This window comes from Ruminococcus albus 7 = DSM 20455 (genome assembly GCF_000179635.2).
Classification (GTDB): Bacteria; Bacillota; Clostridia; order Oscillospirales; family Ruminococcaceae; genus Hominimerdicola; species Hominimerdicola alba.
In genome coordinates, this window is the sequence record NC_014833.1 from 535,343 (window position 1) to 650,685 (window position 115,343).

At 45.1% G+C, this 115,343-nt stretch carries 97 protein-coding genes, 1 tRNA gene and 1 pseudogene (1 of these 99 cut by a window edge); 72 read left to right on the forward strand and 27 right to left on the reverse strand.

All coding sequences use genetic code 11. From position 1 onward, the window contains the following. Nucleotides 1-420: 420 nt before the first annotated feature. The gene (locus RUMAL_RS22315; RefSeq protein WP_013497226.1) at nucleotides 421-2,514 is read left to right on the forward strand and encodes a carbohydrate binding domain-containing protein; all 2,094 of its coding nucleotides are present in this window, start codon (nucleotides 421-423) and stop codon (nucleotides 2,512-2,514) included. 131 nt (nucleotides 2,515-2,645) lie between these two features. Here RUMAL_RS22315 and RUMAL_RS02465 read toward each other — a convergent pair whose 3' ends face one another. Further along, nucleotides 2,646-4,805 (reverse strand): substrate-binding domain-containing protein, encoded by a 2,160-nt coding sequence (locus RUMAL_RS02465; protein WP_013497227.1) that lies wholly within the window; start codon nucleotides 4,803-4,805, stop codon nucleotides 2,646-2,648. 398 nt (nucleotides 4,806-5,203) lie between these two features. On the opposite strand from RUMAL_RS02465, the gene RUMAL_RS02470 reads away from it, so the two are divergent. Further along, nucleotides 5,204-6,235, forward strand: a complete 1,032-nt coding sequence (locus tag RUMAL_RS02470; RefSeq protein WP_013497228.1) for a GGDEF domain-containing protein — start codon at nucleotides 5,204-5,206, stop codon at nucleotides 6,233-6,235. Between the two features lie 81 nt (nucleotides 6,236-6,316). On the opposite strand, the gene RUMAL_RS02475 is transcribed toward RUMAL_RS02470, so the two are convergent. After that, the gene (locus RUMAL_RS02475) at nucleotides 6,317-8,212 is read right to left on the reverse strand and encodes a glycosyl hydrolase (protein WP_013497229.1); all 1,896 of its coding nucleotides are present in this window, start codon (nucleotides 8,210-8,212) and stop codon (nucleotides 6,317-6,319) included. Between the two features lie 521 nt (nucleotides 8,213-8,733). Between RUMAL_RS02475 and RUMAL_RS02480 the strand changes: the two genes are divergently transcribed. Both RUMAL_RS02480 and RUMAL_RS02485 read left to right on the forward strand, forming a co-directional pair. After that, nucleotides 8,734-10,797: a substrate-binding domain-containing protein gene (locus tag RUMAL_RS02480; RefSeq protein ID WP_028504336.1), complete on the forward strand. Its 2,064-nt coding sequence runs from the start codon at nucleotides 8,734-8,736 to the stop codon at nucleotides 10,795-10,797. Nucleotides 10,798-10,960: 163 nt separating this feature from the next. Beyond that, nucleotides 10,961-14,077 (forward strand): glycoside hydrolase family 98 domain-containing protein, encoded by a 3,117-nt coding sequence (locus tag RUMAL_RS02485; RefSeq protein ID WP_013497231.1) that lies wholly within the window; start codon nucleotides 10,961-10,963, stop codon nucleotides 14,075-14,077. 153 nt (nucleotides 14,078-14,230) lie between these two features. Here the strand turns inward: RUMAL_RS02485 and RUMAL_RS02490 are convergent, their stop codons facing one another. Continuing rightward, on the reverse strand, nucleotides 14,231-17,293 hold the full coding sequence (locus RUMAL_RS02490) for an RICIN domain-containing protein (RefSeq protein ID WP_013497232.1): 3,063 nt from the start codon (nucleotides 17,291-17,293) through the stop codon (nucleotides 14,231-14,233). Nucleotides 17,294-17,694: 401 nt separating this feature from the next. Here RUMAL_RS02490 and RUMAL_RS02495 point away from each other — a divergent pair, with 401 nt between their 5' ends. The 3 genes from RUMAL_RS02495 to RUMAL_RS02505 all read left to right on the forward strand — a co-directional run bounded on the left by RUMAL_RS02495 (nucleotide 17,695) and on the right by RUMAL_RS02505 (nucleotide 19,820). Next, nucleotides 17,695-18,192: a CarD family transcriptional regulator gene (locus RUMAL_RS02495; protein ID WP_013497233.1), complete on the forward strand. Its 498-nt coding sequence runs from the start codon at nucleotides 17,695-17,697 to the stop codon at nucleotides 18,190-18,192. 228 nt (nucleotides 18,193-18,420) lie between these two features. Continuing rightward, nucleotides 18,421-19,050, forward strand: coding sequence for a flavodoxin family protein (locus RUMAL_RS02500; RefSeq protein WP_013497234.1), 630 nt, complete (start codon nucleotides 18,421-18,423; stop codon nucleotides 19,048-19,050). 14 nt (nucleotides 19,051-19,064) lie between these two features. Then, the gene (locus tag RUMAL_RS02505) at nucleotides 19,065-19,820 is read left to right on the forward strand and encodes a carboxymuconolactone decarboxylase family protein (RefSeq protein WP_013497235.1); all 756 of its coding nucleotides are present in this window, start codon (nucleotides 19,065-19,067) and stop codon (nucleotides 19,818-19,820) included. A gap of 131 nt (nucleotides 19,821-19,951) precedes the next feature. Here RUMAL_RS02505 and RUMAL_RS02510 read toward each other — a convergent pair whose 3' ends face one another. Beyond that, on the reverse strand, nucleotides 19,952-20,428 hold the full coding sequence (locus tag RUMAL_RS02510) for a hypothetical protein (protein ID WP_013497236.1): 477 nt from the start codon (nucleotides 20,426-20,428) through the stop codon (nucleotides 19,952-19,954). A gap of 300 nt (nucleotides 20,429-20,728) precedes the next feature. On the opposite strand from RUMAL_RS02510, the gene RUMAL_RS02515 reads away from it, so the two are divergent. The 10 genes from RUMAL_RS02515 to RUMAL_RS02560 all read left to right on the forward strand — a co-directional run bounded on the left by RUMAL_RS02515 (nucleotide 20,729) and on the right by RUMAL_RS02560 (nucleotide 36,258). Further along, nucleotides 20,729-21,307: a sporulation initiation factor Spo0A C-terminal domain-containing protein gene (locus RUMAL_RS02515; RefSeq protein ID WP_013497237.1), complete on the forward strand. Its 579-nt coding sequence runs from the start codon at nucleotides 20,729-20,731 to the stop codon at nucleotides 21,305-21,307. Between the two features lie 235 nt (nucleotides 21,308-21,542). After that, on the forward strand, nucleotides 21,543-22,661 hold the full coding sequence (locus RUMAL_RS21145; RefSeq protein ID WP_013497238.1) for an ISAs1 family transposase: 1,119 nt from the start codon (nucleotides 21,543-21,545) through the stop codon (nucleotides 22,659-22,661). 151 nt (nucleotides 22,662-22,812) lie between these two features. Beyond that, the gene (ilvB, locus tag RUMAL_RS02525; protein ID WP_013497239.1) at nucleotides 22,813-24,450 is read left to right on the forward strand and encodes a biosynthetic-type acetolactate synthase large subunit; all 1,638 of its coding nucleotides are present in this window, start codon (nucleotides 22,813-22,815) and stop codon (nucleotides 24,448-24,450) included. A 10-nt stretch (nucleotides 24,451-24,460) separates the two neighbouring features. Beyond that, nucleotides 24,461-24,985, forward strand: coding sequence for a hypothetical protein (locus RUMAL_RS02530; protein ID WP_013497240.1), 525 nt, complete (start codon nucleotides 24,461-24,463; stop codon nucleotides 24,983-24,985). A gap of 191 nt (nucleotides 24,986-25,176) precedes the next feature. Continuing rightward, nucleotides 25,177-25,674 (forward strand): acetolactate synthase small subunit, encoded by a 498-nt coding sequence (ilvN, locus tag RUMAL_RS02535; RefSeq protein ID WP_013497241.1) that lies wholly within the window; start codon nucleotides 25,177-25,179, stop codon nucleotides 25,672-25,674. A 65-nt stretch (nucleotides 25,675-25,739) separates the two neighbouring features. Further along, a complete protein-coding gene (ilvC, locus tag RUMAL_RS02540; RefSeq protein ID WP_013497242.1) occupies nucleotides 25,740-26,765 on the forward strand; it encodes a ketol-acid reductoisomerase in 1,026 nt (341 codons plus the stop codon). Nucleotides 26,766-26,967: 202 nt separating this feature from the next. Beyond that, nucleotides 26,968-28,122, forward strand: a complete 1,155-nt coding sequence (locus tag RUMAL_RS02545) for a GGDEF domain-containing protein (protein WP_013497243.1) — start codon at nucleotides 26,968-26,970, stop codon at nucleotides 28,120-28,122. 62 nt (nucleotides 28,123-28,184) lie between these two features. Next, the gene (locus RUMAL_RS20485) at nucleotides 28,185-29,744 is read left to right on the forward strand and encodes a PP2C family protein-serine/threonine phosphatase (RefSeq protein ID WP_013497244.1); all 1,560 of its coding nucleotides are present in this window, start codon (nucleotides 28,185-28,187) and stop codon (nucleotides 29,742-29,744) included. Between the two features lie 205 nt (nucleotides 29,745-29,949). After that, nucleotides 29,950-30,138 (forward strand): hypothetical protein, encoded by a 189-nt coding sequence (locus RUMAL_RS02555; protein WP_013497245.1) that lies wholly within the window; start codon nucleotides 29,950-29,952, stop codon nucleotides 30,136-30,138. A gap of 498 nt (nucleotides 30,139-30,636) precedes the next feature. Beyond that, nucleotides 30,637-36,258 (forward strand): Spy0128 family protein, encoded by a 5,622-nt coding sequence (locus tag RUMAL_RS02560; protein ID WP_013497246.1) that lies wholly within the window; start codon nucleotides 30,637-30,639, stop codon nucleotides 36,256-36,258. Nucleotides 36,259-36,391: 133 nt separating this feature from the next. On the opposite strand, the gene RUMAL_RS02565 is transcribed toward RUMAL_RS02560, so the two are convergent. Next, nucleotides 36,392-36,465 (reverse strand) — tRNA-Met (locus RUMAL_RS02565). A gap of 683 nt (nucleotides 36,466-37,148) precedes the next feature. On the opposite strand from RUMAL_RS02565, the gene RUMAL_RS02570 reads away from it, so the two are divergent. Continuing rightward, on the forward strand, nucleotides 37,149-37,532 hold the full coding sequence (locus RUMAL_RS02570) for a sigma-70 family RNA polymerase sigma factor (protein WP_013497247.1): 384 nt from the start codon (nucleotides 37,149-37,151) through the stop codon (nucleotides 37,530-37,532). Next, on the forward strand, nucleotides 37,517-38,068 hold the full coding sequence (locus RUMAL_RS02575) for a helix-turn-helix domain-containing protein (RefSeq protein WP_154662871.1): 552 nt from the start codon (nucleotides 37,517-37,519) through the stop codon (nucleotides 38,066-38,068). The genes RUMAL_RS02570 and RUMAL_RS02575 overlap by 16 nt, the downstream gene beginning before the upstream one ends. Before the next feature lie 134 nt (nucleotides 38,069-38,202). Here the strand turns inward: RUMAL_RS02575 and RUMAL_RS02580 are convergent, their stop codons facing one another. Then, nucleotides 38,203-38,601 (reverse strand): WapI family immunity protein, encoded by a 399-nt coding sequence (locus RUMAL_RS02580; protein WP_013497249.1) that lies wholly within the window; start codon nucleotides 38,599-38,601, stop codon nucleotides 38,203-38,205. Nucleotides 38,602-39,250: 649 nt separating this feature from the next. Here RUMAL_RS02580 and RUMAL_RS02585 point away from each other — a divergent pair. Beyond that, nucleotides 39,251-42,238: a glycoside hydrolase family 9 protein gene (locus RUMAL_RS02585; RefSeq protein ID WP_013497250.1), complete on the forward strand. Its 2,988-nt coding sequence runs from the start codon at nucleotides 39,251-39,253 to the stop codon at nucleotides 42,236-42,238. Between the two features lie 167 nt (nucleotides 42,239-42,405). Here the strand turns inward: RUMAL_RS02585 and RUMAL_RS02590 are convergent, their stop codons facing one another. Further along, nucleotides 42,406-42,663 (reverse strand): hypothetical protein, encoded by a 258-nt coding sequence (locus tag RUMAL_RS02590; RefSeq protein WP_013497251.1) that lies wholly within the window; start codon nucleotides 42,661-42,663, stop codon nucleotides 42,406-42,408. A gap of 661 nt (nucleotides 42,664-43,324) precedes the next feature. Here RUMAL_RS02590 and RUMAL_RS02595 point away from each other — a divergent pair. The 4 genes from RUMAL_RS02595 to RUMAL_RS02610 all read left to right on the forward strand — a co-directional run bounded on the left by RUMAL_RS02595 (nucleotide 43,325) and on the right by RUMAL_RS02610 (nucleotide 46,628). After that, nucleotides 43,325-43,891, forward strand: coding sequence for an imm11 family protein (locus RUMAL_RS02595; protein WP_013497252.1), 567 nt, complete (start codon nucleotides 43,325-43,327; stop codon nucleotides 43,889-43,891). Nucleotides 43,892-43,908: 17 nt separating this feature from the next. Next, nucleotides 43,909-44,433, forward strand: a complete 525-nt coding sequence (locus tag RUMAL_RS02600; protein ID WP_013497253.1) for a hypothetical protein — start codon at nucleotides 43,909-43,911, stop codon at nucleotides 44,431-44,433. Between the two features lie 84 nt (nucleotides 44,434-44,517). Then, nucleotides 44,518-45,111, forward strand: a complete 594-nt coding sequence (locus RUMAL_RS02605) for a hypothetical protein (RefSeq protein ID WP_013497254.1) — start codon at nucleotides 44,518-44,520, stop codon at nucleotides 45,109-45,111. 641 nt (nucleotides 45,112-45,752) lie between these two features. Continuing rightward, the gene (locus RUMAL_RS02610; protein ID WP_013483548.1) at nucleotides 45,753-46,628 is read left to right on the forward strand and encodes an IS1595 family transposase; all 876 of its coding nucleotides are present in this window, start codon (nucleotides 45,753-45,755) and stop codon (nucleotides 46,626-46,628) included. Between the two features lie 70 nt (nucleotides 46,629-46,698). On the opposite strand, the gene RUMAL_RS02615 is transcribed toward RUMAL_RS02610, so the two are convergent. Next, nucleotides 46,699-47,343, reverse strand: a complete 645-nt coding sequence (locus tag RUMAL_RS02615) for a Crp/Fnr family transcriptional regulator (RefSeq protein ID WP_013497255.1) — start codon at nucleotides 47,341-47,343, stop codon at nucleotides 46,699-46,701. Nucleotides 47,344-47,429: 86 nt separating this feature from the next. Here RUMAL_RS02615 and RUMAL_RS02620 point away from each other — a divergent pair, with 86 nt between their 5' ends. The 3 genes from RUMAL_RS02620 (at nucleotide 47,430) to RUMAL_RS22105 (ending at nucleotide 50,541) form a co-directional block, all read left to right on the forward strand. Further along, entirely contained in the window at nucleotides 47,430-48,125 is a 696-nt protein-coding gene (locus RUMAL_RS02620) for an ATP-binding protein (protein WP_013497256.1), read from the forward strand. Between the two features lie 14 nt (nucleotides 48,126-48,139). Further along, nucleotides 48,140-49,768, forward strand: a complete 1,629-nt coding sequence (hcp, locus tag RUMAL_RS02625) for a hydroxylamine reductase (RefSeq protein WP_013497257.1) — start codon at nucleotides 48,140-48,142, stop codon at nucleotides 49,766-49,768. Nucleotides 49,769-49,890: 122 nt separating this feature from the next. Then, complete coding sequence (locus tag RUMAL_RS22105; RefSeq protein ID WP_013497258.1) at nucleotides 49,891-50,541, forward strand: fibronectin type III domain-containing protein; 651 nt, start codon at nucleotides 49,891-49,893, stop codon at nucleotides 50,539-50,541. A gap of 272 nt (nucleotides 50,542-50,813) precedes the next feature. Here the strand turns inward: RUMAL_RS22105 and RUMAL_RS02635 are convergent, their stop codons facing one another. The 3 genes from RUMAL_RS02635 to RUMAL_RS02645 form a co-directional block, all read right to left on the reverse strand. Beyond that, entirely contained in the window at nucleotides 50,814-53,528 is a 2,715-nt protein-coding gene (locus RUMAL_RS02635) for an FtsX-like permease family protein (RefSeq protein ID WP_013497259.1), read from the reverse strand. Next, the gene (locus RUMAL_RS02640) at nucleotides 53,528-54,229 is read right to left on the reverse strand and encodes an ABC transporter ATP-binding protein (RefSeq protein WP_013497260.1); all 702 of its coding nucleotides are present in this window, start codon (nucleotides 54,227-54,229) and stop codon (nucleotides 53,528-53,530) included. The genes RUMAL_RS02635 and RUMAL_RS02640 overlap by 1 nt, the downstream gene beginning before the upstream one ends. 78 nt (nucleotides 54,230-54,307) lie before the next feature. Beyond that, complete coding sequence (locus RUMAL_RS02645; RefSeq protein ID WP_013497261.1) at nucleotides 54,308-54,937, reverse strand: TetR/AcrR family transcriptional regulator; 630 nt, start codon at nucleotides 54,935-54,937, stop codon at nucleotides 54,308-54,310. 557 nt (nucleotides 54,938-55,494) lie between these two features. Here RUMAL_RS02645 and RUMAL_RS02650 point away from each other — a divergent pair. From RUMAL_RS02650 to RUMAL_RS02670, 5 genes are all read left to right on the forward strand, one after another. Next, on the forward strand, nucleotides 55,495-55,737 hold the full coding sequence (locus tag RUMAL_RS02650) for a hypothetical protein (RefSeq protein WP_013497262.1): 243 nt from the start codon (nucleotides 55,495-55,497) through the stop codon (nucleotides 55,735-55,737). An 899-nt stretch (nucleotides 55,738-56,636) separates the two neighbouring features. Further along, complete coding sequence (locus tag RUMAL_RS02655; protein ID WP_013497263.1) at nucleotides 56,637-57,701, forward strand: ABC transporter substrate-binding protein; 1,065 nt, start codon at nucleotides 56,637-56,639, stop codon at nucleotides 57,699-57,701. A gap of 203 nt (nucleotides 57,702-57,904) precedes the next feature. Then, nucleotides 57,905-58,618, forward strand: coding sequence for an ABC transporter permease (locus tag RUMAL_RS02660; RefSeq protein WP_242837759.1), 714 nt, complete (start codon nucleotides 57,905-57,907; stop codon nucleotides 58,616-58,618). Nucleotides 58,619-58,642: 24 nt separating this feature from the next. Beyond that, on the forward strand, nucleotides 58,643-60,211 hold the full coding sequence (locus RUMAL_RS02665) for a nitrogenase component 1 (RefSeq protein WP_013497265.1): 1,569 nt from the start codon (nucleotides 58,643-58,645) through the stop codon (nucleotides 60,209-60,211). Continuing rightward, nucleotides 60,211-61,548, forward strand: a complete 1,338-nt coding sequence (locus RUMAL_RS02670) for a nitrogenase component 1 (protein ID WP_013497266.1) — start codon at nucleotides 60,211-60,213, stop codon at nucleotides 61,546-61,548. The genes RUMAL_RS02665 and RUMAL_RS02670 overlap by 1 nt, the downstream gene beginning before the upstream one ends. 55 nt (nucleotides 61,549-61,603) lie before the next feature. Here RUMAL_RS02670 and RUMAL_RS02675 read toward each other — a convergent pair whose 3' ends face one another. After that, the gene (locus tag RUMAL_RS02675; RefSeq protein ID WP_013497267.1) at nucleotides 61,604-62,524 is read right to left on the reverse strand and encodes a LysR family transcriptional regulator; all 921 of its coding nucleotides are present in this window, start codon (nucleotides 62,522-62,524) and stop codon (nucleotides 61,604-61,606) included. A gap of 135 nt (nucleotides 62,525-62,659) precedes the next feature. Here RUMAL_RS02675 and RUMAL_RS02680 point away from each other — a divergent pair, with 135 nt between their 5' ends. Beyond that, nucleotides 62,660-62,914 carry a hypothetical protein gene (locus RUMAL_RS02680; protein WP_013497268.1) on the forward strand — a complete coding sequence of 85 codons (255 nt, stop codon included), beginning with the start codon at nucleotides 62,660-62,662 and terminating at the stop codon, nucleotides 62,912-62,914. Between the two features lie 131 nt (nucleotides 62,915-63,045). On the opposite strand, the gene RUMAL_RS02685 is transcribed toward RUMAL_RS02680, so the two are convergent. From RUMAL_RS02685 to RUMAL_RS02700, 4 genes and pseudogenes are all read right to left on the reverse strand, one after another. Then, a complete protein-coding gene (locus tag RUMAL_RS02685) occupies nucleotides 63,046-65,424 on the reverse strand; it encodes a hypothetical protein (RefSeq protein ID WP_013497269.1) in 2,379 nt (792 codons plus the stop codon). Nucleotides 65,425-65,506: 82 nt separating this feature from the next. After that, nucleotides 65,507-65,881 (reverse strand): hypothetical protein, encoded by a 375-nt coding sequence (locus tag RUMAL_RS02690; RefSeq protein ID WP_154662912.1) that lies wholly within the window; start codon nucleotides 65,879-65,881, stop codon nucleotides 65,507-65,509. A gap of 67 nt (nucleotides 65,882-65,948) precedes the next feature. After that, nucleotides 65,949-66,897 (reverse strand): annotated as a pseudogene (locus tag RUMAL_RS02695) (IS5 family transposase); the annotation flags it as partial. A gap of 12 nt (nucleotides 66,898-66,909) precedes the next feature. After that, nucleotides 66,910-67,257, reverse strand: a complete 348-nt coding sequence (locus RUMAL_RS02700) for a hypothetical protein (RefSeq protein ID WP_013497271.1) — start codon at nucleotides 67,255-67,257, stop codon at nucleotides 66,910-66,912. Between the two features lie 376 nt (nucleotides 67,258-67,633). Between RUMAL_RS02700 and RUMAL_RS02705 the strand changes: the two genes are divergently transcribed. From RUMAL_RS02705 to RUMAL_RS02730, 6 genes are all read left to right on the forward strand, one after another. Next, nucleotides 67,634-67,933 carry a helix-turn-helix domain-containing protein gene (locus RUMAL_RS02705; protein WP_080557241.1) on the forward strand — a complete coding sequence of 100 codons (300 nt, stop codon included), beginning with the start codon at nucleotides 67,634-67,636 and terminating at the stop codon, nucleotides 67,931-67,933. Nucleotides 67,934-67,976: 43 nt separating this feature from the next. Beyond that, nucleotides 67,977-68,813, forward strand: a complete 837-nt coding sequence (locus RUMAL_RS02710; RefSeq protein ID WP_013497272.1) for an IS3 family transposase — start codon at nucleotides 67,977-67,979, stop codon at nucleotides 68,811-68,813. A 370-nt stretch (nucleotides 68,814-69,183) separates the two neighbouring features. Next, nucleotides 69,184-69,549 (forward strand): hypothetical protein, encoded by a 366-nt coding sequence (locus RUMAL_RS02715; RefSeq protein WP_242843396.1) that lies wholly within the window; start codon nucleotides 69,184-69,186, stop codon nucleotides 69,547-69,549. 242 nt (nucleotides 69,550-69,791) lie between these two features. After that, on the forward strand, nucleotides 69,792-70,667 hold the full coding sequence (locus tag RUMAL_RS02720; RefSeq protein ID WP_013497275.1) for an IS1595 family transposase: 876 nt from the start codon (nucleotides 69,792-69,794) through the stop codon (nucleotides 70,665-70,667). Nucleotides 70,668-70,729: 62 nt separating this feature from the next. After that, complete coding sequence (locus RUMAL_RS02725) at nucleotides 70,730-71,179, forward strand: hypothetical protein (RefSeq protein WP_013497276.1); 450 nt, start codon at nucleotides 70,730-70,732, stop codon at nucleotides 71,177-71,179. A 138-nt stretch (nucleotides 71,180-71,317) separates the two neighbouring features. Next, on the forward strand, nucleotides 71,318-71,737 hold the full coding sequence (locus RUMAL_RS02730; RefSeq protein WP_013497277.1) for a hypothetical protein: 420 nt from the start codon (nucleotides 71,318-71,320) through the stop codon (nucleotides 71,735-71,737). An 80-nt stretch (nucleotides 71,738-71,817) separates the two neighbouring features. Here the strand turns inward: RUMAL_RS02730 and RUMAL_RS22900 are convergent, their stop codons facing one another. Continuing rightward, nucleotides 71,818-71,961, reverse strand: coding sequence for a hypothetical protein (locus RUMAL_RS22900; protein WP_419247550.1), 144 nt, complete (start codon nucleotides 71,959-71,961; stop codon nucleotides 71,818-71,820). On the opposite strand from RUMAL_RS22900, the gene RUMAL_RS22320 reads away from it, so the two are divergent. The 4 genes from RUMAL_RS22320 to RUMAL_RS02750 all read left to right on the forward strand — a co-directional run bounded on the left by RUMAL_RS22320 (nucleotide 71,899) and on the right by RUMAL_RS02750 (nucleotide 74,651). Then, on the forward strand, nucleotides 71,899-72,177 hold the full coding sequence (locus RUMAL_RS22320; protein WP_028504478.1) for a hypothetical protein: 279 nt from the start codon (nucleotides 71,899-71,901) through the stop codon (nucleotides 72,175-72,177). The genes RUMAL_RS22900 and RUMAL_RS22320 overlap by 63 nt on opposite strands. Nucleotides 72,178-72,299: 122 nt before the next feature. Next, on the forward strand, nucleotides 72,300-72,482 hold the full coding sequence (locus RUMAL_RS02740) for a hypothetical protein (RefSeq protein WP_013497278.1): 183 nt from the start codon (nucleotides 72,300-72,302) through the stop codon (nucleotides 72,480-72,482). Next, nucleotides 72,479-74,302, forward strand: coding sequence for a recombinase family protein (locus RUMAL_RS02745; protein WP_242843397.1), 1,824 nt, complete (start codon nucleotides 72,479-72,481; stop codon nucleotides 74,300-74,302). The genes RUMAL_RS02740 and RUMAL_RS02745 overlap by 4 nt, the downstream gene beginning before the upstream one ends. Beyond that, nucleotides 74,262-74,651, forward strand: a complete 390-nt coding sequence (locus RUMAL_RS02750) for a sigma-70 family RNA polymerase sigma factor (protein ID WP_013497280.1) — start codon at nucleotides 74,262-74,264, stop codon at nucleotides 74,649-74,651. Before RUMAL_RS02745 ends, RUMAL_RS02750 begins: the two co-directional genes overlap by 41 nt. A 172-nt stretch (nucleotides 74,652-74,823) precedes the next feature. Here RUMAL_RS02750 and RUMAL_RS02755 read toward each other — a convergent pair whose 3' ends face one another. Continuing rightward, entirely contained in the window at nucleotides 74,824-76,239 is a 1,416-nt protein-coding gene (locus tag RUMAL_RS02755) for an MATE family efflux transporter (RefSeq protein ID WP_013497281.1), read from the reverse strand. A 298-nt stretch (nucleotides 76,240-76,537) separates the two neighbouring features. Between RUMAL_RS02755 and RUMAL_RS02760 the strand changes: the two genes are divergently transcribed. From RUMAL_RS02760 to hypE, 14 genes are all read left to right on the forward strand, one after another. Continuing rightward, the gene (locus tag RUMAL_RS02760; RefSeq protein ID WP_013497282.1) at nucleotides 76,538-76,783 is read left to right on the forward strand and encodes a TM1266 family iron-only hydrogenase system putative regulator; all 246 of its coding nucleotides are present in this window, start codon (nucleotides 76,538-76,540) and stop codon (nucleotides 76,781-76,783) included. A gap of 280 nt (nucleotides 76,784-77,063) precedes the next feature. Further along, entirely contained in the window at nucleotides 77,064-78,254 is a 1,191-nt protein-coding gene (gene hydF / locus RUMAL_RS02765) for a [FeFe] hydrogenase H-cluster maturation GTPase HydF (RefSeq protein ID WP_013497283.1), read from the forward strand. A gap of 11 nt (nucleotides 78,255-78,265) precedes the next feature. Then, the gene (locus tag RUMAL_RS02770) at nucleotides 78,266-78,772 is read left to right on the forward strand and encodes a hypothetical protein (protein WP_013497284.1); all 507 of its coding nucleotides are present in this window, start codon (nucleotides 78,266-78,268) and stop codon (nucleotides 78,770-78,772) included. Nucleotides 78,773-78,815: 43 nt separating this feature from the next. Further along, nucleotides 78,816-79,853: a [FeFe] hydrogenase H-cluster radical SAM maturase HydE gene (hydE, locus tag RUMAL_RS02775; RefSeq protein ID WP_013497285.1), complete on the forward strand. Its 1,038-nt coding sequence runs from the start codon at nucleotides 78,816-78,818 to the stop codon at nucleotides 79,851-79,853. Further along, entirely contained in the window at nucleotides 79,850-80,608 is a 759-nt protein-coding gene (locus RUMAL_RS02780) for a nucleotide-binding protein (RefSeq protein WP_013497286.1), read from the forward strand. The genes hydE and RUMAL_RS02780 overlap by 4 nt, the downstream gene beginning before the upstream one ends. Before the next feature lies 1 nt (nucleotide 80,609). Further along, complete coding sequence (locus RUMAL_RS02785; protein WP_013497287.1) at nucleotides 80,610-81,923, forward strand: nitrogenase component 1; 1,314 nt, start codon at nucleotides 80,610-80,612, stop codon at nucleotides 81,921-81,923. Between the two features lie 64 nt (nucleotides 81,924-81,987). Beyond that, complete coding sequence (locus RUMAL_RS02790) at nucleotides 81,988-83,187, forward strand: nitrogenase component 1 (RefSeq protein WP_013497288.1); 1,200 nt, start codon at nucleotides 81,988-81,990, stop codon at nucleotides 83,185-83,187. A gap of 12 nt (nucleotides 83,188-83,199) precedes the next feature. After that, nucleotides 83,200-83,964: a nucleotide-binding protein gene (locus RUMAL_RS02795; protein ID WP_013497289.1), complete on the forward strand. Its 765-nt coding sequence runs from the start codon at nucleotides 83,200-83,202 to the stop codon at nucleotides 83,962-83,964. Further along, nucleotides 83,957-85,249 (forward strand): nitrogenase component 1, encoded by a 1,293-nt coding sequence (locus RUMAL_RS02800; RefSeq protein WP_013497290.1) that lies wholly within the window; start codon nucleotides 83,957-83,959, stop codon nucleotides 85,247-85,249. Before RUMAL_RS02795 ends, RUMAL_RS02800 begins: the two co-directional genes overlap by 8 nt. Then, on the forward strand, nucleotides 85,246-86,271 hold the full coding sequence (locus RUMAL_RS02805) for a nitrogenase component 1 (RefSeq protein ID WP_013497291.1): 1,026 nt from the start codon (nucleotides 85,246-85,248) through the stop codon (nucleotides 86,269-86,271). Before RUMAL_RS02800 ends, RUMAL_RS02805 begins: the two co-directional genes overlap by 4 nt. Before the next feature lie 13 nt (nucleotides 86,272-86,284). Beyond that, nucleotides 86,285-88,597 (forward strand): carbamoyltransferase HypF, encoded by a 2,313-nt coding sequence (gene hypF / locus RUMAL_RS02810; RefSeq protein WP_013497292.1) that lies wholly within the window; start codon nucleotides 86,285-86,287, stop codon nucleotides 88,595-88,597. Nucleotides 88,598-89,071: 474 nt separating this feature from the next. Beyond that, entirely contained in the window at nucleotides 89,072-89,281 is a 210-nt protein-coding gene (locus tag RUMAL_RS02820) for a HypC/HybG/HupF family hydrogenase formation chaperone (protein ID WP_013497294.1), read from the forward strand. Further along, nucleotides 89,278-90,324, forward strand: a complete 1,047-nt coding sequence (gene hypD / locus RUMAL_RS02825; RefSeq protein WP_013497295.1) for a hydrogenase formation protein HypD — start codon at nucleotides 89,278-89,280, stop codon at nucleotides 90,322-90,324. The genes RUMAL_RS02820 and hypD overlap by 4 nt, the downstream gene beginning before the upstream one ends. A gap of 65 nt (nucleotides 90,325-90,389) precedes the next feature. Next, nucleotides 90,390-91,397 carry a hydrogenase expression/formation protein HypE gene (hypE, locus tag RUMAL_RS02830; protein WP_013497296.1) on the forward strand — a complete coding sequence of 336 codons (1,008 nt, stop codon included), beginning with the start codon at nucleotides 90,390-90,392 and terminating at the stop codon, nucleotides 91,395-91,397. A 43-nt stretch (nucleotides 91,398-91,440) separates the two neighbouring features. Here the strand turns inward: hypE and dut are convergent, their stop codons facing one another. The 7 genes from dut to RUMAL_RS02865 form a co-directional block, all read right to left on the reverse strand. After that, nucleotides 91,441-91,884 carry a dUTP diphosphatase gene (gene dut, locus RUMAL_RS02835; protein WP_013497297.1) on the reverse strand — a complete coding sequence of 148 codons (444 nt, stop codon included), beginning with the start codon at nucleotides 91,882-91,884 and terminating at the stop codon, nucleotides 91,441-91,443. An 11-nt stretch (nucleotides 91,885-91,895) separates the two neighbouring features. Further along, a complete protein-coding gene (locus RUMAL_RS02840; protein ID WP_013497298.1) occupies nucleotides 91,896-93,947 on the reverse strand; it encodes a U32 family peptidase in 2,052 nt (683 codons plus the stop codon). Further along, nucleotides 93,948-94,505 (reverse strand): cell division protein ZapA, encoded by a 558-nt coding sequence (locus RUMAL_RS02845; RefSeq protein WP_013497299.1) that lies wholly within the window; start codon nucleotides 94,503-94,505, stop codon nucleotides 93,948-93,950. A 36-nt stretch (nucleotides 94,506-94,541) separates the two neighbouring features. Continuing rightward, nucleotides 94,542-95,033: a GNAT family N-acetyltransferase gene (locus RUMAL_RS02850; RefSeq protein WP_013497300.1), complete on the reverse strand. Its 492-nt coding sequence runs from the start codon at nucleotides 95,031-95,033 to the stop codon at nucleotides 94,542-94,544. Nucleotides 95,034-95,269: 236 nt separating this feature from the next. After that, a complete protein-coding gene (locus RUMAL_RS02855) occupies nucleotides 95,270-96,616 on the reverse strand; it encodes a citrate/2-methylcitrate synthase (protein WP_013497301.1) in 1,347 nt (448 codons plus the stop codon). Nucleotides 96,617-96,764: 148 nt separating this feature from the next. Further along, nucleotides 96,765-97,388 (reverse strand): class I SAM-dependent methyltransferase, encoded by a 624-nt coding sequence (locus RUMAL_RS02860; RefSeq protein WP_013497302.1) that lies wholly within the window; start codon nucleotides 97,386-97,388, stop codon nucleotides 96,765-96,767. After that, the gene (locus RUMAL_RS02865; protein ID WP_013497303.1) at nucleotides 97,381-98,190 is read right to left on the reverse strand and encodes a TrmH family RNA methyltransferase; all 810 of its coding nucleotides are present in this window, start codon (nucleotides 98,188-98,190) and stop codon (nucleotides 97,381-97,383) included. Before RUMAL_RS02865 ends, RUMAL_RS02860 begins: the two co-directional genes overlap by 8 nt. A 553-nt stretch (nucleotides 98,191-98,743) precedes the next feature. Between RUMAL_RS02865 and RUMAL_RS02875 the strand changes: the two genes are divergently transcribed. Together RUMAL_RS02875 and RUMAL_RS02880 are read left to right on the forward strand one after the other, a co-directional pair. After that, the gene (locus RUMAL_RS02875) at nucleotides 98,744-100,579 is read left to right on the forward strand and encodes a cellulase family glycosylhydrolase (protein ID WP_013497304.1); all 1,836 of its coding nucleotides are present in this window, start codon (nucleotides 98,744-98,746) and stop codon (nucleotides 100,577-100,579) included. Between the two features lie 409 nt (nucleotides 100,580-100,988). Continuing rightward, nucleotides 100,989-101,642: a vWA domain-containing protein gene (locus tag RUMAL_RS02880; RefSeq protein ID WP_013497306.1), complete on the forward strand. Its 654-nt coding sequence runs from the start codon at nucleotides 100,989-100,991 to the stop codon at nucleotides 101,640-101,642. 98 nt (nucleotides 101,643-101,740) lie between these two features. Here the strand turns inward: RUMAL_RS02880 and RUMAL_RS02885 are convergent, their stop codons facing one another. Beyond that, nucleotides 101,741-102,448 (reverse strand): M48 family metallopeptidase, encoded by a 708-nt coding sequence (locus tag RUMAL_RS02885; RefSeq protein WP_013497307.1) that lies wholly within the window; start codon nucleotides 102,446-102,448, stop codon nucleotides 101,741-101,743. 4 nt (nucleotides 102,449-102,452) lie between these two features. Continuing rightward, nucleotides 102,453-102,980, reverse strand: a complete 528-nt coding sequence (locus RUMAL_RS02890; protein WP_013497308.1) for an SH3 domain-containing protein — start codon at nucleotides 102,978-102,980, stop codon at nucleotides 102,453-102,455. A gap of 205 nt (nucleotides 102,981-103,185) precedes the next feature. Here RUMAL_RS02890 and secG point away from each other — a divergent pair, with 205 nt between their 5' ends. From secG to RUMAL_RS02945, 13 genes are all read left to right on the forward strand, one after another. Further along, the gene (gene secG, locus RUMAL_RS02895) at nucleotides 103,186-103,443 is read left to right on the forward strand and encodes a preprotein translocase subunit SecG (protein ID WP_013497309.1); all 258 of its coding nucleotides are present in this window, start codon (nucleotides 103,186-103,188) and stop codon (nucleotides 103,441-103,443) included. Nucleotides 103,444-103,553: 110 nt separating this feature from the next. After that, nucleotides 103,554-104,309, forward strand: a complete 756-nt coding sequence (locus RUMAL_RS02900; protein WP_013497310.1) for a GNAT family N-acetyltransferase — start codon at nucleotides 103,554-103,556, stop codon at nucleotides 104,307-104,309. A gap of 114 nt (nucleotides 104,310-104,423) precedes the next feature. After that, nucleotides 104,424-104,585, forward strand: coding sequence for a hypothetical protein (locus tag RUMAL_RS21640; protein WP_013497311.1), 162 nt, complete (start codon nucleotides 104,424-104,426; stop codon nucleotides 104,583-104,585). A 3-nt stretch (nucleotides 104,586-104,588) separates the two neighbouring features. Continuing rightward, entirely contained in the window at nucleotides 104,589-104,720 is a 132-nt protein-coding gene (locus RUMAL_RS22660) for a hypothetical protein (protein WP_272868099.1), read from the forward strand. Nucleotides 104,721-104,731: 11 nt separating this feature from the next. Next, nucleotides 104,732-106,840, forward strand: a complete 2,109-nt coding sequence (gene rnr / locus RUMAL_RS02905; protein WP_013497312.1) for a ribonuclease R — start codon at nucleotides 104,732-104,734, stop codon at nucleotides 106,838-106,840. A gap of 7 nt (nucleotides 106,841-106,847) precedes the next feature. Continuing rightward, complete coding sequence (locus RUMAL_RS02910; RefSeq protein WP_013497313.1) at nucleotides 106,848-107,513, forward strand: hypothetical protein; 666 nt, start codon at nucleotides 106,848-106,850, stop codon at nucleotides 107,511-107,513. Next, entirely contained in the window at nucleotides 107,514-108,743 is a 1,230-nt protein-coding gene (locus tag RUMAL_RS02915) for a class I SAM-dependent rRNA methyltransferase (RefSeq protein ID WP_013497314.1), read from the forward strand. Nucleotides 108,744-108,837: 94 nt separating this feature from the next. Continuing rightward, nucleotides 108,838-109,395 carry a hypothetical protein gene (locus RUMAL_RS02920; protein ID WP_013497315.1) on the forward strand — a complete coding sequence of 186 codons (558 nt, stop codon included), beginning with the start codon at nucleotides 108,838-108,840 and terminating at the stop codon, nucleotides 109,393-109,395. A gap of 591 nt (nucleotides 109,396-109,986) precedes the next feature. After that, nucleotides 109,987-111,054 carry a coiled-coil domain-containing protein gene (locus RUMAL_RS02925; protein ID WP_013497316.1) on the forward strand — a complete coding sequence of 356 codons (1,068 nt, stop codon included), beginning with the start codon at nucleotides 109,987-109,989 and terminating at the stop codon, nucleotides 111,052-111,054. A gap of 43 nt (nucleotides 111,055-111,097) precedes the next feature. Beyond that, on the forward strand, nucleotides 111,098-112,783 hold the full coding sequence (locus RUMAL_RS02930; protein ID WP_013497317.1) for a [Fe-Fe] hydrogenase large subunit C-terminal domain-containing protein: 1,686 nt from the start codon (nucleotides 111,098-111,100) through the stop codon (nucleotides 112,781-112,783). A 40-nt stretch (nucleotides 112,784-112,823) separates the two neighbouring features. Further along, nucleotides 112,824-113,069, forward strand: a complete 246-nt coding sequence (locus RUMAL_RS02935) for a TM1266 family iron-only hydrogenase system putative regulator (RefSeq protein WP_013497318.1) — start codon at nucleotides 112,824-112,826, stop codon at nucleotides 113,067-113,069. Nucleotides 113,070-113,375: 306 nt separating this feature from the next. After that, the gene (locus tag RUMAL_RS02940; RefSeq protein ID WP_013497319.1) at nucleotides 113,376-114,431 is read left to right on the forward strand and encodes a leucine-rich repeat domain-containing protein; all 1,056 of its coding nucleotides are present in this window, start codon (nucleotides 113,376-113,378) and stop codon (nucleotides 114,429-114,431) included. Between the two features lie 24 nt (nucleotides 114,432-114,455). Next, a protein-coding gene (locus RUMAL_RS02945) for a serine/threonine protein kinase (RefSeq protein ID WP_013497320.1) crosses the window boundary here: on the forward strand, nucleotides 114,456-115,343 show its 5' portion. Its footprint extends 456 nt past the window's final position; the window shows 888 of its 1,344 coding nt (coding positions 1-888); the start codon lies at nucleotides 114,456-114,458; its stop codon lies off the right edge, out of view.

The window sequence follows — 115,343 nt, forward strand, 5'->3', positions numbered from 1 at the left end:
AATATAAATTAACGAACTGATTAAATATAGAACAACCGAAAAGTTCATAAAACTGATTTCTGAACCATTCAATGCTTTTCTTTTAATTGTCAGGCTTATAAATAAATGTAAAGGCGGATATATCAGGATCATACGTATTTAAGCTATTAATAGATATGGATAATACAGTACACTATCTTAATAAAAAATATCCATATTTTACGTCAAATGTGCACGATGTGAGTTGACCTGTGGATGATTTTTTGTATAATGAAATAACAAAATAAGGAACGTGCTAATTTTACTCAACAGAAAGTAAAAGTTTTTAGGCACGACGGAATAAGGAGGAATTAGTATGAAAATCTCATCAAGCGTAAAAAAGCTATCTTCTGCGATGCTTGCGGGCGCAGTGCTTTTTCGCAGACCGCGTTTCTGTCAAACGTGACGATCGAGGCAGAAGCTGCAAGCCTTTGCACTGTAAACGTTAACAAAACTTATCAGAAGATCGACGGCTTCGGCGGTATCAATCACCCGGAGTGGTACGGTGATCTGACTGATTCAGATCGTGCTATTGCTTTTGAAAACGGCAATAACCAGCTGGGTTGTACGATCCTGAGAGTATTTGTAAACCCTGACAAAAACCAGTGGTACAAAGTTCTCCCGACAGCACAGTATGCTGCTAAGAGAGGCATCACCATTTTCGCTTCACCTTGGGAGCCGCCCGCAAGTCTGGCTGAAAACGGTTCTGCTTACGGCGGTAAGCTCCATCTTCCAAGAAAAAATTACGGAGCATACGCTCAGCACCTTAATGATTTCGGTAAATACATGAAGCAGAACGGCGTTAATCTGTATGCTATCTCTGTACAGAACGAGCCGGACTACGCTAAGGACTGGACAGCTTGGACACCGGACGAGACTACTGACTTCATTGCTAACTATGGCGACCAGATAACCAGCACAAAGCTCATGTCGCCAGAATCATTCCAGTATGGCGCATATAACAACGGTAAGGACTACTACTCAAAGATCCTTAATAACTCAAAGGCTTATGCAAACTGTGACATATTCGGAACTCACTTCTACGGCACACCCAGAAGTAAGATGGACTTCCCGGCACTTGAAAACTGCGGCAAACAGCTGTGGATGACTGAAGTATATGTTCCTGACAGCAATGTCGATTCAAACATATGGCCTGATAACCTGAAGCAGGCTGTAAGCATTCATGATTCACTGGTTGTAGGCGGTATGCAGGCTTACGTTGTATGGCCGCTTCGCCGTAATTACAGCATTCTCCGTGAAGATACACACAAGATATCAAAGCGTGGTTATGCTTTTGCACAGTACTCAAAGTTCGTTCGTCCCGGCGATGTTCGTGTAGATGTCACTGAGCAGCCTTCATCTAACGTTTTTGTATCTGCATACAAGAACAATAAGAATCAGGTAACTATCGTTGCTATCAATAACAGCAGTTCAGGTTATTCACAGCAGTTCTCACTGAACGGCAAGACCATAATCGATGTTGACAGATGGCGCACATCAGGCAGCGAGAACCTGGCTGAGACCGATAATCTCACTATCGACAATGGTACAAGCTTCTGGGCACAGCTTCCCGCACAGAGCGTTTCTACTTTCGTATGCACACTTAGCGGCGGCAGCTCTTCCGGCAACAACGGTTCATCCAATACAGAGCTTGATTCTGACGGTTACTACTTCCACGATACATTTGAGGATGATTTAACATGGCAGGCACACGGCGGCACAGAACTGCTGAAGTCCGGCAGAACTCCCTATAAGGGCAGCGAAGCTGTTGTAGTTACTAACCGTACAAGTGCATGGATGGGTGCAGAGCGTACACTTCCTTCTTCTGTCGTTCCCGGCAAGACCTACAGCTTCTCTGTAAACGTAACAGAGCTTGATGGTGAGGATACCGAAACATTCTATCTCAAGCTCAACTATACCGATTCAAGCGGAACAGCACACTATCCTACAATTGCAGAGGGTGTTTGCCCCAAGGGCAAGTATCTGCAGCTCAGCAATACTAATTATACCATCCCCTCTGATGCAGTTGACCCTGTTATCTATGTAGAAACCAAGGATACCACTTCTAACTTCTACATTGATGAAGCTATCTGTGCTCCTGCAGGCAAGAGTCTGCCCGGCGCAGGTATCCCTGAGATACCCAGCAATAACAATAACAACAATAACAACAATAATAACAATAATAACAACAATAATAACAACAACCAGAACAACTCGGTATATCCGGTTGTATCATCTATTGATTACAACGTGACATACCATCAGTTCAGAATAAGCTGGAATTCTGTTCCAAATGCTCAGGCATACGGTATCGCATACTATGCAGCAGGCAAGTGGAGAGTATATACTCAGAGTATCTCTGTGAATACTACTTCATGGATCTCTCCCAAGCTGACAGCAGGCAAGACCTATACCATGGTAATAGCAGCCAAGGTCGGCGGTAAGTGGGATACTTCTAATCTGTCTTCAAGAGCTATAAATGTTACTGTAAAGTAATATTTACCAAAAGAATAACAGAGCATTCAGGACACCTTCGCGGTTCAGGCGGAGGTGTCCTTTGTATATTGTAGTCATTATGCAAAAAAGGACAGCCCTCAGAGTCGGGACTGTCCTTTTTGTCATCATATTTATTCTTCGGCTGAACGGCTGAACAGCAAGCGGTATCTGGGTACAGTATACCCTGTTATGCCGCTGAACTGCCGCATGAAATATTTAGGATCATTGTAGCCGCATTTTTCTGCTATCTCAGAGTTGGAAAGTTTTGACATAGTAATAAGATACCTTGCGGCGGATATCCTGGCATTGGTGCAATCATCATGCAGAGTGAACCCATAGCATTTGCGGAAGATAGTCCGTAAATAACCGTCACTGCCGTTGAAGTGAGAATATATCTCACGCTGATCAAATGTGATCTGCGGAGTGCTGTATATCATAGTTCTCAGGGCGTTTAGCTTTTTGTAGTGAGGATCGGTGCGTCTTGCGGAATATACATCTGTCATCTCTGTCATTCTTGCAAAGCACTTCTCCTTTGTTGTAAGATAATCGTTATCCTCACAGGGAACAGCGGTGCATACAAATGAATCAAGTCCATATTTCTTTATGTAGGATGTATTGTGCTGCAGCAGTGCTGAAAGCTGTACTGCAAGCAGATCCGTATTATCAGTCATGTCCCTTATCAGGCAGACAAATGTGTCCTCGTTTATCCTGCTGCATATCTGACCATCGCTGAATTGACGCACTGCTTCCGCAGCATCAAGCACAGCATCTATGTGTTCCTTGTGTCCGACACCGCAATTACAGATACCCGGGGCTATCCTTATGGCAACAAAGCTCAGACCGTCCTTTTCGGTGTTGCGGTACGCTTTTTTCAGCCCGTTTTCATTGAGCATACCTGTCAGTGTATCGCGTTCTTCGGATATATCCTGACACTGCAGATAAAATCTTATATCGTTTTTCATTCGCAGGAATTCAAGACCGTTGGCTATTGTCTTGAGCCAGCAGCGGAAGATATGCCTGAAGGAATCATTACCTTTGAATCTCAGCACAATATATCCAAGCTCTCTGTCTGCAAAGAACAGCGGACAGAAATAATATGATGCAGCTTCGTTTCCGAATACCGCTGAGATATTGTATTTATTGAACATAAATGGTTCGGTGTTGTCAATAAGGTCATAGCATACCATATTCGATGAATTTCCCGTACCTTCATACCAGTTCTCATAAAGGCACATATACAGCCTGTCAGCATTCTTGATCCTGAACTTTTCTTCACGGCAGGTCTCAACAAATTTGTCTACGCTCCTGCATTCTATCAGTTTATGCTCCAGCAGGCTGTAAAGATCAAGCCGATCGTAAATGTCCTTTTTGCGGGCAGTTCTTATGTCATATCGTATATCCTCTGTCTTTGCGCCGCAGGGACAGGTATCACCGCTTATTATATTGCCCTTAGGCGGTTCAAAATCATCGTGAGTTATATTATCAGCACCTTTGCAGAGCATCTCGACCGCTTTTATCCCCAATGCCTTTCTGTTTCGCTGATAAGTAGTCAGTATTGGTACATGGCAGTATCTTTCACGAATATATTCATAGCCTGTAACTGCCATTTTCTTGGTGATATCTATGTTATGCTCAAGGAAGCAATCCAGCAGACCGTATGCCATATAGTCGTTGCCGCATATCAGTGCCTGCGGATAAGGCAGTTCTCCGCTGATGTAACGCATGGCATGGTCATATCCGGAATTATTCCAGAAATTGCCATAAAATACTTTGTTTTCATCATACGGTATACCGTGTTCCTCAAGGGAGCGCCTGTATCCTTCCACACGCTTGTGAGATAGTTCAAGTTCGCTGTAGCCTGTAAGTATGTGTATATCAGTAAAGCCGTGGACATCTGTAAGGTGATCGCAGATATCCTTGAAATCGTTTACATCGTCAGTGTTGATGCAGGTAAATGTCGGCAGAGAGAAACCCTCAGGCAGTGCACCTATGGTAATTACAGGCGCTGATTTGTTCTGAAGTTCTTCCAGCATCTTTTTCTGAACATCGGGATATATCACAGATTCGGATATAAGGATAATGCCGTCGTATTCGTCCGAATGAACAAGATCGTATATAAGGTTCTCTGTTTTGAGCATTGAAGCCCATTCCATGGGATTATAGATATTTGAGATCACTGCTACATCAATATCCATTTCCCTTGTTTTTTCTATTATACCTTTTATGACCTCTCGCTGCTCGGTATCTGCTGCTGCGGCAGCGATAACGCCAAAGAGTTTCCTTTTTTTCATGCTGCTGCACCTCCTGATCAGATATATCTGCTGCTTGTTTTTGATTAATATATTATATCATACACTTCGGCGGCTTGCACTAGGTGTATGTAAATATATTGTAAATGGGCTTAAATTACCATTATGTTTTTGATATATTTCTTCGTTTTTTTTTATTTTCATTATATTGACATTTATACGGTCATCCAGCTGACAGACCACACTGGCAGGTTTTCTCAACAACTGGCAGAAAATAGTATAAACATACCGCTTTATAACCGTGTGTGAAAATGTGAGCAAAGTGATAGACACATATTTTTTGTAAAAAACAGATTCGACTCTTGAAAATGTGAATCAAGTATGATATAATATAATGGAAGTAACTATACGCTGGTAAATTTAATATCCGAGGTGAGCAGATGAACAATGATAATGAGAATTTGAAAAATGCCATGATAATAAAGAATCTGACCTTGTTTTTCGGCGGCTTCCTGCTGTTTACCGATGTATTTTTTCTCGCGGTCGGGATAGTATACGATATGCCGCTTATACGTTATCTGATTTATGTTAAGCTCGTTATTAATACTACTAATATATATCTGATACTAAAAAAGCATTATCTTGTATCAACGGTGATAATTTACGTTGTAATAATGGCGATGATGGTAGTAGGCATTATAAGTATGGGTACGCGGCCTGCTTTTCAGCTATATGCGCTGGGTATGCTTATATGTGTCAGCTACAACGGCTATCTGCATAACCGTATACTGAAAAAGGAACTCCCTTTCATGTTAATGATGGGGATCCACGTTTTGCTTTATACAGGTATGCTTCTGTATGCCAGGTTCAGAGAACCGCTGTACACTTATCCGCAGAGTGCAGTCGATATTCTTGTGATATTCAACTCAGTGGCAACGTTCAGTATTGTTATACTTTATGCTTTTCTTTTCCACAATGTTGCGATCCACTCTGAGGAAAAGCTGGAGAAAATGGCACTTATGGATAAACTGACAGGTCTTTACAACCGACATTATCTTTTAGCATTTCTTGATCACACAGGACCGAGAAACCCTGAAGACCGCTGGATAGCGATGCTTGATATTGATGATTTCAAAAAGATAAATGACTCCTATGGTCACAACTGCGGTGATTTTATCCTGCATGAGATCGCTGCGATGATACGTGATGTATGCAAGAATTGTATAGTATGCCGCTGGGGCGGTGAGGAATTCATTATACTTTCAAATATAAACGAGTGCAGCACCGAAGTACTTGAAACGCTGAGAAAGAATATTGAGAACAGGGAGTTTATATTTGAAGGCAATACCATACACGCTACGGTAACCATAGGCGAATGTCGGTATGAGACCGGGCAGTCCAATGATAAATATGGATATCCGTGGCTGACGAAAAGCTTTATGAAGGCAAACACAGCGGCAAGAACCGTGTAGTGAGATGATAATAAAACATGGGGCTGTTGCTTGGTGCAACAGCCCCATGTTTATGATATTGATATTCTTGCTTAATTGCTATTACTTGATAGTAACCGTTACAGCATTCTTGATAGCATTAGTGGTATCCCACTTTCCGTTGATTCTTGCAGCAATAGCTACTTTGTAGGTCATGCCGGGAGTCAGGTTCTTGGGAGTTACATAGCTGTTTGTAGTAATGTTGGAAGTCTGTACTCTCCATTTACCGGCAAGATATACAGCTATGCCGTACTTGTCAGCACCCTTGACCTTATCCCAGACGAACTGTACCTGGTGATACTGCTGGCTGTAATTAGCCTTGATGTTTGTAGGATAGGTGATTTCCTGAGGAATGATGATATGATCGCTGCTGCCGCCGTTTGTGTAAAGATCAACAGGCAGTTCATCGAGAGTGATGCAGTAATCGCTCTGGTAGATCTTCTTCAGCTCATCAAAGTCCTGATAAGCAGCACCCAGGAAAGCTGTGCCGCCGTCTTCACCGCCGTCATACCAGGGGCAGAAGTACAGCCAGCCTGCATCCTCAACGGTCAGGTTATCCAGTGCGGGAATAGTGTCGTTCTCAGCCATAGCGACCATCTTCTTGCCGTTGGTCAGCGCGTACAGTGCATCGAACTTTGCAGGTATAGCCAGCAGGTTAGGACCGCCTGACTTTCCGTCGCCTCTGTTGTACTCAACATTGTACTTATCGTATGCTACGATATCTACATAATCATCGCCGGGATACCATGTAGCGGAATTAGTGTAGTCATAGCTGTTGAATTCCCATATCAGGTTGTGCAGACCGTACTCCTCGGTCAGTGTGGTATAGAGCAGCTTCCATACCTTCTTATAGGTATCGGCTCCTCTGTCGCCCCACCAGAACCATGCAGTACCGTCGGAATAGTTGCCCTCGTTGCCCTGTGCCTCGTGCAGAGGTCTCCAGATAACAGGTACGCCTGCATCCTGAAGTCTTTTCAGCTGCTCTGCGAGGTCTTTTATTGCCAGCTGGAAGTACTCATATTCCTTTGTGCCCTTGATGACAACGTTTCTTGTATCAAATGACTTTGAACCGTCACTGCTCTGATAGTTCTTATATGTGCATTCCTTCCAGTCGAGCTTTTCACCGAGAGTATAGTTTTCAAAATCCTTGGGGACATTTATATGCCATGATGCAGTAACTATACCGCCGCGCTTGGTAGCCCACTCTATGCAGCGCTCGGTGGTGCCGTCATCCCAGCCGTACAGCGGATTGTAGTTCATGAAGTCTACGCCTCTGATAGCGGGTACCTTGCCTGTGAGATCTTTGAGATACTCGTTCTCCCACTCATAGTTTCCGCCGTGACCGCCGCCGTATATCTCCTGCTGGCCTGCGATGATGTGGCTGCCGTAAACGCTCTTGAGGTAAGCCATCAGCGACTTTGCCTCGGGTGTAGCATTCTTGTCGGTCAGAGTGCCGGTTGCCAGTGTATAATCATGCTTGGGGGTAGCGCTGACGGTGACTGTGTCTATAGCCATGTAGCCGTACTCGCTTATGAACTCGATTGTGTTAACGCCCTTGTTCAGACGGAAGCTGCCGAAGCTGAAATCTGTCCACTCCTCGGAATAAGGCATATTCTTCATGCGCTTGATGCCGTTTACAGAGATGGACTCCTGTCTGCCGTTCTTATCGAGCACCTGTGCACATCTTGCAGTAATGGTGTACATACCGTCCTCGGGAACAGTCACAGTAAATGATGCAGAATTGCCTGTAAGGTAGAAGAAGCCCTTGCCTGAAGAATTCTTAGGTGAAGGACCGTAATTCTGTGTCCAGAGCTCAGCGCCTTTCATATCCTCTGCCTCAATGGTGTAGGGGAAGGAATCAGCGGTCGCGGCCTGAACGGGCATGGAAGCTGCATAAGATGAAGCTGCCACTGCAAGTGCGGCAAATGCCGCCATTGTTTTCTTGAATTTGTTTTTCATGATAATATCCTCCTATAAATTAAAATTTACCCATATCCATGAAATATTTAATCGAGAGCGATGCTTGCACTTTTTGAAACTGATCGGACATTCTTCAGGCTTGAATGGGCAGACAGTTTGTCAAAAATTTGAAATACAATAAAAAAATGTAATAAATCGCTCTTTTTTTGTATTATACAACGAATCTGAGGATTTGTCAACGAGCGTTTTGGTAATAAAATTAAATAATTTAAGTATTATTAGTAAAATTTAAGTGAATGAAACAGATGATCAATTAGCTGTTCACCGTTGATGATATATTTAAAATTTAAAGGTGTATATCAAAAATTTGAACCATGATTATGTCTTTACTTTGAGAAAACAATGTGCTATAATACTGTAAACGAATACATAAGGGGGTGGGCATATCATGAAAAGGCAGATCATAGGGGGTTGTATCAACAAGAACAGCCGATACCGAGCAGCGGGAATTGTTGCGGGGGATAATTCCTGCTGCGTGGAAGCGTAATACGGATGTAGTAGTGATATCCAATATATATAATCCCGAGTATGACGATGAGCAGCTTGCGGCTGAAAATGATATCTACCGACTTATAGAGTCGCCGGATCTTTGCGGTATAATACTTGTTACCGAAGCATTCATCAATCCCACCCACCGCAGGCAGATATCTCAGCTAATGAATTACAGGAGCGATATACCGCAGATAGCTGTGGGCTCATATTTTGAAGGCTTTGAACTCGAACACTGCATACCGCTCAATACAGCTGATTCGGATGATATAGCCGACCTCACAGAGCATCTGATAACGGTACACGGCTTTACTGAGATAGACCTGCTGACGGGTTTTGAGAGCTATTCGGTATCGCATCTGCGTATAGACGGTTACCGCAGTGCATTGGAAAAACATGGTATACCATTTGACGAAGATCGTGTAATATTCGGGGATTTCTGGATGCCATCGGGTGAGAAACTGGCAAAAGCTTATATCTCGGGAGAAAGACCTATGCCGCAGGCGGTGATATGTGCCAATGATTATATGGCATACGGGATCCTTGATGTGTTTGCCGAACAGGGGATATCCGTGCCCGGTGACATCACTGTAGTCGGTTATGAATTTGTTCGTGAACGGCATATGCATACTCCTGTTCTCACGACTTTTCAGCGAAGCCGCGAAGCGCTTGGAAGGATAGCTGCAGAGATGCTGCTTAACAAAGTAAGTTCAGGCGAGTTCGGGGTCCTGGTACCGCCGCGGGGCAAAGTGATATGCGGCGATAGCTGTACCTGCGGCATAAGACCTGCCGACCTCAACGCCGAACTCAGTGCTGCAAGGACAAAAGCTTTCTATGAATTCCTGCACCTTTATAATCAGTTGGAGCAAAGGCTGACAGAAGCACATTCCATGCGTGACTTCTGTGGGAAATTCGTGGGCTCGGAATATCTGCTGCGCAATATCAGCGGTGCGGAGCTCTGCCTTTACCGCAACTGGCACAATGGAGCCGCCGATGACAGTATGATGAACTGCTACACATTATATAATGAATCACTTAACGGTCAGAGCAGAAACATCTCACGGCTGGAGCTTTCTGCGCTGACAGAGCGCAGTGGAGCGCCTGCGGTATATTATTGTTCACCGCTGTTTTTCGGTGACCGTCCTATGGGTTTCGTTGTGACCAGATACGAAATCCCTGAAACATATGATCATATATTCCGCAGCTGGATGAAATCAGTATCAAATGCGCTGGAGATACTGCGCATGAAAAACGATATAAAATACCTCATGGAGTGCTGTAATATATCCGAATATCAGGACACTGTTACAGGATTGCTCAATCGTAAGGGATTTTCCCATGAGCTGCATATACTTATACGCAAGGCTGTGAAACGTCAGCCTGTGTTCTGCCTGCTGCTGCAGACTGCCATAGACCGTGACAACCTGTCACTAAAGAACAAGACCAAAGAGATAGCCATACAACAGGAGATTTCTGCAGCTTTGCAGGTCGTCGCACCATCATTCATCTGTGCAAGACTTGAACCGAATATCTACGCTGTTGCAGGGCTATATACCGATGAGGACATGGAACTGCTCCTGCGGGAGCGTGTTACCGCACTGGTACTCAACAACGAGAAGTATATTGACCTTTTCGGCATGGATTCGTTCTGTATCTCGGCTGTATGTACCGAGTACAGCAGCTCAACCGAGCTTATGAATATAGCCGAGAAAGAACTTATGGTACAGGCAGATATTTTACGTGATAGTCACCTTAATACTCATTACCGTCAGCTTATATCAGCACGGAACAGGCTGTATTCAGGCAGGGAAGCCCCTTTTACGGTTGAAGCAATCTGCAGGCAGTATCTTATATCGGCAGGTCATTTCCGCAAGATCTATAAGGAAACATTTGGTATTGCCTATCATCAGGATATCATAAGGATGCGTATGATGAAAATGATATGGCTGCTGATATCCACCGACCTGGATATTTCTGTAATTGCAGAGCGCTGCGGTTATGATGACTATGGCTATTGTCTGCGCCTTTTCAGACAATTCACAGGTCATACGCCGAATAAATACCGAAAACTATAGCGATGAATGTTTTCTCCATAAAATGCGTATTTTCTTCATTGAAATACTTTGTACTATTGGTTATAATATAAACACAAAGTAAAACGTTTAACAATTTAAAACCTGTGCATCATTTGGTGTGATAGATCGCATAGGTAAAACATTACGCAAAGGAGGAAATTGTATGAAATTCAAAAAATTGTGTGCCCTGATCTTAGCCGGCACGCTTGTCGCGGGTACGATGATCGCACCGGCAGGAGGTATAGTTCCTGCAGCAATAAGACCTATAGGCATAACAGCAGAGGCTGCTTCGTATATGCGCCGCCCCTGTGACCCCGAGCATCCCATGCTCATAGTACATATAGACACATGGAATTATGCCGACCCCGCAAAGATCATAGCAACGATCCCCGAGAGCATAAGACCATACTGTGTGTTCAATATCTCCCTTTCCATAAACTGGAGCAATACCGAACACAAGTGGCTGATGGTGCAGGACGGCTACGAGTGCGCAAAGTCATGGCTGAAGACCTGTTCGGATATGGGCGTATGGTGCATGGTGCAGCCTGCATCGGGCGGACAGTGTCATTTTCCTGACTATGACAGCAACTACAATATCGTAAACTCTCCCAACAAGAACAGGTACGTACAGCACGCTGATGATGATTACGAGAACACGATATATGCCGAGTTCTTCCGTGATTATCCCAGCTTTATCGGTTTCAACTATTCCGAACAGTTCTGGGGGTTTGCTTCACAGGATCATCCCTGCACTTTCCAGCAGCGCTATCAGCATTTCGCACATCTGCTGAAACTCTGCAACAAGTACGGCGGATATCTGAACATCAACTTCTGTGCTAACCGCTGGTCGGCAGGACTTAATCCCATAGCCATGCTCAAGACTAACAGCCAGTGGCGTGATGCCTGCGAGAAGTACGGTCAGAACCTGATGCTGGAAGAAAAGTATACACAGGAAAGTATGATAGAGGACGTTGAATCCCAGATACTGGGTCTGTATCTTTCGGGCTACTGCGGATGCTACGGTGTGCGCTACGATGATACGGGCTGGACAGACCTAGGTTCCGACGGTTCATCCCTTTCCACCAAGAATCAGTACCGTCAGATCACGGGTCTGCCTATCCATGCAGAGAGGATGATAATGAACGGTGCTACCGTCATAGACGGACCCGAGCTTGTATGGAACGATGACTTCGGTGAAACATGGGGCGGCGTAAAGGACAGTGAAGGTTATTCCTGCCGCAACTGGTTCACCAAAGACCAGTATGTTAATTCCACACTGAATTTCTTTGAAAAGATGGTAGACGGTACTTACCGTATACCCACCCGTCAGGAAGTCATCGACCGCACAAAGTATATCATCATACAGGACGTAAGTTCGGGCGGCGACAATACAAAGTACAGCACATACCAGACGCTGTTCGAGGGTCTTTACCGTATGCCGAACGACGGCAATCTCTGGGATAACAAGAACCTCTATAAATCAACGGGACGTTACCCCACTATACCCACCACCTACGGTCTCAGGGACAGTACTGCTAAGTCATTCAAGTATCAGCTGAAACAGTCGCAGCTCGGTTCCCGCTGGAGCAGTATCTCTGCCAAGCAGAACGAGTTCAACAGGGAATTCCCCTCCGAGTACGTGGGTACCTGCTATGCGGGTCACTATAATAACACATGGGTGACTTACAACAACGATAAGCTCAACGGAAATCAGGGCGTGCTTATTGATCTGCAGTACAACACTTGTTCGACCTTCGATGCTAACTTCAATGCATACGGTAATGCGATAATAAACGAGTACAGCGACCATATCGACATATATGCTAATAATTTTGATAACAAGGCTCAGACTACTCTATCTACCGATACCTTCAAGGTCAACGGCTGCAACTCCAGACCTACCTATACTGCTAAGGACACCGGCCGCAACCAGACAAGATCCCAGATATCCGAGAGTTATTCCAACGGTACCTATACCCTTACCGTAAAGCACAACGGTCCTGTTGATATACGTATCAACTGCACAGGCAATAACACAGGCAGAAAGACCAATTACAACAAGGCATCTGTACAGCCCATAACCAAGCCCGCATTCTACACAGGCACCCGCCAGTACGAGGGTGAGTTCTTTGATGTCAAGAATGTTGAGGGCTACGTTACGAATGCCTGCAACAGCGGCGTTACAGGCATACAGGGCCATGGCTTCCTGAAATACGGCAAGAACTACAATGCTGCTGTCAAGGATACCGTACATACCAATAAGGCAGGTCAGTTTACCATGAAGCTGAGATATTCTTCTCAGTCGGACATAGATCAGGTTGATCTCTATGTGAACGGCACCAAGCAGGAGACCATGCACCTTTCAAACACCTACGGCTACTCCAACTGGAAGACATATGAAAAGACGATCAACCTGAAAGCAGGGGATAACAAGATCGAGTTCAAGTCAAATTCGGCTCTTCCCTCCTCGCTGTACATCGATAACTTTACAGTAGACGGCGATTTTGGTGACGGCAGCGGAACTATCATCGTAAATGAACCCGATCCCATTCAGGGCAGGATCGTAAGAGACCTGAAAGTTGCTGATGCCGAAAACGCAGATGATTGGTCGATAGTATATGATACCACAGTGGGTTCAAGATTCTATGGCGACAGAGATATCACTGTAAGCAGTATCCCCTCTTATCTGAAAAACAGGGAAACTATCCGCACCGCCTGCGATTCCAAGCTGTATTCGGGTGACGAAGCTGCCTTTACTGTAAATCAGAACGCGACAGTATATATCGCAGTTGACGATCGTGTAAATCAGGGACTCAGCTGGCTGGGCAGCTGGACCAAGACCTCCGATACCATGACTACATCCAATGATGTAGTGCTTACTTTGTTCCACAAAGACTTTTCGGCAGGCAGCAGTGTTACCCTTGGTACTAACGGTGCGCAGGGTCTGTCTGCAAACTATATCGTCTTTGTGCTCCCTCAGGGAACATACCAGAGCGAAACACATGAGTATCCAAAAGTCACAAATATACAGTACAATACACAGTATCACCAGTTCAAGGTAAACTGGTCATCCGTCAAGGGCGCATCACAGTACGGTATAGCAGTTAAACTTGCGGGCAGGTGGAAGGTGCAGGCTTACACCGATGCTTACACCACTACATTCACATCGCCTAAGCTGAAGGCAGGCAGTTCCTATCAGATGGTTATCTGCGCCAAAGTGAACGGCAATTGGGATATTACTGATATCAATTCCAGATCATTCTATGTTACCGTGAAGTGATCTATATCCGAACAGAAAACGGCAGCCTGCCATGGCTGCCGTTTTCGTATAATGCTTTTACTATAGAAAAGCCATAGTACTTCTGAAAGCGTATCAGAGGTACTATGGCTTTGATCGTTATAAGCTAAGTGTTTTACATCAGATCACTTTTGCTTATTTCACATAGTTGCTGAGTCCCGAGATGTTTGCGGACTTTATAGCATTTGCTATCAGCTGTGCGATAACGGGAGCACCTGTCTCATTGAAGTGAGTAGTATCAATGTGGAGCTTAGCTGCATTATCGTAGCCAATGGAATTATAGTAGTTCACCATTGCGCCGTTAACGTCAACGTAAGGAACAGAATATTTTGCGGCAAGCTTCTTGCAGGCATCGGCATATTCTGTATAAGAACCTGTGAAACGTCCGTTTTTGTAAGCCTTCAGACCGAGAGTGCAGGACATGAGTATGGGAGTTGCACCCTTTGCCTTGGTGTCCTTTATGAATGATGTCATATACCACTCGTATGATCCTGAAGACGGGTTATCTACGTTGCCGCAGAGAGGTGCATATCTGTCTGCGTAGCTCTTTCCTGCATCGTTTATAGCGAACTGTATAGCTACGAAGTCACCTTTCTTGAGGTTCTGTACTATTGTGGCAAATCTGCCTTCGTCATAGAATTTTTTAGAGCTTCTTCCTGCCATGGCATGATTGTATATGCTCACGTTGCTTGAGAAGTATTTTGGCAGCTCGTAACCCCAGCCCTGGATAGGACCGCCCTGCTGTGACTGTTTGTTAGCGTTGTAGTACATACAGGTAGAATCTCCTGCAAGATAGAGCGCAGGTTTGGTGTTGTCGATATACTGTTCCTGAGCATTGGGATCATAAAGCTCAGCAACTGGTTCATCGGTGAGTGTGATCGTCAGGTAGTCGAAGTTGGGACCGCCGTCTGAGCCTGCAGACTCAAATTTTATAGTGTTATCACCTGCGTTCAGGGGCAGTACAAGTCCGAGAGCATCCCATGTTGTCCATGCGCCTGTTGATGCAAATGTCTGTATCCAGTAGCTGCTTGTATTGCCGTTGACAAATACCTTGGTATCTCTTGAGGATGATGAACCGTTGGAAAAGCGTACATAAGCCATGTACTTGCCGCTGGTAGGAGCTGTTACCTTAAATGTAAGGCTGCTGCCGACAGCATTGTTCAGGTTTATATAACCTGTATTTGAGGACTTGCCTATATCGGTGGATGTCTTTGTGAATCCGCTGTTAGTTTCCTCTGCCCATGCATCGTCCCATGTCTGGTCAACTGCGAAATAGTATCCATCCCACGGATCAGTGGAAACTGATACATTTTCATAAACCGGAGCGGGGAAGCTACGCATACCCAGTGCGTACTGCTGGATATAAAGAACATCGTTATCATTGATGCTTCCGTTGCCGTCAACATCAGCGTTCTTCATGCCCTGCTTACACAGAGGATATCTGTATGAGTTGTTAAGGTACTGTTTAATAGTTACTGCATCAGCCATATCCACCTTTCCGTCAGCGTTTGCGTCGCCGGGATAGCGTGTAAGCGTATTTGTATACTCTGGCTCGGGCTCAGGTTCAGGCTCGGGCTCGGGATCATTTGGCTGTACTTCTTCGAGTATCCACTTCTGGCAGTTATGACCGTTGACTTCCCACTGCTGGATGTTGGCGCCTTCGTATGTCAGTGCGCTGCCGACTTCTATCGCGCCTTTGTCGCCTGAGCAGCGTGATACCATGGTGTAGCTGCCGTCACCGTTCTCGAAGAACCTGAACCACTGTGCACCGTAGTTCTGGTTTGTGTTGAGGGCGATATTGGCACCGTTGGCTGAACTGCCGTTTGCAACATCGAGAAGGTATGTGCTGCCGCCGCCAAGGTATGACCATATCTCATAGTAATTATAGCCCTTGTGCTTCAGTCTCCATGTGTTCCAGTCTCCGACCTGGGCACCGCTCCACTGCTGGACATTTGCACCGACAGCAGCTTCGCCGTTCTTAACTTCGAGGTACAGACCGCTGTTAACGTTCTTGAAACGGTACATCTTGGAGGTATCCATCTGTACGGGCTCTTTTGTTTCAAATACAAGACCCGACATCAGCTCAGCGAGCTTCTTTGCACCCTCCAGACTCTGGTGGAGATCGTCACCGCTGGCATAGTAAGGTGTCATAGCATCGTAACCGCCGATGCTGAATCCGAAATCCTGCCATGCATTGAAAAGGTCAACGACTCTTACATTTTCCTCAGAAGCGACAGAGTCAAGCTCTCCGCCGAACCAGCGTCCGCTGAGCTTCGGGTTTCTGTTGTAGTCGGCGTGACGTCCCTGCTGTTTTACAAGGATAACGTCCATTCCCTTGGCTTTAGCCTTTTGAGTCATAGTAGATACTGTGCTGTGATACTCATCCTTATTGGAATAGTTGGTATCATTTATACCTATGGAGATTATGTAGATATCTCCTGATTTGCCGTAAGTTTCAATGGGAGTGAACTGTCCGCCGTCATAGAACCCCTTGGCGTACTGTCCGCTGGTAGCCATATTCCTTACTTCAAAACCGTGCTGTGATGCGTATGTTCCGAAATACTGTCCCCAGCCGTGTGCCTGGGTAGAACTTCTGTTATAGTAGTTGGCAACTGTTGAGTCACCGCATATCCATACTGTCTTAGGCATTACGCCCGTGGTGTTTATCTGCGTTATCTCAACAGCAGATATGGAACGCTGACCGTTACTTATGCCTGTAACAGCTTGTATATTAAGCTGTCCGTCTGTAACAGGAAGTTTTACGGTCTCGGAAGCGTTGAGCCCTGTGAGGTTCATCATCTGGAACATACCTTCCATTTTGATACAGCACCTAGGTGCATTACCCACAGTGACCTTTACCTCGTAAAGTCCTTTAGGAAGATCAACGTTGAATGTGTTTGAACCGCTGTCTGACTTGAACTCGACTGCGTCGCTGCCTGCGCCGTTTCCGCCTGCGGAAACATTACCGACATTTCCTGTCTGTGCGAAGCCGTAGCCTCTCCAGGAAGCATATTCGTCAGATGCCGATACACCTGTGTACCCCGAGGCTGTACCGCCCGTTCCGAAGTCGAATTTCCAGTTTGCAGTCGCGGCTTTCGCAGTAAGCACACCGTTTGCATTCGGTACACCAATACCCGAAAGCATCAGAAGCGACAAAGCTGCTGAGGTCAGACCGCTGACCAGCTTTTTAAATCTCATCTAAACTCCTCCTTTTCTTAAACAGATGCCCACCTTATATAAAGCATCAATTTTATGATTTAATTTTAACACAATTTATTATCATTTTCAATAATATTTTGTGCAAACTTTATTACATATATGCGACCTGGAGATCTGAAGTGAACAAAAACAAAGCTTTTGAGCGTACATCGGGGTAAAAGATACTGGGTAAATTAAGTTCTTGCTACGGGTAAATTAATCACTGCTTTGATCGGCCTGCTGTTTGAGCATATTGTTATATGACTGATGCTGTGTTTTTGTGCAAAACTTCCTTTGCTTTATATCCTGTAAAGTGCTAAAATAGTATATGAGAACGTGTAGCAGTTACTGCGTAAGTCCGGTTGCTTGCTTCACGTTTTATTTTTTGCGAGGTGATACTTATGTATAAAACGGGCGATGTTGTTATGTACGGTACAAGCGGGATATGTAGGGTCGCGGCTGTAGAAAAACGTGATCTTACCGGAGAAGAACAGGAATACTATATACTCAGAAATATATATTCCGATAAAAATATCTATTATGTGCCGGTAAATAACGAAGCTGCACTTGGCAGGATGCACCCGGTATGTACAAAGTCTGAGGTCGATGAACTGATATCCCATATGAATTCCGAAGGATTGATATGGATAGATAATGACAACAAGCGCAAGGAGGAATACAGCCGTATCATAAAGGATGCGGACAAGCACGAGATCATAAGACTGATCAAGACCCTTTATCTTCGCCGCAGAGAACTTTCAGAAAACGGCAGGAGACTGCGTTCTTCCGATGAGAACTACCTTGGTATAGCAGAAGATATGCTTTTTGAGGAGTTTGCATACGCTCTCGGTATAGACAGGTGCGAGGTAGTGGATTATATCGAAAAGCATCTGGCATAGGCCGTATACGGCTGTAAAAACTGATGTGCCGTAGATATGCGATGGCAGAAAGACGTATTTTTACGTAAGCGGACAAATGGGGTGTATTACGATTGACCTTTTTGACACGGTGTGATATAATTTATGTGTATACCACTTGCTGAGGAAATGCATGGAACTGCGGACGCAGGAATACTTCCTTGAAGTGGTGCGTGAATAATAAATATCAAGTCGTAAAGGAGAACTATAATGAAAGTGCTGATACTTAACGGAAGTCCTCGTGTGAACGGCAACACTTCCATCGCTGTAAACGAGCTTGTAAAGACCTTTGAGAAGGAAGGCATAGCAACTGAGGTCTGTCATATCGGAAATAAGGATATAAGAGGCTGTATCGCCTGCGGAAAATGTTCTGCGCAGGGACGCTGTGTGTTCGATGATGCAGTGAATGAGATCGCGGCAAAGTTTGAACAGGCTGATGGTCTTGTAGTGGCTTCGCCTGTGTACTATGCATCGGCAAATGCCACACTTATCGCCTGTCTTGACAGACTGTTCTACAGCTCGCATTTTGATAAGACTATGAAGGTAGGTGCGAGCGTAGTTGTGGCAAGACGCGGCGGCTGTTCCTCAACGTTCGATGAACTCAATAAGTATTTCACTATCTCGGGAATGCCTGTTGCATCAAGTACCTACTGGAACAGTGTTCACGGCAGAGAAGCAGGAGAAGCGGAGTTTGATGCTGAGGGTATGCTGACAATGAGAAGTCTGGCAAGGAATATGTCGTTCCTGATGAAGTCTATCGCCCTCGGAAAAGAAAAATACGGACTGCCTGACGGTGAACCATGGCAGCCTACTCATTTTATAAGAGATGATCTGAAATAAAGGAGTGATATGTAATGGCAGAAAAGATCGTACAGACGGCAGGCAGAGATCAGCTGGGAGAATTTGCTCCGGATTTTGCTCGTTTCAATGATGATATCCTGTTTGGCGAGAACTGGAACAACACTGATATCGACCTGAAGACAAGAAGTATCATAACTGTTGTGGCGCTGATGTCTCAGGGCGTTACGGATAATTCCATACGGTATCATATCATGAATGCCAAAAACCACGGTGTATCACAGGCGGAAATGGCAGCGGTCATCACTCACACCGCATTCTATGCGGGTTGGCCTCATGCGTGGGCGGTGTTTGGCATAGCAAAGGAAGTCTATGCAGATAATGCACCTGCTCTTTCCGAAAAGGACAGATTTCAAAAAGAACTGTTCTTTCCGATCGGTGAGCCGAATCCATACGGTGATTTCTTTGTGGGACAAAGCTATCTTGCACCTGTTTCTACTGAGCAGATACCGATATACAACGTGACTTTTGAACCCGGCTGCCGCAACAACTGGCATATTCATCATGCGAAGAACGGAGGCGGTCAGATGCTTATATGTGTCGGAGGTCACGGCTGGTATCAGGAGTATGGCAGGGAAGCGCGACCGCTTGCTCCTGGAGATATAGTCAATATCCCTGCTAATGTCAAGCACTGGCATGGCGCGGCTAAAGACAGCTGGTTCGCACATCTTGCTATAGAGATACAAGGTGAAGACAGCAGCACAGAATGGTGTGAAGCTGTTAATGATGAAGATTATTTAAAGCTGAGATAGCATTTGTGATCCTTAGTGCTGATATGGAACAAAGCCCCCTGCAAACGCTGTGTTTGCAGGGGGCAGTTTGTGTTTATCGGTATTTGGAAAGCGGATGACAGTTATTATCTGTTCCGCTGGTGGGATGCCTGTTATTGATTCGGGATATATGCATCAAGCAGCTGCTGCAGCATCCTGTCACGGTCGAAAAGCAGTCTGTCAAGCTGATCCAGCTGCTTTTCCAGCAGTGAGATAGAACGCTCATAAGCATTTTTTCTTTCCTCATATATGGATAAACGCTTTTCAAATTCGTCGTGCTTGCTCTCGAGCTGTATCAGAAGATCATCTACCTGACGGTTGCGTTCTTTCAGCATCTGTTTGAGGGCAGCCACATCGTCTGTGGTGTAATCATCGCCGTAAACCTCTATAAGCGATTCGTAAATGGGAGCTATGGACTGATAATGAAAATTCTTTTCCTCCGAGCCCTCGGCAAATATATCGTACATCGTCCTTGGAGATACATATCCGCCGTGTTCGGCAACGATATCCTGTATCTGCGGGATAGACATACCATGCTGATTCTTGATCTCCTTGATAGTCTTGATTCGTTGTCTTAAAGTTCTTTCCATAAAATATCCTTTCAAAAACTTGCAAGAAACTTGCAGGATTAATTCATTGTCAAATCCCTACTATTCATGTATAATTAATCACGATGCTTTGCTATTTGAACGAAGGGTCATTCACAATATCCGATTTACAGCTGTTTTACAAAAACGAGCACAGTTAACATTTTAACATAAGTCGGTAAATTTGTCAACCGCTGCAAAGCCTTGCATAAGTCTGTGGATAAACTTGCGGAATTTTCTGATCTATCATTGCAAAGGACAGCAGCAAAACACATCAAACTGATCGGTAAAGGAGAGGTCATAATGAATATGGTCATGATAGAAGAAAAGGAAGAACTACTTTCGGTAAAACTGGCTGAAAGATTGAAGAAAGACGGGTTTTTCGTTGTTGCACATGGTACTGTACTGGAAATAATGAACTACATTTTTGAGGTAAAGGGTACAGGCGGTCAGCCGAGGCACAACGGACTCAGATATGAGCTTCCTGCAGAGTACGGTGAAGATACGCTGTACAGCTATATCAAGATGACCGTTTCCACACCGCTCGAAAGGAAAGTGGAGGATATGACAGTAGATACGGTATTATCACTGGGTATATCAAGGGCGCTGAGGGGATACTCATATCTTGCAGCTTCGATAACTATGTGTGTAGCCTGCCCCGATAAGCTGTATTCTCTGAACAAGGATGTTTACCCCGAGATAGCGAGAAAATACAATGTTGATGTATCCTGCATCGAACGAAGCATCCGCCATGCTATATGCAAGGCTTATTCGGAGGATCCCGAGCCTATGAAAAAACTGTTCAGGCGGCCTATCAGACGTCCGAAATGCCAGGAACTGATCGCCGAGTGTGCCGATATCATAAGGCGGATATTCTATTGACGGATCACCGGAATGGTCTGATGCAAAAGCCTTCCGAGGAGACGGAAAAGCTTATGGAAAAATATAAACCGAAATGACCGCCCTAGTCCGAGGACGGTCATTTTATACCCGTAAGAAGAACCTGCAGCACGCCACGGAAATCAATTTTCAAAAAATCAGGTTTCAAAAGTTACATTTATATTTCAGGTTGTACAAATTACTGGACAGAGCACCTGGAAAATGATATAATATAGGCATGAATAATGGAATAACCGAGTATTTTGAAGATATTGAATTATATGAGGAATATGACGGCTATTTTTGCAGTATCCCCGATATCATTACAATAGCAATTCTTGGAAGTATCTGTGGACTTAGAAACATTCATCAGATTCATCAATGGGCGACAAATGACAGAGTAAGCGAATTCTTAAAGGAGAAATTCGGAATCGATCATGTCCCTTGCTATTATTGGATATTGAGCCTGCTGAAATATGTCAAGCCCGAATCGCTCAACCGCTGTTTTGCGGATTGGGTCTATTCATTCATGCCCGAAAAGTCCAAAAGTATGACGATCTCTCTTGACGGGAAAACTGTTTGTTCGACACTTAAAATGAGTAAGATCGAAAGTCCTCTGCACATCATCAGCGCACAGGTATGCGAACTTGGATTGACCCTGGCACAACGCAGCACGGACGATAAAAGCAACGAGATACCTGCGGTGCAGGAGCTTCTGAAAGAACCGAAAATAAAGGGTAATATAGTTGTTGCGGATGCACTGAACTGTCAGAAAGAAACTGCTGAGATTATCGTAAAACAAAAGGCAGATTATCTGCTTTGCGTTAAGGATAATCACCCAAATTTGAAGAAAGATATCGAGGATTATGTGCAGGACAGTTCTCTCAGAGACACTATGCAAACAGTTTCAAGAACGGAGAAAAACCGTGGCAGAGTTGAAACAAGGACAGCGTATGTAACAACAGATATCAACTGGCTGGAACAGAAAAAAGAGTGGAAAAATCTGAAGTGCATAGGAGCCATTCATACTGAGTTTTCAACGAAAAAAGGCACTTCGAGCGAATGGCACTATTACCTTTCAAGCCGCGAAATGACAGCGGAACAGCTCCTTCATCATGCAAGAATGGAATGGTCGGTTGAGTCAATGCACTGGCTGCTTGATGTTCATTTTGAAGAAGATTGGTGCAGAGTCGAAAACAAAGACGTTCAGCAATGCCTGAATATGTTCAGAAAAGCTGCGATAAATTTAATCAAGAACTTTAAAAATCGGAACAATTCTAAAGCCGCCATATCCAAACTTATGTTTGAATGTCTTATGGAGCCGCAGATGATTTCGAGGGTGATTTTTGAAAATTGATTTCCGTGGCAGCACGCTGCGCAGGGTTGACTTAATTATGGAAATATGTTATAATTATATAAATTTTTCTTTCGGGATCATCACGTATCCCGAAGAGATGCTTTTCCCGTACAAAGGCGCGGGATACAGCTTGTGAAGGAGGTAGTCTTTTATGAAAATGACAGTAAGTCAGGCAATGGTAGAGTGCTTGAAGGCAGAGGAGATAAAGGTCGTCTACGGCTACCCGGGTGCGGCTATCTGCCCTTTTTATGATGCACTGCTTGATGCTGAAAAGGATATAAAGCACGTTCTGGTAAGGCATGAGGCTAACGGCGGTCATGCAGCCAGCGGCTATGCCAGGATATCGGGTAAGCCTGCGGTGTGTATCGCAACTTCAGGTCCCGGTGCGGTCAATCTGATAACTGCCATAGCTACTGCCTATGCGGATTCTATACCGATAGTCTGTATCACAGGTCAGGTAAATACCGATCAGATAGGCTCCGATGTTTTTCAGGAGGCTGATGTTACGGGCGCGGCAGAACCTTTCGTAAAGCACAGCTATCTCCTTAAAGACCCTGCGGATGTGGGCAGAGTGTTCAAGGAAGCTTTCTATATCGCAGGCTCGGGCAGACCGGGTCCTGTTCTGATAGATGTTCCTATGGATGTACAGAAAATGACTGTGGATTTCAAATATCCCAAAAAGTGCGATATACGCAGCTATAAGCCCACCGGCAAGGGAAATGCATTACAGGTAAAGCGTGTTACCGAAGCGCTGAGAACTGCTGAAAAGCCACTTATATGTATCGGCGGCGGTGTGTTCGCTTCAAATGCTCAGGCTGAGATAGTTGAGCTTTCAGAAAAGCTGAACATACCTGTTATCACTACCATGATGGGTATATCCGTGTTCTCTGACGATGATCCCCTTTATGTGGGCATGATAGGTACACATGGTACAAAGATAGCAAATTATGCTGTAAATGCTTGTGACACACTGTTCCTTGTAGGCGCTCGTGTCGGTGACAGAGCAGTAAAAACTCCTCTTGAGCTGGAAAAAGATACCAAGATACTACATATAGATATCGACCCTGCCGAGATAGGCAAGAATATCGGTGCAGACCTGCCGCTGGTAGGTGATGCAAAAATGGTGCTCCGTCAGATGCTTGAGCATATAGATAAGCACCCTGAGGGTAATGCCGATCATACAGCATGGCTGAAGCAGATAGAGGATAACCGTACCCCAACCGAGTTTGCCAAGCCCGTCAAGGGTACTGTCAATCCGAAGGAGTTTCTGCAGAAGCTTTCCGAGCGTATGCCTGCGGATGTAAATATATGCGCAGATGTGGGACAGAACCAGATATGGACAAGCAGATACCATTTCAAAAAAGGCGGACGTTTCCTGACATCGGGCGGTATGGGTACTATGGGGTATTCTCTGCCCTGTGCCATAGGCGCTAAAATGGCAGATGAAAGCCGTGTGACCGTGGCTGTCTGCGGTGACGGCGGCTTCCAGATGAATATGATGGAACTTGCTACGGCAGTGCAGTATGGTGTTGATGTCAAAGTGGTAGTATTTACCAATACCAGACTCGGCATGGTAAGAGAACTTCAGACCAAGGGCTATAACGACAGACAGATAGCAGTATTCCTTGACGGTTCACCTGATTTTGTCAAGCTTGCAGCCGCTTACGGGATACCTGCCATAAGGGTAACTGATAAGAAGTCCGAGGACAAGGCTATCGAGATGCTTGCAGAAGAAAAAGGTATGCTGCTGTGCGAGGTAGTTGTTGACAAGGATTTCCCGACGCTGTAAGAGGTGGGTCATGCTGCATTACAGGATACTGAGTTACGGCAGTGACTACGATTGGGGATTACTGGTGGGTCTGATATCTCTTCGCGATGCGGCAGAGATAGACAGGCAGTTTGAAAAAAGGCTGAATAGTCTTGAAAAGGAAGAACCCTTTGCTGACGATATGTCCGCCAGGCTTATGGCAGAGCTGGATAACTCACGCAGAACAGGCGAGTATGCTGTCATAACGCCAAAGGGCAAGGGCTGTATAACCTGTCTTTCAACGTCCATAAAATTCGGACTGATGGTGCTGGACTCACATAAGGACGGTCAGCCTGTAATAACAAGGACGGGTGCTGTAAATGGCAGAGTACTGGAATGGCTCTCGGAAAAAGGCGATTTTACCCTTGTGCTGACGGATAACGAGTGCGGTGCTTTGCGTGAAGTACTGGCGCTTGTGGGCAACGGTATGGCTGACCTGGAATATCAGGGGCAGATCTATTCGGCTTATGATATAAAGGCGTGTATGGAGGCAGTCGCGCAGCTTTCAGACAGCTGATATCGGATAGTATTTGTGTAATATTTATATATCAGCGCTTTATCACGCCATAACAAGGATAATTTACTGTGATAAATGACTAAATTTATCCGTTAATAATTTAGTCTGATAAATTTAAAGAAATAGCCACAATATGATAGTATAATAATTAAGTGTGGAATTTATTCCCGCAAAAAAACGGAGGTCATGATATGAAACATACCATTTCTGTTCTCGTTGAAAATCACAGCGGTGTCCTTTCAAGGATATCGGGTCTTTTTTCAAGAAGAGGATTCAATATCGAAAGTCTGGCGGTAGGTCCTACAAATGATGAATCCATATCCAGGATCACCATAGTTGCAGACGGCGACGAGCATACCGTCGAGCAGATAGAAAAACAGCTCAACAAGCTGATCGAGGTCATAAAGGTCAAGACCTTCGGCAGAGATGAATTTGTAGCGCGTGAGCTTATGATAGTAAAAGTCAGTGCTCCTGCTGACAAGCGCAGCGAGATAATGACTATCGCAGAGATCACAGGCGCTAAGGTAATGGATATCACCCTTACCACCATGACGCTGGAGATATGCGACAGGTATGACAGGCTGGAAAGATTCGAGAAGGTAATCGAGCCTTACGGCATACTCGAAATGGCAAGGACAGGAACTGTCGCTGTTGAGAGAGGCGCCGAGTATTTCAGCGCAAAGAAGTAAAGAAGTAGATTCCCCTTTTTACAGGGAGAAATAAATCATTCCAAATATTTTAGGAGGAAATTAAAATGGCAGATGCAAAGATCTATTATCAGCAGGACTGCGACCTTAATGTACTGAAGGGCAAGACAGTCGCTATTATCGGTTACGGTTCACAGGGTCACGCTCACGCTCTGAACCTGAAGGAGAGCGGTATTGACGTTGTTGTTGGTCTGTATGCAGGCTCCAAGTCCGCAGAAAAGGCTAAGAAGCAGGGTCTGGACGTTCTCAGCGTAGCTGACGCAGTCAAGAAGGCTGACGTTATAATGATACTCATCCCCGATGAGAAGCAGGCAGCTCTGTACAAGAGCGAGATCGCTCCTAACCTGACAGCAGGCAAGACACTGATGTTCGCTCACGGTTTCAATATCCACTTCGGCTGCATCGTTCCCCCCGCTGATGTTAACATCGTAATGATCGCTCCTAAGGGACCCGGTCACACTGTTAGAAGCGAGTACCAGGCTGGCAAGGGTGTTCCTTGTCTTATCGCTGTTGAGCAGGATGCTACAGGCAACGCTACAGAGATCGGTCTGGCTTACGCTCTGGGTATCGGCGGCGCAAGAGCAGGCGTTCTGGAGACAACATTCAGAACCGAAACTGAGACCGACCTGTTCGGTGAGCAGGCAGTTCTCTGCGGCGGCGTATGTGCTCTGATGCAGTGCGGTTTCGAGACTCTGGTTGAGGCTGGCTATGATCCCAGAAACGCTTACTTCGAGTGCATCCACGAGATGAAGCTGATCGTTGACCTGATCTATCAGTCCGGTTTCGAGGGCATGAGATACTCCATCTCAAACACTGCTGAGTACGGCGATTACATCACTGGTCCTAAGATCATCACTGAGGATACCAAGAAGGCTATGAAGAAGGTTCTTTCTGACATTCAGGACGGTTCCTTCGCTAAGGAGTTCCTGCTTGACATGAGCGATGCCGGTTCTCAGGTACACTTCAAGGCTATGAGAAAGCTCCACGCTGAGCATCCTTCCGAGAAGGTTGGTACAGAGATCAGAAAGCTGTACAGCTGGAACAACGAAGAGGACAAGCTGGTTAACAACTAATCTTTTGTTTCTGATTATTACAAAATGCTCTTCCGCATTTGCGGGAGAGCATTTTTTTGATATATATTATTACAAATACTTTGACAGTTTGTGTATTCTTAATAAAGCAATTAGGTTATTATCCACAAAAAAACACTTGACTTTTAATATCGATATATTATATAATATATAAGGTATAGCATGCAAAAGGGAGGTGCAGAGTTTGAACGATACTTTGTATCCAATAATGTACATCGAAGTAAACCTTATATCTATATTGTTGGTCCTTGTGATAGGACGTAAGACTGCTGGACTTTCAAAAATGGTCTCACATCGTGATTTTGTAAATGCTATCTGTGCGATGATCTCCTTTTTTGTTTCGGATACAGTGTGTGTTACTATGACCGGAGGTCTCCTGCCTTTTGTGCCTATAGTGCTGCTTTTATTTAAGGCGATCTATTTTATTTCCACTTCTGCCATGTGCTTTTTCTGGTTTATTTATTATGAACATATACAAGACTCGTCATTTGCCAAAAGCAAACGCAGTGTTTTTGCTGCATCCTGCCTTGTTTGGGCTATGGCTGTAGTGGTCATTATAAATATATCCAATGGGGTGCTGTTCTATATTGATGAGAACAATAAGTATTGCAGAGGAAGTATGTTCAATCTGCTGTACCTGCTTTCGTATCCGTATGTGATGATAACTTTTATACGTTCAATTTTAGCTATATTCCGCAGGGAAAACTATGCGAAACGAAATATGCTAAGAAAGCTGGCGCTGTTTCCGCTGGCACCCGCAGCTTCGGGCATAGTTCAGTATTTCAGACCTGAAATTCCTGTAGCCTGTGCGACATTGTCACTGGCTACACTGGAATTATATCTTGAATGGACGGACAGGATGATATCTGTCGATCCTTTGACGATGCTCGGCAACCGCAAGCAGATGGAGTACTTTTACAAACAATGGCAGGAGGACTCCGATTCCGATACGATGTTTGTAATGATGGCAGATGCAAATAAGTTCAAAAGCATCAATGATATATACGGTCATGTTGAAGGCGATGCTGCGCTGGTGCGTATCGCAAATGCTATGCGTACTTCCTGCCGTGAGATGAACAGGAGAGCTAATATCGCCAGATTCGGCGGAGATGAGTTTGTTATAATGGTATGTACCGATGACGAAACGGTGATCTCAAAGCTCAGGATGAGGTTGGATGAATGTCTTGAACAAATGAACACAGCCGATAATTCACCGTATGAACTGAGGATCTGCGTGGGAGTTGCTATCGCAAAGCGAAGCTCGGATCTTGAGGAGATAATACAGCAGGCAGATGCCAAGCTCTATGAAGAAAAAGCAAGACTTGGCCATGTCAGATAATAGGATAGTATGATCTTTAGCTGAGATCACTTTATAATGCGTGATAATTTTGGGGAATGCTTATGAGATACTATATATATGGTTATACAGATAAAGGCAGCGTAAAGGGAAAAAATGAGGACGCTGTGCTGGTCAATAAAGAAGTCGTAAAGGAAGGCTTCCGTGAAGCAGTGCTTGATGCACCGTTTATCACGGCGGTCTGTGACGGCGTTGGCGGAGAAAACGCAGGCGACGTTGCTTCGGAGCTGTGCCTGCAGCAGCTTTCAGAGGTGGTGTATACATCAAATACCGATCTTAAACAGGTGCTTATGGCGATCCACGGAAAGATCAAAAAACGCAGCACCCTTGACAAGGCATCGGCTAATATGCAGACGACCCTTTGTGCACTGGCTGTTGACGAGGAAGGCAAAGGGCTTTGTGTGAATGTTGGTGACAGCAGACTTTACAGGTACGTCAACGGTACTATAAGACAGCTGACCACAGATCAGAGCTATGTGCAGTATATGTACAATAAAGGCGAGATCGATTATGTGGATGAGATAGAGCCTGAGTACAGGAGCGCGATTATTTCTGCTATGGGAAGCCCTCAGAGTGATCCGCAGATCGAGCAGACACCACTTGCGAATGAATTCGGAGCAGAGCCTGATGACATGATAATTATAACCTCTGATGGTTTGTCGGATCATGTCAGTGAGAATGAGTTTGAGGTAGGTCTTTCTATGGATCTGCCCATATCTGAGAAACTCGTTGCGCTTGCAAAGCTTGCGATTCTCAATGGCAGTACCGATAATGTATCAATTATAGGTATCAAGCCATTCTTTGATTTTGAAGAACTGGCAGCACTGACAAGGCATGATGCTGTTGGCAAAACTGTTAATGTCATGGAGATGCTGGAAGATCACAATGAAACTGAGGAAAAGGACGAGCTGAGCGATATCCTTACCATAGATCTTGACGCTATAATCGGAAAAGGAAAAACGCAGCGCGAACCCGAAAAATCTTATGAGATAGCATCCGCCAAAGTTCCCGAGCCAGAGGAATCCGAAGAAACACCGATAGTTGAAGCCCCCGAGCCCGAGGAACCCGACGAAACACCGATAGTTGAAGCCCTCGAGCCCGAGAAACCCGACGAAACACCTATAGATGAAGCCTCCGAGCCCGAGGAACCTGACGAAACACCGATAGTTGAAGCCCCCGAGCCCGAGGAAATCGAAGAAACACCGATAGTTGAAGCCACCGAGCCCGATGAACCCGAAGAAACACCGATAGTTGAAGCCTCCGAGCCCGATGAACCCGACGAAACACCGATAGTTGAAGCCTCCGAGCCCGATGAACCCGACGAAACACCGATAGTTGAAGCCCCCGAGACCGAGGAATCCGACGAAACATCGATAGTTGAAGTTCCCGAGCCCGAGGAACCCGAAGAAACACCAATAGTTGAAGCTCCCGAGCCTGAGGAATCCGAAGAAATACACAACATTAAAGAATTCGAACCGGAGGAGCATCATGACATGGTCAGCAGGGAAGATATAGAACTTGAAGCGCACGATCTGTTTATGCAGGCGCAGGCTTCTCTCTCCAGATTATCGGGTCTCATACCAAAGGATAATAAGTCTGAATAAACAAAAAGGTCATTAACGCTTCTGTCTGTATCGGGCAGAAGCGTTTTATATTGTTGGTTCTCAATAAAATTGTCTCAAAAACTTTGGTGAAGTTATTTGTTACAAAGTGGTAAAACCTGTTGAATTTGAAACGAAAATGTGTTATCATATTATACAGTACAAATTTTTAACGCAAAGTCCTTTGTATAAGAACAGGAGAAGTAAAATGGCTTACGGAGATTATGGAACATATAACGGCGGCGGCGGATATGCTTCGCAGGCTGACCGTCACTTGGAAGTTGATCTCAAATGTCCGAATTGCATGGGCGAGAGAGATATTGATGTGAATAATATGTACCTAATGTACAGCCTGTGTATCAGCCGGCGAGCAATAGCAGTATTCTTTTGTGGGTAATCGGTTTCATTTTTGCGCCTTGGCTGACTGTACCGTTATGGTTCTTCAAGACGAATAGGATATCCCGAAAAACTAAGATAATAGTAGTTTCCATATTAGTACTGCTTTTCATAGCCGGGGCATCTTCATGATAATTATAATATGACACTCCCTTTATGGGGGTGTTTTTTTTACAATTATCGGTTGCATAATAATTGCGGATAAGAGAATTGATTTTTGATAAATTTTGTCGCTACTATGAATAAAGTTAGAAATTCGACCCGATTAACCTATAAAATTTGATTTAAATGACGAAAAAGTTTTTGATTTATGAATAACCGTTGACAAAGCGTGGCAGGAATGGTAACATATTAATATATATGGCTTTTCGTGGCCGTATGTTATTTTTTTGAGCTTGTTATCACCGCAATAAATGCAGATAGCAAACCTGAAGAATATAGCTGTACCGATCTTTCGGGAAAGGTGCAGCTGAGTAATTAAGGAGGGGGAATGTAAAAAATGAGAAAAAGTACTCATAGACCGCAGTACAGGCTGCTTTCGGGATTTATATCGCTGATATGCCTGTTTACGGCGGTTCTGGGCAGTGTGCCCTCAGTGAGTGCGGCATCAGCCGAATTGCCCGAAAATATCCAGCTTTTCTTTAACAAAGGTGAGGATGAAGTGGATGGCGTGGTCATTTCAAATGACGGAAAGACCGCGGATTATACCATTGAGGGCGATAAGCAGCAGGTCAATGTTACGCTTAGACTCAGCCTGAACAAGACCTATGAAGAAGGACGTTTGCAGATAGAGGTGCCTTATGATGCCTTTACCGATCGACGCGGCGATCCTTTCCATCTGTCAGCAAAGGCTGATTTTCTTAATCAGCTTGCTTCGGATTCTTCACTTTTGAGGGTCAAGGAGGACAGATCAAGTACTGACGGTGTAATAGTTCTTGAGAATATCAAGGCTTCTTCACCGCATATCGACCTTAATCTTCACTATACCATCTATGCAAATCAGGTTGTCGATAACAGTGTACAGGATTACGGTATAAAGATATTCGATAATGAAACACAGGAATTACGTTCGCCTGAAAAGATCACAGCGACATTCCGCACCCATGTAAGGGATGCGTCTGTTCTGAAGTATACCGAGGACGAAGGCGTTCAGCAGGGCTGCTACTATGCCTGGGATGATATCATCGAAACCAGATATCATCTTTCAGAGTATGGTATAGGCGAGGCTGAGTTCAATGAGATGCTGAAGGAGTATGACTTCATCGGCTACCGCCTTAAAACTTCCGTAGAGAAGAATCAGCCCGTTGTTACCTATATTGACGATCAGCCGGGCGGCGGTGAAGTCGTAGCAGTATCAAAGAAATTCAACTATGAGGATACTACTCCTCTTGTAAAGGTAACTGAGGGTGAGTATGCAGGTCAGTGGATGTTTGAAGGCGCAGCATCGGAGTATCTGGTGCTGGTAAAGTATCCCAAGACAGTTGCTGAAAAGCCTGATGCTGAGGGCAAACTGCCCAGACTGAGAAATGATGTCACTGTGACCTATGCAGGTGTTGACGGTGACAGAGAGGATATTACCGAAGACAGCGACTATATCACATCAGTATGGCAGACAATGGGCGCTGTTTACAGCGGTGATATATGGAGCGTTGTAAAGAAAGCAGGTCCCGATCCCACAGGTGCTGTGGATCTTCTGAGGGCAGGCAGCGAAGCTGCGCTCTCCTATGAGATCGAGGGTATCGGTCATACATATAAGTACGGTGCCAAGGATAACTTCACCTATGAGGACGGTCCCTACTGGATGGAAGTGGTTGATGATGCACTTTATGTAAACGGTCTTGGCGAGGACGGCAGAGAACTTGCTCGTCTGCAGCCTGATGATTTCTACTTCAAGACTTTCACCATGACCGTTGAGCATAAGGTAGTAGAAGCGGTAACACTCAATCTTGATGTAAAGAAATCCCACTATCTTCCTATAAATAAGAGAAAGCCTGTTGAGGTATATGTCATGACTGCCGATAAGCCGGGTGTATGGCAGGAAGACTGGGTGTTATCTCTCCCTGCAGGCAATAGCGATTATGTCTATGCTGATGCAGATGGCAATACCACATTCGAGTTCAAGCACGACAAGGTATACAGGATCAAGTTTGTATACCGCGATGCTAACGGTGATATCAGCCTGAGATCGAATGTTACAGGTGTTATCCGCGGCAAGGGACCTGTTGTCAAGCAGGTGCTTGATAATATGGAAAATAACCACATCAGCGATTTCCAGGTGTTCAACTGGGATGGTCAGATGGGTTATAATGCTGCAGGTGTATGGGAGAACCCCACCGACGGCAGAACAATATATACTCCCAATGACAGTGTCAAGAAAGATCTGCTGGCTCTTGATGAGGAGCTCTATGCAGGACATTCCGATGAAGAGGGAAATGTAAAGGTAACTACCAGACTTTCCGCTAAAAATGTGCTCACAAGCATTGATCCCTTCTGTGGACTTTCCAAGAAGTCAAACGGTGTTGAGCAGAAGAACAAGAAGGTATATACTTCTTATTATCTCGCAGCTGTAACAGGCAAAGCCCTGACAGAGAAAGATCTCAGACAGCTGGTAGAGCTAGGCGCTATAAAGGGCGATAAGGAGGTCGTATTCCACGAGCTGCTGCCTATGGGTATGAGTGTTGAAGAAGTTACCCCCATGACAGAGACCCTTTATCTTTCCGACAGACCCAAGGAGTATCACTGGGATACACTGTGGGCGCGTAACAGCGGTCATGTAAAACCGATAAATACCGAGGTGCCCGATGTAAGTATCGAAACTATCGACAACTACAAGGGAACTCACAGACAGTATGCAAAGATCACTGTAAAGTACAAGGATCTTCCTGTGGTAAGACTTGGCGAACAGAGCGATATCTGCTACTCTCTCGGTTCTGTGCTGTATCTGAAGGCAGTAGCTGACTATGAGGAGCTGAGAAGCACTACTCTTGATAACTATGCCGAGGCACAGTTCATAGGCAAAGACGGCAAGCCTGTAGAGCTTGCAGGTATCATGGCAAAGTCGGATGACGGCACTGTTTTTGAAACACTGAAGGACAGGGACGGCAAGCAGGCGCTTGAAGATATCGACGGCGATAATGATACAAAGAAAACTACAGTTGTAGCTGATATGGCGGTGGATGAAGTAACTATGTATTACTCTGCCACCACCCTTAAAAAGAAGATCAAGGCAGATGACTACGATCTTGACTTCAAGGATTTCACCCAGACCTATGCAGGTCATAACTACACCTACAGACTCCAGTTCTTCTCCAACGAGGGTTTTGCAAAGAATGTGGTGATATATGATTCCATTGAGGAAGCTTACAAGGAACCCGAATTTGATGGTATGCCTTACTGGAAGGGTACGCTCTACGGAGTGGATATCAGCGAGGCTGAGGAAGAGTTCGGTGAAGTTAAGGTATTCGTAAATACAGATAAATTCTATGAAGAGATCGAGATGGCAACGGATACCTTGCTTGGCAAGCCGGGTCTTACACCTGATATGCTCACCGAGGATAATAACTGGTATGAGATAGATCCCGATAATTATGATAACTGGGAAAATGTCAAGACCATAGCATTCAAGATCGGTGAAGATGTAAAGTTTGGTTCAGGTGAGGATATGCCTCATACGGTATGCGTATACCTGAAGATGAAAGCACCCGACACTATCCATAAGGATCAGACAAAGACCAAACAGGTACTGGCTTACAATGCACCCGCTTACTACTGCGAAAAGTACATACAGACCAAGTGGGTCAAGGATACTACTATAGCAAATGTAGTTACTATAGGTCTTAAATCCGCAGTTGAGAAATTCCCTGCGATAAGCAAGACATTTGAGGGCGATATGCCTGAGGGATTCACTGAGAACTGCGAGTTCGATATCAAGCCTCTTAATGGTGCACCTGCACCCAAGGCCTACAAGGACGGCAAATGGGGAAGTGCCATAAAGACTGTAAAGGTTGCCGTAAACGGTTCAGAAACAGCAATAGCCGATGACAACGGCAGTCTGTTCTTTACCGAACCCTGTGTTCTTGAATACGAAGTATCCGAGAAGGCAGGCACAAGGAACGGAGTTACCTATTCTGGCGAGAAGTATAAGGTAGTGTTCAATGTTACCGATATCCGCAAGGACGTTCAGTACGATGACAATACCGAACTTACTGTAGATACAAAGATCTACCGCACTCATGATGAGAACGGTGATGAACTTGACAGACCTGCAGCGGTACAGGCTGTAACATTTACGAATAAGTATGCACCCATACCCGTAAAGGTCAAGATTCCTGTTATATCCAAGAGGATAAAGGGCAGCGAAAGACCTGAGGAAAAGCAGTTCATATTCTCGGTACAGCCCTTTACAACTCTCGGCGGCAGAGCAGATGTTCCTGCGCCCGAAAAGACAAGAGCAGTTATCAAGGGTGAGGGCACTGCCGATTTCGGTCAGGTCGAATTCACCGAGGCAGGACAGTACGATTATGCAATATATGAAGTAAACTCAGCATATACGGGATATACCTTTGATACAAGAGGGTATCTGGTAAGATTTACCGTTACCGATGATGACGGCAAGCTGAAGGCTGCTGCAGCTCCTCTGCAGGTGCTGTATCCCGAAACAAGGGAGTATGAGCCGGCTGAAAAGGCAGAGTTTGTTAACACCTACACATCTAAACCTACTGATACAGTGGCATTCCCTGATGTAGTAAAGATGTTCAGCGGTAAGGAAAGACCTGATGATAAGGTATTCAGCTTTACGATCTCTGCAAAGGACGGCAAGGACATACCTATGCCCGAGAACGATACCGTTACCATTGAGGGCACAGGCAAGGCTTCATTCGGCGGGGTCAAATACGATGCAGCAGGAGTATATGTATATGAGATAAAGGAAAATGATCTCGATGACAGCTACTCAGGCTACACCAAGGACAAAACAGTATATACATTCACAGTTACCGTTACCGATAACGACAGCATCCTTTCGGCTGAAACCAAGCTTACAAAGGACGGTGCTGAGACAGCATCTGCAGAGTTCGTTAACGACTACAGTCCTATAGTTGCAGCTGTAGTTCCTCCTGTTGCTGTCAAGGAGATCAAGGGCAACGATCCCGATGCTGACGAGCGCATCTTTACCTTTGAACTGGCAGCAGCTGAGGGAGAGTCAGTACCTATGCCTGAAAAGACAACTGCGACAGTAAAGGGCAGCGGTGAGGCTGATGCTTTCGGAACCATCGTCTATAATGAGCCCGGTACATACCGTTATGTTGTTTATGAAAAGGATCTTGATGACAGCTATGCAGGCTATACCAAGGATGATGCTGTATACACCATGATCGTTAACGTCAGGGATGCAGGCGGAAGATATAAGGCTGTGTATACTCTGGAAAAGAACGGCGAAAAGGTTGATGAACTCAGGTTCGTCAATACTTATCAGCCAGCTCCCGCAGAGGTTGATCTTGAGATCGAAAAGCAGATCGAGGGCACAACTCCCGATGAGGACGAGACCTTTACCTTTGAGCTGACAGCTAAGGGCGGCGCTCCGCTGCCTGAAAATACAACTGCCAATGTTGCAGGCACAGGCAAGGTTTCTTTTGACAGCTGGTCATATACCGAGGCAGGCATTTATGTATATGAGGTACGTGAGATCGAAGGCAGAAATCCAAAGTACACCTACGATGAAGCTGTATATATAGTAACAGATACTGTATCCGATGAAGGCGGTGTGCTGACTGTGAGCAGGACTATCACCGACTTTGACGGTATACCTTCCGACAATGTGGTATTCATAAATCGCTATGATGATGACTGGGATATCACAAGGGAAGAGGACAGCAGTGCGACACCAGCAGGCGGAGAAGAGTCCTCCGAAAGTTCAGAGGATTCAAGTGAAAATTCCTCCGAGGAAGAGTCTTCAAGCAGACCCGAGGACAGCAGCAAGGACAGCTCCTCAAAGTCAGACAGTTCTTCTTCCACTCCAAATACATCAAACCCCAATACAGGTGCAAAGAGCCTTGTGGGCGTTGAGATAGTGATGCTTGGAGCACTGGTATGCGTTATGAAGAAACGCAGGAACAGCAAGTAAAAACAGCTGAGAAAAAAATAAGACACTTCTGCTTCAAAAGCAGGAGTGTCTTTTTGTATGTCGGGTATAAGTTATAACAAGTACCATATGAACATAAAAAAACACCGTTCAGATGAATCCGAACGGTGATGGATTGCGGGAGTAGGATTTGAACCTACGACCTCCGGGTTATGAGCCCGACGAGCTACCAAGCTGCTCTATCCCGCGATATTTTTTTGTTCTCTCGTTGAGTACTTGTCTATTATATCATAAATGAAAGTGATTGTCAATAGGGTTTCAAAAGAAAAATCAAAGTTTACTTTATGTTAACATTTATATGAAATGACTTTCTGTTGTTCTCTGCTTTGACGATCTTCCGTATGCCCTGATATGTAATAAATGCAACGATATTATACAATATTAACATTTAAACCAGCGGAGCAGTCAGAACGGATGAGAAAGAAATTGTTTCGTTAAATAAACAAAATATATGGATGATCGGCTTATAAAGTCTGTTGCCAATTGTGCATATATACAAAAATAAAGGTTAAAATTGTGAAATTAAGCCATTTACTTGACAAATCACCACCGGAATAGTATAATATGTTTATAGAAAGAAACAAAAGCGTTGTTGATCATCGTGAAGGCATTTGAATGCTTGTAAATATTATCATGTGGTAATCTGAATCGAGATCGTAAGAGATATGATAATATATATAACGACGATATCTGATCAGCTGTTCCTCTCGTCAGCTGTTAATGATATGCTTATAGGGTAAAATGTTTTATAGATATTATGAAAGGGCTGAGCCTGCATACAAACGTATGCAGGCTTTCGTCGTGTAATAATATGTGCTGTATCGTGAATATAATACAAAGTATAATATCCACCTGAACGGAGGTAGCTTTTTATGCTGGTACAGCTGTTGGAACTATTTGATATCATTACCCGGGGAGGGCTGTTTTTCGGTCTTCACCTTGACGGCAGGACAGTGTTTCCCCGTCCGCTCACAGCAGCCGAGGAAAGAGATTGCTTTGAGAAAATGTCCGAAGGCGATGCAGGGGCAAGGGACACTCTCATTCGTCACAATCTTCGCCTTGTGGCACATATAATAAAAAAGTACTACGCAAATTCTTCCGACCAGGACGATCTTATATCCATTGGTACTATAGGTCTTATCAAGGCGGTGCAGACCTTCGACTATACCAAAGGCACCCGTTTTGCCACCTACGGCAGCAGATGTGTTGAAAATGCTACACAATCACAACGGACATTTTCTTGTCAGATGATGTAAAAGATGTGCCCTTAATAGGCGAGTGGCGATTTTTACGCAGAGTAGAGAGCCGAATGTATACGCTGTACTCTACCCACACAAGCGGCAAAATAGTCACCCTTTATATTCACAGTTTTAAGCCGAAAAGAATACCCGATTTTGCGCTTAATGATAATTCCACAGTTTCAGACAGGTTGAAATTTTACAGGATAAGCTGTGGGCTCATGCAAAAAGAGATAGCCGCTCAAATTGGTGTAGACCGCACCACCTATGCCCGCTGGGAGAACAATGTGCTGTCGGCGTATCCGTTGGACAAGCTCACACTACTTGCAGAGATATTCGGGTGCAAAGTCACAGACTTGCTCGATGAGTACAATAAGTTCCTGATAAATGGGCAGGGAAGTTATATCAGAAACCTGCAAAAAAAGAAGTCTCTCACACGATGCAGGCTTGCAGAGCTGATGTCCGTTTCTGTCGGCCGTGTCAAGGATTGGGAGAGTGAGAGAAAGCGGGTCAGCATGAAGTGCTATGTGCGGTTGATGGAGATAAACAAATAAGACAGTGTATTTGCTGATATACCGAAACGGGCAGTACAATAAGACGGATACCCATATAGAAGTTTTGCCCCCAAGCGTTTAAGCGCTCAGGGCATTCTATTTTATACGGTTGCTAAGATAAACCAAATCAGAGTTTATAGACTTTTTAGCCCTTTTATAAATTTTGGAAAAACTGTCTGGTCAGTCATAAATTCAAATTTAAGAATGTGGCTGCCTACATCACCCTGTATATCACCTGAAACCTTTATGTGTCCTGCCCGGTCGCAATTGAACACGATCTTATTACCATAACCAATTTCAATAAATGTTACTTCTTTCCTCTTAAATGAAATCATTTCTTCAAGAGCTGTTATGAAATTCTGTAATTCCATATAATCATACTCACAGCCATCTGCTATGCCAGAGAACACACCTGATCTCACTTTAATGTCAAATGCACAATTGTAAGGATTGCCATTTTTCTCCTCATCAACAGAATGGTGAAAATCTGCTATTTCAATATAATTTCCACAGTATTCAAGTCTGGCTTCCATAGATCTTATTACCTCAAAATTCCGATTTTGTTAGTAACAATTATAGCATAAAATCTCTGCACGGTCAATAGAAACGCCATAGTACTTCTGACTGTAAATCAGAAATACTATGGCTTAAAACTTCTATATGAGTATCTTTCTTAGGTACTGCCTGTATTTTTGTCTTTATATTATCCGTTTGTTGTCTGATTTACGAAATCTGCTGATCTGTCCCGGAAATATTTTTCTGTTCAACATCTATCCGGCAGATTCCTTATTATTCTCACAGCGCTATCCTGATAGTCAGTCTGCTTTTGGTGTAGCCCAAAATCGGCTAGTCTCTTGTTGTTTATTGCTCATTGACTGAGATCGCGTACAAGGACATAATAAGATATGTAGATAAAGTTCTGAAGTTTAAAGGCGATGAATGATTTATGAAACCTGGTTTGAATGGCAATTCCAGTCGGGTCTCAATTTTATTAAAATCATTGCAATTTGAAAAGTAATGTGATATAATATCTATCGGACATAACAGCATAATGACGGTGAAATGTCCAACCTATTTATAATTTGTTATAATTTGGCTATGGCTGTTTATGGTATATATGTCGTTTACTGTAACAGCCGCATCAGATTTACGTTCTTTTATTTTAAGGAGGTTCAAGAGATAATGCAAATGACAATGAAACGGATCGCCGCAGGGCTTGTGGCGATTACCGGCGCTTTATCGGCAACAGCCGCATCTGCACCTATGAGTGTGTTTGCAGAAGATGAACAGATACTTATCCAGTCTGACTTCGATGAAGGCATAGGTCTTCCCTGGTACACCACCGAGAATGCCCCGGCACGGCAGGACTTCGATATTTCAGACGGCACTTACACTGTAACGATACTGAACAACGATGGTCCCGAGTCAAGATGGGATCTTCAGTTAGGTTACAGAAATTTTGTGATAAAAAAGGGTCATACTTACAAGGTGCACTGGAAGGTCAATTCTTCCAATGAGGGTGAGATGTATACCCAGATCGGCAATTACAGCGGTACGGTCGAAGCATGGCACAACAACTGCGGCAATGATGATTTCAATCAGACGTGGGACTGCGTACAGATCGCTAAAGGCGACAACGTCTTCGATGCTGAATTTACAGCTAAAGAAGATATTGGGCGTGCTGAATGGGTATTTCAATACGGCGGAAATGGTATGTTTCAGGATGTTGACTGCTTCCCAAACGGTACGGTCCTCAAATTCGATGATCTGTCTCTGATCGACACTACTCCCGGGGGCTGTATAACCGAAATCAAAAATAACGAGTGGGGCGTTGTAAGACCCGAAAGCAACGTTCGCCTGAATCAGATCGGTTACTATCCTCAGCTGGAAAAGAGGGCTTCTTACGTTACCGATGCTTCTTCACCTCTGCAGTTTGAGATCAGAGATAAGAACGGCAACGTTAAGTACACGGGCACAACAAAGGTATTCGGCAGCGATCCTGATTCAGGTACAGGTAAGACTACTACTGTTAAGATAGGTAGTCAGATCGTTACCAGACTCAAGGACAGCGGTTCTAATGTACATATCATTGATTTCTCTGATTTCAGAACTGAGGGCGAGTACACGATATTCGTTAAGGATACAGTTGGCGTAAGCGGCACTCAGGTTCTGCTTAACAATGGTGCAAACGATACAAGGCTCAGCGGTGATAAGCTTTTATGGACAAATCCCGTAACTATGAAAACTTATACGATGAACGAGAGCAGTACATTCAGGATAGACAGACAGATCTATGATGATCAGCTGCTGAGGGATTCCATGAACTACTTCTATCAGAACCGTTCAGGTGTCCCGATAGAGTCTGAGTACATCACATCAGGTGATAAGTCTGCACTGGCACACAGCAGATATGGTCATAACCCCGATATGGCTTATGTACAAAGCAAATGGTTTAAATCTTATGACAGCGACTTCCGTGATGGCGAGAAGAATGAACAGATCGACGTTACAGGCGGATGGTACGCCGCAAACGACCACGGCAAGTACGTTGTCGAAGGCGGTTTCTCAGTATGGACACTTCAGAACGCTTATGAGTTCTCCAAGAAGAGCGGCAATTCACACAAATGGACTAACGGCACGATAGCTGTGCCCGAAAATAAGGATAATGCTCCCGATATACTGGATGAAGCAAGGGTAGAGCTGGAGTGGATGTTCAAAATGATAAATGAGGACGGCTTCGTATATCATTCGGTGCAGGATCATAAATGGGCAGGTTTTCCGATCACACCCTGGATGGATGACACACAGCAGGGCTTTGAACCTGTCCGTATCGTCAGACCTCCTACGTATGCAGCCACATTTAACATGATCGCTTGTGCTGCACAGGCTTCACGTCTGTGGAAGGGCATAGATGACGACTTCTCAAAAGAGTGTCTGCAAAATGCACAGAACAGCTGGAAGGCTATCATGGCTAAGCAATCCAAATGGGACGTTAAAAGGGGCTATCACTATTCTGATCCCTACTTTGCTCCTTCTGAATTCGGCGTAAACAACATTTTCGGTGACAACTATGTAGTTGACGATGCTTACTGGGCAGCTTGTGAGCTTTATGCAACAACAGGTGACTCGGCTTACTATGATTTCTTAAAGGATAATGATCAGTCAGGTCAGGATAAGGCATTCAGCTTGACTTCCTGCCTGAGCGGCGGCGAGAACGATCGATCGTTCGGTTCCTTCAATTGGGGCAATACTGCAGGTCTGGGCACCCTTTCACTCTACCTGAGCGACAAGACATCTTCTGCTGACAGGAAGACTATTGCCAATTCTATCCAAAATATTGCTGATCAATACCTTATTCAGATGAGTAATGAAGGCATGGGCATACCTTACAAGAGTATGACTACCGAGGACTATATCGGTAGCGATAAACCAGCATTCACAGGTTATGAATACGGCTCCAACTCATTCGTTATCAACAATGCTATGGTCCTTGCCTATGCTTATGATACTGATAACAGCAAATATATTTATCGGAACGGTGCTGCTGAAGCACTTGATTACCTCTTCGGACGCAACGGTCTGGGCTTCTCTTATGTATCAGGCTACGGCGATAAGGCAATGAAATCGCCACACCACAGATACTGGGCAAACAGTATCGACCCGGACTTCCCGAAGGCACCCTCAGGTGTTCTTGCAGGCGGTCCCTGCTCAGATATGTATCATGATAATTACCTTCGTGGTCTCGGCTATAAAAGAGGCACTTTAGCTGATCAGAAGTACTATGTTGACAGTGCTGAGGCGTGGACTGTAAATGAGGTTTCCGTCAGCTTGAACGCTTCTCTGGTCTGGATGTCATCATTCATGAACGATCAGTTCGGCGGTCCGAAACCAGTCCCCTATCCTACCAACATTAAGGTCGATTACAGTGAGGAGTACCATCAGGTAAGATTTACCTGGGACAAGGTGGAAAACGCTGACAGATACGGCATAGCAGTTTATCTGGCAGGCAAGTGGAGAGTTCAGAAACAGGATATCACAGGCACTACCTACACTTCTCCCAAAAATCTGACTCCCGGCGTAACTTATAAGGTAGCGATTGCCGCAAGAGTGAACGGCAGATGGGATACTGAAAATGCTATCAAACGTGCTTGTACTGTTACTATAAAGTGATAGACTAAATTGATATGATTTATTAAAAAAACGGATAATCGTCCTAAGCAGACGACTATCCGTTTTTATTGATGCTTTAACGAAAATAAAACGGGTCTTTTATACTATCAGATAAAGCATAATCTCTTCATGAGCGATGCTTTATTGATAAGAAACTTGCCGTTTTTTTATTGTTTAACAAATAAAGAAAATGTATCTTCGTTCAATACGCTCCAGCTGTACCTGTCTCCTGTTTCTTTTTTTCCTTTAAACATTATGATCAACTTGGTTGAATTGTATTCTCCTTCCAGATGGCAATATATATGTTTATACTTATCAATTAAAATATTACCATGTACAATTAATTCCTGATTTTCATCTGATTGATAACCTGCTTCCGATGCTTTGCGAAAAGTTTCATCTGCCAAATAATGACTGAATAACATTTACCACCTATCTAGTATACTCCAATAAACTTCATAAATATATAATATATTTCGATTTGTTGAAGAATAGATAATATAAGCAACAGGCTATACCCGTGGTGAGTATATCACATGGAGTGTAGCCTGTTTTTTATGTCCGCGATTGCATTATACAAATTTTGCCACCTTTGGGCAGAGTAGTATCTTATGGCTTTACAGAAAAACATACTGAGTTATCTGCACGTTGCTTACTATTTTAGAACTTTCAACAATCTTTCCACAAAGTATGAGTTTACCGCTTGACAGCGCCAAATTGTTTCTGTATAATAATCAGTGGCAGATATACCTTTATAATGTGTATATGTCAAATAACGAAATGGAGGTCATCTGGATTCGTATTATGACTATGTTAATAACGAAATCAATGAAACAATAAGTGCTCTTAATCCTGACTGGGAGAAGGAAGTAGATAATATTAAAGAAATACTTAAAAGTCTCCCTGATGACAAGCGAGCAAAAGTGAAGACTGAAATATGTAACACTCTCACTAAAATTAAGGGAAAGTTATTAGATGGCGAGGTTATAATACATAACTGAGTGGAAGATTTGAATAGGATTTCAAAGCCCAACATATTGTATTATTGTGCGATGAAAACGATTCTTGTTCATTATGAGGTACAAAATGAATATTTGGAAAATAATAAAAAACGAAGGATACAATAATGCTTTTTTGATTGATTCAACCGGTAAACAGCATTTTGATTCGCCTTTAGATTTCAAAGAGATAAAAAATAACCCTCCAACACGCTTATTAAAAATCGAGGTAACCGATAAAGGATTTCCCGATATAATGAACTATTGGGGAATTAGCGGTACAGTAATCGTTAATTCCAAGGTGAAAGCACTGATAGAGCGTTACTACGGAACACTGCAAACACAGTTTTTGCCATGTATATGTTCAAACTGTCAAGATACGGAATTATGGATTTGGAACGTTTGTGAATATCATGATGTATTGGATGTCCCAAAAAGCATTTGCGACAGAATTATTAATCTGCAAGGGAAAGAAGCAATAAAGTCGGTAGATAAATACGTATTCAAAAAAGAGGCTTTTGATTTGGATTTCTTCAAAATCTATCTTGAAGAACGCAAATACAATACATATTTATTTGTATCAGACAGATTCAAGAAAATAATGGAAGAAAACAATGTAACCGGCTTGGCACTCGAAAAGGTTTATTCTATTTAATTAGGAGCAGACGAAAAATGATAGATAATCAGGTTAATTTAAAGCAACAAAAACTTGCAATCGAAAAGAGTGCATTCTCCGATTCAAAAGCAGATATGTCTGATGTCAGCTTTGAAATAGGAAAAAGCAGTTATACTGCGAAGCTTTTCGGTTTTATCGTTTTATTTGCCATTTTCTTTGGAGTACGAACAATAGCAAGGCGTTATGTCGGAAATCCGAATATGACATTTTCAATTGGAGATATTATATTCTGGTGCTGTATAGGAATGATCGCCATACTCGTTATTGTAACGTTCATCCGTGAGAAAAACAAGCCCACTATATCAGTTTTGGGTAAAAAACTATTTTATAACGGAAACTGTTGGACAAGCGATGATATTTCATTTGTCAGGTGTACGAAGTGGTTTGAGCGGGTCGAGGTTTACTCAAATGGTAAGAAAGTATTGACTTTCCCATGGGAATTGGATAATTCCGAGTTGTTTATTGCTTGGGTCAACAAATGCGGGATAACATTTGAAGATCATCGTATGAAGGCTTTTTAATATCATAGGAGAAAACGGTGCCGGGAAAACAACTCTTATGTTTTATAATCGGCTATAATTTATCAAGAAATGGGAGTGAGTATAGTGAGTGATTCAAATATAAAAGGGTTTCATAATATTACAATGACTGGTAGACTATGTTATATTTTTATGTGCATAGAACGCTATTTGACTACTCTTTATCCCGAACGTGACTGGACACCTGTTTCAAAAAGAATGTGGCAATGGACTACGCATTGGTGGAATGAATCGTGGGATATATACTCTCAAGCTGTTCCGGAATTTATACTTGAATTTGACACCTATGAAGAAACGAATGAGCGTTCATATGAAGGGAATTTAGATAAAGATGACTACGATGAAATTACTGCATTGTTCAGAGGAATTACAGACGGCAAGGGTACTGATGAATTATGTCAAGTTCTGATGATCCCCAGTGATTTTGGCAGTATATGTGAGGGCTCTTGTGTTGAGGGTGCTGAGCCTCTTGTAACTGAACTGATTGAGGACATAGAATCCATTCTAAAAAAACATAATATCCCATTCCCCGACAGAGCATCATTAAGTCATTTTGAATATGAAAGAGGCAAGCCCGTAGGACGTGAAGAAAAAGAACCGGGTTGGGGTGATTTTGAGAATACTGAATTCTTATCAATCATCTTGAATAAAACAACATGATATTCTTCAAATGCAGAGCAACACCAGCTCTGCATTTTTTATGCCCGATTCAAAATTCCCCATAACAATTTCACGATAAGAAAAGTTTTATGGCGCACCCAAGTTCATGCGCACTGCGAATAGACTTTTACCTCGAAAGTGCGCTATAATTTTAGTGTGGGGCTGGAAGTTCAGCTCGACTAAAATTTCAGAATATGACTATCCCTTTAGCACACCACCCAAAAATATCTTTATAACAAGGAAATACTGAGTTGATGTTATCTTTCCCCCCGCCGTAGGCGGGGGAAAGATAAACGCCAACTATATTCAGTTCCCAATATAACATCGTTTATTTTGGTGTGTCAGCGGGATAACCACATTTCAGAATGATGGTGATGATATGGCTACGACTTCTATCGCTGAAAGAAGCGATGACGAAGAGCAACAGCGGCAGCCTGTTCCGATATTCTGAGGTTTTCAAAGCTGACTTCCTACACCGAGGAACAGCTACGAAAGAGCTTTTTTCCTGCAATAGCCATAATAAAAAACATGGTTATCCCTTTAACACACCACAGATAATTTACAATGCTGTCCAAATAAACAGACCTCAAAAACCGGAAAATATAGTATAATAGTGACAGGAAACGAAAGGAGCTGTCGCTATGTCAAAAAGATTTCCGAAACCTGAGATCACACTTGATGGGATATACTCAAAGTTCGCAGATGAAAGCTTTTGCAAGGATTTTCTGCTTGATATCCGCTTTGAAAAGGGTTTTGCCTGCCCGTTTTGCGGTGGCTCTGAGTACCGCAGGATAAGGTCACGCCATCTGCTGCGCTGCAAGTTCTGTAAAGCAGATATATCCGCCACAAACGGAACTTTTATGCACAGAACACATATTCCGCTCAGACTGTGGATAGTCACCGCATTCCTCATTATGAGCAACAAATGCAGCGTTTCTGCTGTTACGCTGATGAGGTCTTTGGGGGTGACCTACAAGACTGCATGGTACATCCTTCACCGCATCAGAAAAGCTATGAAATGCCGTGAAGAACGTTATTTGCTGGACGGAATCGTTGAACTTGATGACACGTATCTCGGTGCTCCGACTCACGGTAAAAAGCGTGGCAGAGGAACTGAAAAAGTCAAGATGATAGTAGCTTTGTCAAAGAACGCAGCAGGAAATCCCGAGTACGTTAAAATGAGCGATGTGCCGAATTTAAAGGGCATAACTGTGGGTAGATTTGCCAGGGATAATATCCGCGCAGGCTCGAAGATCGAGAGTGATAATGCTCGAAGTTACAAGAAACCGCTGGCACAGAAATACTTCCATGTTTTTGAGACATATGATCCGACAAGCGGTCAGCTGAATTGGATGCATAAAGTTATATCAAACTTCAAAGCAATGATCATGGGAACTTACCACGGAAACGAAAAGATCCACACAGCGTTATATGCTGCCGAATACTGTTACAAATTCAACCGCCGAAAGCTCGGGAATAGTGCTTATTTACGGCTTTTAGCTGCTTTGGTGCAGTGATCTTACTTGTGGTGTGTTAAGGGGATAACCATTATAAAAAATGCAGTCGGCAATGTCGGCTGCATTTTTGTTATATGATCTCAAAATGGTTCTTCCTGCACCGTATTAATCTGTCACGCTGCATCTTGCTGAGTTCGTTGGAAAGCACCGAGCGTTCAACATTGAGGTAGTCCGCAAGCTGCTGACGGTCAAAGGGTATATCAAACTCACGGGAATGCTTCTGAACCGATACGGTATTAAGATACGCCATAATACGTCCACGCACCTGTCTCGGAGCAGTATGAAAGCTCCGGCTCGATAGGTGCAGATTTTTTCTTGTGGTGATAGTGAGAAGATTTGCAAGAAGTCTTGCCCTTATCGTATCGTTGAGGTCAGCGAGCGACTTCATGCTCAGAAAAACAACAGTGCAATCCTCAGCGGCGCAGACATCGACCAGCATAGGCACATCGGGCAGGAGTGCATAGCTTTCTGCAAAGAACTGTCCCTTACCTACAAGGTTGAGTATCGTGCGGTTTCCCCACATATCATTGCTTTCAATAGTAACGCTGCCTGCCGTGACAAAGCATAGTTTATCGGTGATCTCTCCCGAAGAAAAGATCATCGTACCTTTCTTATATTTCTTTTCGGCTGCATTAAGGGCTTTCATAAGCTCCGATATTTCGGTATCATCAAAGCCCTTGAACAGTATCGAATTATGCAAAACTGAAATATCCATATTTCTCTCCCGAAATGTTGTAATTACAACATACTTTCTCCTTTGATTATACTATAATGGATACAGAAAGTCAAGGAGGTATGGCTATGATACGAAAAATCATTGAGATAAACGAAGAAAAATGCAACGGCTGCGGTCTGTGTGCGAAGGCTTGCCATGAGGGTGCGATCGCTATTGTGAACGGCAAGGCTAAGCTCATGCGTGACGATTTCTGCGACGGCTTCGGTGAGTGTCTCCCTGCCTGTCCTATGGACGCTATCCACTTCACCGAGCGTGAAGCGGCGGCTTATGACGAAAAGGCTGTACAGGCAAGCAAGCAGAAGAAGTCCGCTTGCAGCGGTTTCACCTGTCCGGGTTCTGCATTGCAGAGCTTTACGCCAAAAGAAGATGACAGCGATGTTCGTGTTCCAAGCTGTCTGAGACAATTCCCGATACAGATAAAGCTCCTGCCCACAAATGCACCTTATTTCAACGGTGCTGATCTGCTGATTGCTGCCGATTGTACAGCTTACGCTTACGGAAACTTCCACCATGATTTTATCAAAGGCAGGATAACGCTCATCGGCTGTCCGAAGCTCGATGCCGTTGATTACGCTGAAAAGCTGACGGAGATATTCCGTAATAACGATATAAAGAGTATTACTCTCACAAGAATGACAGTGCCGTGCTGCGGCGGTATGGAGTATGCGATAAAAAAAGCAATCGAAGCAAGCGGTAAGGATATTCCGCTTAAAATTGCAGTCATCTCGCCGGACGGCAGTATCGTTGAGATAAGAAAATAATGGAGGAATATATCATGGAACAGAAAATGTTTTGCTATCAGTGTCAGGAAACAGCGGGCTGTAAAGGTTGTACCGCTTGCGGTGTCTGCGGTAAACAACCCGAAGTCGCAGTAATGCAGGACTTGCTTGTGTACGTTACAAAGGGATTGTCTGCGGTGACAACTCAGCTCCGTGCAGAGGGAAAGACTGTCGATAAGACTGTTAATCATCTTATCAGCGTGAACCTGTTTATCACGATCACCAATGCCAATTTCGATCTTGACAGTATTACCACTAAGGTTACTGAAACACTTGCAGTCAAAGAAGAATTGCTCGGACAGGTGCAGAATAAAGAATCACTCCCCGAAGCAGCTTTTTGGAACGGTTCGGACTATACCGAGAAAGCAAAGACTGTCGGCGTACTTGCAACAGAGAATGAGGATATACGCTCTCTGCGTGAGCTGATAACCTACGGTCTGAAAGGACTTGCGGCATATACAAAACACGCAAACGCTCTGCTGAATGATGATGAGAAGCTTGATGCTTTCTTACAGTCGGCTCTTGCTAAAACACTTGATGACAGTCTGTCGGTCGATGACCTTGTGGCTCTCACGCTGGAAGTCGGCAAGTACGGCGTTCAGGGTATGGCTGACCTTGATGCTGCAAATACTACAGCATACGGCAATCCTGAGATCACGACAGTTGATATCGGTGTCCGCAAAAATCCTGCAATACTGATCTCAGGTCACGATCTGAAAGACCTTGAAATGCTCCTTGAACAGACAAAGGACACGGGAGTTGATGTTTATACGCACTCGGAAATGCTGCCTGCGCATTATTATCCGTTCTTCAAAAAGTATCCGCATTTCGCAGGAAACTACGGCAATGCGTGGTGGAAGCAGAAAGAGGAATTTGAGAGCTTTAACGGTCCGGTGCTGATGACCACAAACTGCATCGTTCCGCCGAAGGACAGCTACAAGGACAGGCTTTGGACAACAGGTGCCGCAGGCTATCCGGGCTGTAAGCATATTGACGCACCCTACGGCGAAGTAAAGGATTTCTCGCCGATCATCGAACAGGCTAAGAAATGTCCTCCGCCTACCGAGATCGAAACAGGCTCCATAATCGGCGGGTTTGCCCATGAACAGGTATTTGCACTTGCCGATACAGTTGTAGAAGCTGTAAAATCAGGGGCTATCCGCAAATTCGTAGTCATGGCAGGCTGTGACGGCAGAGCGAAGTCCAGAAGCTACTATCAGGAATTCGTAGAGAAACTGCCGAAGGATACGGTCATTCTCACCGCAGGCTGTGCGAAGTACAAGTATAACAAGCTGGATCTTGGTGACATCGGCGGTATTCCGAGAGTTCTCGATGCAGGACAGTGCAATGATTCTTATTCTCTGGCGCTTATCGCTCTGAAGCTGAAAGAGGTATTCGGGCTTGATGATGTAAATGATCTGCCTATTGTTTATAATATCTCTTGGTATGAGCAGAAAGCAGTCATCGTTCTCCTTGCTCTGCTGTATCTCGGAGTGAAGAATATTCACCTCGGACCGACACTGCCTGCGTTCCTGTCTCCGAATGTGGCAAAGGTTCTTGTAGACAGCTTCGGCATTGCAGAAATTACAAACGTTGACGAGGATATGAGGATTTTCGGCTTATGAGAAGAAAAGACCGTGAAGTGACCGAGCTCAGCGAGATCATAGAGATCATGAAAAACTGCGATGCATGAAGACTGGCTCTGAATGATGACGGCTTTCCGTACATTCTGCCGCTGAATTTCGGTATGGCTGTAAACGGAAACGGAGCAATATCAATTTCAAAAGCTTATCTTGAGGGCGGTGCAAGCTTCCAAGATGAAACAGCACCTATCAGGGGGAATGTAAGGTTCGGTGAAAATACCTGCCGCAACCTTGTAACAGGTAAAGGGAACACCACCGATAAGAGCGAATTCTACTGGTTCGGCACAGGAGATGCAAACGGCATTATCCCACAGATCGATAAGACCCTCGCACAGATACCTCAGAATACTTTTGCAGTACCGAAAATCACATATAAAAACGGCAATGGCTTTGTAAATCTCACATGGACAGAGATCGATAACGCCGAAAAGTACGCTGTGTGCGGATACGCAGGTGGAAAATGGAAAATACTCGGCGAAGGTTACGGCACTTCTTTCACGCTTGACGATCTCAAATCTGGAACTGATTACAAGGTTGCTGTTATCGCAAAAATAAACGGAGAATGGAACATGGATTTCTCTAACGCCGTTGTGGTTTCTGTCGCTAAAAATGTATATCCAAAGGTGACAGCTGTTGAATACAGCGAGGAGTTTCATCAGTTCAGAATGAAATGGACATCTGTTCCCAATGCTGAACAGTACGGTATCGCCGTAAAGCTTACAGGCAAACAATCGGCTCTAACGATACTATTATAACCTTACGAAAAATATTCGTCAAGATAGCAAACAAAATATGTATATATTTCGACATTATACACAAAACAAAAGTTAAGCGTAAAACAGGTTTTTTATAAATGAACTGTTGCAATAAAAACGCCTGTTTACGCCATTTGAGCTCATTTGAATAAAGGCTGGAAATAACTGTAAGAACACCTTTACGATGAATATTTTACAGAATATTAAACGTAAATATAAATACACCGTCTTTCGTTCATACAAGCGAAAGACGGCGGTAAAAGAAAGTAAATCTATTCTCTGTTTTTAAGCACCTCGGCGGGGGTTATCCGCTTCAGCTTTCCTGTCAGCAAAGCAGTGCTGAAAAAGTATACCGCAAGCACTGCGACGTACAGTATCAGGTAAAGATATAGCGGAAAATCCAGCGCCATTGAGCAGGCAACATTCGGTATAAAACTCGGATAGATGCAGTCCATCAGGAATTTCGCCAGCGGTATGCATATCAGCCCGCCGACGGATACGATGAAAAGATTGCCGTTTAAGTACAGTCTGCGCACCTCTTTCGGGCAGTAGCCGAATATCTTCATAAGGGAGATACCAAAGGAACTGCGGTCTATCATCACGCCCATCATAAGGTACATCACTACGACAAATATCACCGTTCCCGCGATCAGCAGAGTGTATACCAGCGGCTTCATCTGCTCTGTGAAAACGCCCGAACTCTTTTCGATATCAGCCGCGGTGGTGACGCTGTAAAGTCTGCCCGCATCGATATCAAGTTCATCTGCGGAATAGACAGCGTTGAAGTAGTCTTCGTCCTCGCCGAAAAGTTCACGCATGGAGCCTATATCCATAAAGATCGTGAACCCCGGGGAATACTGCGCGATATCCGTCACGGTGAAAGTGTAGTCGCGGTCAGCCGCAGCATCGGTGAAAGTCACCCTGTCGCCGATATCATAGCCGAAACGCTGAACTAGGGAGTTGTTGATTACTGCCTTATTCACGCCCTTTTCAGGGTCAGCATCGAAGTACCTGCTGTTCTCGTTCAGACCGATCACCGTCACATCAAGGGTATGCCCCGTGGAGTCAGTGGAAAGTGTCTTGATGAAAGCGCTCTCTCCTCCTGTGGGGACTTCCTTTTCGGGATACTTATAGAGATACATATAGCCGTACTGTGTATCGGCTACGTTGTCATGCTTTACTGCCTGACACATCACCATACAGTCAAGACCCAGCATCACCACCATCAGGGAGACCAGCATACCGAGGATAACCGTCACCGCCGAACGCAGTTCTCGCACCATCTGCCTTACACGGAACAGGGTCATAAAGTTTTTCGACCTGATATTGAATCTGCGGTAGTTTGAAGCGCTCTGTTCGTTTTTGATGAGGGAAAGTGCAGTCCTCGAAAGCTTGCTGTTTATCACAAGTGCATTAACGATCGCCGAGATGATCGGTGGCAGTACAAGCCCGTACACAAGCAGATATGGCGCATAGCAGATATCGTACTGCGGCAGTGAGAAATAGCCATAGCTTGTCTGTAACCGCATACCGATGCCGACGGGTGAAAATCCAAGTGCTGTGCCGATTACTCCGCCGATGAATGCTATCAAAGTCGGAAGAGCTATGTAATGCCGCAGAAGGTCTTTTTTCTTAACACCCAGAGCGTACAGCGCACCGATGACAGGGGCTTCGCTCTCAACGCGGTGTACCACGAAAACAGATATCACGTAGCCGAAAAGGATAAGGACGATAACTCCCGCCGCAAGACCCGCGTTCTTGTCCATTATCACATCGTCTGCCGCGGCTTCTATGCGCTCGTTATCGCCGCGGGAAACGAATGACACAAGGTTCCCGATGTCGATATCGAAAGCCGCATCAAGCAGTTCGTCAATTCCATCACGCAGTTCACGTGCGCCGCTGTTCAGTTCGGCTGAACCCTCTTTTGCTTTGCCGACAGCGTCTGTGTACTCCGCAAGACCGTCACGGTAAGCGATTATACCCGAAATGCTGTCTTTCAGGTTTTTCAGTTCTTCTGACTTTGATATCTTTATCAGCCTGTCAAGTTCTTCGGCGTAGTTTTCTTCCCTCAGTGTGACATTCATTCCTGCCGCTGACAGCTTTTCATTCGCCTGCGCAAAATAGGCATCAACAAGCTGCTGTGAAGCAGTTTTAAGTTCAGCACTGTGAGACTCCAGTTCGGTCATGCCGTCACTGAGTTCGGCAGTACCATCAGTCAGGGAGTTGACTCCGTCCTCTATCCTGCGTCTGTCGGAGAGGAGATCATCGATAGTTTCACGGAAATATTTATCCTCGACTTTCATATGATCAAGCTTGACAGCGCGTATCTTCTCTTTCAGGTCATCATCGGTGACATCAGCCCCCAGCTTGTAGGCGTAGACATACTCCTCTGCGGTCAGACCGCCCTCGGCGCGGATATCCTCATAGCAATCATCCGTGACAAAAATAAGCCCGAAATACCGCGATTGCACAGCGGTATCGGAAAACTTTGCTTTCGGCTGATCGTAATCGGGCACAGTACCTATACCCGTGACCGTGAATCCATGTCCGCCCGCTGTTATGCTGTCCCCGATCTTCACGCCGTTTTCTGCGGCATAGCGCTTTTCGAGAATGCACTCCCCTGATTTTTCGGCAAGCCTGCCCTCATCGAGAATGATCTTATCGATATTTTCGCGGTTTTTGAACATTCTGAGCACGGTGTCCTCATCAACTGAAAGGTCGGTGTAGAACTCCGCCTGTATCTCGGTACCGCCCTCGGCAAGGGTATCGATCTCACTGTCGTTAAGGGGCAGAAACACTGTGAAGAAGCCGTCCTCGGTGTTGAATTCAGCCCGCTTTTCGACTGTGCCGTGCAGAACTGTTTCAGCAGAACCGACGATGCCCAGCACCAGAAAAATGCCCATGGCGATGACCAGTATCAGGGCGGTATAACGCCCTATCCCTGCCCTGAGATCGCGGGGCAGACGCTTTTTAAGCACTCTGTTCATCACAAGTCCTCCAGTTCGGCGGCGGGAACTATCTTTTCATTTTCGTAGTCCTTTATGATCTGACCGTCCTTGATAACGATGACCTTATGCACCATATTTTTTATGGAGTTATTGTGGGTGACTATCAGCATTGTAGTGCCGTACTTTTTGTTTATCTTCTCAAGAAGTATCAGGATATCGCGGGAGGTCTTTGAATCAAGAGCGCCTGTAGGTTCGTCGCAAAGGAGAAGTTTCGGGTTTTTGATAAGGGCGCGGGCTATTGCACACCTCTGCTGCTGACCGCCCGAAAGCTGCGCGGGGAACTTGTTCTGATGTTCTGTCAGACCCAGAACTTCCAGCAGTTCCTCCATATCAAGGGGAGAATCCGTCAGATATCCGCAGACCTGTATATTCTCTCTTACGGTGAGGTTAGGCACCAGATTATAGAACTGGAAAATAAATCCCAGATAGTCGCGGCGGTAGTCGGAAAGTTCAGCGGGGCGCAGACCGAATATCTCCTTGCCGTCTACCCTGACCGACCCCGAATCCATAGTATCAAGTCCGCCGATGCAGTTGAGAAGCGTCGATTTTCCCGAACCGCTTGTACCCTGTATAACGCACATCTGCCCCTTTTCAACGGCGGTGCTGACACCTTTCAGCACCTGAATATAGCTTGTGTCTTTGCCGTAGCTTTTCTTGACATCTTGTATCTCTAAAAACATTTTTGTTTCCCCTTTCTAAGGTTAGAATAAGCTAACTAAAGTATATGATATAATGCGGGATAACCGCAGAATATCACGTCACACATCGTCTTCCAATGAATACTCCATCCACGCTTTTATCAGCAGATCCATAACGGGCTTTATGAAATGCAGAGCGCTGTCTCTGTTTTTTTCGTGCTGCATCATATGTATGAAAGCGTTTATCTGCACATGGGTCAGCCAGTGGAGCATTTTTCTGTTGACCCGCTTGTTCGGCACGCAGGCGGCGTACTTTTCCGCAAGGGCGATATATGAGCTGTCCAGCTTATCGATAATGCCGTCAACGAATCTTTCGTACTTTGACCCTGCCGAACGGTCGAGGAGTATCGTCATCTCATCGTAGTGGTCATAGATGACATTTACGAGGGCTTCGCTGAAATCATCGTGGTCGCCGCTGTGATGCTCATATGTCAGCAGGTCGGCTTCTATATCGCGGGCGAAGTGGTTTTCAAGCACTGCATTCAGCCGAGCCAGTGCTTCACCCACCACGCCCTCAAACAATCCGTTTTTGTCTCCAAAAAAGAAGTATACAGCACCCGTAGTCAGCCCCGCCTCCGAGGATATTTTTCTGAGAGAAGCCTTCGTAAAGCCCTTTTCAAGGAACTCTCTTTTTGCGCACTCTACAAGCTTTTCGCGGCTCTCTTTATTATCTGTGATCTTTTCCGACATGGTGTGTCCTCCTCTTGATAACAGTGTTACGTAACACTGTTATTTTAACTCATATTTGTTAGTTTGTCAAGTTGGATCGGGGAGATTTGGTTATTTTGACTAAAATTATTTCGACGGTATGTGGCGGACGGAGTGGGGCTGGCCGATGGTTTTGTTTTGTGGGCATCGGTTTGCGAGTTCTGCAACAAAATCCTATCTCCAGCTCTCCGAGCTTACCAAACGGCTATCGTTTTTCCTTTCTGAAATATGGTTATTAACCATTATATCATATTTCCGAATAAATTAAAAGACGGTATTCTCCCGGACACAAGGTCTGGAAGATACCGTTTTGTTTTTGGTTTATCGCTGTTGTTTTTTCAGGAGCATTCTGCCCTGACAAATATAGTGGTCATCTTGACAAAATAGAGTGTCTGCACCTTGACAGAACGAGTGCCTGCGTGACAAGATACGTTCACTTCTGGATGACAAATAAGGGGAGTGGTAATATTGACTTTTATCGTTCTTTTGTGTTATAATGTATAAAATCAAAAAGAACAGTAAAAAGGAGGTAAACTATCATGTTGACGATCATATTTAATATTCCGGTGTTAATAGGCGTGTTCATTGTTGCTCTTTTCTTTTTTGCAGCAAGTAAAAGTAAAGCCATTAAGGTTGTGTCAGCAATCGTCATGGTGCTTACGGCTGCATCGATTTTAAGACTTCTGGTATTTACGCTTTCGATGATTATAAGAGTTCTTTTGCCATTAATCATTATCATAGGTATCATATATGCAATTTATACTATAAAGAAAAAGAAGTGAAATTCAAAAGGCAAGTTTGCAGCTTGCCTTTTTTATTTTTACGGATAGTTTATCGTTGCCGTAGTATGACATCACCAAATCGATTGTTTATGGACATAAAAACAAGACCATGTATGAAAAAAATTTCTACATGGTCTTGCTTTTTGGTAAGGAAAGTCTTTCCGAGTGTGGATTTTTTATCGAATACTAAAATACAATATGTTATTTATTAACTTTGATATTTAGATATAAAATATTATATATTGTATTTTATAAATATGCTGTGTATTGCTTTTTATATGTATTATATCTCATGCTTATTATCATGCAGATCGTTTGGTGCATGAAAGAATATTAAAACGAAAATACAGCCGCCGGGCAAAGAAAATATAAAACATAGATGCAGCTCTGCTCTCTTGTAAGGTGTCTAAAAATTAGACAGTAAAAAATCCTATCGTTTCATCCTACCTTCATTACATTTTTCCGTCATACTTCAAAATCAACCACCCACGAATACATTTCTCTAATACTCCGTTATTTTTCTGTATAAAAGAAAAGACCCCGCATAACGCTGAACCATAGGAGGCTCTTTTGTCATTGTAAGTTTTTACTGGCACGGTTCAAAAGATTGGTCGCTTTTGTTATGAAGCATTGAATCTATATTCATAAGGAGATAAATCATCAAGGAAAAGTTCCGCTCCGCAAATCGGCAAACTTGCATTTTTTAGTCATTTTACAGGTCTGATTAAGATCAACAATATCATATTTTTTTCAGTTCTTTATACGAGCAAAACTATTCGGATATCGGATTTTCCTAGAATCAATACTCAAAAAGAACAATTGGACAGATAAAGATTTATATGATAAAATAAAAAACATGGTAAATTGATCTGAAAACAAGGAAAGGGCTGAATTGAAAAATGAAAAGATCAAAAGCATTATTGGCATCGCTGCTGTTAGTTTTTTCATTAACAGGCTGTGCGGGAAAAAATGCATCGGCAGTTAGTTCACAAGAAAATGCTGATTCTTTGAAAATAGGCTACCTGCCGTCCCCGGGGCATCTTCTCTATTTTGTTGCACAGGAGGAGGGCTTATTCAAAGATGAAGGGCTGAACACAGAGCTTGTTATGTTCGGTGAGAACAATAGTGAACTTGCAGCTCTTGAATCAGGGAAGATAGACGTTGGTGCGTTTGGTTCAAGCGAACTAGTAACATATCTCGGTGACGGACATGAAATAACCGTGTTCGGCGGTGCTATGATCGCAGGTCACGGACTTATCGTCAAGCCTGAGTTAGTTGAGGGGATACCAGAGGAGGATTGGTCTCTGGATCTTCTTAAGGGCAAAAATATAGGCGTTGAGGGTGTTGACTCTGGATATATCGTTTATCGTTCGGCTGCAAAAAAACTGGGGCTTGAAGATTCAATAGAATTCAGTATATTTGCTGACGGAGCGGATGCTTACAATTCTCTGAAAAACGATGATATTGATGCGGCTATACTTTACGCACCTTACCGTATCCTTGCAGAGGACGAGGGCTATGTCATTCTTTCAAACAGCGGTACAGTATCAGGCTTTGAAGATCATGTCTGCTGCCGACAAGCTTCACTTACATCTTCACTTGAGAAAGATCCGGATACTTATGAAGCATTCCTTCGTGCGCTTATCCGTGCATACCATTTTTATAAGACAGAACCCGACAAGACTATCAAGGATGTTCAGAAATATGTAGATGTGGATGAAGGATCACTCAGAAAAGACACATATGATTATGACAGCCAGATAGCAAATCCTGATCCTGATATCACAGGTATGACGAATTTTTATGATGCGCTTGTAGATACCGGCTTTGTAAATGAGTTTGATATATCACATGGACTTTCCGCCGAGCTTTATGACAAGGCACTGAACGCTGTTGCTGCAGAAGATCCCGACGATGAGGTGTATAAATATCTTCTTGATTATCATAAGGAGAGAGACAAATGAAAAGGGTCAAACGACTGCTCTCAGTGACACATATTTTATTTCTTGCCGCATTATTTATACAATTTATGCCTTCACATACCAAAAAAATTGGAGATCCTAAATATTCTGCGGGATTGCTTTTGATATTGGAGATCGCTTATATCATACTTATCTTATTAAGGAGAAAGCAGGACAGAATTAAAACAACAAACGGTGTTTTTGGTGTGATATTTTCATTTATCGGGATATGGACGCTGCTTACTGCGAAATTTGTGCTTATTCCGCAGGACATATTCAAGGCTCCCGATGTCGTGACCGAACAGTTTGTCAGCGATCTTCCTCGGTTAATGAATGATCTGGCTGTAAGTATGATAACGATAACAACAGGATACGTACTTGCACTTATAACTGCGATACCGATAGGCTTATTCCTCGGCTGGAACGCACAGGTAGGTAAAGTAGGTGAGCAGATCGCTAATTTTCTAGGCTCCATCCCACCTATCGTGTTTATTCCCTATACACTAGCTCTTCTGCCCACATTCAAAAGCTGCTCTATATTTGTTATTTTTATTACAGCTTTCTTTCCAATATTATCAGGAACGATGAGTGGAGTACAGAACATAAACAAAACTACTATTGAAAGTGCAAAGATATTCTGCCCGTCAAAAACGTATATGCTTTACAGTGTTCTGCTGCCTGCTTCGTTGCCGCAGATATTTGACGGCTGTAATATGGGATTGCTCCTGTCTTTTATCCTTCTCACTTCGGCAGAAATGATAGGCGGAAACAGTGGTATCGGATTCTATATCCAGTACTACACCAATTTCGGAAATTTTACAAGAATAATGGTCGGTATCGTTTTTCTCGGAACGATCGTAACTTTAGTCACTAATCTGGTGAAAGCAATTGAAGCGCGATTTCTGCGCTGGAAAAATTAGTGATATTCAAAGGGAGAAAAAACTATGGCTAAAAATATACAACTTGATCTTGAAACAGTTCAGAACCGTGAAATGCGTCTTGGTTCGATAATATCATGGGACGGAAAAGCATCTGAACTTGTTGAACTGTCTCGTTATGAGGAACGTGCGCTCAGACATAAGGGAGAATGTCCTGGTGCAGGAAAAAACGGCGAAGGATGCCGTTTATGTGAACTTAATATGCCCTTTAACCAACAGAGTATGTGTGCAAACTCCATAGCAGCCTGCCAGGCAGGTAATATCCGTGACTGCGTACTTATTCAGCATTCACCTGTGGGCTGTACAGCCAGAAATCCGGAATTTAATCTTGCATTTCGCAATGGTCTGGAACGCCGCGGCATAGAACCTCGAAATATAAACATCATGACTACCAACCTTCTTGAAAATGACATGGTATTCGGTGCATCTGAAAAGCTGAAAAGAGCAGCAAGAGAAGCTTTTGAACGCTATAACCCAAAGGCTATATTCTTCTCTATGAGCTGTTCCACTGCGATAATAGGTGAAGACCTCAGCAGTATCGCAGCTGAGATGGAAGACGAACTTGGGATACCTGTTGCACCTATGCAGTGCGAAGGATTCCGTTCAAAGCACTGGTCAACAGGATTTGATATCTCACAGCACGCTGTCCTGAGACATATTGTAAATAAGAATCCGAAAAAGCAGCCAGATCTTATTAATATCGTCGCACTTTGGGGTACGGATTATTTTACCGATATGCTCAAACCACTTGGGCTGAGAGTAAACTATATCATGGATATAGCAAGTTTTGACGAGCTTGCACAGACATCTGAAGCGGCTTGTACTTCAACATTCTGTCATACTCTCGGTTCTTATTTTGCAACCGCTCTTGAAGAGGCTTATGGTGTACCACAGATAAGAGCTCCTCAGCCATACGGTTTTGCAGGTACGGATGCATGGCTTCGTGCTATCGCAAAGCAGGTAGGAAAAGAGAAAGAAGCAGAAGAGTATATCGCTGCCGAGCATGAACGTGTACGACCCAAAATAGAGGAACTGAAAGAAAAGCTTAAAGGCGTCAACGGTTTTGTGCTGACAGGTTCTTCTTATGCACATGGTCTTATATCTGTACTTCGTGATCTTGGTGTAACAGTTGATGGTTCTGTCGTATTCCATCATGATCCTGTATACGATGGAGGTTATGAAGAGCAGAACACACTGAAGACCCTTGTAGATAACTATGGTGATATACCTCACTTTACAGTCAGCAAATGTCAGCCCTTCCAGCTCCCTGCACTTCTCAGCCGAGTGAAAGCAGATTTCATTATCATTCGTCACAACGGACTTGCTCCAAACGCCGCAAGAATGGGAATACCCTCTTTTGCCATAGGTGATGAACATTTCCCCGTAGGTTATGATGGTATGATACGTGTAGGTGAGGCAGTACTTGACGTTCTTGCACGTAAAAAGATGAATCAGGTACTAAAGAGACACGTTGGGCTGCCATATAGTGACTGGTGGCTAAGTCAGAAGGATCCGTTTATTCTTGCAAAGCACCCCGAGGTGCTCGATGAAACTACTAAGGAGGTGCAGGACTAATGGCTAAGAAAAAACATACAACGATCACTCATCCCCACTATGCGTGTGCCATTGGTGCGGCATATACAGTATCGGCTATCCCGGGGGCAGTTCCAGTGATCAACTGCGGTCCCGGATGCGTGGATCAGCAGTATTTTACAATGTCATTCTGCAACGGCTTTCAGGGTTCGGCAGGTGCAGGCGGAGGCGATATCCCGGGTACTAATTCGGGAGAAAGTGAGATCGTTTTCGGCGGTGCAAAGAAACTGGACGGAGTTATAAAGTCAGCTCTGAAGATCATGAAAGGCGATCTGTTCGTAGTTCTGTCAGGCTGTTCTCCACAGCTTGTGGGAGATGATGTCGCATCAGTAATAAAACCATACCGCGAACAAGGGTATCCCATAGTTCATGCAGAGGTTCCCGGATTTAAGGGAAATAACCTGTGGGCACACGAGGAAGTCATTATTGCGATAATAGACCAGTTTGTGGGAGAAGCAAAGGGTATACGCCGCCGCAAGAAGCTTATCAATCTATGGATGGGAGCGCCTTACTTCAATACATTCTGGCGTGGAGATATCATTGAGATAAAACGTATACTCGAAGCCGCAGGCTTTGAAGTTAATGTGTTCTTCGGCAGTGAAAGCGCAGGTGTTTCAGAGTGGAAGAGTATCCCGAAAGCAGCCTTTAATCTTGTGCTTTCTCCGTGGCTTGATCTGAAGGTAGCTAAACATCTTGAAAAAAAATACGATCAGCCTTATCTGCATATACCTGTTATCCCTGTCGGTGAGGAGGCAACAACTGCTTTCCTGCGTCAGGTTGTGGAATTTGCAGATATAGATAATACAAAGGCTGAGAAATTCATAGAAAAGGAAGCAAAAAGATACTATTACTTCTTGGACCATTTTGCAGACTTTTTCGCAGAATACTGGTTCGGATTCCCTTCAAAGTTTGCTATTGTCGGAGATGCGGCATATAATATTGCACTTTCAAAATTCCTTGCAGACCAGTTGGGACTGATACCTGTAGGACAGATAATTTCAGATAATACTCCGGTCAAATACCGAGAAGATGTTGCTGCTCTTTATACCGAGCTTTCCGAAGGTGTATACGGAAACGTTGAGTTTATTGAAGACGGTTATCTCATAGAGAAGAAATTATCTGGATTTGATTTCGGAAACAGTACACCGCTTATCCTCGGTTCTTCATGGGAGCAGGATGTTGCAAAGGAAAAGAATGCCGTGCTGGTGGAAGTCGGTACAATAGCTACAGAGGAAGTAGTTCTGAACCGTACATATATCGGATATACTGGAGCACTTCAATTCATTGAAAAAGTTTATTCCGCAGCGGTCAGCGGTTAAAATGTAGATAACAATAAAGCCTGAAAGCAGATAAAAACGCTTTCAGGCTTTACTACTATTCTCGTAATTCAAGCTCTTTTCTTACTTCTTCAAGAAATCTTTTTCCCATACTGCTAAGCTCGTTGTTTTTTTTGGTGATATATCCTATATTCATACTGCTCTGGATATTATCATCATCCTTGAAAGGTATCACAATGAACTGATCTCCACAGAGTTTTTCGGAGTATATGCTCGAACACAATGTATATCCGTTCAGTCCTTCCATCAGATTCATCATTGTCGCACGGTCTGTAGCCTTGACTGTTTTCTGATATGCGTGTTCGATAAGTATCTCCTCGGCAAAATATATCTCGTCCTCGTTACCCTGTTCAAATGACAGACAAGGATACGGGTCAAGCTGTTCAAAACCAAGCTCTTTTTCCTTTGCAAGCGGATGTGATCTTGCAAGATAAACACTTGCGGAACATACGATAAGTGAATGAAATTCTAGCTCGTTCTTTCGCAGCAACTTGTTTATCATACGCTGATTGGTATCACAGGTATAGATGATGCCTATCTCGCTTTTCATTGTACTAACGTCTTTTATCACATTTGCAGTTGCGGTTTCTCTCAGTGCCAGGTCAAATTTGTTAGAGTCGTAATGTTTTGCCATTTCTATGAAAGCCTTGACTGCAAAGGAGTAGTGCTGCATCGAAACAGCAAAGCGACGTCTGATATTCGTTTCCTCGCCGTATTCTTCCATTACATCTTCATACTGTTGATATACACGTTTTATCTTTTGTAAAAATTCATCTCCCTCGGCTGTCGGAATAACACCTTTATGAGTACGGTGAAATATCTGTATTCCAAGCTCATTTTCCACATCACGCACAGCTCCGGTAAGTGTGGGTTGAGCTATGAATAATTTTTCAGCAGCCTTGTTCATTGATCGTGATTCAGCTATGGTAAGAAGATAATTGATCTGTTGTAAAGTCATAAAATAAAGCACCTCGCAAAACAATCATAAGAATAAATTTAAATTGCATTTTCATGAGTATATTATAACGTAAAAAATCTACTAATACAATATGATTAGTATGAATATATATTAAATTATATCACAATTAACCTTATGAAGTTCATAGAAATCAATATGGCACATCAGCAACAGCTTGACAGCATCAAAAATTACATAAGTGATGTCAAGAAAACCGCTTCATTGGATAGTGACAGCACCGAAATCTATGGTGAGCTTTTGAAGAAGGTAATAGCTCATGAAAATAAAACTGCTGCCTTTTATTTGAACTATGTATCGTTCGGATTCAGGATAACATTTGCCGATGCAAGACGGCTCATTGATGATTACATCTATTTTTACAATCACTAGCGCATTCAACTCAAAAAAACTGACTCCGCTTGAATTGCGAAGTCAGTTTTAATTTGCCATAGGGGCTTTTTGGTGTTGTACGCACAATGTGGTGCGGTTCAGTATGACCTATTGGCGTTTAATTTTTACAGTTAATTAAACAGGTTCAAATCTCCATCAAAAGTTTCACCGTTAAAGATACTTCCCTGGAATATGATATTCTTAGCAATGATCCTTCCGTGAATATTGAAGTTGTTTGATTCGATCCTTACTGTTCCGTTAGGAGCATAGATGATACCCTTGATATCCACATCAGTTGACCTGATAGTTATATCTTTTTCACTGCAAATAAGGATACCTTCATCGGATGATGAAGCAAAGCAGTTGCTGGGATCAATGATCAGGGATTTACTGCTGAATATATCAGAGTCAGCTACAACACTGTTTCCGTAGATCCTGAATTCATTTTCGTTCTCACTTGTCCAGCCGTTTTCAATGCTGAGTATTGTTTCCTCTAATCTCGATTTAATTACACTCAGTACATCAGGGAATTCAATAAACTCAGAAGTGATCGGATCATTTTCAAGCAGTGTCTGCCAAGTATTGAACTGTGCTCCTGATACTGATGAACAATCACCTTCGACTGTAATAATAGAGCAGTTTGCTTCAACATTGGAATTTGAGTGCATACTGCCGTATACATTCATAAGCCAGCCGTTCATCTGAATACCCTTTATTGACGCATCATCATTCATAGAAAACAGAACGTCGTCTCCCATAAATGAGAAATCAAAGCCGTCAAGCATAAAGCCATCGCCCGGTAATTCAATTGTCTGACCGTTCTCTGTTGTTACTTCATAAGTGATAAGGTATTCCTTACCGCCTCTTGAAGTGAAATCATTTGCAGGAACAACACTGAATGAATCAGTATTGTTTTCTCCGATAGAGAGATCGATAACTTCTTCTCTTTCATAAACTACCTTTTCGTGTGCTGCGTCAATGATCCTGATATTGATCTTTCCATTTTCAATATCATATCTTCCGATGTTCTCGATATATCTGGTTATATCAATATTCTCATCAGCCTTAAACAGCTTGCCTGATGTATTCAGATAACCTGTCAGCTCATACTGTGGCAATTCATGATGCATCACTTCGATAACGGCCTGGCTTTCAGACACCAATACGTCACCATCGTATACATTGGAAATTATAGTATACTGTCCTTCGGGCTGATCTGCAACATTCCATATCTCTGAAACTTCGACATAGCTCTTTGTCATGATCTCGCTGAGTGTTTTGGTGTATTCTGTGATCACATTGCCCTCAGGATCTGTGATCGTAATAACATTTGTAAGTCCCTTTGCGGCTCTTATATCTGAATTGTTATGGATCCTGTCGAAGATCTTTACGTCTTCATATTCGTAGTATGCTTCTTTATCAGTTGTGACCTGATTGGTGATCTTTCCTTCAGAGCCAATAACAGGGAGTGTTATCTTATCAAGTGTCTTGACTCTTGCGATGTTGTTTTCATCAGTATAATCAAGTCTGATGTTCTTTAAAAGTATAGCATCAATGCCTGATGTCAGATCATCAAGATCAATCGGTACTACAAAGCTGAGAGTTTCACCTTCGTGAAGTTCATCATACTGCTGAACAAAAGATGAACCGTCAGGAAGTTCACCGGTTATAGCAAGGTCTGTTGCAATAACAGCATCAGCATCCGGAATACGTTTAGCTTCTTCTGTATCAATGATATTGTTCTTAATGGTATTGACAGCTGTTTTATCTGTATACTCATAGAAAGAAGCATTATCAGGGATAAGCTGAGCTATACTCTGGTACTGTTCCGTAGAGTCTTCATCGCCAAGTCCGATAAATGTTATTTTCTTATCAACTATCTTCTGTGCAACATTTTTCTGAACTTCCTCATCATCAAGATCTTCGATAGGCGTATCGCTAAGACTTATAACATATCTGCTGTTGTCACTTTCAAAATTGTAATTGTCGAGAATATTCAGGAGCTTTTCGCCCTTGATGGTCTGCATAGTGATGTTGGCAAACGTGAAATATGATCTCTGACTGCAGCAATGACTTGCATGGCTTGTGATCGGTCCATAGCCATTGCCGTGGATATTAGGAAGCTCTGCGTTATCTATTACAATGTCACCGCCATCCCAGAGGGAAACAGTGTCGCTGTTTGCAATGATCTTAATGTGATGTTCCGCATAAACATCCTTAAACTGGAATTTGCTGATCTCTTTTCCGGCATATCCTCTGTTTCTGAAAGAATCGAGATTCATCTCATCTAATTCATATAATCTCAATCCATCCCGCATTATGAGAACATAATATCCGCTGATCGTGTTTGCTTCAGCATCTATAGTAGTATTAAAGAGGAATCCACCTCCGTTCATACTATGCCAGTCAGTCTTATCACGCTGAATATCGAACGTAAATATCTTCTGAGAATCATTCTTATCGGGAACAAACAGGAAATCCTTATATGGGTCATACCTATATCCAAGCATCTGAATATTTGTATTATCAGATACTATATGTTTTGTATATCCTGACTGCGTATCATATCCCGGGTGATCATATTCTATCCATTCATGAGCGTCTTTCGCAGAAAGGAATGATGTTGAAACATTGCTGAGATGTGGAATAAGTTATATTATCATCCGAAACATCGTTAAAAGGAAGATCATCAGCCAGTGAAACATAGGGCTTTTCAGGATTGATCAAAGCGGAAATATCTGCCATTACTGTTTCATAATTTTCAACAGTAACATTTGACAGCAATTCTTCAAGATCATTGTAACCCGAGATAACAGTGTCCCGATATTCAGAAAAATCAGCTGAACCATCATCAGTATCACTTAATTCTTCAGTTGTCCGAGCTTTGAGGTCTGAGATCTGTTTGCTGAAATCAGCAACGCTTTTCTCTAGGGCAACACCGCACAAATGACCTCTAAAGCAAGACATACCCCAAACAGATATGCCTGCCCAAGATCCTGTTCGCAGGGCGCACTTTATCAAGCCAGCAAGTTTTCTTGTCAGCCAGATAAAGATTCGCCAGCGCGAATATCATATTAAATTTGGCTTGTTGTTTTCGCAAGCCACGGTACCGCGTTCGTCGGAATCGGAACAGTCGCTTCACAACTCCGAAAACGTGCTCGACCTTTGAACGTACTGTGGACTTCGCAAACTCTTCTATCTCAAAACCAACTGATCATTAGGCTCCAGTTTCTTCTTTGCACCGCGCCGGCGGTTGATGTGATACTCCCGCCCCTCTTTTTGCTTTTCCTCCGATATATGCTCCTCAACATTCAGATATCCCGAATCTCCGTATATTTCATCTTCATCGCCATCGATCACGTCATCGACGGCTTCCGTATCGTGTACATTTGCAGCGGTCGCCTTGACGTGGTGAACAAGGCCGGTGTCCTTATCGACACCGATATGCGCCTTGTATCCGAAATACCATTGATTGCCTTTCTTGACAGAATGCGCATCGGGGTCGCGCTGCCTGTCAGCATTTTTGTGGAGGAGGGCGCGGCAATAAGTGTCGAATCGACGATAGTACCTTTCTTCAGGATGAGATGATTCTTATCCAGGATGCTGATGACCTGCGCGAATATCTGCTCTTGGATATTGTTGTCGATAAGCAGCTGTCTGAATCGGCCGATAGTATCGCCGTTGGGAACATCATCGGGAGATGATACGCCGCAGAAATCAGAGAAAGAGCGGCTGTCGAGTATCTCATACATAACGGCCATATCTGCGAGGTCATAGAAATTCTGGAGAATATGGATCCTGAGCATCAGCTCGATTGGGTATGGCTTCTGTCCGACTTTCCCTTCATAATAAATCGGAGATATTATAGAAACCCAGTCTTGCCAAGGGATCAGAGAATCCATTTTCTCAAGGAACTGTTTTTTGTTGGTCTTTGCACTCTGGAAGGCATCGCCGAAGAGTGAGGTTTGAAGATTGCTTTTCATACTTTTATTATATCATTTTTGGGCTGCTGCGCAAGTTGTGCGGTGTTGCCCTAGTTCCTCACTTGACTCCACGTTCTCCGGCATATTAGCAAATGCTTCGACCAGTGATTGACTCGCTTTGCCCATATATGTCGTATTCTCTGCCAACACAAGTTCACTAACATCTTTGAGTTCCGTATTTGGGAACAAGTCTGTACTGTAATCAAGTGTTTGGGTCAACAAATCAGTTGACTTGGGTTTGCTCTTCTCTGCGACGATCGGAGCATAGTTATCTCCGACCACATAAACGCAGGTCATTGTTATGGCTAGTACCATAGCAATCAACTTATTTGTTGGTTTGCGCTTGGGTATTGTGTTCATTAACACGACTCCTTTCATAGTATGTAAATCCATTAGATTTACAAAAAATATACATTCATTATTATATGGCATTAAGTTTATAGATGTCAAGCTTTGAACCGATTTTTTAATCATAATCATGGAAGATAACAATAATCATATAAAACAGATAAATAATATAGCTATTTTAGTAAATTCCAAAAAACATAAGATATTGAATGTTGTCCAATAAAATGCATTAAAGAGGTTTGTTTATCATTACATTAAATTTTACAAGCAATAATGCAATTAACTCAAAATAAAACTGACTACGCTTGATGAAATGCTTCCCTTTTGTTAGACAATGTGGTATAATAGAGATATACCAATTTGAAATCTAACGAAATGGGGCATTTTTATGCCTAAAGGAAAACCAAACAAGAGATACACACCGGAGTTCAAGATAATGGTTGTGGAAACAATGCATAATGAAAAGTTAAGTTACAAAGAAGCTGCTCGCCAATTTGATGTCTCATTTGATACAGTAGTATCAAAATGGGAGCGCATCTATCTTGAAGAAGGTAAAGAAGGATTTTATGTTGAACGTCGTGGGCGCAAATCAACAGGTCGTCCTCCAAAAATGAAAAAAGAAGTCGAAGAAGACCTCATAGCCGAGGTTCAGCGTCTTCGTGCGGAGAATGCATACTTAAAAAAATGAATGCCTTGGTTGCCGAGAGGGTACGGCAAGAGAGAAAGCAAAAGTGATATGGGAACTGAGGCATGAATTCAAGATAGGTCTGCTCATTGATGTTGCCGGAATCCCTCGCAGTACCTATTACTATTACAGCAAGCAATTCAATGATCCGAAACCGGATAAGTATGCAGCGATCAAGGAGGATATACGCAGGATATATGATGAAAGAAAAGGACGCTATGGCTATCGCAAGATAACGAAAGAACTGAGAAAAACGCATAGGATAAACCACAAGACAGTTCAGCGATTAATGCGTAAAATTGGTATATTCTGCCGCGTTCGCATGAAAAAATACAACTCATTCAGGGGGGAAGTCGGCAGAATAGCACCAAATCTTCTGGTACGTGATTTCAAAGCGGATAAGCCAAATCAGAAATGGGTCACAGATGTGACAGAGTTTGCTCTGTTTGGTATCAAGCTGTATCTGTCGCCGATCATTGATCTTTTCAACGGCGAAGTTGTGTCCTACAACCTGAATTACCACCCTAATTTGAATCAAGTGACCGATATGTTGAATAAAGCATTTGCAAATATACCGGAAAACACCGGACTCATTTTGCATTCGAATCAGGGCTGGCAGTATCAGCACAAGCAGTACCAGAAAATGCTCAAAGATAAAGGCATAAGACAAAGTATGTCACGAAAGGGAAACTGTCTCGACAACGCTTGTGCAGAAAACTTCTTTGGATTGCTGAAAACAGAACTTCTCTACTTACAGGAATTCTCATCTGTTGAGCACTTCATTTCAGAACTACATTCATACATCGCTTGGTACAACACAAAGCGCATCAAGCTTAAGCTTGATGGTATGTCACCTGTTGAATACAGGCTCAACGTTGCATGAAAAAAGCGACCAAGATTTCTCTTAGTCGCTTTGCATAAGTTTTCTTTGAAAAGTTTGTCTAACTTTTTGGGGTCAGTTCAATTTTGAGTCACAGCGTCCGTTTTTGTTTTAATTTCAGATACGATCCTAGTTTCAAATTCAAAATGGATCAATTTGGATAGTCCAATTTGCTTCGTGGAGTACTTGGAGTTTATTATACTTCATTAAGGTAATGGTTTAGGTAGTGAAGGCCAGTACTCGTATAGTGCTACTATTGATACAGGAAAAGTAATTGGTACTAAAGGAGAAACGCATATTAGATTAATTTATGATGACTTTGATCAAGTCTGGACTGTCTTTCCGTGCAAAATTCCATAAAATAGGTGATATTATGACGATTGAAAATATAATGAAAAAATATGATAGTATGACAATAAATAAATTTAAGGATTTTTTATTTATTGATGTAGGTGATATTGATGATGTTGATATCATTGTTGGATTTATAAAGGCGAATGATGAAACAAAAATACAGGAATATTCTGATATGATCTGCAACGATAGCGGTTATAAAGGTATTTTTTTAGATGGAAATCAGTATATAATTTCAAACGATAAAAATGAAGTTCATATCATAGATACAATTGCGGCTGAATATGCAAAAAATTCATTAATCGAGATGGTTTTTGAAATTGATGAATTTATATTCCTTATTCGCCATAAAAAAGAATATATGGAATGGTTCAACAAAAGATAGCGATAATGATAGAATGTGGATAGAAAGAGGATTCGATGACTATAAAAACTATGAGTAAAAAGAAAAAATATATAATAATATTGGCAGTTGTTGTTCTGATTGTAAGCATTGTTAAATATATTTTATATCATGGTTATCCCTTTAACACACCACAGATAATTTACAATGCTGTCCAAATAAACAGACCTCAAAACTCAGAAAATATAGTATAATAGTGACAGAAACCGAAAGGAGCTGTCGCTATGTCAAAAAGATTTCCGAAACCTGAGATCACACTTGATGGGATATACTCAAAGTTCGCAGATGAAAGCTTTTGCAAGGATTTTGTGCTTGATATCCGCTTTGAAAAGGGCTTTGCCTGCCCGTTTTGCGGTGGCTCTGAGTACCGCAGGATAAGGTCACGCCATCTGCTGCGCTGCAAGTTCTGTAAAGCAGATATATCCGCCACAAACGGAACTTTTATGCACAGAACACATATTCCGCTGAGGCTGTGGATAATCACCGCATTCCTCATTATGAGCAACAAATGCAGCGTTTCTGCTGTTACGCTGATGAGGTCTTTGGGAGTGACCTACAAGACAGCCTGGTACATCCTTCATCGCATCAGAAAAGCTATGAAATGTCGTGAAGAACGCTATTTGCTCGACGGGATCGTTGAACTTGATGACACGTATCTCGGTGCTCCGACTCACGGTAAAAAGCGCGGCAGAGGTACTGAAAAAGTCAAGATGATCGTAGCTTTATCGAAGAACGCAGCAGGAAATCCCGAGTACGTTAAAATGAGCGATGTGCCGAATTTAAAGGGTATAACTGTTGGTAGATTTGCCAGGGATAATATCCGCGCAGGCTCGAAGATCGAGAGTGATAATGCTCGGAGTTACAAGAAACCGTTGGCACAGAAATACTTCCATGTTTTTGAAACATATGATCCGACAAGCGGTCAGCTGAACTGGATGCATAAAGTTATATCAAACTTCAAAGCAATGATCATGGGAACTTACCACGGAAACGAAAAGATCCACACAGCGTTATATGCTGCCGAATACTGCTACAAATTCAACCGTCGTAAGCTGGGAAACAGTGCGTATTTAAGGCTTTTGGCTGCTTTGGTGCAGTGATCTTACTTGTGGTGTGTTAAAGGGATAACCATATTTTATATTATTCTTCTATAGAACAGAAAATGATCAGGAGTTACAATAATAACAGCGAATTGTATGCTAAGCTCGTTGATGACTTAAACGATTATCATAATAACGTTGATAATGATGTTTCGAGAATAGAATTCGGATGGGATCCGAAAGATAAACAGTCAAATGTCATAATGCGTAAAGATTTTGTGCATAAGATCCCAATAGAAAAAAACATATACGATGACTTGGAACTTGCATTGAATACGATCAAAACTTCTGAAAAAATGTATATCAAGGCATTATTTGATAGTGAACGAGTCACAACAATAGAAATACATATTACAAATTCCCAATATAGAGATGGAGCAGATATAGTAATCTATACTGATGAATTGATATATTCTGTTATTCCTGTTGAAAATTTGAACAAAACAATTGCTAAATCAAAACCAATTGATGAAAACTGGTATTTTGTCAGAGAAAAAGGTAGTGTGGGTTAATTGATAATAAAACTGTAATAATTAACATTGATCCTAGTTTGGATAATGTTGAATTTGGTCAACTTATCGATTATTATATAGGTGATGATTTGAAAGGGTTTAAGGAGCTTATTACTATACAACAAGGAGAGTGGTAAAGTGGATTTTTATGAAATAATTCCAGGTAAAAGTGTTGGCAGATACAGTATAGGTGCAAACTACGATAGTATTATTGAACATCTTCGTACTGAAAAAATACCATATAAAACAACCGATAATAATTATGTAAAAAAAATAATCACAGCTGATATTGTTTTCTGGTTTAAAGATAAAGTACTGATCCAAATAATGGTATATAATGATTTTAAAGGTAAAGTAAAAGGAAAGGTCGGTATTGGCTCTTATCTAAGTGATGTTGAAAAGTTCATAGGGAGACCGGAAGAAGATGGACAAAATATCGAAACAATCTACATAATAAAAGATCTTCCAGGCATTTGTTTTGAATTACAGGATAATGATATTGATGAAGAGTGGAATGAAAATACAGCACCAATAGAAACAATCAGTGTGTTTAAATAATAGATGATCGGTACGATTAAAATTATTTATTCTGTAATGTGGACAGGGAAAAAACGCACAAAATCTTGGATAGGCAGGAGTCAGGCGGCGTGATGAGCCAGCCCATTTGAAGTTCTTAGTGCCACAGGTTGGAGGCCGCCTTCATTGAAGCTGTTGATCCTTTGTGTGTTGTAGTAGCCGAAGATGTATCGGAAGATGACAGTTTTGACTTCTTCACGTTTCAGTTTGTAGGTCGGGATCAGATACAGCTTTTCTTTTTTCAGCGTGGCAAAGAAACTCTCCATACGGGCATTATCATAGCAATGAGCAGTGCCGCTGAGGCTCTGAATGAGCCCATTTGTTACAATTTCCCGGCAAAAAGCGTAGCTTGTGTACTGGCAGCCACGGTCACTGTGGAGGACAGTTCCTTCGAGCCTGCCGTACTTTTCGCGAATTGGTGAATTTATGCGGAATCATGATAATATCACGTACAATTTTCTTATATAATTATATTATAGCAAAGCCAATGATTGTATATCAATGATAGGCTTTTAGCTTGAAAACGATAAGAAAAGGTGATAGCATGAAAATCGTAGTACATTATCCCACTTCGGCTGAGGGTATCAGGCAGCTTCAAACGACTGTTGCCGAGTGCCACGCTAAGATTATCACGGCTCACATTGATGCACTGCCTGTTTCAAAAGAAAAGAAGAAAGAACTGCTTGATATGGTGATAGAAAATATCGCATCGCAGAAAAACGATTGACCGCAAAGACCTCTCCGGACATTCAGAGAGGTCTTTATATTTGGCACTTGACACCTGCTAATAATGATGATATAATATCCATAACGATATATAACTATTACAAATATAACGAAAGGAACAATAATATGCCCGATAACAGAAAATACGCAATTTACAGCCGCAAATCCAAATTCACCGGCAAAGGTGAGAGCATTGAAAACCAGATTGAGATATGCAGGCGGGCGTTGAAAAGCAAATATGATGTAGTTGATGAGGACATTGTGGAGTTCGAGGATGAGGGCTTTTCGGGTGGCAACACCAAGCGCCCGAAATTTCAGGAGATGATGGAGCGCTGCCGCAATGGTGAGTTTCAGTTGGTTATTTGCTACCGTCTTGACAGAATAAGCCGCAACACATCGGACTTTGTGAACACCTATGAGGAGCTGAAAGAACACAGCGTTTGTTTTCGTTCGGTCAGCGACAACATTGATGATACCTCGCCTATGGGCAGGGCTATGATGATGATAAGCTCGGTTTTTGCACAGTTGGAGCGTGACATTATTGCAGAGAGAATAACCGACAATATGCATGAGCTTGCCAAGTCGGGACGGTGGTTGGGCGGCAATCCGCCAACGGGTTACAGGAGTGCCGAGACCGTGGGCAGTATTACGGTTGATGGCAAGATACATAAGGCGAGAATGCTGGAGAAAAATCTCGAAGAGGCAGAGCTTGTCGGGCTGGTGTTCACTAAGTTTGTTGAACTGCGTTCTATTACTAAGGTGGAGACCTATCTGCTCAATAATGATTTCAAGTCGAAAAAGGGCAACACGCTTTCGAGGTTTGCCATTAAGACTATTCTGCAAAACCCTGTGTATGCCATTGCTGACGAGGATACATGGGTATATTTGAACGAAAAAGATATGCAGTTGTACGGTTCGCGCGATGACTTTGACGGCATTCACGGTATTATGGCGTACAACAAGACCATACAGAAAAAGGGAAGGTCAATGAAGCAGAAAGCTCCAAGCGAGTGGATAGTGGCTGTTGGCAAGCACGAGGGCATTATCGAGGGCAAACGCTGGGTAGAGGTACAGCATCTGCTTGAAAAGAACAGGGACAAGGCATACCGAAAGCCCAAGAGCAATACTGCACTTCTGTCGGGACTGCTGTTTTGTGCGTGCTGTGGAAGCTTTATGCGCCCAAAGCTTTCATCAAGGGTCAACAAGCAGGGCGAGAAGGTATATGATTACCTTTGCGAGCTCAAAGAAAGAAGTCACGGTCTCAAGTGTGATAATAAGCGAATTAACGGCAACGAGCTTGACCGTCAGATATGCGATGAGATAAAGCACCTGGGCGAGGACGATTCGGGGCTGATGAAGCTGCTAAGAAATTCACAGAAGAGTTTGAATGAGACATTCGCTGATTCGCAGGCAGAAATCGACAGGCTGACTGAAAAGAAAAAGCAGTATGAAGCCGAGCGCACAAATCTTGTTAAGGCTTTGACTTTGGCAGGCGAAACTATGGCTGCTGAGGACATCATCTCGCAAATAAACGATCTGCACACTAAGACTTCCGAGCTTGAAATGCAGATATCCGAGCACCGCAGGCTTATGGAAAACAGCGACATCACCGACGAGCAGTATCAAAGCCTTGCGGATATGCTGTCGTCATTTGCTAAAACTATTGACACATTAGATGTTATGAAAAAGCGTGATGTTATACGCTGCTTCGTGCGTCGTGTTGAGTGGGACGGCGAGAATATCCACCTGTATCTTATGGGTGCAGAAAGCGGGGGTACTGATGTGCTGCATTCAGAGCCGAAGTGCGAGTGTAGCAAATGAGATACTTATGCATTTTCGTTCGCTGAAAAAGACGGCTAATGATGTATCTATGGAAGAACCTTCACATTCCGACAAAGACGGCAGCAGCCTTAGTCTTATGGATATGATTGCCGATAGTGAGGACGTTGCGGAGCGTATAGAACTTCTTGTACGTGCGGAACAGATGTATATTGATCTGGATAAGTGCCTTGATGATCGTGAGAGGGAGATAATCGTTATGAGGTACGGGCTTTTCGGCAAGCCTGCCCTTACTCAGCGGGAGGCGGCTAAAAAGCTGGGGATATCCAGGTCGTATGTATCGCGGATAGAAAAGAGAGCTCTGGAGAAGCTGAGAAAGGAACTTGGGTGAAGTATGGTATATAAAATATTGGACGCTGTGAGCTGACAGATGAGATTATGGATCTGAATAAGAAAGAATTGCGGTTGGGATCAAAGTTTTCGATTTCAAACAAATATGTAGCGGGTTGTATATGTAAATATACAGCCCCGAAGCGATGTCAGGTCGCTTCGGGGCTGTGGTTTTATATGGGACATTTTATATTATACTCAGCTAAAATTTTAGAAACCGTGTCCATCTGATCTATTTCACGTTTTATGAATACCATAACAACGATGAAAGCTATAAGATCGGAAAGAGGAGCGGCTGCCATTATGCCGTTTAATCCGAAGAAGTGGGAGAGTATCAGCACCAGGGGTATAAGGAACAGCACCTGTCTTGTGAGTGAAAGAACTGCACCTTTTATTGGCTTGCCGATAGCTGCGAAGAAATTGGAGGATATCATCTGAACACCTGTAAGCGGCAGCAGCAGCAGGAAAGTCCTCATGAACTTTACTGCGAAATCGAAGTAAAGAGCAGTTTCCTGGTTATCTGACGAATCGAAGAGCGAAAGCACCTGCTTCGGGAAAACCTGGAATATTGCAAAAGCAATTATCGTAATTACAAGTTCGCACTTTATGGCAAGCTTGTACACGCGCTTTACGCGTTCGTACTGCCTTGCGCTGTAATTGAAGCCAACGATAGGCTGCATACCCTGCAATATACCGATTATAATCGCCAGTACGATGGAATTGACCTTCATTACGATGGTGCTGGCGGCAAGGGGAATATCCGAGCCATAGGGCGAAAGTTCGCCGTATTTTGTCAGTGAGCGGTTCATGACTATCTGTACAAGTGTGAGAGCTATCTGTGTAAGACCGTTGCTCATGCCCATTGTCAGGGTGGTCAGCATCTCACGTAAACTCAGCCTTATGTGTTCGCGGCGGAGAGTTATGCGCTTCAGCTTTTTAAGGTATGTAAGGGCGAATAAGCCCGATACCACCTGTCCTATGACTGTTGCCCAAGCAGCGCCCGATACTCCCCAGTCAAATTTGAATATGAATATAGGGTCGAGTACGGTATTTATCACTGCACCGATTATCATGGTTATCATGGAATAGCGTGGACTGCCGTCGGCACGCGCGAGGTTGCTCATACAGTTCATCACAACGATGAAAGGCATACCCAGAGCGGTTATCTTAGTGTAATCGTAGGCGTATGGGTATACATATTTGGTTGCACCGAAAGCCATAAGCATAGGGTGGAGAAACAGCTCCGTTACTACTGTCAGCAGTATACCGAAGCCTATCATCATGCATAACGAACATCCGACTGTACTTGCGGCTTTCTCTTCTTCATGCTTGCCGAGATACAGCGAATATCTTGAAGCTGTACCTATGCCGATAGCGAGGGTTATAGCCATACATATGGTAGTCAGCGGGAAAGCCACGCCTGTTGCGGCATTTCCAAGCGGTCCCACGCCCTTGCCTATGAATATCTGGTCAACCACATTGTACAGCGAGCTTACCAGCATGGCTATAACGCTGGGCAGTGCGAATTTACACAGCAGCATCGGTATTTTTTGGTACCCCAAAGGGTTCTTTTCTCTTACTTCATTCAACTTTCCTTACCTCTTTTACATTTTTTTCAAAACATTAACTATTATACTCCTTTCTGCGTAATTTGTCAAATCTTTTTTCTTATACGCTTACAAAAATATGAATGAAAAGGTGTATCAGAACGTTAATTGACATATACCGTCGCAAACTATACCTATATAGTGTGCGTTAGCCTTGACTAATGTACGCCTCCGTGTTATAATGATACTGTTGATATTAATAGTATAAGGCACAGTATCGTGCCTTTATAAAACATAATATTTTTCACGGTGACTGACACCGATAGAAAGGAAGATAGCTATGCAGACAAGAGTAGCGGTTATTTCTATCATTATTGAAGACGTCAGCTCTGTGGAAAGCATAAATTCCATACTGCACGAGTTCGGTGAATTCATATTCGGCAGGATGGGAGTGCCATACCGTGCCAAGGGCGTTAACATAATAAGTATCGCCATTGATGCACCGCAGGATAAGATAAATACCCTTGCGGGCAAGATAGGCAGATTAAACGGTGTTACTGCCAAGACGGTATATTCAACGGTCTGACCCGGGATAAACGGGAAAGACCCCTTACAAAAAATATAAGCATAGGTTTCCTCCTGATGCCGAAAATTATTTTGAGGCAGAAGCAGAAAGACACAAGCGACCGCGGATAAATATCGGGGCGCGGCAGGATATGGGGTATATATACTTTATGTTTTGCGTGAGCTCACGGGATAAGTGTATCCGCAGGTCTTTATTGGCGTGTAAGCCCGTGTCCTCTGTTTCGGGGGATACGGGCTTTATTTATGCTTTTCACATTATGAGCGAAAAGGAGAACTGGAACATGGGACTAAACGATACACCTTCGGGTGAGAGGGTGCACATAGGCTTTTTCGGACGCAGGAATGCAGGCAAATCAAGCGTGGTAAACGCTTTTACAAATCAGGAGCTGGCGATAGTATCGGATACTCCGGGCACGACTACCGACCCTGTATATAAGGCGATGGAGCTTCTGCCGATGGGACCTGTAATGATAATTGACACCCCCGGTTATGATGATGAGGGTAAGCTTGGTGAACTCAGGGTCAGAAAGACCTCGGAGGTGCTGGGCAGAACAGACTGCGCTGTACTGGTGACCGATTGTACAAGAGATCTTGATGAGAGCGAAAAGCAGCTGATAAAGCTGTTTGACAGCAGGCGCATACCATATGTCATAGCAAAGAATAAATCCGATCTTCTGGATGATATCCCTGCTGCAGATGAAAAAGAGATCTATGTCAGCGCACTTAATAATACTATGATACATGAGCTGCGCGAGAAAGTAGCTCAGCTTTCGGCATACAAAGAGCAGAACGTTCCGCTTGTGGGCGACCTTATCGGTGAGGGCGGACTTGCAGTGCTTTGCATACCCATAGACAAGGCAGCACCCAAGGGCAGATTGATACTTCCTCAGCAGCAGGTGATCCGTGACCTGCTGGAGCATGGTGCGGCAGCACTTACCTGCCGTGAGACCGAGCTCAAGAGTTTCCTGGAAAAGCTGAACCCAAAGCCCGATGCGGTAATAACCGACAGTCAGGTGTTTGCACGCGCGAATGCTGATACTCCGCCTGATATAAAGCTTACATCTTTTTCCATACTCATGGCGAGATACAAGGGATTCCTTGCACCTGCTGTGCGCGGCGCAAAAGCGATAGACAGCCTTAAAAACGGCGACAGGATACTCATTTCCGAGGGCTGTACTCACCACCGCCAGTGCGAGGATATCGGAACGGTGAAGCTGCCGAAGCTGCTGAAAAAATACACAGGCAAGGATTTCAGGCTGGAGTTTTCCTCAGGCAGGGAATTTCCCGATGACCTTACCGACTACGCACTTGTTATACACTGCGGAGGCTGTATGCTCAATGCAAGGGAGATGAGCAGCCGCATAATGACTGTTGAGGAAGCAGGTGTACCTGTTACCAATTACGGTATCGCCATAGCTTATATGAACGGTATCCTTGAAAGAAGTCTGGAGTTGATCCCCGATATTATGTGAGGTGATGTGATATGAGTGAAAAATTTGTATACGATAAGTCTTCACCCGATGCTGATAAGTATACCGAGGTGGATAAGTTCCTTCAGTTGACAGAACGCTACTGTAAAAAAGGCTTAGGTGCGATCGCAAGCAAAGTTGGTTCAAAGCTTGGTCTTAAAAACAGTTCCAGACCCTATTCTTCTTTGCAGCGAGCAGTGAAGATAATCAATGCCGATGGCATCGAAGGCGTATATGATGATCTCATGCACTGCACACGCGTTGAGCGATGCGATATATTCATTGGTAAAAGCTATCTGTTCCGACAGAACAATTTCATGTGCCGCATTAAGGATATAAAAAAATGTTATATCCTTAAGGAAGAAAGCGGTGATGATATCCTTTACCATTGTTATGCGGATATCAGCGATGAAGCAGGAGATGAAACTCTTGAATTAAGAAAACTCAGTGCCCTGAAAGTACAGAGGCTGCTGCAGTTTGATGAGATAAGAAAGCTGATAGGCATAGAAGAACAGGAGTAGACATACGACAGGGAGATAAAATAATTAAAGACAGGGTGAGATCATGAGCAAGGCTCTTATAGATAAGCTGAATAAAGAGAAGCATCTCGAAAAAGAAGAATGGGTGACCCTTTTATCTGGGTATACCGACGATGACAGGGCTTACGCCGCGGGTATCGCGCGTGAGATAAGTACCTCGCGTTTCGGAAATAAGATATTCATTCGCGGTATCGTGGAATTTTCAAACGTCTGTAAGAACGACTGCTACTACTGCGGAATAAGACGTTCCAATACCAACGTTCAGCGGTATCGGCTTACCCCCGATGAGATACTCGACTGCTGTGACGAGGGCTATGAACTTGGTTTCCGTACCTTTGTTTTGCAGAGCGGTGAGGATAAGAGCTATACTAACGATACCCTCTGTGATATCGTCCGCAGGATAAAGGCAGCTCACCCCGACTGCGCTGTTACCCTTTCTCTCGGTGAACTGACCTATGAGGAATACAAGGCTTTACGCGAAGCAGGTGCTGACAGATATCTTCTGCGCCACGAAACAGCCGACAAAGCCCATTATGAGAAACTTCACCCCGCCGAGATGTCATGGGATGACCGCATGGAATGTCTTAAATATCTGAAAGAACTGGGATACCAGACAGGTGCAGGCATCATGGTAGGTTCCCCCTATCAGACTATGGAGTGTATCGCTGAGGATATGCTTTTCTTTGAAAGCTTCAAACCCGAGATGATAGGCATAGGACCATTCCTGCCCCACAAGGATACGCCTTTCAGGGACGAACCCAAAGGCAGTTACGAATTGACACTTTTCCTGCTGAGTCTGTGCAGGATACTTCTCCCCGATGTTCTCCTGCCCGCAACTACCGCCCTCGGCACGATACGTCCCAACGGCAGGGAGGAAGGTGTAAAGGCAGGCGCTAACGTTATAATGCCCAACCTTTCCCCAACAGCGGTGAGAAAGAAATATATGCTTTACGATAACAAGATATGCACAGGTGACGAAAGCGCACAGTGCCGCGGATGTCTTGAAATGAGAATGAAGTCCATCGGCTACGAGGTAGCTGTATCAAGAGGTGACCATATATGATAAAATTTGCTGTATACGGAAAAGGCGGCATAGGTAAATCCACTATCGCCTGCAATATCTCGGCGGCACTGGCTGCAAAAGGTCTTACCGTCATGCAGATAGGCTGTGACCCCAAGGCGGATTCAACATCTCTCCTCCACGGCGGCGACAGGATACCTACCGTATTGGATATGACCCGCAAAACAGGCGGCAAGTTCACCCTTGACGATGTGGTCTTCAAGACCCCAAGCGGAGTATACTGCGTTGAAGCCGGCGGACCTGTCCCGGGACTGGGCTGTGCGGGCAGAGGTATAATCAATGCCCTGGAAAGCCTTGAAAAGCTGGGTGCTTATGAGGTATACAAGCCCGATGTTGTAGTCTACGATGTCCTCGGCGATGTGGTATGCGGAGGATTCTCTATGCCCATGCGCAAGGGCTATGCTGATAAGATATTCGTTGTCTGTTCGGGTGAGAAAATGTCCAGATATGCGGCGGCAAATATCTGCATGGCTGTTGAGAATTTCAAGGGCAGAGGATACGCTTCCCTTGGCGGCATAATACTAAACCGCAGGGGAGTACCCGATGAAGACGAAGCGGCAGAGGAGCTTGCGGCTGATTTCAATACATCTGTCATAGGTACTCTCGACCGCAGTGAGGATATACCTCTTGCGGAAGAAATGGGCAAAGCGATAGTGGCTTCCGCCCCCGAATGTGAAACTTCAAAACAGCTGAAAGCAATAGCCGATGCGGTATACGCTATTTGCGGAGGTGAGTGATATGCTCAGAAAAACAGAGCTTGACCGTCCACCCGTGATAAGGCTGGGCGATGCGCCCCGCGGTGATTTCTTCACAAGCGGACTTGAATACAATCCACCTGCAAGGGGTGTATGGAACATAGTCCATACAGGTATGCTGATACCCGAAGCACATGAGATATTCGCCTGTGCCCAGGGCTGTCTCCGCGGTGTTATCCTCACGGCGGCTGAAATGAATGCTCTTGACCGCATGAGCTGGATATCCGTTTCCGAGCAGGATATGTTCGACGGTACGCTGGAAAGCGATGTGGTTGACGGCGTGTGTGAAATAATCGAAGGTCTGCCTTACAGACCACGCGCTGTGCTTTTGTATCTCAGCTGTATACACCTTTTTGCAGGGGTAGATTTCGATATCATAATACGGGACCTTTCAGAAAAATTTCCCGATATAGATTTTTCGGACTGCTATATGACCCCTACCATGCGCAAGACCATCTCTCCCGATGCTAAAATGAGGATAAGACTTTACAATGGGCTGAAGCCCCTGCCAGTAGATGAACGCTCGGTGAATATCATCGGCAACGACCGTGCTACCGATGAAAACAGCGAACTTGTCCGCATAATAAGGGATAATGGTTTTACTCTGAGGGATATAACCTCATGCAGGACCTACGATGAATATCTTGATATGGCAAAGGCGGCGGTGAATATCGCTTATCTGCCTACGGCGGCGATTGGCTGTAATGAATTATCCGAGCGGTTAGGCACAAAGGCTTTGTATCTGCCTAACAGCTTTGACTATTCCGAGATACGTGCGAACATCGCAAAACTATGTGAAACTCTCGGCGTACCATGCCCCGACCTTTCGCGTGAAGAAAAGCAGGCAGAGGACGCACTTTTCTCCGCAAAAAAAGCTTTGGGCGATACTCCCGTAGCTATCGACTTCACAGCGGTAACACAGCCCTTCTCTCTGGCGAAACTCCTTTGCGAAAAAGGCTTCAATGTGAAGTATATCATAAATGATGTTCTGGGCGAGGACGGCGCCGCATTTGATGCACTGAAAACTCTCGCTCCCGATATTGAGATATACTCGGCGGTTAATGTGAATATGCTGCATTTCCCCGAGGAAGACCATGAAAAAGTCATAGCCGTGGGTCAGAAAGCCGCACATTACTTCAACACCGACTATTTCGTTAATATAGTCCAGAACGGCGGATATTACGGCTTTACAGGCATAGCTGAGATAGCACGCCTGATAGAAGAAGCGGCAAACGCACCAAAGGACAGGCGGACTCTTATATCACACAAGGGTATCGGCTGTGAGAGCTGTTTATAATTCATAATTCATAATTATTGGCATTGGCGATACAGTGTCAATGATCATGAAAAAGAGGTTTACTATGAAAAATGTCAGTAAGATAATACCATGCTATGCGGCGGATACTTCGGGCGTATGTTCGGCGCTGTATGAGTTTGGCGGCATGATAGTCGTGCATGATGCATCGGGCTGCAATTCCACTTATTCAACCCACGATGAACCCCGCTGGTACGATATGCGCTCGGATATCTATATCTCCGCGCTTACCGAGACCGATGCTATCCTCGGCAACGATGAAAAGCTTATCGAGGATATAGTCTCAGCCGCTAAAGACCGTCAGCCCGCATTTATAGCGCTGTGCGGTTCACCCATGCCCATGATGACAGGCTTCGACTACGAAGCTGTGGCGCGGGATATTCAGGGATGGACCGGTATACCGACTTTCGGTCTGGCAACCAATGGTACACGTTCGTATATCAGCGGTGCAGGTATGGCGCTTGAAGCTATTGTCCGTGAGTTCGTACATGATATGCCCAAGGAAGATTTCGACGGCATCGCCATAAATATCATAGGTGCGACCCCCCTTGATTTCGGTCTTACGGGGGCAGTTGAAAGCATGAAGAAGCTTTACAGCAGACCTAAGATGAAAGTCATATCCTCCATAGGCATGGGCGGCACTCTCGATGAGATACGCAAAGCAGCCTCTGCAAATGTGAATCTCGTGGTATCCTACTGCGGGCTTCCTGCGGCGCGGTATATGGAAAAGGAATTCGGTATACCCTATATCTGCGGCGTTCCCCTGGGCGATGTTGATATGATACAGGCAGGTGCTCTCAGCAGTTTTATGTATGAAACTGCCCATGACGGCATAAGCAGAATGATGGCGGCAATGTGCCGCGGCAGAGCAACCGACGAAAAAGCCGAGCGTCTTGTCATAGGCGAGGCTGTGCTTGCAGGGTCGATAGCCTTTGAATGGTCTATAATGACCCGCCATGCGGTAGATGTTATATGTCCCCCGGATATAGATGCAGAACTTTCTCCCGATAAAAAGGATATGCCCCTATATGCCGAGGAAGACATCAAGGCATATATCAAAGACCGCGGCATTAAGGAAGTCGTGGCAGACCCCCTGTACAAATACATCATACCCGAGGGATGCAGGCTTATCGAACTGCCCCACTTCGCTTTCTCGGGCAGATGCTTTGCAAAGGATATGAAAGATCCTACGTGTAATGACTTTCTGGATGATCTTGTACTCGCAATAAATAAGAAAAATGAATGAGGAGTTTTTTGAATGATAAAACTGGCGATATACGGCAAGGGCGGTATAGGAAAATCCACCTGTACCGCGAACCTCGCGGCGGCTTTCGCATCTCTTGGAAAAAGGGTGATACAGATAGGCTGTGACCCCAAGGCGGATTCTACCATAAATCTGCTGGGCGGAACACCTGTAACCCCTGTTATGGACTATATGCGCGACCGCGACGAAGAACCGACTTCCATCGAGGAGATATCTCAGATAGGTTTCGGCGGTATACTCTGTATCGAAACAGGCGGACCCACCCCGGGTCTCGGCTGTGCGGGCAGAGGTATCATCACCACATTTTCCCTGCTGGAAGAACTTGAACTTTTTGAGAAGTTCAAGCCCGATGTGGTTCTCTACGATGTCCTCGGTGACGTGGTATGCGGAGGATTTGCCGCCCCTATAAGAGAGGGCTACGCCGACAAGGTGCTGATAGTTACCTCGGGCGAAAAGATGGCGTTGTATGCCGCTAATAATATCAACAAAGCGGTGAAGAATTTTGAGGACAGAAGCTATGCCAAAGTACGCGGTATAATCATGAACCGCCGCGCCGTTGAAAACGAGGAAGAAAAAGTCCGCGCTTTTGCCGAGTCAGCAGGTCTTGACGTTGCGGCTGATATCCCGCGTTCGGCTGATATAATAAAGTACGAGGATATGGGCAAGACCGTCATCGAGGGCGACCCCGAATGTGAAACTTCAAAGCGCTTCTTCGACCTCGCCAAAAAACTCATAGCGGAGGAAGAACAGGATGATTGACGCATACTACATCACCTCCGCCGACCTCGCCGCAAAGGGTTTTGAAAATACCCCCGACGAACTCATGAGCCACAAGCATATGATATATTCGTCCCCCGCAACACTGGATTTCAATTCTCCCGGTGCAAAGGGATTCGGCGTAAAAAGAGCGGGTCTTGCCATACCCGGTTCTGTGATGCTTCTGGTAGCCCCCGGCTGCTGCGGAAGAAATACCGCACTTCTCAACGAACTGGGATATAACGAAAGATTTTTCTATCTGCTTCTCGATGATACCGATATCGTCACAGGCAGACACCTCACAAAGATACCAAAGGCGTGCAGAGAAGTCTGCGAAAGCCTTGACTATACACCCACAGCAGTGATGATATGCATTACCTGTGTTGACGCACTTCTCGGTACGGATATGGAACGTGTATGCCGCAAGTGCGAGGACGAAACGGGCGTACCGACTGTCCCCGCATATATGTATGCGCTTACAAGAGAGAAGCGTCTGCCCCCCATGGCAGGAGTGAGAAAGTCGGTATACTCGCTGCTGAAGCCGCAGAAGAGGATATCCAACGAATGTAATATACTCGGATATTTCAGCCATGTTCACGATGACAGCGAGCTGTATGACCTTCTTCACAGTGCGGGCATAAAGAAAGTTCGTGAGCTTTCAAGGTGCAGTACAATAGATGAATACCACGAGCTTTCAAGGGCGAATTTCAACCTTGTGATAAATGCCGAAGCACGCTATGCCGCACAGGATATGGAAAAGCGTCTGGGTATACCCTTTATCGAGCTGACGAGAATGTACAGGCTTGATAAGATACGCAATCAGTACCGTCTGCTTGGTCAGGCGCTGGGTGCAGAATTTGATGATGATAAATATTACGATAAAGCCAAAACCGCAGTAGATAACTTCATATCAAAACACGGAAAAATATCTGCGGCGGTGGGCGAGTGCGTAAATGCTGACAGCTTTGAACTTGCCCTTGCACTTACAGAGTACGGCATAAAGGTCAGCGAGATATACGGCACGGTGGGGGAGAGAAACTTCGTATTCATAAAGAAACTTGCTCAGGTATCCCCCGATACCCGCATATTCTCGAACCTTTCGCCTACGATGCTGAATTATGAGAGAAAGACCGATATAGATGTTGCGATAGGTGTTGACGCGGGATATTATCACCCCGACCTGCCCTGCGCACAGTTCAATACCGAGGAACAGCCTTTCGGATATGAGGGCGTTGAACGCCTGCTTGCAGAACTTGACGAAGCACTTGCAAAGGAGGAGAAGAAATGAAAAAGTTTTTGAGATATATCTCTCCCCTTGCCCCCGATGATTCAGGTGCCTGTTCGGTGCTTTACGAACTTGGTGGTATCACCGTTATATGTGATGCGGGCGGATGCGCGGGCAATGTCTGCGGCTTTGATGAACCCCGCTGGTTCACTAAAAAATCAGCGCTGTTCAGTGCGGGACTCCGTGATATGGACGCTATCCTCGGCAGAGATGACCGCCTTGTTGCAAAGCTTGCCCTTGCACAGCAGCAGCTTGAAAGGGACTTCACCGCCATCGTCGGCACACCTGTCCCCGCAGTCATTGCCACCGACTATAAAGCCCTTGAACGCATGGCTGAAAAGAAAACAGGCGTACCCTGTATCACTGTTCAGACCGACGGCACAAAGCTTTACGATAAAGGCGAGGAAGAAGCCTACCTGCGTTTGTTCAAAACATTTGCAAAGGAAAAACTCCCCACCCGGAAAGGCACTGCCGCCGTCATAGGCGCTACACCTCTCGATACGGGCTTCATCACCGCCGATACCATAGTATCGCAGATAAAGGCTGAGGGCTTTGAGGAAGTCAAATGCATCGGCTTCGACAGCGGACTTGACGAAGTAAAAAACATCTCCCGCTTTGAGAAGATATTCGTCATATCGCCTGCTGGCATCAGGGCAGGAAATTACCTTAAAGAAAATTTCTCCCTTGATGTTGAAGTGCACGGCTGTCCCCTGCCAAAGGAGTATACCGATAAGCTGAAAGACCTAAGAACAGGCGGCAGAACTCTTATCATACACCAGCAGATGACAGCAAACGCTGTCCGCGATATCATAGGCGATTCGACCTGCGGAACGTTCTTCATGCTTGATAAGACCGCCGCACAGGAAGGCGACTTCCACATAAAGGACGAGGAAGACCTCGCCGAAAAGGCAAAGGGCTTCGACCTTATAATAGCCGATATCAGCCTTAAACGCGCCCTCCCCGAGTTTAAGGGCGAATGGTTCGACCTGCCCCACTTTGCAGTTTCGGGCAGAACTTTCCAATAACAGATAGAAGAAGGTGAGCAACATAAAAACTGTCAATATACGTGTTTTCGGCATAGTACAGGGCGTGGGTTTCCGACCTTTCACCGCTGTCACCGCCGAAGAACTCGGCATCAGCGGAACAGTGGCGAATAAGGGTTCCTATGTGGATATCTATGCCACAGGTGAAGAAGCTTCTCTTGCAGCCTTTGCCGACAGGATAAGACATGATCCGCCCGAACGCGCCATGGTGCTTGAGGTGGAAGTCACCGATATTGAATATACCGAATTTTCGGGCTTTGAGATAATTGAGAGCGAAAAGGAGATGGGAGATATATTCGTTTCCCCCGATATCGCCACCTGCCCGAAATGCCGTGCTGAACTGTTCGATAAAACGGACAGAAGATATCTGCACCCCTTTATAAACTGTACCCAGTGCGGTCCGCGTCTGACTATACTGGAGTCTATGCCCTATGACCGCGAACGCACTACCATGAAAGAACACCCCATGTGTGAAAAGTGTTCTTCAGAGTACCACGCCCCCGCAACACGCCGCTATGACGCACAGCCCGTGTGCTGTAATGAATGCGGACCCGAGGTCTATATAGTCGGCACCGATATAAAGGGCGGTGAAGCTATAACACATCTGCGCCGCGCTATAATGGAAGGTAAGATAGCGGCTGTAAAAGGCATAGGTGGTTTCCACCTTTGCTGTGATGCCCACAACGAGGAAGCCGTATCGCGCCTTCGCGGACTTAAAAAACGTCCCGCAAAGCCCTTTGCAGTCATGATGCGTGATATGGATACTGTGCGCAGACAGTGCCATGTCAGGGACGGTCAGGAAGAATACCTAACAGGCTGGCAGAAGCCCATAATGCTTCTTAAAAAGCGCAGCTGCTGCACTCTCAGCGAGAAGATAGCCCCCGACAATACCACCGTGGGCGTTATGCTTCCCTATGCCCCTGTGCAGATGCTATTATTCGATTATCCCGATGATGTTGATATGACAGACTGCCTTGTAATGACAAGCGGCAACGTCAGCGGCGCACCAATATGCCGCAGTGACGAAGATGCCCTCAAAGAGATAGGCAGCTTCTGTGACCTCATGCTTTCCCACAACAGGAAGATACTACTGCGTGCAGACGACAGCGTGTGCGACTGGCTTTTCGATAAGCCCTATATGATACGGCGCTCCCGCGGTTTCGCGCCCCTGCCCGTCATGCTGAAAAACAAGGCTGACAAACAGGTGCTTGCCGTAGGCGGCGAGCTGAAAAACAGCTTCTGCATAGCAAGAGGCGACCTGCTTTATCCCTCGCCCTACGTGGGAGATATGGCGGATATCCGCACCGTAAAAGCCCTGGAAGAAAGCACCGAGAGAATGTGCGGGCTTCTCGAAACGACCCCCGAGGTCATCGTATGCGATACCCACCCCAAGTACAACACCGTCCGCGTGGCTGAGGATATCGCAGAAAAACGGGGCATACCCCTGATAAAGGTACAGCATCACTACGCCCATATACTTTCCTGCATGGCTGAAAACGGCTTTGACGGAAAGGTGATCGGTGTCAGCTTCGACGGCACAGGCTACGGCGATGACGGCACTATATGGGGCGGCGAATTTCTCCTCTGCGATTACCGCGGCTATAAAAGGGTCGGAAGTATACGTCCATTTATGCAGACAGGCGGCGACCTCTCATCAAAGGAGGGCTGGCGCATAGCCTCGGCACTTATACGCGATGCTTTCGGCGACGGCGGAGAAGTCCTCTGTCAGCGTCTTGGCATATGCGACGGCATGGAGTATAAACTGCAAAAGGCTATGGCTGAAAAGGGTCTCAACTCTGTTAAGTCCACAAGCTGCGGCAGACTTTTCGATGCCGTGTCCGCTATACTCGGTATAAAGAGGACATCCACTTTTGAGGGCGAAGCTTCCGTAGCCCTTATGTGCGAAGCTGAGCGCTGTTTAGCAAAGCGCCCCGAGATATCTGAGAATTACCGTACTCCCGAAAAGCTGATAAAGTATCAGGACGGTTTTGTAACTCTCTGTACAATGGCACTTGCGGCTGATATAGCCGAGCGTAAACTCGCCTGCTGTCAGCCCGATGTGCTTGCCTATACCTTCCATGCGGTGCTTGCTGATATGGTAACAGCCGCCTGCGAAAAGATAAGCGAGGACACAGGCATAAAGACCGTTGCACTCAGCGGCGGAGTTTTCCAGAACCGTCTGCTGACAAAGCTGTGCCACGAAAGGCTTACAGCCAAAGGTTTCACCGTACTTCTGCACAGCCTGATACCGCCCAACGACGGCGGCATAGCTCTGGGACAGGCAGCGTATGGTATATATAATTCATAATTAATAATTGCGCGGCGGGGTTTTGTGAATGGCAAAGCTTTCATGCTGCGGACGACAGTATGTTAAGGACCAATTTGACAACAGCAAGCTACATTTATCGGCTTGCTGCAATAAACGTAAAGAACCCAAACAAAACAATATGACCCTCACAGCAAGGCAAGAGCCCACTGCCGACGCAGTCGCAGTTAGCGCCCTCTTGACCGAGCACTGGGGGTATGGGGGGTTCCCCCATAAGGAATCATTATCATACCACAACAAAGCTTAATTTGAAGCCCAAAATAAAGTAATATAAACCAACAGCAAGGCAAGAGCCTGAGCGCCCCTTGAGCATAGTGAGCTGCGGGAGCGTAGCGACCAAAGCGAACGCCGCTCAAGCCCTAACCGGGCGCGAAGGTCTTGCCGCGCACAACATCATCAAAGCTGATGTTTGGAGTATGAGGGGCTTTGCCCCTCATTTAGAATAGGAGGATAAATATGTGTGTTGGATTATCTGCAAAAGTAGTAAATGTTAAGGACGGTACAGCCCTTATAGATGCAAACGGCGCAAAGCGCGAGGTCAGCGCCGATCTGCTGGAAGATCTCGAACCAGGTGATTATGTAATGGTGCACGCAGGTGTGGCTATCGCAAAGATCACCGAGAGCGACGAGGACGAAGCATTTGATGTAATGGAGGGTCTGCTGTGAACGAACAGGCTAAAAAGGCAAGGGATATAATCGTTAACTATAAGGGAAGACCCCTGCGTATAATGGAGGTCTGCGGCACCCATACCCATGAGATATTCAAACTGGGTCTGCGCAAGCTGCTGCCCGAAAATGTTGAACTCATCTCGGGACCCGGATGTCCCGTATGCGTAACTCCCGTGGGATTTATAGATGAAGCTATATGGCTGGCACTGGAGAAAGGCTGTGTTATAACCACATTCGGTGACCTTATCCGTGTACCGGGTACGGAGATGTCTCTTGCAGGTGCAAGGGCTAAGGGCGCACAGGTACGCCCCGTTTATTCCCCGCTGGATGCAGTTGAAATGGCAAGACAGAACCCCGATGAACAGATAGTTTTCTTAGCTGTCGGCTTTGAGACAACTACCCCCTCTGCCTGTCTTGCGGCTGAAACAGCAAAGAAGGAGGGTCTCACTAACTTCTCTCTGCTGACCGCAAACAAGACCATGCCCAATGCCTATGCGGCACTTGAAGGCAGTGCTGATGCTTTCCTCTATCCGGGTCATGTAAACGCGATAACAGGTACAGCTATATGCGAGGAACTTAAAGCCAAAGGCGTATCGGGTGTTATCGCAGGCTTTACCGCAAGCGAACTTCTCACCGCCCTTGCAGTGATACTGAAGAACGCCGAAAAGGACGAGCCTTTCTTTGTCAACTGCTACCCCCGCGTAGTTAAGCCCGAGGGCAATCCGCCCGCTCGGAAGCTTATTGAAAAGGTAATGGAGCCCTGCGATACCGAATGGCGCGGTCTTGGCGTTATCCCCATGTCGGGCATGAAACTCCGCGATGAGTACGCCGATTTCGATGCAAGAAAGAAGTACGCTATGCCCGAGATAAAGGGCAAGCCCAATCCTGCCTGCCGCTGTGGAGAAGTCCTGCAAGGCAAATGCAAACCCTGTGACTGCAAGGTATTCGGCAAGGTATGTACCCCCGAACACCCCGTAGGTGCCTGCATGGTATCTGATGAGGGTGCCTGTGCGGCTTATTATCAGTACGGCGGAGTATAAGGCTGTATCTTAATAAACGAAATAACATTTCAGCGCCTGCGGGCGCACAAAGGAGTAAATACAATATGTCAGAAAAAACAGTTACCCTCGCCCACGGTGCGGGCGGAAAGCAGACCTCGGAACTTATCGACAGAGTTTTCAAGGCACATTTCTCAAATCCTCAGTTCACAGCAGATGATGCCGCTGTGCTGAATATCGGCGACGGCAGACTTGCCATGTCCACCGACGGCTTCATCGTTTCCCCTTTTGAATTCAACGGCGGAAACATCGGCAAACTTTCCATCTGCGGAACAGTCAACGACCTTTCCTGCATGGGTGCGAAGCCTCTGTACCTCACCTGTGCTTTCGTCATCGAAGAGGGATTCCCACTTGACAAGCTTGAAGAGATTGCCGCTTCTATGGAAAAGACCGCGGCTGAGGCTGGTGTCAAGATAGTCGCAGGCGATACCAAGGTAGCAGGCAAGGGTCAGGTGGATAAGATATTCATCACCACCACAGGCATAGGCAGGATAATGGATAACGCCGATACCTCGGGCACATACGCTAAGCCCGGCGATGCTGTCATAGTTACGGGCGATGTGGGCAGACACGGCTGTACCATACTTCTCGCCCGCGATGAATACGGCATAGATGCCAATGTTGACAGCGACTGCGCACCTCTCTGGGGCACAGTTGAAAGCCTGTATACCGTCACCAATGATATCCACACTATCCGTGACGCTACCCGCGGCGGCGTTGGTACAGTCCTCTATGAGATAGCCGAGCAGAGCAATGTAGGTGTTCGCCTGAACGCAGAAGATATCCCCGTTGACCCAGCTGTCAAGGGCGTTTGTGGTATGCTGGGTCTTGAACCCCTCTACCTCGCCTGTGAGGGCAGACTTGTAATAATCGCTCCCAAGGACAAAGCACCTGCACTTGTTGAAAAGCTCCGCGAGGGCAAGTATTCAAAGAATGCCGCTATCATCGGTGAGATAACCGCCGAAAACGCAGGCAGAGTAGTCATGGAGACCGAGATAGGCGCCCAGACCATGCTCCCTCAGCCCGGCGGCGAACTTCTGCCGCGCATATGCTGATAATAAAAACTGCGTCCGCGGAATTTCCGCAGACGCAGTTTTTTCATCTTTTTCCGGTTGAGCCGAATCCTCCCGCACCTCTTGCAGTGTCGGAAAGTTCATCGCTTTCGCATACCTCGGGACGATATATAGGCGTTACTACCAGCTGTGCTATCCTGTCGCCGTTCTGTATCACCCTGTCATCGGCTGATGCATTGTGCAGTGCGACTATCAGTTCACCGCGGTAATCCCAGTCAACTACGCCCACGCAGTTTGCAGGGGCAAGACCAAGCTTTGTCGCCAGAGAACTTCTCGCATATATCAGCAGTACAGCATTCTTTTCGCCTTCAAGTTCCGCCGCCAGCCCTGTTGGAACTTTCACAGTTTCTCCTGCGGGTATACTTATCTCGCCATCAACGCAGGCGCAAAGATCGAGCCCTGCGCTGTATTCTGTCTGATATTTCGGTATGACTGCGTTCTCACGCAGTTTCTTGAACAATAATCTCATAACTGTCTCCTTTATTGTACACCGCGGTAATACAGACCGCGTGTTATCTTATCGGGTCTGCCGTTAAGTCCGCCGTTTTCGTATTCTTCGATGATGTGTCTCACCTGTGCGGGAGTTTCATCGGTAAAATCAAGCATAAGTATATCAGCACTTCGGAGGTCGCCAAGCTTGTCAGCCATGTAAAGCACCTCGCTGTTGAGTATCTCCACATAGCCTTCCCGCTTTGAACACCTGACAGGGAAATCCCTGCCTGTGCGGTCGGTGATATGATGTATGCAGTTTTTACAGCCTGCCGCCGCCGATATCGGACAGTTCACCGTCAGCATAAGTGGCAGTCTGCCGTAGGCGTATACACCTATGGGCAGGGGCTTTTTCAGCCGTGATATCTGCGCCGCTTTCAGTTCAAAGCTGACAATTGCATCAGCCGCACCAAGTTCTTTAGCCATATTCAGCGCACATGAATTCGTCAGATTGAACCCGAATCCCGAGTGAAGAACCATGCCAAGTTCTTTGGCTATCTCGGTATGGGCAAGGTTTGTGGCATACAGGTGGTTTATACCCACGCGCTTTGCTTCTGCAAGTCGGTTCAGCTGTTTATCCTCGTCAAAGGTGAAGCGCGGCATCATAACCGCGAGTTTATCAGCAGGGAAGACCTCAGCCGCCCTCACCGCAAGGTCAAGGGGGACACAGCACATTTCCACTTTTTCGGGAGATACCGCACCAAGCTGTTCAAGGTTAGTCACGCTTACACGGATAGTCTGTCCGCCACCCTTGTATTTCTCAAAGTCGGTGATATCGGACTTAGTAAAGGGGACAACTGCGCTGTTTTTCAGCGCACGCTCGTTGTCCATCTCCGTACAGACTTTACGCCTTAACTCGTTAAGTTCACCGGGGCTGACGAAAAGACCCTCGTCAATATCACATTCAGCACCGCCGAAGGTGTATATGGTTTCGCCAAGCTTTGAAATCTGTTTAATGACTGCGGCTTCATCGACAGCCCTGCTTTTCGCCTGCTGGGGATATCCGCCCTCCGCAGAGACCTCCGTGCCGAGACTGTCCCGCGCTGTCAGCCTGACAGCTTCATCTGCCTTTATCCTTATCTCAAAACTGATGGTATCGCGCTTGTCCTCATAGCGGTAAAGCTCGTGTATCTTAGGCATAGCCTTAGCACCTGCCGCCGCGTCCTCACCTGTGCGCATACCGAACATATCCCCACCCAGTTTGTGGTGCAGATATCCGTCGGTAAATCCATTTCGTGAGAATACAGCTTCAAGTGTCTGCCTGTCGTAGTCCTCACCCGCAAGGGATTTTTTACAGCTGTCAACTGCCATAGCCACATATTCGGGGCGTTTCATGCGCCCCTCGATTTTCAGCGAGCTTACGCCTGCGTTTACTATACATTTAAGTTCATCACAGTAGGAAAGGTCTTTCAGGGAAAGGTCATACCTGTCCTTTCCTCTGCCCCCTGCATTGCAGGGAAGTCTGCAAGCCTGTGCACAAAGACCTCTGTTGGCACTTCTCGAACCCACCACAGCGCTCATGAAGCACTGACCCGATACCGACATACAGAGCGCCCCGTGTACGAACACCTCTGTCTCGATACCAAGTGCGGAAAGCTCCCTTATTATATCAAGTGGGAGTTCCCTTGAAAGCACAGTACGGCTGAACCCCAGCTTTTTCGTGACCTCCATTCCGCGGCGGGTATGTATGGTCATCTGGGTAGATGCGTGTATGTGCATATCGGGACAGCACCTGCGTACTATCTCAGCCAGTGCAAGGTCCTGTGTGATGATGCCGTCAACGCCCGCAGCCGCACAGTGTTTCACCGCTTTTATGCAATCGTCGAGCTGTTCATCGAATATCACTGTGTTTATAGTACGGTATACTTTTACGCCTCTCTTGTGGCATTGGTATACCGCTTCTTCAATGTCAGAGTCACTGAAATTCTCTGCGTTCTGTCTTGCAGAAAACTTCTCTCCTCCAAGGTATACCGCATCACAGCCCGATCTCAGTGCAGCTGTAAGTACCTCGACCGAACCGCATGGTGCTAATATCTCAGCCATTTACTTATCGTTCCCCTGTCCGCTGCTGCCTGCAGCTATAGCTTGCTCAAAGCTTTTCATGTAAGGGCTGTCCTGTATCGATTTCCTCTGCGCGTCACTTATCTCAGGCTTTGTTTCTGTAACAGTATTCTCGCCTATCGCTGCCTTGATGTCCCCCCTGAGGATATCTTCAGCGCTCACAGCTTCACCCACATTGTTCATCGCACTGAAATTAGTCCTTTCAGCCAGCTCCTTTTCAAGCTGCTCGACCCTTTCCTGCAGTGACTTTATCTCTCTCTGTGCAGCTGCAGCCTGATTTCTCGCTCTGCCTGCATCGTCAACATAGTCCTTTATCTGTGTGCGTATATTGTCTATGTTCCTGTTTGCCTGTCCGAGTTCGTCCATGCAGTCGAGGGCTGTGAGCACAGCACAGTCAGTTACTGTCAGACTGGTGAAACGCGCTTTCATATCCTTCAGGCGCTTGTCAAGAGCCGCCGCCAGTCTTTCTGTGTAATCCTTGTTGTCCTCACTTGTCAGGTTGTAATCCCTTCCCATTATCGTGACTTTGTAGGTTGCCATAGCATACTCCTCCTTGCAAAATAAAATTAATGTATATCATATATCAAGTCCGTATACATAGTCGTCCATGAAGTATCCACTTCCGATATCATTCTTTTCCGACCGTATCATACGAAGTCCCAGCGCCTCGTATATCCTGCAGGCACTGTTATTTTTATTGACATTGAGCTCGATCCTTCCGAGCCCCTGCTTCTTTGCTTCATCCTTCACGTATCCCATCATGCTCCGAGCATAGCCCTTGCCGCGCTCATTTCTGTACAGGTAGAACTTACTGAGATACATACTGTCTTTCTTCGGGTAAAACGCCATGAAGCCCACGTTCCTGCCGCTGTTCCTTACAAAGAAATATCTGTATCCGCTGTCAAGCTGTTTTTTTATAGCATCCTCCGTCTGGAACATAGCTAACATATAATCGTTCTGTTTTCTGCCTATGATCGGGTCATAGTGCTCCCTGACTATCTCCGATGCCATAGCTGACATTTCCCTTATACCGTCAGCATCATTTTTGTAAAGCTCATCGAATTCCATATCACGCTCTCCCGAACTGTCACATCAGCCTCACTGACCCCACGATATATCATCATCTGTCCGCAAAACTGTTCACTTTTCATTATACAACATTTTTCACAAAAAATAAACCCCTTTCACAGAAAAAATTAAAATTATCCGTTTTTTATATTTACGGCTGAATGACCGGTCATCCCTTGACCACACCGCCATATAAAAAATGCGTCCGCAGAAAACTCCGCAGACGCATATATCTGTCATCTTTCGTTTATAGGTACATAAGCTCTTTCCTTAGCCACAGCCTTGTAAGCAGGACGGATTATCCTCTTGCCGGTAACAAGCTCTTCAAAACGGTGAGCGCACCAGCCGGGCATTCTCGATACCGCAAACATAGGTGTGAACAGATCCTGAGGTACACCCAGCATTCTGTAAACAAAGCCCGAATACATATCAACATTCGCACACATAGCCTTTGTGCTGCCCTTTATCTTCAGGAACAGTTCAGGTGTAAGGCGCTCGATAGTTTCCAGCAGGTGGAATTCCTTCTCAAACTCCGTACCCTCAGCCATGCGCTTTGCATTGGCTTTCAGTATCACAGCTCTGGGATCGGAAAGGGTGTATACCGCATGACCCATACCGTATATAAGACCCGACTGATCGAAAGCCTCTTTCTTCAGTATCTTTGTCAGGAAATCTGCGACTTCGCCTTCGTCGTCCCAGTTTGCAACGTGCTGCTTTACACACTCCTGCATAGCAGATACTTTGATGTTCGCACCGCCGTGTTTGGGTCCCTTCAGTGAACCGATAGCAGCGGAGTATGCAGAGTAAGGATCGGTGCCCGAAGATGTCAGTACGCGGCAGGCAAAGGTGGAGTTGTTTCCGCCGCCGTGTTCAGCGTGAAGCATCATCAGCAGGTCGAGAAGCTTAGCCTCATCGTCCGTGAACTTCCTGTCGGGACGTATAGCCGCCAGTATCATCTCAGCAGTGCTGTGATTCGGGTCAAGAGGATGCAGGAACATCGTCTGATTGTCAAATGTCCTCTTCTTAACCTGATAAGCCAGTGTCATTATGTAGGGCAGTTTCGATATTATGGATATCGCTGTTGCCATTTCATATTCGGGGGCGCGGTTCTCGGGATTGTCATCATATGAATAAAGCGCCAGTATGGAACGTGACATCTTGTTCATTATGTCCTTAGACGGTGCCTTGAGTATCATATCCGAGAAGAAATCAGCAGGCAGCGGACGGTTCTCCGCTATCATGTGCCTGAATGCCTTCAGTTCATCCTTATTGGGCAGTTCACCCAGCAGAAGAAGGTATACTATCTCCTCAAAGCCGAAGCGGTTTTCCTTAACGGCATTTCCAACCAGATCGTTTATATTGTAGCCGCGATAGATCAGCTGACCTTCGATCGGCATTTTTTCTCCTTCATTCACCACATATCCGTGAACGTTGCAAATATTGGTAAGACCCGCAGTAACACCTGTGCCGTCGGCATTTCTCAGACCTCTCTTTACGCTGTACCTGTCATAGTACCCGGGGTCTATGGTGTTGTTTTTCACAAACTGCTGACAGAGCAGTTTCCTCGCTGTATCATTTACCATTCATGTTCATCTCACTTTCCTTGGATATTCTGTAATTATACCACATTCCGCCATTTTTGTCAACTGCGGAAAGCTGTAATTCACACATATACTATCGATATTTTACATATGTATCCATACATTCCGCAGCGCATGGTCTTAATGAGTCTTATTCCTTAACATAGTCTGCCCTCACCAGCGTTTTGCCATTAGGGAGCGCCACCCTGTCATGTAGTACTTCCTTATATCCTGCTTTACCAAGCGCTGCCGCCAGCCCTTTTTCATCTATGCTGTGATGAACTTCTTCAAGGATGTCAAACACATGGATATACGGCGAATCCGATACCCACTCCCTTTCATCGCCATTCACCTGTATAACACATGAGACGTATCGGGGCGACACCTTGCTTACAGCCCGCACAAAAGCCTCATACCCTATGTATTCCACCACCAGGTCAGCTATCAGCATATCTGCCGTCGGAAGCTTCTCCGCTTCTGTCACAATGTCGGCGCGGATACATTCCAGCATTCCCGAAAGCTGAGGATACCTTTTCTCCACTGCTTTCAGGTATTCCCTGTTTATATCGACTCCGTATATCTTCTCAAAGTCCCACGCACACACATTGCCGAGCCCGTTACCGCCTGCGATACCGAAGATCATCGCTGTTTTAGCGGGATATGCGTTAAACTGTTCTTTCATGATGCCGTCAAGCGCCTGTAACTGCCATACCGTGTCAAGACTCATGTGTCTTTCATAATCATCAAGCCCTATCTTTTCCCAGGGATTACTCATTCCTATCACCCCTGTACCTCATCTCCCAGAAAGCCACAGCACCCGCCGCGGCAACGTTCAGCGAATCCACTCCGTGTGCCATAGGTATCTTTATCGTCATATCGCAGTCCTCTATGGTGGAAGCTTTCAGCCCGTCGCCCTCGGTGCCAAGGACTATCGCCAGCTTTTCCGCCCTTTTCAGCCCCTCGTCCTCAATGCTGACAGTGTCCGCCCTAAGCGCCATAGCCGCCGTCAGAAAGCCCTCTTTCTTCAGCCTGTATATGTATCCGCTGTCCGATTTCCCGATGAACTTCCAAGGCACCTGAAATACCGTACCCATGCTGACACGTATCGTCCGCCTGAACAGAGGATCGCTGCAGCCGTCTGTCAGAAGCACGGCATCAACGCCAAGCGCCGCTGCCGAACGGAATATAGCACCCATATTGGTCTGATTCATGATATCCTCCAGCACCGCTACCCTGTGTACCTCTGCAGGAAGTGCCGTGTCTTCGCTTTTTCGCTTCATGGCACAGAGTACTCCCTGTGTCAGCTTGAAACCAGTTATCTTTTCCAGCAGCTTTTTTCCTGCCGAATATACAGGCACGTCCCCGACTCTTTCAACGATATCCGCCGCCTGCCCCGAGATGTACCTTTCATCCATAAGCAGCGATACAGCCTCATATCCTGCATCAAGTGCGGTGCGTATCACTTTCGGGCTCTCCGCCACGAAAAGCCCCCGATTTTTCAGCTCAAGCTCTGCAGTATCCCTGTAAGGTGCCAGCTCTTCGCTTTCGATATCGTCTGCAAGTATTATCCTGCCCATTTATGTATGCCCCCTTTTTTACTTATATCATATATCATCATACCATAACGGCGGATATTTTTCAACACCTGTCTCACCTCATTTCTTTGTTGTTCTTGTACATATCCCGTATACGAGCATTGTACAAACAAATGATTTTAAATTTAACTCGGACATATTTCTGCAAAAGTTGTACAAAAACGTACAACTTTTGGCAGTTTTTCGCTGTATATAGAAGGGTATAAAAACTCCGGCACCCCAAGTGCCGTTTACATATATAGATTTCTGTGCGCACGATGGCAGGCTGACGCTGACTATGACTACGAGGATATGAAGCGACGTGTTATACTGTACAGAGGTCATCAGCAGCTTGACAACAGAATAATAATATCTCCGGTCCAAATGAATTTTTATGATCAGGCAAACTCCCATGACCCGATACCGTGTAAATATTATCGCAGATAGTATCAAAAAGATGTCTGTGATTTTGAATAAAATTATCTGCCGCTTATTGAAAAAAATAACACTTTGTGGTATAATCATATATATTACATTTTTATGAAAGGAGCTTTTTATGAAAGCATATTTTAAAAAGATACTTAGCCTTGTAACGGCAGGCATTATAACTGCCTCCGCACTGCCTTTTGTAAGTGCACAGGCTAAGGACGTATCCTCCATGACCGCTGTGGAGATAGCTAAAGATATGGGTCTTGGCTGGAACCTCGGCAATACACTTGAAGCCCATGACGGTACTAACCACAAAAAGATGGGTCTTGAATCCGAGACCTTCTGGGGCAATCCCAAAGCTTCAAAGGCACTTTTTGATGCCGTTAAGGCAAAGGGTTTCAGGACTATACGTATACCCGTCACCTGGTATCCCCATGCAGATGCAAATTACAATATCGACACCGCATGGATGAACAGAGTAAAACAGGTAGTCGATTGGGCTGTGGATGAGAATACATACGTTATACTCAATATCCATCACGAGGAATGGAACACCCCCACCAATGCCAACTACGCAGCTGCTTCAAAGGAGCTGAAAGCTTTCTGGAAACAGATAGCCACCGAGTTCAGGGATTATGACCGTCACCTTATATTTGAGGGCATGAACGAGCCCCGTAATTACGGAGGTGCACATGAGTGGGACGGCGGTACCGATGATATGCGCAAGGTGATAAACAAGCTTGATAAGGATTTCGTGGATACCGTAAGATCAACGGGCGGAAAAAACAAGACACGCTGCCTGATGATACCTACCTATGCCGCAAGCTCCACTACCGTTGCGATGCGTGCACTCAGCATACCCGATGACCCTAATGTCATGGTATCCATACACGCCTATTCACCTTATAATTTCACAATGAATACAGGCAGCGGTGCCACAAGTGTATTCGGCAGCGCTCAGGAAAATGAGCTCAAACAGCTGTTCAATAATATCAACAGTATCTTCCTCTCCAATGGCAAGGCTGTTGTTATAGGTGAGTTCAGTTCTTCAAACAAGAACAATACCGATGAGCGCGTCAAGTGGGCTAAAAGCTATGCAACGCTTGCAAAGCAGAAGGGTATACCGATAGTGCTCTGGGATAATAACTCTCCCAAGGATAATTACAATAACGGTGAAGGTCATGGTTATATAAACAGAAAGACCCTCGCGTGGTACAGCACCGCTGAACCTGTTGTAGATTCTCTGGTCAAGAATTATTACGGCAGTTCTGTTTCAAAGACCGACCTCAGCAAATGCAAGGCTGTCCTTTCACAGACTAAGTACTTCTATGACGGCACTCAGCATAAGCCCTCAGTCACTGTTACCTACAACGGCAAGACCCTGACAAACGGTACCGATTATACCGCAGCTTACAGCGGCGGTAAAGCTATAGGTACGGGTACTGTCACCTTGACGGGCAAGGGCAGCTATACCGGCACTGTAAAGCTGACATTCACAGTCGCTGAAAAGACCATAGGTGATTGCAAGATAACTCTTTCGCAGAATTCATATACATATGACGGCAATGAACACAAGCCTGCCGTTACAGTCACCTTTGAGGGCAAAAGGCTCAATGAGGGCAGCGATTACACTATCGCATACGAAAACTGCAGGAATATAGGTGATGCATACGTCACAGTTACCGGTACAGGCTCATTCAAGGGCTCATCTAAAGTCAGATACTGTATTGATCCTGCCGATCTTTCGGGCTACAAGCTTGGTGATGTCAACTTCGACAGTAAGATAACTGTTACCGATGTCACACTGACCTCAGCACAGGTAAAAGCTAAGATATTCATGTCGGAAAGCCGCCGCAGAGCAGCAGATATCAACGGGGACGGCAGGGTGAATGTTTCGGATCTATCCCTTATGGCAGCCCATGTAAAGTCCAAAAAGAGCCTTCCCGACAAGAATATAGCTTGATAGATGATCCTGTCAGATAAAGCATAACTTGCTTTACGGTCTGATACAGCTTTTTCTACTATTCACGGACGAACGAATTGTATAAAGTGTAGAAATTTTAATGAAATATTTTACACTTCGGGTCATCATTATGGGTGATGTGTTTTTTTCAGGATGAGCTATAATGTGTATGTGGAAGATATGCAGAAAAACTGGTGAAGACAAAGGAATACTGTATCCCCCTCTCAAGAGAACAGTAAGGCCCAAAAGAAAATGCCCCGGCGATGATTGATCGCCGGGGTACTTTGTTTATATAAAAATATTGCGGTCAAAAAATGTCGCCCGTGAAGCGACCTTATCTCCTTCGGAATGTGGTATCATATAGTCACAGTAAGAAACACAGACCACATGACCTGAAGGAGGAACGACTATGAAAAAGAATAACATCATCAGGAAGAACGATATTACCGAACTGGTATTCGTGCTGGACAGAAGCGGTTCTATGGCAGGGCTGGAGGCGGATACTGTCGGCGGATTCAACTCCCTTATCAAAGAGCAGAAAAAATCAGATGGCAGGGCTTTTGTGACCACTGTGCTGTTTGATACAGACGTTGTATATGTCCATGACCGCGAAGATATCTCGCAGGTAAAGCCCCTCACCCAAAGGGACTATGTGCCCCGCGGCTGTACCGCACTTCTGGATGCTGTGGGCATGACGATACAGCATATCGCAGGTATACACAAATATGCACGTCCCGGGGATGTGCCCTCAAAGACCATATTCGTTATAACCACCGACGGAATGGAAAATGCCAGCCGTGAATTCAGGTACGATACTGTAAAGCGGCTGATAAAAAAGGAGCAGGAAAAGTATGGCTGGGAATTCATATTCCTCGGTGCGAACATAGATGCGGCGGCGACTGCAGACTCTATGGGTATCGGACACGCTTCAAACTACAAAGCCGACGGCAGAGGTACAAAGCTGATGTACGGTGCAGTCGGCAGGGCTGTGAGCTGTATGAGAGAATCGGCACCCCTTATGGATGATTGGAATGCGGAGATGGAAGAGGACGCGGCGAGATAAAAAACAAAACCATCGACTATTCAGACAAATCCAGAAAACAAAGATCCCCGAAGTGCCGGTAAACACCTCGGGGAAAATACTCTATAAAAATAAGGGCTTCATTCTTCGTCATTATCCGATCGCATACTGCCGCGTATCTTTTTCCAGTCGGGGCAGTAGCGCTCTACCAGTTTCCAGAAATCGGCACTGTGGTCCATGTGCACCAGATGTGCCAGCTCGTGTATACATACGTAGTCGATATGGGCTTTTGAATAAGCGGCAACTTTATAGTTTATGGATATGGTCCCGTTGGAACTGCATCTTCCCCAGCTGGCGCTGAGATCCTTCACAGTGATCTTTTTCGGGAACAGCCCCATAAGTGCCGTGAGCCGCTGCATACTCTCGGTTATTTCGCGGTTTGCAAGCTCAACTATATATGTCTGTATCTGACGTACCATATACTCATGGTCAACGCTGCCGCATACGGCTATGAGCAGCTTGCCGTCCTCGAAACGGGGCTTGAAGTATCTGTCTGAGGGTACGGCCGTGATTATCGCCTTTTGTCCCAGCAGACGTATCTCCTCGCCGTCTTCAAAGGTCACGGGGAGACCTGAATGCTTAGCACTTTTTTCAAGATTAAGGTCTATCCATTCTATGTGCTGCTCGATGAATGTGCGTATCTGTGCAGGGTCAAAACGCTCCGGGACGCGGACGGTCAGCCTGCCCTCGTTTATTGCAAGAACAGCATTCCTGCGTTTTCCTTTGTCGAGTATAAAGTTCAGTTTTCTGCCGCCCGACAGGGTGATGCAGGTGAGGAACTTTGCCATGACTTTACTGCTCCCAGGGCGGCAGGACGGTCTGGTAATCAGAGAGGTAGTCACGGTAGATATAACCTGTGAGCTCACCGTCGTTGCCTGTAAATGTGACCTTGACGTAACCGTTGTCTTCATAGCCAAGCACTGTCACAGCTACGCCGGGGGTCATGCATACGATATTCTCAGCCTCATTGGAAGGCTGTGTGTGAAGGTATGCATACTCGGTGATATACTTTGTCTCCGTCTCATTGGGTGCGGATGAGCTTTCCTCGGCAGCTGAAGAAGGGCTGCTCTCGTCGGAAGCTCCGCTCTCTGTTATGTCAGCGCTGTCAGCCGGAGCGGTGGTGACGGGTTTAGCGTTATTGCTGATCCTGGGTTCGGTGACGTTGGTATTTATAGTGGCAGTGTCGATGCCTGCAGGCGGATTTTCGGAATTACTTGCGAAAACCACCTTGCCGATGATGAATACCATACATACAAGAAATATCCCGGCGACAATGACAGATGCCACGCCGACAGAACGAAAATTTATTTTTTTATTCATCAGAAAATTCTCCTTTGCATATCCGGTGTTTCCAAACTATTATAATCCATTTGGCGAAGATTGTCAACACAGGGCGGTCAATATACTGATGAAATAAAGGGATGGGCGTGTATATTCGTAAAAAAATTATGAATACCCCTTGCATTATTCAGAAAAGTGTGCTATAATATGATAAATTATGTTATCAGCTACGGAGGAAAGTATTATGAGCTATATTGAAATAGGCGCAGGCGTAGTGCTTGCACTTTGCAGCATTGTTATCATACTGGTAGTTCTGGTCCAGGATTCCAAGGATGACGGTCTTACTTCCGCTATAGGCGGCGGCTACAATGATTCGTTCTACGGCAAGAATGCGGGCAACACTCGTGATGCCAAGCTCAACAGACTTACCAGGAACGCAGCGATCGTCATGTTTGTACTGACTATCGCAGTAAGTATTATCCACAAATATCTCAGCAAATAAGCTGTATCAAAAAGCGGGCGGCTATATCTGTGCTGCTTGCGTAGATCAAGTGGAGAGAACATCAGCCCTGCCGCAGCGGGGCTTTTTTTCATATGGAGGAAAGTAAGAATATGGTAAAAACGGAGAACCGAAAGGCTCTGATGCCGCTGTTTGAGGGCTTTGAGGATTCGGTGCTGATAAGCTGTGCTGAGGGCAGAACGGGTATATGCTGGTGTGATGATCCCGAGAGACCCGCTGCGGGGGTCATCGAAGCGGGTGATTTTTATTTTACTGCGGGAGACCCTGCATTTGCCCGAGAGGCTTTTGAGATAGCGAAGAACAACCCCGAGGCGGTGTTCATGCCTGCTTCCGAGGAGTGGACGAAGGCGCTTCTCGCACTTGATAAGGGTCTGGAGAGGACTGTCCGCTACCGCACTAAAATGCCAGAAAGCTTCGATACGGACAATCTGAAAAAGTTTGCAGATATGTCCGGATTTACGGACTGCAAACTCGAGCTGATAAGCGAGGATGTCTATCGTCAGGCGCTTGCTGAAACATGGTCATGGGCATTTGTGGGAAACTTTTTGGACTACAATGATTTTCATAAGAATGCTTTCGGATGCTGTATAACCCATGAAGGAAGGCTTATTTGCGCGGCTTCATGCTATTCGGTGTACAGCAGGGGAGTTGAGGTAGAGATAGCTACTCACCCCGACTACCGAAGGAAAGGTCTGGCAACGATAGCAGGTGCGGCATTCATCGGTGAGTGCGCAAAGAGAGGTCTGAAAGCCCACTGGGACGCGGCAAATACGATGTCGCTGAAGATAGCTTCAAAATTCGGGTATACTCTGAAAGAGGAGTATACTGCGCTTCAGTTTGAAAAGTGAGTGTATGAGCTGTTTAGGATAGAACTAATGGATATAATAAACCGTACTGTATATTTATTCGCAGTGAGAGTATCTCGGGTGAGATAAAGGCAGCAAAACAGCAGGAGGTGCGGCATGAGCAGGAGTTACAAGAGATTTGCGGCTTTCATAATAAGTGATAACAAAGGTCCGCACAGATACAAAGCCAAGACACTTGCCAACAGGGCGGTCCGCAGAATCAGTATATGCGGAGGAAAGTCCGCATATAAACGGCTTTATGACAGCTGGGAGATATGAGATGTGCGCATACCGATGGAGGATATTACTCAGCTGAGAGTTGCATGGAAACGCAGTGAAGATTGGCTCCATAGAAGGTTCGACACCCTGCGTGAAGCCGAACGGTATTTCAAGGTGAAATATTACAGGAAGTAAAAGGAGAATATATGAAACAGGATTACAGAAAAATGATATACAACAAGCTGAAAGCATCGGGCAAGCGCCCTGTGACTTTTAAGGAGCTTGTGAAAAGTTTCCGAAAGGGGAACTTTGATTTTGATAAATTTGCCAAGACCGTTGACAAAATGAAGAAAAAAGGCGAGATCATCGAGGGCAAGATGGGATTCACTCTCGGCAAGGGCGGCAAGCTGAAAAAGTGCAAGGTCACAAGACTGCACAAGAGTTTCGGCTTTGTGAAGAACGTTGACACGGGGGAGGAAGTATTTATTCCCGGAAAGCACCTGCTTGGCGCTATGCCCGGAGATATCGTAATGGTACAGCTCAGGGAGAGCCGCGGCGACAGCCCCGAGGGTGAAGTGGTATCCATCGAAGAGGAGAATTTCAACAGGTTCAGCGGCGAGATAGTTGACGAATTCGGCAAGCTGAAAATAATGCCCGATGTGATATCGAAGTATGCCCTGGATTTCGTCAATCCTTTCGGGCTGGAGCTGCACGAGGGCGACAAGGCTATCGCTGTGATAACAAGGCGCGGCGAAAAGCACAGCGAGCACCGCTGTGAGATAGTTTCATGTCTGGGAAGTTCGCTGAAAGCGGCGGTATGCGCTCTGGGCATAGTTGAAGCTGCGGGGCTGACACCTGTATTCCCTGCGGAGGTCATCGATGAGGCAAGGAGAGTATCCTCGGCGGGGATATCCGATGAGGAAAAGGAGGGCAGGCTCGATCTGAGAGATCTGCCTATATTTACCATCGACGGCGCAGATACCAAGGATATCGACGATGCTATATCGGTGCAGAGGACGGATAACGGATATATACTGGGCGTTCACATCGCAGACGTATCGCACTACGTAACACCAAGGTCGCCGCTGGATAACGAAGCTTTTCAGCGCGGCACCAGTGTATACTACGCAAACAGGGTGATACCAATGCTGCCCGCGGAGCTTTCAAACGGTATATGCTCGCTTAATCCTAAGGAGGACAGACTGGCTTTCACCTGCCTGACAGAGCTTGATAATGCGGGAAATATAGTCAGCTACAAGTTTGCGAAATCAGTGATAAGGTCTAGGGTAAAGGGCGTATACTCCGAGATAAATGATATCTTTGACGGCTTTGTGAGCCGTGAGCTTTCGGAGAAATATGCCGAGGTAATGGAACAGCTGCCGCTGATGAAAGAACTGGCGGAGATACTCTGCAAGAAGCGTATCGCCCGCGGTGCACCACAGATAGAGACCAGCGAAAGTGCCCTGATGATAAACGAGGACAACGTCTGTGTTGGTGTGGGCGAGTACACCCGCGGCTTTGCGCAGGAAATGATAGAGGATTTCATGCTGACAGCCAACGAATGTGCGGCGAGATTCGGCAAGGACAACGAACTGCCCTTTGTATACCGTGTTCACGAGCCGCCCTCTGCGGAGAAGATAGACGGTCTGAAAGAACTGCTTGCAGGACTGGATATCATGTATGTTATGGGTGATGACCCAAAACCGAAACAGCTGGCGGAGATACTTGAAATGTCCAAAAATACGGACGCTGAAAAAATAGTAAACAATGCAGTGCTGAGGAGTATGTCAAAGGCGAAGTACGATACCGAGCCTATCGGTCACTACGGTCTGGTGCTGGAGGACTATGCTCATTTCACCTCACCGATACGCCGTTATCCCGACCTTTCCATACACAGGATAATGTCGGCTTTTCTCGGCGGCATGACTGCTGAGGAATGCCGCAGCAGGTTCAATAAGTTCGTATATGCTTCTGCCGATCGTTCCACCGAAACGGAACTTACTGCTATGCAGACCGAGCGTGCCTGCGATGACTGCTACAAGGCTGAGTATATGATGGGTCATATCGGTGAGGAATACGAGGGCGTTATCGTATCGGTTACGGATTTCGGTATGTTCATCGAGCTTGACAACACCTGCGAGGGTCTGCTGCACCTTGATAATATGCCTGAGGGCTACTACGAGTGCGACGGCATGATGAAGCTGAAAAATTTCTCAACAGGCGAGGAATACCGCGTGGGCGAGAGGTTCAGGGTAAAGGTGCTGGGCGCGAATGTGAATTCGGGCAAGGTGGATTTTGTACCTGCGGACAGGTGACGAAACAATGACTGACGATAAAAAACAGAAGCTGAAAAGGCTGCTTACGGGCAAAGGTACACACGGACTTTTTATAGGAAGGATCATGTGCTGTGACGGCGATGATAAAACTGTGATAGGGCATACAGCACTTTGCCATATCATATTCAGGGCGTTCAGCTGGATAATTTTCGATATCAGCTTTTTACGGATGCTGTTTGTATATCATAAGTTCCCGAAAAAAACCGGTGTGCATTTCAAGTCGATAAGCGAAATGACGGCAGGTATGTCCGCGGCGGAAAGGCTGCATGAGATACTTCACACTTATCAGCCTTATGATGTTACCGGCAACAGAATTCTGGTATTCTATCCGTTTTTTGTATCTGCGGCGGCACTTCTGCTTGGGGGCTGGACGATAGTTCTTCTGCGCAGGATAGTTAGCCGCAGGGCTTTGGAGAACAGCGGCTTGCAACTCAGGGTGATATCGGGATTGCAGATAGCTTTTGATATATCGGCTTTTATAGTTACGCTGTATTTTTGCGGCGTGTGGGCTGACCGTGTGATAAGGCAGCTTCCCATGAGGATGCTGTTTACTTATATCTACGGTTTCGGAGTTATTATGATATTTTTTGATCTTATCATATTCGCGGTGGATATGAAATTGACGTACAGGAAAAAAGAGGAGGAAAAATAAATGAAGCAGCAGAGGAGCTTTCCTGCTTTCAAAGTCAGCAAAAGGTGCGAAAACAGGCTGAAAGGCGGACACCCATGGGTGTATGACAACGAGATAGAGGTATCTGACGAGGGTGTGGAGAACGGCTGTATAGCCGATGTTCTGTCACCTAAGGGGAGCTATCTGGGTTCGGGACTTGTGAGCCTGAACAGCAAGATAAGGGTGAGGATACTCTCGGATAATGCCAATGAAACTTTTGGTGAAAGCTTCTTCCGCCGCAGGATAAGGTATGCGCTCGACCACAGAAAGACGGTCATGGGCGATGATATCTCTGCGTGTCGTCTGGTACACGGTGAATCCGACGGTCTGCCGGGACTGACTGTTGACCGCTATAATGACATACTCTCGGTACAGGTGCTGAGCTATGGCATGGAGCAGAGAAAGGATATGCTGTACCGCCTGCTGACGGAGGAGCTTGCCGCTGACGGCGTTACACTCCGCGGAATAATGGAGCGCAACGATGTGGCTATACGTGAGCTTGAAGGTCTTGAGCAGGGAAAGGGCTGGTACAGGGCTGACTTCCTTCCCACACCGCCCGAAACACCTGTTACTGAGATATGCGAGAACGGCATATATTACAAGGTGGATGTTGAGAACGGTCAGAAGACAGGATTCTTCCTCGATCAGAAGTACAACCGTCTGGCGGCGGCAAAGCTTGCTAAGGGCAAGAAGGTGCTGGACTGCTTCACACATACGGGTTCATTCGCGCTGAATGCGGCTTTCGGCGGTGCGGCACACGTCACGGCTGTGGACGTATCTCAGTTTGCGGTGGATACAGCAAAGGCAAATGCCGAGAGGAATGGACTGTCCGATAAAATGGACTTCGTGTGCGGCGATGTGTTTGATCTTCTTCCCAAGCTGACAGAGGAAAAGGCGGGATACGATTTCATAATCCTCGATCCGCCTGCATTCACCAAGAGCCGTAAGACCGTGAATTCCGCTGAAAGGGGCTACAAGGAGATAAACTACCGCGCCATGAAGATGCTGCCGCGCGGAGGATATCTCGCCACCTGTTCGTGCTCGCATTTTATGACGAATGAGCTGTTTGTGAAGATGCTTATGAGCGCTGCCCATGATGCAGGTTTTCAGCTGAAGCTGGTAGAAGCAAGGCAGCAGGCACCCGACCACCCTATACTCATGAATGTGCCCGAAACTGATTATCTGAAATTCTATCTGTTCCAGGTAGTGTGATATAAGGCTATGTTAATATTTGCTATTGACAAATAAGGCTGAAATGTGATAAAATACTATTGCTGATATCATTCAGGAGGGGGGAGAAAACGCTGTGAAAAAATATGCTGTGTATCGGTCTGCCAACGGTCTGTACTGCTATGAGTACCATGACAGCCTTGATACACTTAAAGGTACTATGTTTGAGACTGTTATCAAGGAAGAACAGCTCCCCGTAGTGCTGGACGGAAGCGGCGGTTACTTTTCTTTCAAGAAGGATGACTACAATTTTGTCAAGGTCATCGAATCAGACAAGAAATATCCTCTCCCGCTGGAGAAGATGTTTTTGAAGAACGATGATAACTTCAAGCTGGGGTGGATGTCACCTCAGGGCGATACCTATTCCTGCGACTATACCAACCACAACAGATGTGCCATAATGCTGGCAGATAAGTTCGTACCCGGAGCGAAATTCCCTGAAAGAGCTCTCGGCAAGGCGGGTTGGATAAAAATAATAGACTCTTGGGACGGTACGCAGCGTCAGCATGGACAGTTCGTATATTCGCTGACGGGCAGGATAACCAAACAGCAGGCAGACAAGCTTTTTGATGTGGGGCTGTACTTTAATGAGGAAGTTCAGACCCTTATAAAGGATTGCGAGAACGATTGGTAAGATATACGCTCACTGGGCGACAGTGGGCGTTTTTTGCGCTCTTAGCAATAATATTTTATTTTAATATCTGATTATCCCGTTTACACACCAATTAATTTGGTGTAATATCAGAACTAGAAATACTCGGCGGTTATCCTTCCCCCGCCGCAGGCGGGGGAAGGATAACATCAACACGATGATTCATTGTTATATAGCATTTTGTAATGGTGTGTTAAAGGGATAACCATGTTTTAATATAAATGAATAAACGCTTTTTTGTAAGAACTGCACAAAAAGGCATGGTTAATTTCTGCGTTCAATAAAACTGAACGGTTTTGTGTGAGTTTGATAAAAGTGAATTGCTGAAATTAGGCAAAAAGCCCAAAGAATCGGTGAAACAGCAGAGAAACATCTTAACTAACTGAACTGTTTTGCATAAAACGTAGAAAAACTTTCTTTATTTGTAAAAAAATCTATTGACAATTATGAAAAAAAGCTTTATACTATTAATGTGAATTATTATGAACTGTGCCAAGTGTACAGTTTACGGGTATAATAATGAAAAGCTTGCCGCAGCCGTGAAGTACGGTACGGCATCAGGAGGATGATACAATGGCGGAAACCAGATTTATCAAGACGGTAGAGTTCGGCGGCTATGACAGAGATGACGTTATCAAGAGATTTGAATTTCTGAACTCTCAGCTGTTTGACCTTAAAAATGAACTGCGCGAAACAAAGCTGCTCATGGAGGAATACAAGAAAGGTTCGTCCGAGGAAAAGGCTCATGAGGCTGTGCTCGGTCAGGAGAGAGTCAAGCTGACCAGTCTGCAGGTACAGAATGAAACAGCTTCGGCTAAGCTGAAGGCTTCCGAGGAAGATAAAGCTAAGCTCTCGGAGGAGCTTGTGGCGCTGAAGGCTGCTCACGCAGAGGCAATGAAGGAACTGGAGGATGTCAAGTCAAAGCTGAACGCTTATGAGTCTGACAATGAGGCGAATGCGCTCAGCCAGGTGTTTATTGCTGCACAGGCTTCCGCAACAGCAGTAGTTGCAAATGCTAACAAAGAAGCTGATGAGAAGAAGGCACAGACAGAAGCGCTCGTTAAAGAGATGATCGACGATGCGAACCACACTGCTGCCGAGATAGTATACGAGGCTGAAAAGAAGGCTGCCGAGACTGATGCTGAAACAAAGAACGCATCCGAGAAGATGAAGGTGGCTTCCAATAACCTCAGAGCTTCCATGCTCGCAGAGGTAGAGGGTCTTAATGAACAGATGGCTGCACTCAGCGAAGTGTTCAAACTTATAAAGGAAAAGAGTACCGAGGCTGAGAACATCCTGAAGACCACTGAAGACAAGCTTAACGAGGGCGGTGTGCCTGAATTCAAGATACCTGAAACTTTTGAAGCTGAACTCCCTGATGCGCCCGAGCCGAGAAAGTCTGCTGAGGAGACCAAGAAGTCCAATGCAAGACTTGAAGAACTGGCTAAGATGGCAGCATCCATCGGCGGCGACAAGGGCAAGTCCGAAAAGGGTGATGAGGAAAAGTCAGAGGAAGAAGCTTCTGAAAAGACCGATGATAAGTCCGGTGAGAAGGCTGCCGACAAAAAAGATGACGGCAAAAAATCGGGCGGCGTAGACCTTGCCGATCTTATGAAGCAGGCTAGTGCATTGAAAAAGTAGTTATCGGCTGCTGCGATAATAATTGGTAAGGAGTGTATTCATTATGAGCGAACTGATAATAACCAGACCTGACAAGTGCGTGGGCTGTAATTCATGCGTAAGATCATGTCCTGCACCTGAGGCAAATATAACCAAGATGCTGGAGGGCGGCAAGTTTGTAACTACCGTCAATCCTGACCGCTGCATAGGGTGCGGATCATGCGTAAAAAGCTGTAACCACGGTGCCAGAGATTATATCGACGACACTGAGGAGTGCATGACAAGGATGAAGAGGGAAAAGATAATCATACTGGCTGATCCCTCTATCAAGACAGGATTCCCTACGAAGTGGAAGGGTATACTCGACTGGTTCCGTAAGCAGGGCTGCATGATATACGATGCATCCTTCGGTGCGGATATCTGCACATGGGCTCACCTGAGAGCAATAGAGCAGAAAAAGGTCGGCAATATAATAACACAGCCCTGTGCTGCCATAGTAAAGTATGTAGAGACATATCAGCCCAAGCTGCTGGCTAACCTGTCTCCCATACACAGCCCTGTTTCCTGCAGTGCTGTATACATCAAGAAGTATCTGAACAGGAATAACCCCATAGCAGTGCTGTCTTCCTGCATAGCTAAGAAATTCGAGGCTGAGGAAACAGGTCTTATTGATTTCAATGTAACTTTCAAAAAGCTGAATGATTACTTTGAGAGAAACGGTATAACCATACCCGTATCCAGCACTGAGGATTATGAATACAAATTCGATGACCAGCAGGGTCAGGTGGGCGCTATATACTCACGTCCCGGCGGACTGAGAGATAATATCTGGCTGCACAACCAGGATATAAACATCACAACATCCGAGGGTGCACAGAAGGTGTTCCCCGAGCTTGATATGTATGCTGAGATGCCTGACTTCAAGCACCCTGAGATATTTGATGTGCTTTCATGTGAATTCGGCTGCAACCTGGGACCCGGCGCAAGCACGAACCAGACAATGTTCGATGTTATGCTGACCATGAAGGAAGTTGAGAATGAGGCTAAGAGCCGCCGTAAATCAGGATTTATGGGCAGAGGCGACGACAAGATGCTCAAGAAGTTCGATGATGAACTGAAGCTCAATGACTTCCTCAGAAACTACAAGCCCGTTACTCCTACACCCGTACCTACGGAAAGACAGCTGGATCCTATATACGAAAGCATGGGCAAGCATACCGAGGATGACAAGAAGTACGATTGTCATGCCTGCGGACACAGATCATGCCGCGATATGGCTATAGCTATATACAGAGGTCTGAATACACCTGATAACTGCGTGGTACACGCAAAGACTGTCATGGTGGCAAGACACAGCGAACTGGCTGAACAGCATGAGAAGCTGGCAGAGATCACCTATGAATGTCTGGAACTTTCGGATAAGCTGAAAGCGGATGTTGACAATATACTCAAGAATATGGAGACTATCGGTGATTCTACTGCGAAGACCAGTGAGAGAGCCGATGTTGTAAGGAATCTGCTCACCAATGTAGTTGCATTCTGCAACGATAATCCTACTATGGATTCGGGCAGTGTCAGCCAGCTGATAAACATACTCGAAACTACCATAGATGCTTTCAGCGCACTTGATGACAATGTTAATGTGACTAATGAGAGTTCGGGACTTATCAATAACTCCATCGGTGAGATAACCAGGCTTGTTGAGGAGATAAACAATACTCTCCACAAGGCGAGCGAAAAGAAATCATAAAATACAGCCCGTACTTCAGGGCGGAAAGGCAAGGTGAGTCATGGCTTCAAAGGTCGCGGTCATAGCGATAATCATTGAAAGAGGTTCTTCCGTGGAAGGCATAAACGGTCTTCTGCATGAGTACAGCGAATACGTTGTGGGAAGAATGGGTGTTCCTTACAGGAACAAGGGTATAAACATAATCAGCGTTGCTGTCGATGCTCCCGAGGAGACGATTGACGAACTTGCACGAAAAATAAACGCACTGGAGGGCATTTCGTCGAACACGGTCTGTTCGGTAGGATGACACCGATAACGGGCGGCTAAGACCTGCAATACTGCGGGACTTGCCGCCCATTTTTACGAAATGGATGTTTGAGGCGATTTCGAAAACGTTATCTTTGTGTATCTTACGTAAATTTTGGCTTAAAGATATCATTTTTACTTGACATTATTATCAAATAGTGGTATACTGAAATAAATGTAATTGGCTTAGTTTATAATTGAAATTTCCTTTTCGGACTGTCCTGAAGTCAACGATGTGACAGGAGATCTCGGGTATATTGCTGAGATGAAGGCGGTCAACAAATAATTATGACAGGAGAGAAGTTAAATGCAATGTGAAAGATGTAATGCCGAGCTGCCCCCGAATGCCATTGAATGCCCCGAATGCGGCGCGCCTGCTCCGCAGAATATCGAAGGCTTTGATAATACCATTGAGATACAGCATATACTCAAGACAATAATGGAAAAACATGGCAGCATACTTATCAATGATCCGACACAGTTCGTTTCTACACTTAACGATTACCTTAACGGCTACGAAAAGGAACGCAGGCTCCTAGTGAATGCCATGAGGGCAGGCGTACTGAAAAATATGGTCAAGGAAGAAAAGACCAACAGGGAATACGCTCTGCTGAGTGCTAAGAGCTATATGATAAATGAACTTTTCGTATCGGAAAATGCCGCTGAGTTCGTACTTGCTTGCTTTACCTACACTCTGGGCTGGCCCTATCAGTCTTCCATGACCAAGAAAGAGGAAGAAAAGAAGGAAGATGAGCCCAAGGATGAGGAGCCTGATGAGCCCAAGCTGAAGATCGACAGCAAGATCTACAGGACATCGGATGCAGGCAGACACAGACTTGCAAGAAATATAGTTATCCCTGAGGGATTCACCAAGATAGACAGCTTCTGCTTTGACAGGTTCGGCTTTATGAGATCCATAACACTGCCTTCTACCATGATGGCGATAGGCGATTATGCTTTTGCTGAATGCAAGAACCTGAAAGGTATAGAGCTGCCGGCAGGACTTAAAGTCATAGAGCAGGGTGCTTTCAGCCAGTGCGGAAAGCTCGCTATGATAAAGATACCAAAGGGTATCCTTGAAATACCGGATAATACCTTTGAGTTCTGCTCGAACCTTACTGTTGTAGATGTGCCTAATACTGTAAGCAGTATAGGCGTTGAGGCGTTCTCGGGATGTGAAAAGCTGGAAAAGCTGTTTTTGCCTGACAGCGTCAAGTTCATTGATAAAAACGCTTTCTCGTATTGTCCGCAGCTTACGATACGCTGCTATGTCAATTCATACGTTCATAAGTATTGCCTTACTTATAATATCGACTATGAGACAGTTGCGCAGGGCGTAGGTCTGAAGCAGAAACCAATATAAGGATGAAATCGGAGGAAATATCAGATGGTTGAATTGAAGATCGGCCAGGAGGTCGAGATGGAATTCGGAGGCAGAGCAAAAGTCCTCAAGGTCATCGGCAGCGGTGGTCAGGGTATTGTTTACCTCGTGGAATTCAACTCCCAGAAATGGGCGCTCAAATGGTATGATGTTGATAAGATCAAGCGCCCCAAGGAGTTCAGACAGAACATCAAGAACAATATACAGGACGGTGCTCCCAGCAATAAGTTCCTGTGGCCAAAGTATCTGACCAAGGAGAACGACCAGGGGACCTTCGGTTATATCATGGAGCTGAAGCCCGAAAGCTTCGATTCCTTCGTGGATATACTCAATACCTATAAGCTGGTCATCGATCCGCTGACAGGCAGAGCTGCAAAGCAGCCCGTAAGGTTCACCAGCCTTTATGCCATGGTAACAGCTGTTATCAATATCGCGAATGCGTTCAGACAGCTCCACCGTGTTGGTAAGAGCTATCAGGACCTTAACGACGGTGGTTTCTTTATCAATGTCAATACCGGTGCAGTGCTCGTCTGCGACTGCGATAATATCGCACCTGACGGAAGCAACTTCGGTATAGGCGGTAAGCCGGGATATATGGCTCCCGAAGTAGTAAGAGGTATCGCTAAGCCTGATGTACAGACCGATAAGTATTCACTTGCTGTGGTACTTTTCAAGCTGCTGTTCAGAGGTGATCCTATGGAGGGTGAAAAGGTTGTCAAGGATGTATGCCTGACAGAATCCTCCGAGCTCAGACACTACGGACAGGATGCTGTGTTCGTATATGATCCCGACAATGCTACCAACAGACCTGTAAGAGGTATACATGACAATGTCATCAAGTTCTGGAGAATATACCCCAAGTACATAAGAGAAGCTTTCATACTCTCATTCACA

What these genes read in the sequence shown, in the direction of transcription:
- RUMAL_RS02465 (WP_013497227.1), bottom strand. Translation starts at nt 4,805, where the DNA reads ATGAAAAAAAGGAAACTCTTTGGCGTTATCGCTGCCGCAGCAGCAGAT.
- RUMAL_RS02470 (WP_013497228.1), top strand. Translation starts at nt 5,204, where the DNA reads ATGAACAATGATAATGAGAATTTGAAAAATGCCATGATAATAAAGAAT.
- RUMAL_RS02475 (WP_013497229.1), bottom strand. Translation starts at nt 8,212, where the DNA reads ATGAAAAACAAATTCAAGAAAACAATGGCGGCATTTGCCGCACTTGCA.
- RUMAL_RS02485 (WP_013497231.1), top strand. Translation starts at nt 10,961, where the DNA reads ATGAAATTCAAAAAATTGTGTGCCCTGATCTTAGCCGGCACGCTTGTC.
- RUMAL_RS02490 (WP_013497232.1), bottom strand. Translation starts at nt 17,293, where the DNA reads ATGAGATTTAAAAAGCTGGTCAGCGGTCTGACCTCAGCAGCTTTGTCG.
- RUMAL_RS02495 (WP_013497233.1), top strand. Translation starts at nt 17,695, where the DNA reads ATGTATAAAACGGGCGATGTTGTTATGTACGGTACAAGCGGGATATGT.
- RUMAL_RS02500 (WP_013497234.1), top strand. Translation starts at nt 18,421, where the DNA reads ATGAAAGTGCTGATACTTAACGGAAGTCCTCGTGTGAACGGCAACACT.
- RUMAL_RS02505 (WP_013497235.1), top strand. Translation starts at nt 19,065, where the DNA reads ATGGCAGAAAAGATCGTACAGACGGCAGGCAGAGATCAGCTGGGAGAA.
- RUMAL_RS02510 (WP_013497236.1), bottom strand. Translation starts at nt 20,428, where the DNA reads ATGGAAAGAACTTTAAGACAACGAATCAAGACTATCAAGGAGATCAAG.
- RUMAL_RS02515 (WP_013497237.1), top strand. Translation starts at nt 20,729, where the DNA reads ATGAATATGGTCATGATAGAAGAAAAGGAAGAACTACTTTCGGTAAAA.
- RUMAL_RS21145 (WP_013497238.1), top strand. Translation starts at nt 21,543, where the DNA reads ATGAATAATGGAATAACCGAGTATTTTGAAGATATTGAATTATATGAG.
- ilvB (WP_013497239.1), top strand. Translation starts at nt 22,813, where the DNA reads ATGAAAATGACAGTAAGTCAGGCAATGGTAGAGTGCTTGAAGGCAGAG.
- RUMAL_RS02530 (WP_013497240.1), top strand. Translation starts at nt 24,461, where the DNA reads ATGCTGCATTACAGGATACTGAGTTACGGCAGTGACTACGATTGGGGA.
- ilvN (WP_013497241.1), top strand. Translation starts at nt 25,177, where the DNA reads ATGAAACATACCATTTCTGTTCTCGTTGAAAATCACAGCGGTGTCCTT.
- ilvC (WP_013497242.1), top strand. Translation starts at nt 25,740, where the DNA reads ATGGCAGATGCAAAGATCTATTATCAGCAGGACTGCGACCTTAATGTA.
- RUMAL_RS20485 (WP_013497244.1), top strand. Translation starts at nt 28,185, where the DNA reads ATGAGATACTATATATATGGTTATACAGATAAAGGCAGCGTAAAGGGA.
- RUMAL_RS02555 (WP_013497245.1), top strand. Translation starts at nt 29,950, where the DNA reads ATGGCTTACGGAGATTATGGAACATATAACGGCGGCGGCGGATATGCT.
- RUMAL_RS02560 (WP_013497246.1), top strand. Translation starts at nt 30,637, where the DNA reads ATGAGAAAAAGTACTCATAGACCGCAGTACAGGCTGCTTTCGGGATTT.
- RUMAL_RS02570 (WP_013497247.1), top strand. Translation starts at nt 37,149, where the DNA reads ATGCTGGTACAGCTGTTGGAACTATTTGATATCATTACCCGGGGAGGG.
- RUMAL_RS02580 (WP_013497249.1), bottom strand. Translation starts at nt 38,601, where the DNA reads ATGGAAGCCAGACTTGAATACTGTGGAAATTATATTGAAATAGCAGAT.
- RUMAL_RS02585 (WP_013497250.1), top strand. Translation starts at nt 39,251, where the DNA reads ATGCAAATGACAATGAAACGGATCGCCGCAGGGCTTGTGGCGATTACC.
- RUMAL_RS02590 (WP_013497251.1), bottom strand. Translation starts at nt 42,663, where the DNA reads ATGTTATTCAGTCATTATTTGGCAGATGAAACTTTTCGCAAAGCATCG.
- RUMAL_RS02595 (WP_013497252.1), top strand. Translation starts at nt 43,325, where the DNA reads ATGAATATTTGGAAAATAATAAAAAACGAAGGATACAATAATGCTTTT.
- RUMAL_RS02600 (WP_013497253.1), top strand. Translation starts at nt 43,909, where the DNA reads ATGATAGATAATCAGGTTAATTTAAAGCAACAAAAACTTGCAATCGAA.
- RUMAL_RS02610 (WP_013483548.1), top strand. Translation starts at nt 45,753, where the DNA reads ATGTCAAAAAGATTTCCGAAACCTGAGATCACACTTGATGGGATATAC.
- RUMAL_RS02615 (WP_013497255.1), bottom strand. Translation starts at nt 47,343, where the DNA reads ATGGATATTTCAGTTTTGCATAATTCGATACTGTTCAAGGGCTTTGAT.
- RUMAL_RS02620 (WP_013497256.1), top strand. Translation starts at nt 47,430, where the DNA reads ATGATACGAAAAATCATTGAGATAAACGAAGAAAAATGCAACGGCTGC.
- hcp (WP_013497257.1), top strand. Translation starts at nt 48,140, where the DNA reads ATGGAACAGAAAATGTTTTGCTATCAGTGTCAGGAAACAGCGGGCTGT.
- RUMAL_RS22105 (WP_013497258.1), top strand. Translation starts at nt 49,891, where the DNA reads ATGGCTGTAAACGGAAACGGAGCAATATCAATTTCAAAAGCTTATCTT.
- RUMAL_RS02635 (WP_013497259.1), bottom strand. Translation starts at nt 53,528, where the DNA reads ATGAACAGAGTGCTTAAAAAGCGTCTGCCCCGCGATCTCAGGGCAGGG.
- RUMAL_RS02640 (WP_013497260.1), bottom strand. Translation starts at nt 54,229, where the DNA reads ATGTTTTTAGAGATACAAGATGTCAAGAAAAGCTACGGCAAAGACACA.
- RUMAL_RS02645 (WP_013497261.1), bottom strand. Translation starts at nt 54,937, where the DNA reads ATGTCGGAAAAGATCACAGATAATAAAGAGAGCCGCGAAAAGCTTGTA.
- RUMAL_RS02650 (WP_013497262.1), top strand. Translation starts at nt 55,495, where the DNA reads ATGTTGACGATCATATTTAATATTCCGGTGTTAATAGGCGTGTTCATT.
- RUMAL_RS02655 (WP_013497263.1), top strand. Translation starts at nt 56,637, where the DNA reads ATGAAAAGATCAAAAGCATTATTGGCATCGCTGCTGTTAGTTTTTTCA.
- RUMAL_RS02665 (WP_013497265.1), top strand. Translation starts at nt 58,643, where the DNA reads ATGGCTAAAAATATACAACTTGATCTTGAAACAGTTCAGAACCGTGAA.
- RUMAL_RS02670 (WP_013497266.1), top strand. Translation starts at nt 60,211, where the DNA reads ATGGCTAAGAAAAAACATACAACGATCACTCATCCCCACTATGCGTGT.
- RUMAL_RS02675 (WP_013497267.1), bottom strand. Translation starts at nt 62,524, where the DNA reads ATGACTTTACAACAGATCAATTATCTTCTTACCATAGCTGAATCACGA.
- RUMAL_RS02680 (WP_013497268.1), top strand. Translation starts at nt 62,660, where the DNA reads ATGAAGTTCATAGAAATCAATATGGCACATCAGCAACAGCTTGACAGC.
- RUMAL_RS02685 (WP_013497269.1), bottom strand. Translation starts at nt 65,424, where the DNA reads ATGCTTGGATATAGGTATGACCCATATAAGGATTTCCTGTTTGTTCCC.
- RUMAL_RS02690 (WP_154662912.1), bottom strand. Translation starts at nt 65,881, where the DNA reads ATGTCTTGCTTTAGAGGTCATTTGTGCGGTGTTGCCCTAGAGAAAAGC.
- RUMAL_RS02700 (WP_013497271.1), bottom strand. Translation starts at nt 67,257, where the DNA reads ATGAACACAATACCCAAGCGCAAACCAACAAATAAGTTGATTGCTATG.
- RUMAL_RS02705 (WP_080557241.1), top strand. Translation starts at nt 67,634, where the DNA reads ATGCCTAAAGGAAAACCAAACAAGAGATACACACCGGAGTTCAAGATA.
- RUMAL_RS02715 (WP_242843396.1), top strand. Translation starts at nt 69,184, where the DNA reads ATGACGATTGAAAATATAATGAAAAAATATGATAGTATGACAATAAAT.
- RUMAL_RS02720 (WP_013497275.1), top strand. Translation starts at nt 69,792, where the DNA reads ATGTCAAAAAGATTTCCGAAACCTGAGATCACACTTGATGGGATATAC.
- RUMAL_RS02725 (WP_013497276.1), top strand. Translation starts at nt 70,730, where the DNA reads ATGATCAGGAGTTACAATAATAACAGCGAATTGTATGCTAAGCTCGTT.
- RUMAL_RS02740 (WP_013497278.1), top strand. Translation starts at nt 72,300, where the DNA reads ATGAAAATCGTAGTACATTATCCCACTTCGGCTGAGGGTATCAGGCAG.
- RUMAL_RS02750 (WP_013497280.1), top strand. Translation starts at nt 74,262, where the DNA reads ATGTGCTGCATTCAGAGCCGAAGTGCGAGTGTAGCAAATGAGATACTT.
- RUMAL_RS02760 (WP_013497282.1), top strand. Translation starts at nt 76,538, where the DNA reads ATGCAGACAAGAGTAGCGGTTATTTCTATCATTATTGAAGACGTCAGC.
- hydF (WP_013497283.1), top strand. Translation starts at nt 77,064, where the DNA reads ATGGGACTAAACGATACACCTTCGGGTGAGAGGGTGCACATAGGCTTT.
- RUMAL_RS02770 (WP_013497284.1), top strand. Translation starts at nt 78,266, where the DNA reads ATGAGTGAAAAATTTGTATACGATAAGTCTTCACCCGATGCTGATAAG.
- hydE (WP_013497285.1), top strand. Translation starts at nt 78,816, where the DNA reads ATGAGCAAGGCTCTTATAGATAAGCTGAATAAAGAGAAGCATCTCGAA.
- RUMAL_RS02780 (WP_013497286.1), top strand. Translation starts at nt 79,850, where the DNA reads ATGATAAAATTTGCTGTATACGGAAAAGGCGGCATAGGTAAATCCACT.
- RUMAL_RS02785 (WP_013497287.1), top strand. Translation starts at nt 80,610, where the DNA reads ATGCTCAGAAAAACAGAGCTTGACCGTCCACCCGTGATAAGGCTGGGC.
- RUMAL_RS02790 (WP_013497288.1), top strand. Translation starts at nt 81,988, where the DNA reads ATGAAAAATGTCAGTAAGATAATACCATGCTATGCGGCGGATACTTCG.
- RUMAL_RS02795 (WP_013497289.1), top strand. Translation starts at nt 83,200, where the DNA reads ATGATAAAACTGGCGATATACGGCAAGGGCGGTATAGGAAAATCCACC.
- RUMAL_RS02800 (WP_013497290.1), top strand. Translation starts at nt 83,957, where the DNA reads ATGATTGACGCATACTACATCACCTCCGCCGACCTCGCCGCAAAGGGT.
- RUMAL_RS02805 (WP_013497291.1), top strand. Translation starts at nt 85,246, where the DNA reads ATGAAAAAGTTTTTGAGATATATCTCTCCCCTTGCCCCCGATGATTCA.
- RUMAL_RS02820 (WP_013497294.1), top strand. Translation starts at nt 89,072, where the DNA reads ATGTGTGTTGGATTATCTGCAAAAGTAGTAAATGTTAAGGACGGTACA.
- hypE (WP_013497296.1), top strand. Translation starts at nt 90,390, where the DNA reads ATGTCAGAAAAAACAGTTACCCTCGCCCACGGTGCGGGCGGAAAGCAG.
- dut (WP_013497297.1), bottom strand. Translation starts at nt 91,884, where the DNA reads ATGAGATTATTGTTCAAGAAACTGCGTGAGAACGCAGTCATACCGAAA.
- RUMAL_RS02840 (WP_013497298.1), bottom strand. Translation starts at nt 93,947, where the DNA reads ATGGCTGAGATATTAGCACCATGCGGTTCGGTCGAGGTACTTACAGCT.
- RUMAL_RS02845 (WP_013497299.1), bottom strand. Translation starts at nt 94,505, where the DNA reads ATGGCAACCTACAAAGTCACGATAATGGGAAGGGATTACAACCTGACA.
- RUMAL_RS02850 (WP_013497300.1), bottom strand. Translation starts at nt 95,033, where the DNA reads ATGGAATTCGATGAGCTTTACAAAAATGATGCTGACGGTATAAGGGAA.
- RUMAL_RS02855 (WP_013497301.1), bottom strand. Translation starts at nt 96,616, where the DNA reads ATGGTAAATGATACAGCGAGGAAACTGCTCTGTCAGCAGTTTGTGAAA.
- RUMAL_RS02860 (WP_013497302.1), bottom strand. Translation starts at nt 97,388, where the DNA reads ATGAGTAATCCCTGGGAAAAGATAGGGCTTGATGATTATGAAAGACAC.
- RUMAL_RS02865 (WP_013497303.1), bottom strand. Translation starts at nt 98,190, where the DNA reads ATGGGCAGGATAATACTTGCAGACGATATCGAAAGCGAAGAGCTGGCA.
- RUMAL_RS02875 (WP_013497304.1), top strand. Translation starts at nt 98,744, where the DNA reads ATGAAAGCATATTTTAAAAAGATACTTAGCCTTGTAACGGCAGGCATT.
- RUMAL_RS02880 (WP_013497306.1), top strand. Translation starts at nt 100,989, where the DNA reads ATGAAAAAGAATAACATCATCAGGAAGAACGATATTACCGAACTGGTA.
- RUMAL_RS02885 (WP_013497307.1), bottom strand. Translation starts at nt 102,448, where the DNA reads ATGGCAAAGTTCCTCACCTGCATCACCCTGTCGGGCGGCAGAAAACTG.
- RUMAL_RS02890 (WP_013497308.1), bottom strand. Translation starts at nt 102,980, where the DNA reads ATGAATAAAAAAATAAATTTTCGTTCTGTCGGCGTGGCATCTGTCATT.
- secG (WP_013497309.1), top strand. Translation starts at nt 103,186, where the DNA reads ATGAGCTATATTGAAATAGGCGCAGGCGTAGTGCTTGCACTTTGCAGC.
- RUMAL_RS02900 (WP_013497310.1), top strand. Translation starts at nt 103,554, where the DNA reads ATGGTAAAAACGGAGAACCGAAAGGCTCTGATGCCGCTGTTTGAGGGC.
- RUMAL_RS21640 (WP_013497311.1), top strand. Translation starts at nt 104,424, where the DNA reads ATGAGCAGGAGTTACAAGAGATTTGCGGCTTTCATAATAAGTGATAAC.
- rnr (WP_013497312.1), top strand. Translation starts at nt 104,732, where the DNA reads ATGAAACAGGATTACAGAAAAATGATATACAACAAGCTGAAAGCATCG.
- RUMAL_RS02910 (WP_013497313.1), top strand. Translation starts at nt 106,848, where the DNA reads ATGACTGACGATAAAAAACAGAAGCTGAAAAGGCTGCTTACGGGCAAA.
- RUMAL_RS02915 (WP_013497314.1), top strand. Translation starts at nt 107,514, where the DNA reads ATGAAGCAGCAGAGGAGCTTTCCTGCTTTCAAAGTCAGCAAAAGGTGC.
- RUMAL_RS02925 (WP_013497316.1), top strand. Translation starts at nt 109,987, where the DNA reads ATGGCGGAAACCAGATTTATCAAGACGGTAGAGTTCGGCGGCTATGAC.
- RUMAL_RS02930 (WP_013497317.1), top strand. Translation starts at nt 111,098, where the DNA reads ATGAGCGAACTGATAATAACCAGACCTGACAAGTGCGTGGGCTGTAAT.
- RUMAL_RS02935 (WP_013497318.1), top strand. Translation starts at nt 112,824, where the DNA reads ATGGCTTCAAAGGTCGCGGTCATAGCGATAATCATTGAAAGAGGTTCT.
- RUMAL_RS02940 (WP_013497319.1), top strand. Translation starts at nt 113,376, where the DNA reads ATGCAATGTGAAAGATGTAATGCCGAGCTGCCCCCGAATGCCATTGAA.